The 95,911-nt window shown below is 49.9% G+C and carries 71 protein-coding genes and 1 tRNA gene (1 of these 72 running past the window's edge); 39 read left to right on the forward strand and 33 right to left on the reverse strand.

Annotated features, from left to right (window positions below):
• Positions 1-578, reverse strand: the start of a protein-coding gene (locus AAC022_RS02150; RefSeq protein ID WP_339727513.1) for a VCBS repeat-containing protein. 1,759 nt of this gene lie to the left of the window's left edge; the window shows 578 of its 2,337 coding nt (coding positions 1-578); the start codon lies at positions 576-578; the stop codon falls past the left edge of the window.
• A 92-nt stretch (positions 579-670) separates the two neighbouring features.
• The gene (gene sppA / locus AAC022_RS02155) at positions 671-2,482 is read right to left on the reverse strand and encodes a signal peptide peptidase SppA (protein WP_339727514.1); all 1,812 of its coding nucleotides are present in this window, start codon (positions 2,480-2,482) and stop codon (positions 671-673) included.
• A 329-nt stretch (positions 2,483-2,811) separates the two neighbouring features.
• On the opposite strand from sppA, the gene AAC022_RS02160 reads away from it, so the two are divergent.
• Complete coding sequence (locus AAC022_RS02160) at positions 2,812-3,621, forward strand: hypothetical protein (RefSeq protein WP_339727515.1); 810 nt, start codon at positions 2,812-2,814, stop codon at positions 3,619-3,621.
• 395 nt (positions 3,622-4,016) lie between these two features.
• Complete coding sequence (locus tag AAC022_RS02165; protein WP_339727516.1) at positions 4,017-5,216, forward strand: pyridoxal phosphate-dependent aminotransferase; 1,200 nt, start codon at positions 4,017-4,019, stop codon at positions 5,214-5,216.
• Between the two features lie 101 nt (positions 5,217-5,317).
• Here the strand turns inward: AAC022_RS02165 and AAC022_RS02170 are convergent, their stop codons facing one another.
• The 3 genes from AAC022_RS02170 to AAC022_RS02180 all read right to left on the reverse strand — a co-directional run bounded on the left by AAC022_RS02170 (position 5,318) and on the right by AAC022_RS02180 (position 12,876).
• Positions 5,318-10,153 carry a right-handed parallel beta-helix repeat-containing protein gene (locus tag AAC022_RS02170; protein WP_339727517.1) on the reverse strand — a complete coding sequence of 1,612 codons (4,836 nt, stop codon included), beginning with the start codon at positions 10,151-10,153 and terminating at the stop codon, positions 5,318-5,320.
• 536 nt (positions 10,154-10,689) lie between these two features.
• Positions 10,690-12,066, reverse strand: a complete 1,377-nt coding sequence (locus AAC022_RS02175) for a tetratricopeptide repeat protein (RefSeq protein WP_339727518.1) — start codon at positions 12,064-12,066, stop codon at positions 10,690-10,692.
• A gap of 72 nt (positions 12,067-12,138) precedes the next feature.
• The gene (locus AAC022_RS02180) at positions 12,139-12,876 is read right to left on the reverse strand and encodes a tetratricopeptide repeat protein (RefSeq protein WP_339727519.1); all 738 of its coding nucleotides are present in this window, start codon (positions 12,874-12,876) and stop codon (positions 12,139-12,141) included.
• A gap of 282 nt (positions 12,877-13,158) precedes the next feature.
• Between AAC022_RS02180 and AAC022_RS02185 the strand changes: the two genes are divergently transcribed.
• Positions 13,159-13,229 (forward strand) — tRNA-Gln (locus AAC022_RS02185).
• Between the two features lie 69 nt (positions 13,230-13,298).
• Here the strand turns inward: AAC022_RS02185 and AAC022_RS02190 are convergent.
• A complete protein-coding gene (locus AAC022_RS02190; protein ID WP_339727520.1) occupies positions 13,299-13,532 on the reverse strand; it encodes a hypothetical protein in 234 nt (77 codons plus the stop codon).
• 519 nt (positions 13,533-14,051) lie between these two features.
• On the opposite strand from AAC022_RS02190, the gene AAC022_RS02195 reads away from it, so the two are divergent.
• From AAC022_RS02195 to AAC022_RS02210, 4 genes are all read left to right on the forward strand, one after another.
• Positions 14,052-16,694 carry a cytochrome c peroxidase gene (locus tag AAC022_RS02195; RefSeq protein ID WP_339727521.1) on the forward strand — a complete coding sequence of 881 codons (2,643 nt, stop codon included), beginning with the start codon at positions 14,052-14,054 and terminating at the stop codon, positions 16,692-16,694.
• Positions 16,678-17,235 (forward strand): arsenate reductase (azurin) small subunit, encoded by a 558-nt coding sequence (locus tag AAC022_RS02200; RefSeq protein WP_339727522.1) that lies wholly within the window; start codon positions 16,678-16,680, stop codon positions 17,233-17,235. The genes AAC022_RS02195 and AAC022_RS02200 overlap by 17 nt, the downstream gene beginning before the upstream one ends.
• A 63-nt stretch (positions 17,236-17,298) precedes the next feature.
• Positions 17,299-19,953, forward strand: a complete 2,655-nt coding sequence (locus AAC022_RS02205) for an arsenate reductase (azurin) large subunit (RefSeq protein WP_339727524.1) — start codon at positions 17,299-17,301, stop codon at positions 19,951-19,953.
• 545 nt (positions 19,954-20,498) lie between these two features.
• Positions 20,499-22,034, forward strand: a complete 1,536-nt coding sequence (locus tag AAC022_RS02210) for a sulfatase (protein ID WP_339727526.1) — start codon at positions 20,499-20,501, stop codon at positions 22,032-22,034.
• A gap of 510 nt (positions 22,035-22,544) precedes the next feature.
• On the opposite strand, the gene AAC022_RS02215 is transcribed toward AAC022_RS02210, so the two are convergent.
• Positions 22,545-23,678, reverse strand: a complete 1,134-nt coding sequence (locus AAC022_RS02215) for a DUF6263 family protein (protein ID WP_339727528.1) — start codon at positions 23,676-23,678, stop codon at positions 22,545-22,547.
• Between the two features lie 146 nt (positions 23,679-23,824).
• Between AAC022_RS02215 and AAC022_RS02220 the strand changes: the two genes are divergently transcribed.
• From AAC022_RS02220 to AAC022_RS02230, 3 genes are all read left to right on the forward strand, one after another.
• Positions 23,825-25,261, forward strand: a complete 1,437-nt coding sequence (locus AAC022_RS02220) for a sulfatase-like hydrolase/transferase (protein ID WP_339727530.1) — start codon at positions 23,825-23,827, stop codon at positions 25,259-25,261.
• Between the two features lie 262 nt (positions 25,262-25,523).
• Positions 25,524-27,479, forward strand: coding sequence for a hypothetical protein (locus AAC022_RS02225; RefSeq protein ID WP_339727532.1), 1,956 nt, complete (start codon positions 25,524-25,526; stop codon positions 27,477-27,479).
• A gap of 139 nt (positions 27,480-27,618) precedes the next feature.
• The gene (locus tag AAC022_RS02230; RefSeq protein ID WP_339727534.1) at positions 27,619-28,446 is read left to right on the forward strand and encodes a DUF817 domain-containing protein; all 828 of its coding nucleotides are present in this window, start codon (positions 27,619-27,621) and stop codon (positions 28,444-28,446) included.
• A gap of 18 nt (positions 28,447-28,464) precedes the next feature.
• Here AAC022_RS02230 and AAC022_RS02235 read toward each other — a convergent pair whose 3' ends face one another.
• From AAC022_RS02235 to AAC022_RS02245, 3 genes are all read right to left on the reverse strand, one after another.
• Complete coding sequence (locus AAC022_RS02235) at positions 28,465-28,884, reverse strand: carboxypeptidase-like regulatory domain-containing protein (RefSeq protein WP_339727535.1); 420 nt, start codon at positions 28,882-28,884, stop codon at positions 28,465-28,467.
• 70 nt (positions 28,885-28,954) lie between these two features.
• Positions 28,955-29,908, reverse strand: a complete 954-nt coding sequence (locus tag AAC022_RS02240) for a DUF1559 domain-containing protein (protein WP_339727537.1) — start codon at positions 29,906-29,908, stop codon at positions 28,955-28,957.
• A 133-nt stretch (positions 29,909-30,041) separates the two neighbouring features.
• Positions 30,042-31,247, reverse strand: a complete 1,206-nt coding sequence (locus tag AAC022_RS02245) for a substrate-binding domain-containing protein (RefSeq protein ID WP_339727539.1) — start codon at positions 31,245-31,247, stop codon at positions 30,042-30,044.
• A gap of 574 nt (positions 31,248-31,821) precedes the next feature.
• Here AAC022_RS02245 and AAC022_RS02250 point away from each other — a divergent pair.
• The 4 genes from AAC022_RS02250 (at position 31,822) to AAC022_RS02265 (ending at position 37,212) form a co-directional block, all read left to right on the forward strand.
• Positions 31,822-32,274 carry a glycine cleavage system protein H gene (locus tag AAC022_RS02250; RefSeq protein WP_339727541.1) on the forward strand — a complete coding sequence of 151 codons (453 nt, stop codon included), beginning with the start codon at positions 31,822-31,824 and terminating at the stop codon, positions 32,272-32,274.
• Between the two features lie 52 nt (positions 32,275-32,326).
• Entirely contained in the window at positions 32,327-33,370 is a 1,044-nt protein-coding gene (locus AAC022_RS02255) for a ferredoxin family protein (protein ID WP_339727542.1), read from the forward strand.
• Between the two features lie 45 nt (positions 33,371-33,415).
• A complete protein-coding gene (locus tag AAC022_RS02260) occupies positions 33,416-35,278 on the forward strand; it encodes a prenyltransferase/squalene oxidase repeat-containing protein (RefSeq protein WP_339727544.1) in 1,863 nt (620 codons plus the stop codon).
• An 83-nt stretch (positions 35,279-35,361) separates the two neighbouring features.
• Positions 35,362-37,212, forward strand: coding sequence for a polyprenyl synthetase family protein (locus tag AAC022_RS02265; RefSeq protein WP_339727545.1), 1,851 nt, complete (start codon positions 35,362-35,364; stop codon positions 37,210-37,212).
• Between the two features lie 381 nt (positions 37,213-37,593).
• On the opposite strand, the gene cysC is transcribed toward AAC022_RS02265, so the two are convergent.
• Entirely contained in the window at positions 37,594-38,205 is a 612-nt protein-coding gene (gene cysC, locus AAC022_RS02270) for an adenylyl-sulfate kinase (protein WP_339727547.1), read from the reverse strand.
• Positions 38,206-38,583: 378 nt separating this feature from the next.
• Between cysC and hisG the strand changes: the two genes are divergently transcribed.
• Together hisG and AAC022_RS02280 are read left to right on the forward strand one after the other, a co-directional pair.
• Entirely contained in the window at positions 38,584-39,462 is an 879-nt protein-coding gene (gene hisG, locus AAC022_RS02275) for an ATP phosphoribosyltransferase (protein WP_339727549.1), read from the forward strand.
• Between the two features lie 41 nt (positions 39,463-39,503).
• On the forward strand, positions 39,504-40,148 hold the full coding sequence (locus tag AAC022_RS02280) for a hypothetical protein (protein WP_339727552.1): 645 nt from the start codon (positions 39,504-39,506) through the stop codon (positions 40,146-40,148).
• Here the strand turns inward: AAC022_RS02280 and AAC022_RS02285 are convergent.
• The 4 genes from AAC022_RS02285 to tadA form a co-directional block, all read right to left on the reverse strand.
• Positions 40,085-40,981, reverse strand: coding sequence for a phosphatidate cytidylyltransferase (locus tag AAC022_RS02285; protein WP_339727555.1), 897 nt, complete (start codon positions 40,979-40,981; stop codon positions 40,085-40,087). The genes AAC022_RS02280 and AAC022_RS02285 overlap by 64 nt on opposite strands.
• A 6-nt stretch (positions 40,982-40,987) precedes the next feature.
• Positions 40,988-41,740, reverse strand: a complete 753-nt coding sequence (locus AAC022_RS02290) for an isoprenyl transferase (RefSeq protein WP_339727557.1) — start codon at positions 41,738-41,740, stop codon at positions 40,988-40,990.
• 225 nt (positions 41,741-41,965) lie between these two features.
• Positions 41,966-42,166 (reverse strand): carbon storage regulator, encoded by a 201-nt coding sequence (locus AAC022_RS02295; protein WP_339727559.1) that lies wholly within the window; start codon positions 42,164-42,166, stop codon positions 41,966-41,968.
• A 332-nt stretch (positions 42,167-42,498) separates the two neighbouring features.
• Positions 42,499-43,014 carry a tRNA adenosine(34) deaminase TadA gene (gene tadA / locus AAC022_RS02300; RefSeq protein WP_339727562.1) on the reverse strand — a complete coding sequence of 172 codons (516 nt, stop codon included), beginning with the start codon at positions 43,012-43,014 and terminating at the stop codon, positions 42,499-42,501.
• Between the two features lie 258 nt (positions 43,015-43,272).
• Here tadA and AAC022_RS02305 point away from each other — a divergent pair, with 258 nt between their 5' ends.
• The 3 genes from AAC022_RS02305 to AAC022_RS02315 all read left to right on the forward strand — a co-directional run bounded on the left by AAC022_RS02305 (position 43,273) and on the right by AAC022_RS02315 (position 48,294).
• Positions 43,273-44,688: a right-handed parallel beta-helix repeat-containing protein gene (locus tag AAC022_RS02305; RefSeq protein ID WP_339727563.1), complete on the forward strand. Its 1,416-nt coding sequence runs from the start codon at positions 43,273-43,275 to the stop codon at positions 44,686-44,688.
• Between the two features lie 199 nt (positions 44,689-44,887).
• The gene (locus tag AAC022_RS02310) at positions 44,888-46,180 is read left to right on the forward strand and encodes a Gfo/Idh/MocA family oxidoreductase (RefSeq protein ID WP_339727565.1); all 1,293 of its coding nucleotides are present in this window, start codon (positions 44,888-44,890) and stop codon (positions 46,178-46,180) included.
• 587 nt (positions 46,181-46,767) lie between these two features.
• Entirely contained in the window at positions 46,768-48,294 is a 1,527-nt protein-coding gene (locus AAC022_RS02315) for a hypothetical protein (protein WP_339727567.1), read from the forward strand.
• A gap of 302 nt (positions 48,295-48,596) precedes the next feature.
• On the opposite strand, the gene AAC022_RS02320 is transcribed toward AAC022_RS02315, so the two are convergent.
• Positions 48,597-49,664: a DUF6268 family outer membrane beta-barrel protein gene (locus tag AAC022_RS02320; protein ID WP_339727569.1), complete on the reverse strand. Its 1,068-nt coding sequence runs from the start codon at positions 49,662-49,664 to the stop codon at positions 48,597-48,599.
• Between the two features lie 117 nt (positions 49,665-49,781).
• Between AAC022_RS02320 and AAC022_RS02325 the strand changes: the two genes are divergently transcribed.
• A complete protein-coding gene (locus tag AAC022_RS02325; RefSeq protein ID WP_339727571.1) occupies positions 49,782-49,994 on the forward strand; it encodes a hypothetical protein in 213 nt (70 codons plus the stop codon).
• A gap of 14 nt (positions 49,995-50,008) precedes the next feature.
• On the opposite strand, the gene AAC022_RS02330 is transcribed toward AAC022_RS02325, so the two are convergent.
• Positions 50,009-50,611, reverse strand: coding sequence for a xanthan lyase (locus tag AAC022_RS02330; protein ID WP_339727573.1), 603 nt, complete (start codon positions 50,609-50,611; stop codon positions 50,009-50,011).
• 375 nt (positions 50,612-50,986) lie between these two features.
• On the opposite strand from AAC022_RS02330, the gene AAC022_RS02335 reads away from it, so the two are divergent.
• The 3 genes from AAC022_RS02335 to AAC022_RS02345 all read left to right on the forward strand — a co-directional run bounded on the left by AAC022_RS02335 (position 50,987) and on the right by AAC022_RS02345 (position 53,720).
• Positions 50,987-51,130 carry a hypothetical protein gene (locus AAC022_RS02335; RefSeq protein ID WP_339727574.1) on the forward strand — a complete coding sequence of 48 codons (144 nt, stop codon included), beginning with the start codon at positions 50,987-50,989 and terminating at the stop codon, positions 51,128-51,130.
• 423 nt (positions 51,131-51,553) lie between these two features.
• Complete coding sequence (locus tag AAC022_RS02340; RefSeq protein WP_339727576.1) at positions 51,554-52,681, forward strand: type I restriction endonuclease; 1,128 nt, start codon at positions 51,554-51,556, stop codon at positions 52,679-52,681.
• Between the two features lie 130 nt (positions 52,682-52,811).
• A complete protein-coding gene (locus AAC022_RS02345) occupies positions 52,812-53,720 on the forward strand; it encodes a hypothetical protein (protein WP_339727578.1) in 909 nt (302 codons plus the stop codon).
• 403 nt (positions 53,721-54,123) lie between these two features.
• Here the strand turns inward: AAC022_RS02345 and AAC022_RS02350 are convergent, their stop codons facing one another.
• Together AAC022_RS02350 and AAC022_RS02355 are read right to left on the reverse strand one after the other, a co-directional pair.
• Entirely contained in the window at positions 54,124-54,462 is a 339-nt protein-coding gene (locus AAC022_RS02350; protein WP_339727579.1) for a hypothetical protein, read from the reverse strand.
• Between the two features lie 505 nt (positions 54,463-54,967).
• Complete coding sequence (locus AAC022_RS02355) at positions 54,968-55,948, reverse strand: class I SAM-dependent methyltransferase (protein ID WP_339727580.1); 981 nt, start codon at positions 55,946-55,948, stop codon at positions 54,968-54,970.
• A gap of 356 nt (positions 55,949-56,304) precedes the next feature.
• Here AAC022_RS02355 and AAC022_RS02360 point away from each other — a divergent pair, with 356 nt between their 5' ends.
• A complete protein-coding gene (locus AAC022_RS02360) occupies positions 56,305-59,757 on the forward strand; it encodes a pyruvate carboxylase (protein ID WP_339727582.1) in 3,453 nt (1,150 codons plus the stop codon).
• Between the two features lie 405 nt (positions 59,758-60,162).
• Complete coding sequence (locus AAC022_RS02365) at positions 60,163-60,450, forward strand: hypothetical protein (RefSeq protein ID WP_339727586.1); 288 nt, start codon at positions 60,163-60,165, stop codon at positions 60,448-60,450.
• A 10-nt stretch (positions 60,451-60,460) separates the two neighbouring features.
• On the opposite strand, the gene AAC022_RS02370 is transcribed toward AAC022_RS02365, so the two are convergent.
• From AAC022_RS02370 to trpE, 5 genes are all read right to left on the reverse strand, one after another.
• Positions 60,461-61,120: a hypothetical protein gene (locus AAC022_RS02370; protein WP_339727588.1), complete on the reverse strand. Its 660-nt coding sequence runs from the start codon at positions 61,118-61,120 to the stop codon at positions 60,461-60,463.
• Between the two features lie 155 nt (positions 61,121-61,275).
• On the reverse strand, positions 61,276-61,623 hold the full coding sequence (locus AAC022_RS02375; protein ID WP_339727589.1) for a histidine triad nucleotide-binding protein: 348 nt from the start codon (positions 61,621-61,623) through the stop codon (positions 61,276-61,278).
• A 5-nt stretch (positions 61,624-61,628) separates the two neighbouring features.
• A complete protein-coding gene (locus tag AAC022_RS02380; RefSeq protein WP_339727591.1) occupies positions 61,629-61,757 on the reverse strand; it encodes a hypothetical protein in 129 nt (42 codons plus the stop codon).
• Between the two features lie 96 nt (positions 61,758-61,853).
• Entirely contained in the window at positions 61,854-63,536 is a 1,683-nt protein-coding gene (locus AAC022_RS02385; protein WP_339727593.1) for an Nramp family divalent metal transporter, read from the reverse strand.
• 96 nt (positions 63,537-63,632) lie between these two features.
• The gene (gene trpE / locus AAC022_RS02390; protein WP_339727595.1) at positions 63,633-65,141 is read right to left on the reverse strand and encodes an anthranilate synthase component I; all 1,509 of its coding nucleotides are present in this window, start codon (positions 65,139-65,141) and stop codon (positions 63,633-63,635) included.
• Between the two features lie 448 nt (positions 65,142-65,589).
• Between trpE and AAC022_RS02395 the strand changes: the two genes are divergently transcribed.
• The gene (locus AAC022_RS02395) at positions 65,590-66,654 is read left to right on the forward strand and encodes a protein arginine kinase (RefSeq protein WP_339727596.1); all 1,065 of its coding nucleotides are present in this window, start codon (positions 65,590-65,592) and stop codon (positions 66,652-66,654) included.
• Positions 66,655-66,921: 267 nt separating this feature from the next.
• Positions 66,922-70,683, forward strand: a complete 3,762-nt coding sequence (locus AAC022_RS02400; protein ID WP_339727598.1) for a family 16 glycoside hydrolase — start codon at positions 66,922-66,924, stop codon at positions 70,681-70,683.
• Positions 70,684-70,762: 79 nt separating this feature from the next.
• Here AAC022_RS02400 and AAC022_RS02405 read toward each other — a convergent pair whose 3' ends face one another.
• Positions 70,763-72,430 carry an AarF/ABC1/UbiB kinase family protein gene (locus tag AAC022_RS02405; protein ID WP_339727600.1) on the reverse strand — a complete coding sequence of 556 codons (1,668 nt, stop codon included), beginning with the start codon at positions 72,428-72,430 and terminating at the stop codon, positions 70,763-70,765.
• 191 nt (positions 72,431-72,621) lie between these two features.
• On the opposite strand from AAC022_RS02405, the gene AAC022_RS02410 reads away from it, so the two are divergent.
• Positions 72,622-73,893: a PQQ-binding-like beta-propeller repeat protein gene (locus AAC022_RS02410; protein ID WP_339727602.1), complete on the forward strand. Its 1,272-nt coding sequence runs from the start codon at positions 72,622-72,624 to the stop codon at positions 73,891-73,893.
• 15 nt (positions 73,894-73,908) lie between these two features.
• Positions 73,909-75,204, forward strand: coding sequence for a glutamate-1-semialdehyde 2,1-aminomutase (gene hemL, locus AAC022_RS02415; RefSeq protein ID WP_339727604.1), 1,296 nt, complete (start codon positions 73,909-73,911; stop codon positions 75,202-75,204).
• A gap of 37 nt (positions 75,205-75,241) precedes the next feature.
• Here hemL and AAC022_RS02420 read toward each other — a convergent pair whose 3' ends face one another.
• Positions 75,242-76,300 carry a M42 family metallopeptidase gene (locus AAC022_RS02420; protein WP_339727606.1) on the reverse strand — a complete coding sequence of 353 codons (1,059 nt, stop codon included), beginning with the start codon at positions 76,298-76,300 and terminating at the stop codon, positions 75,242-75,244.
• 406 nt (positions 76,301-76,706) lie between these two features.
• On the opposite strand from AAC022_RS02420, the gene AAC022_RS02425 reads away from it, so the two are divergent.
• The gene (locus tag AAC022_RS02425; RefSeq protein ID WP_339727608.1) at positions 76,707-77,627 is read left to right on the forward strand and encodes an HDOD domain-containing protein; all 921 of its coding nucleotides are present in this window, start codon (positions 76,707-76,709) and stop codon (positions 77,625-77,627) included.
• Between the two features lie 63 nt (positions 77,628-77,690).
• Here AAC022_RS02425 and AAC022_RS02430 read toward each other — a convergent pair whose 3' ends face one another.
• Complete coding sequence (locus AAC022_RS02430; protein WP_339727610.1) at positions 77,691-78,131, reverse strand: hypothetical protein; 441 nt, start codon at positions 78,129-78,131, stop codon at positions 77,691-77,693.
• A 481-nt stretch (positions 78,132-78,612) separates the two neighbouring features.
• A complete protein-coding gene (locus tag AAC022_RS02435) occupies positions 78,613-80,061 on the reverse strand; it encodes a sulfatase-like hydrolase/transferase (RefSeq protein WP_339727612.1) in 1,449 nt (482 codons plus the stop codon).
• Between the two features lie 273 nt (positions 80,062-80,334).
• Between AAC022_RS02435 and AAC022_RS02440 the strand changes: the two genes are divergently transcribed.
• Positions 80,335-81,621, forward strand: coding sequence for an alpha/beta hydrolase (locus AAC022_RS02440; protein WP_339727614.1), 1,287 nt, complete (start codon positions 80,335-80,337; stop codon positions 81,619-81,621).
• A 112-nt stretch (positions 81,622-81,733) separates the two neighbouring features.
• Here the strand turns inward: AAC022_RS02440 and AAC022_RS02445 are convergent, their stop codons facing one another.
• The 3 genes from AAC022_RS02445 to AAC022_RS02455 form a co-directional block, all read right to left on the reverse strand.
• The gene (locus tag AAC022_RS02445; protein ID WP_339727616.1) at positions 81,734-82,294 is read right to left on the reverse strand and encodes a DUF309 domain-containing protein; all 561 of its coding nucleotides are present in this window, start codon (positions 82,292-82,294) and stop codon (positions 81,734-81,736) included.
• A gap of 529 nt (positions 82,295-82,823) precedes the next feature.
• Positions 82,824-84,260 carry a sulfatase-like hydrolase/transferase gene (locus AAC022_RS02450; RefSeq protein WP_339727618.1) on the reverse strand — a complete coding sequence of 479 codons (1,437 nt, stop codon included), beginning with the start codon at positions 84,258-84,260 and terminating at the stop codon, positions 82,824-82,826.
• Between the two features lie 7 nt (positions 84,261-84,267).
• Positions 84,268-85,587, reverse strand: coding sequence for an Nramp family divalent metal transporter (locus AAC022_RS02455; RefSeq protein WP_339727620.1), 1,320 nt, complete (start codon positions 85,585-85,587; stop codon positions 84,268-84,270).
• 237 nt (positions 85,588-85,824) lie between these two features.
• On the opposite strand from AAC022_RS02455, the gene AAC022_RS02460 reads away from it, so the two are divergent.
• From AAC022_RS02460 to AAC022_RS02470, 3 genes are all read left to right on the forward strand, one after another.
• Complete coding sequence (locus tag AAC022_RS02460; protein WP_339727622.1) at positions 85,825-87,312, forward strand: sulfatase; 1,488 nt, start codon at positions 85,825-85,827, stop codon at positions 87,310-87,312.
• A gap of 57 nt (positions 87,313-87,369) precedes the next feature.
• Positions 87,370-87,699: a rhodanese-like domain-containing protein gene (locus AAC022_RS02465; RefSeq protein WP_339727624.1), complete on the forward strand. Its 330-nt coding sequence runs from the start codon at positions 87,370-87,372 to the stop codon at positions 87,697-87,699.
• 89 nt (positions 87,700-87,788) lie between these two features.
• Positions 87,789-88,934: a lactonase family protein gene (locus tag AAC022_RS02470; protein WP_339727626.1), complete on the forward strand. Its 1,146-nt coding sequence runs from the start codon at positions 87,789-87,791 to the stop codon at positions 88,932-88,934.
• Between the two features lie 28 nt (positions 88,935-88,962).
• Here AAC022_RS02470 and AAC022_RS02475 read toward each other — a convergent pair whose 3' ends face one another.
• The gene (locus tag AAC022_RS02475; protein ID WP_339727628.1) at positions 88,963-89,169 is read right to left on the reverse strand and encodes a hypothetical protein; all 207 of its coding nucleotides are present in this window, start codon (positions 89,167-89,169) and stop codon (positions 88,963-88,965) included.
• Positions 89,170-89,531: 362 nt separating this feature from the next.
• Here AAC022_RS02475 and AAC022_RS02480 point away from each other — a divergent pair, with 362 nt between their 5' ends.
• From AAC022_RS02480 to AAC022_RS02500, 5 genes are all read left to right on the forward strand, one after another.
• Positions 89,532-90,521, forward strand: a complete 990-nt coding sequence (locus tag AAC022_RS02480; RefSeq protein ID WP_339727630.1) for a metallophosphoesterase — start codon at positions 89,532-89,534, stop codon at positions 90,519-90,521.
• Between the two features lie 16 nt (positions 90,522-90,537).
• Entirely contained in the window at positions 90,538-91,083 is a 546-nt protein-coding gene (locus tag AAC022_RS02485; protein ID WP_339727632.1) for a dihydrofolate reductase family protein, read from the forward strand.
• 160 nt (positions 91,084-91,243) lie between these two features.
• Entirely contained in the window at positions 91,244-91,687 is a 444-nt protein-coding gene (locus AAC022_RS02490) for a nuclear transport factor 2 family protein (protein WP_339727634.1), read from the forward strand.
• 560 nt (positions 91,688-92,247) lie between these two features.
• Positions 92,248-94,041 (forward strand): redoxin domain-containing protein, encoded by a 1,794-nt coding sequence (locus tag AAC022_RS02495; RefSeq protein ID WP_339727636.1) that lies wholly within the window; start codon positions 92,248-92,250, stop codon positions 94,039-94,041.
• 136 nt (positions 94,042-94,177) lie between these two features.
• Entirely contained in the window at positions 94,178-95,230 is a 1,053-nt protein-coding gene (locus tag AAC022_RS02500) for a glycosyltransferase family 4 protein (RefSeq protein ID WP_339727638.1), read from the forward strand.
• 15 nt (positions 95,231-95,245) lie between these two features.
• Here AAC022_RS02500 and AAC022_RS02505 read toward each other — a convergent pair whose 3' ends face one another.
• The gene (locus tag AAC022_RS02505) at positions 95,246-95,677 is read right to left on the reverse strand and encodes a hypothetical protein (protein ID WP_339727640.1); all 432 of its coding nucleotides are present in this window, start codon (positions 95,675-95,677) and stop codon (positions 95,246-95,248) included.
• Positions 95,678-95,911 lie beyond the last annotated feature (234 nt).

Below are 95,911 nucleotides of genomic sequence, written 5' to 3' on the forward strand. Positions count from 1 at the left end.
CCGAGTACGATCAAATCGTCTTTCTGATCGAAATTCAGATCGCCGGCGGCAATCGTCCATTGAGTGGACTGCAAATCGGCCAGTCGAATTCGTTTGCGTTTTGACCAGTCTCCGGTTTCAGACTGATAGCGAATAATCAATCGATCCGGAGTCGCCAGGTAAGCCAGATCGTTGCGGCCATCGCCGTTGAAGTCGCCGACGGTCAAAGCAGAGACCGAAACGTCTACGGGAATCTTGACATGCTTCAGTCGCGCATCGCTGGGAATGAAGTTGACTCCTTCATTGGAGTCGTCATTCACTTCCTGATCCTTGCCGCTTCGCTGCTGTAAAATATCGATGCGGCTGTTGCTGTTATCGATCAGAATCAGATCATTCAGCCCATCGCCGTTCAGATCTTCCGCCAGCATATTGGACGAGCGGCTGGATAACTTGAAGAGTTCGAGCGGCTTGAATCCGTAGAATTGGCTCAGGCTAACTTTTTCGTCAGAGAAACCCGGTGTTGTATTACCGCCAACGACAAAAATCACCAGGGTAAAGAAGCATAAAATCCGGTCTGCTTTTCGTAAGCCGTTAAACATCCTGTCTCCTCGTTCTCATATTTCTGCTCTGGTCCTCAGTATTAGACTAAAGGACATTTCAGAGTTGTTAATTCATCAGACCAAATTTGTTACTAGTTCACTCGAATCTGAAAAGGCATTAGCGTCAGTGCTTTTTCCCGGGACAGCAGGTTGATCAGATCCAGTTGTTTCAATTGCTGTGATAATTCGGGAGAAAGCATATTCAGCATACGGGACATTTGCTGACTCTGCCCGACCTTTGCGTCAACAGATCCGAAAATCTGTTCGAAAGGGCTGGTTGGTCGCGGAAGAATTAGTTTATCAAATTTCTCACCTTCCGGAATTCCACCGAGCTTGCGAGCGTGTTCGATCGCATCATCGAGTGTTCCCAATTGATCCACTAATCCATTATTCACCGCCATCGTACCGGTATAAACGCGGCCGCGTGCCAGTTTTTCCAAAGCCGTGTAGTCCATTTTTCGTCCTTCGGCGGCTTTTTCCGTAAACTGTTTGTAGACGGCATAGAGCAACTTCGTCACAGCGGCACGTTCTGATTCTGTAAAGCCGGTCATGGGGCTGAAGGTCCCGCTGTTTTTGCCACGCGAAATCACACTGGTAGTGATACCAATTTTGTTATACAGGCCTTCCACGGCTAGTTTTCCGCCAACCACACCAATTGAACCAGTCAACGTGCCTGGCTCGGCAAAGATGCGATTCGCGCCCATCGAAATGTAATAGCCTCCACTGGCGGCAACATCGCCCATGCTGACCACGAGTGGCTTGTCTGCTTCCTGTAGCGAACGCCACATCAGGTCACTGGCGAGTGCACTTCCCCCTGGACTGTCGACCCGCAGAACGATGGCTTTGACCTTATCATCTTTCGCTGCTTTTTCGACAGCCTTGATGAAGGTATCAGAGCCCAGCACATGTGATCCCATAAGTCCGCCTTGCTTACTGGAACCGGACATAATCGCCCCTGTGGCATAAATCACGGCGATGCGTGGTCCTGAACCAATGCGTTGTGAGGAATCGATGCCCGCTAACAAATCCATCAATTTAATCAGGCCGGCGATCCCTGAGAAATCGGTATCTGTTCGTTTCTTTGCATACTTCTTGATGACTCTGACTTCTGTTTCCGATTTGCCACCGGTAATCAGTTTGGGAAGTTGATCTTCATAAGCGATGTGATCGATCAGTCCTTGTTTTTTCGCTTCCGCAGCCATATATGGTCCGGCATTGATCGTGGCTTCCACCCGTTCTGCGGGCATGCCCCTTGATTTGGAAATCATCTGTTTAATCTGACGAAAATAGTCATCCAGCAGCGCTTCCATTTCTTCACGAAACGCGGGGCTCATTTCCGTTCGCGTGTAGGGCTCGGCTGCTGATTTATATTCTCCGACTCTCAGAATGTCTGGCTTCACATCCAGCCAGTCGAATAAGTTTTTATAAAAGCTGACTTCCGCCCGCATACCCAGCAGAATCAGCGTGGCAGATTCCGGCATCACGATCTGGTCACAGGCAGTCGCGATCAGATAATCTTTCGTCATACCCGACTCAATCCAAGCATACACTTTTTTCTTAGCCTTACGGACTTTGAAAATGGCTTCGCGTATTTCGTTGATTTTCGCCCAGCCCAGTTGCGTGCCTTTCAGATGCAGAATGACGCCAGTCAGAGATTTATCCTCGGCTGCTTTTTCCAGTCGCGCGGTGACCTTGGAAAGCGACTCGGTGACATCACCAAACAGGCCGGGCATCTGAGGCCCTTCCGGGTAAGAGCCTTTGATAATAATGTGACCCCAGTTTTCCCGCGTCGGCTTCTCTTTTTCTTCCTCTGCGGCTGAAGCGGATTTCAGCATGAAACAAAGACTACACCCCAAAACCAGAGCGAATGGTAACCATCGACTTTTCAGAAACGACATCGACATCAATAATCTCCAGTAGAGGGACGTATGTATTGTCAGCAGTATTGTTTGCAGGGGTATCACCGACTTCGCAACGCGTTCCGACAATCCAGAACTCGTTACAACCGTGTTAATTCCTACAAGTAGTCTAAGGCGAATGACTGGCTACGGTCAAGAAAGAGTTGACTGATGCTCTCGTTATACGCTCTGAAAATGATGCGCTTGGGAAAATTCCTGCTGAAAAACCAAAAAGTGTTGTCAGGGGATGCCTCTTTTGTCACACTGGAGACTTAAGTTTTACAGTCAGAAACTGTATCCCTTCGTTTTCCGTGTTCAGCTCTGGTTCTCACACTATGTCTTTTCGATCATTTTTTCTTGCCGTTGTCCTGGTTGTTTCCTGTTCGAGTTCCCTGTTTGCACAAGGACTAATCTGGGAATTGCCTCCCGATGGTTCCTGGGTTCGATTTGAAGGCACTTATGAAAAAGAGATGCCGGGACCGGAATCTAATGACTTGAATGTCAAACTGAATTGGACGCGACACTTGATTATCAGCTCCGTCGGTTCCGAAATGGCTGAATACGAAGGTGCACAAACAGCCTGTCGCTGGCTTGAGTTCAAATGTATCACCGGCAAGGCAACGGAATCAGGAATTGCTCCAGGGGTCTCCGGTCCCCGGATTTATAAAGTACTGATCCCCGAATCCGCGATCAGTGGTCAGATTGTTGACAAACGACAGATTCCCGTGACTTTTCTCCCAATGATTCGTGGCTATCGAAAAATCGGTGATCGAGAGGTCGTACCTTTAGAAACGAATGTGCTGCGGTTTTACCCGATGATCACCATGCTCACACATTACAGCAAATGGGATTCGGAAGGCGAACCGGCAACTGTGGAAACTCCCGCAGGAGCCGTTTCTGCCCGCGAGTACAAAGGGACTTTTATGAGCGAAAGCCCCAGTGCCCGCTCCAAAAATGAAGGCACCATCTGGCGGACGAGCGAGATTCCGTTTGGTGTGGCGAAATGGGCCGTGGATATCACACGGGAAACCAAGGGGGGAACGCAACCCCGGACCGATTTCAAAATGACGTCTCGGATTCATGTGGCGATGTCGGCCCATGAAGTCGGGAAAAATGCGGAGAGCGAGCTCCCCGCGTCCCGCTAATCAACGCACGTTCTGTCCCGACTCATGCACTTTCAGCACGTGTCCCCCCTTGCAGAACAGGCTGGCTGCAGGGGAAATCAACGGTTCTGTCTGGCAATTACCCCGGATTCCTGCTCGATTTGTAAACAAAGCGACCCGAGACTTGACGCTTTCTGCTCAGGTGAAAAGAATCAGGTGTTCTCGAACATCTTAGAATTCCCGGTGTCCTGGTGGAGCGTCATTTTTAAATTTTGGGTTGATCGATATCACGAGAGTGCGACAACGGAGCACGTAAACAACACCCCCAACCCTCAATTCCTAGCTTGACAAAGCACTAGCTGGGATTTTGATGTGATCTGAATACTGTATTTCAGATCCAGACTATTTTATTCATCCAGACTACAAAGATCACAATTATGGCGATGCAGCTCTCTACTACTGTCCAGAAACTAAAACCCTCTGCCACAATCGCAGCTGCTGCAAAAGCGAAAGAATTAAAAAACACGGGCGTCAAAGTCTACGAGTTCACACTGGGTGAGCCTGACTTCAATACACCCGCCCATATCTGTGATGCTGCCAAAGCTGCGATGGATGCCGGCCAGACGCATTACACCCCCGCCGCAGGGACGCTGGAAGTCAAACAGGCAATCTGCGATGCCTATCAGCGCGACTATGGATTAAGTTTCCAGCCCAATCAGGTTGTGGTTTCCAATGGTGCCAAGCACTCGATTCATAATGTGTTGACCGCGCTGTGTGGCCCCGGCGATGAAGTGATCATCCCCACTCCCTACTGGGTGAGCTATAGCGCACTGGTGGAATTAACGGGGGCGACTCCCGTGATGGTCGAAACGACCGAAGCGAGCGGCTTCTGTATGAATGCCGAACAGTTCGCGGCGGCGATTACGCCAAAAACGAAACTGATGATGCTCAACAACCCGTGTAACCCGACCGGAGCCGCCTACCCTGTGGAAACACTGGAAGCGCTGGCACGCGTCGCCGTCGAAAAAGATGTCCCCGTGCTGTCTGACGAGATCTATGAAAAACTGATCTACGAAGGTTCGGAATTTCGCAGCTTCGCTTCTTTCGGACCGGACGTTGCAGAACGCACGATTATTGTCAGCGGCGTCAGTAAAGCTTACGCAATGACAGGCTGGCGGATTGGCTGGACGATTGCTCCGGTCGAATTGACGGCAGCGATGACCAAACTGCAGAGCCAGGAAACATCGAACCCCTGCAGCATCAGTCAGGCAGCGACGATTGCCGCCTTGAGTGGTCCGCAGGAAAGCGTGGCGGAAATGCTGGAAGCCTTCAAAGAACGCCGGAGCTATGTTCTGGATCGCTTACACAAATTCCCAGAGATCAGTTTTGCTGAACCAGGGGGCGCGTTTTATGCATTTTTCAATGTAAGTGCCCACTTCAATAAACCATTGGGTGGTGGCAAAGTGGTGAAAGACTCCAGTGAGTTCTGCACCGCTCTGTTGGAAGAAGCCCATGTGGCATTGGTCACCGGCGATGCCTTTGGTGCCCCCGGTTATGTGCGGCTTTCGTTTGCTACCGATTTGAAAACCCTCGAAGAAGGCTTGAATCGAATCGAGCAGTTTTTGTCGCCTGCTTAAACGAATTTGAGTTCACCATCTAAACAACAAGGCCATCCTGAATCGCTTCAGGATGGCCTTGTTGTTTCAGCAGATCTTCAAATCATGCCCAGTGGGGGAGATCAATACTCTCCCCAACCGAAGGGCAGTTCGCCGGTGATTGATCCCGGCAGAAAGACACCGTTTGCATCGGTGGTTGCGTTATAGGGATTACCATCAAGAATAAAGATGCCTGTGTCCCCGGTACTGTCAACACGGAAGGTACTGGCACCTGTTCCAGAGTAGAGGAAGGTACCTGCACCTGGATCAATCAGGTTATTGATACGAGCAGCCTGACGTTGTGCGTTACGACGACGACTTGTTGATGTAAATGGCCCTGCGTTGGCTCCCAGTGTATTCAAACGTGACTTGAAGGTATCAGCATTAGCATAGAAAGCACCGGTATTATTGACATCAGACGAGATAATCGTATTCGTATCCCAGTTCAGGTCTAAACGAGCCAGAGCATCGCTTTGGAACGCTGTGATGGCAGTAGGGTCATTGGTCGCTCCCCAGGTTCCCGCTGTAGCAACCGGATCCACTGTTGAAGTAAACGACTCGAAGAAGACATCATCACCAAAGTTGCCTGACAATGTGGAGTTCGTGACAGACATGATCACACCGGAATTAGTGAAGTTTCCAAGGCCATCACTGGCAAAGCCGCCATCGAACATCGTACTTGTGCTGGCATTCGTTGTACCAACACGAACCACCAGACCAGTAGTACTAAATCCACTGTTAAATCCGTTTGCCAGAATCTGGTTATTATCCATATTGAATTCCAAGAACACATCGTGGAACAGGTTTCCATCGGCCGCCAGTGGATCTGTGGAAGGCCCGGTTTGCGTTTGCGTATTAGATGCGGTATAGACCACATACACCCCTTCTTCGAGGTTGGCATTCACGATATTGTCGTTGAATGTGATGTCCATAGAGGATGCCCCCAGTGATCCCGGACGAGCCAGGACATCGAAACCACGACCATCGTTGAAATCGATCACGTTACCGGTGATATTCAACGTGGAAGACGAAGAAAGTGAATTCGTAAATTCAATACCATCACCACCGTTTAAGGTGATATCGTTATTTGAGATTGTCACATTACCGCCGGGCAGGTCCATATCAATACCGTGGACCCCGTTATTGGAGATCATGTTACGAGCGACGGTCACCGATCCAGCACTGGCAATCGCCACACCGTCACCACCGTTGTTATCGATCAAGTTCCCGAGTGCAGAGTCCGCAGCATCACCAATTACTAATCCGTTCGACAGGCCAGCAAGTAAGATACCATTACCACCATTTCCGGTGATAACATTGGATGTCCAGGCACCAGAGACCCTTCGCAGGTCAGAAGGATCATTGATCATTTCTGTCGTACGGATACCATTGGAGCTGTTTCCGGTAATCGTATTACGTGTCATATTGGCTTGCAGGCCCGCATCTGCTTGAACACTAATATCAATACCGTTCTGAGTGTTGCCGGTGATTGTGTTATCATTCACAACATAGGTATCAACGAGATTCGCATTCGCGGCAGTCAGGCTGATCCCGTCCAGAGTATTGCCAGTCATCGTGTTGAACTGAGCGGTAAAGTTATTCACAACACCGTTGGCAGTACGAATGACTTCCAGACCACTACCGCCGTTCCCTGTAAAAGTATTCCCGAAGGGAGCCGTTCCCCCACCGACGACCACATTATTGATTTGTGCAAAGTCAGCACCATTGTTTCCAGTCACGCTAAAGAATAGACCAGAGGCGGCGTTGTTCTGGAACGTATTGCGTTGAATGGTTCCCGTATAGGTGGCGGTATCTCTGAGAATGAAACCGACGCCCTGACCATCGAAATCGGTATTGACCGTTGTATCTGTCGTGGTATTGAAATCGTGCTGATCGATGTCTACCTGGCTGGTCGTATTTCCTTCCAGCACCAGGCCGATGTGAGCATCACCATTGTTCGAGAAGGTATTGGTCAGAGAATTATCAACCGCTGCCAGACTTCCAAATGCCAGCGTCACCCCACCATTGCCACCAACGGTGGTTGTACCGTCAACAGTACCACCAACACCCGGACCAGCACCGGCATCACCGGGCAAGGCGGGAACACGGCCGACAAAGGTATTCCGGGTAATGCTTGCCGTCGTTCTGACATCGCTGGAACCAAACAGAATCCCTTCGGTCCCGTCTGTATTGCGATTGAAGTTGTTCATATCGATGCTGCCCAGCGTATTCACAGCAGTATTCGTACCGCCCAACGCAGCGCCACCGATGAACAGACCCGCTTCGATGTTATTGCTGAAATCATTGTTGGAAATCAGAGCGGTGGTAAAGACACCACCATTGTTATTCACAATGCTCATACCGTGTCGGGTATTCCCGGTGAAGGTATTAAAGGCAAGCGAAGGAGAAGCGATGGTTGTTAGATCGACCGTTCCCGTCGTTAATGTGACTGCCAGACCGTCTTGGGTATTACCGGTGGCAGTATTATTGATAATCTGACCACCGATGGCACCTGAATTCAGTGTAACCAGGCTAATCCCGTTCTGACCATTGGTGTTAAAGATATTTGCGGTCGCGTTCACGCTACCGATACTCAGATCGATTCGAGATCCCACACCGTCGGCGGTAGCCGCAAAACCATCTAAGGCATTGAGGCTGGCGTTGATTGTGGTCAACCCCAGATCGAGAACGCCGTTTCCGTTCATATCTTCACCGGGATCAATCACCCCATTCCCATTCGTATCTTCTGTGACGGCTGAGATCGTACCGCCAGCGGTCGCATCAAAGGCGATACCGGTTCCGTTGGTGTTGCCGGTCGCTGTGATCGTATCAAAGCTGCGGAAGGTCACAGTACTGGCATTCGAATTCACATGCAAACCGGTATTCGGATTGATGTTATCATTGAATGTGTTATTGGAGAAGTCGGTATCAATGATGGCACCGCCATTCGCAGTGATGATCATACCGGTACCGTTCGCATTCGCTGTATTTCCAGTGATCCCCAATGTCGTGGTACCATCGGCGGCCGTTCCGACCCCATCAATGGTCGTGCCTGCATTGGCAATGATTTCAAAGCCAGTTCCTGTTCCAGGAGGAACGACACCTAGATTGTTGGTTGCTGTATTATTGAGGAAGGCCAGTTCAAGCGTCCCTGTATTTTGTGTGATACGGGCACCATGCAGAGAGTTGGCCCCGTCTCCCGAGAATGTGTTCGAAGACACGATCCCAATACCATTGGCAGTATTGGTGACATCGACACCACGGTTATAGAGCACAAACGAGTTACGGTTGATATTGAACCCACGCGTGCCGGCTGAGAAGATGCCTGTGTTATGCGGGAGCACTGCCCCTGTTCTTGCTCCACTGACGTTGAAACCGGAAACTTCCCAGGCACCACCTTGACCGGTAACCACATTCCCGCCTGCAGTGTTTGACAGTGTCGGGCGCGTTGATCCCGGATTGTAACCCGGCAGAGTGAGGGTCGACACAGTTCCCATTTGAAGGACGTCGAATGAGTGCACTACCGCTTCACTCAACAATCGTTGTCCTGTCACACCACCGATTCCACCACCATTGTCAAGCAGTGTAATCCCGCCATCCAGATTCGCTTCGTTTCCGTCCTGTACGAATATGATATCCGTCATAGACACTGGCGGAGAGGCATTATAAGCAGCGACAGAACCAAATGGTGTTTCATATGTACCATTTCCCGCAGCCCCGAAGTCAGGATCGATATGAGCGACGGTATAAGGCAGACCGTCATCCGGGTTAATCGCCAGTTCAGAATTAATGGTCGTTTTATTATGTGCGACAACACGGTAGTTACGATTCATCGGTTGATACATACGCTGACGCAGTGTCTTAGGACGCATCCATTTATCGGACCTGCCTTCAGGGATCGAAAGTGTCACATTCATCCAGGCATTTGATCCGAAGACCGAATCCTTGGCATAACTGACACTCATCTGCCACCAGTCATTAATATTTGCTTCGGCACGGAACTTGGCCCCGGCTGCGCTTTTATCGTGGTCGGAGTTATAATAATAGCCACCCACAAACGCATCGATTCCAAATTTCCCTAATACAGGAAGCGGACCACCGATTTCTGCATCAACACCGCCATAAGACGATTCTGAAATCCGGGCGCGGTCTAAGAGGATTCGATTTGACTGAAAGTAAGCTCCGCCGGTCAGATTATTCGAGATGACCGTTTCATTATTATTGATCGGGAAGTATCCATTGATACGCGAAGTGAGGTATTGACCGATTACTTCACCACTGATCCCGATCTGATTATAATCCTGGAAATGTCCGTCATCATAATCGTACCAGGCTGCGAGAGTGAATATTTTGTCTACGGTTTCACTATAACCACGCCAACCAGCACCGAGGTTCACACCGCCGGCTCCCTGATCTGTGACCATGGCTCTTAAATCCAGAAAGAGCATGCTTTGATCCGGGTTAATCGTAAAGGGAACCAGAACTCCCAGGTTAGAATAACCATCATCATATCCAATTCCACCTCCAATGCCTTTATCCAGGCGGAAGATGGTGCGGAACTCTTCTGGCCCCATCGGTTGATACCCGGCACCGCCGTCAATGTACTCATTGACAACCATGGTTTGCGGATCAGGATATTTGAAAGGAGCATAACCTTGCGGAACATCCTGATAGCTGGCATCTCGCATTGTAGTAAAGCCAGGAACCGCATTTGGCTGAACGGTATTTGCAGGCACAAAATCATGTCTGAAAACACCAGAAGAGACACTGCCTACAATGGCGGAACCTTCTTGTTCGCCTAATGTAGTACGTCCCTCTGCTTGATTGCCACCAGTTTGATCCGGCTCTGCATACGCTAACGCCAGTAAATACTGAGATGCTAATAATAAGCAGGACAGGCTGACACATAATTTGTTCATCGAAAGCTCCAACGTCGATGTATAACTCGTCTCTTACGATTGTAGACGATCAACTTCGTATTCTGTCTCTCGGGATTTTTGTACTCTGAGGCAGTTGCCCCCACTCAAAAATCCCTGTCGACTAGAATGGCAGGTAAAACCTGACACTCATCCCCTTGTCGCCGGGTCGGATGTAAAACTATTCCGATTATCCGGGTACAAGCGGTTACTCTGATCTTTCGGAATAATCGTATTGAGAAGTTGAGACGAATTATGCTAATCGTAAGGGTGAGTAGAAAACCCAATGGGAAGACACATAAAAGGCAAGTGGAGAATTGCGACATAACATGTTTTAAATAAAACACTTATACCAATTCACCCTGATAGGATTTGGCAGGAAATCGTGATCTGAGCGATTAGAAAATTCTTGAAAATTTTCCTGAGATTTCAGGTTGAAAACTCACCCGAAAGGTGAACAAACAACCACACGCACCCATGGCGATTTGATAATTCAGTCGGTTTAGGAAGCCCTGTGCATCTAGGTGCGACTCAATCGGTTATTTAAACCAGACTGTGTCTGCTTCCCATTTTCCCTCGACTGGAACTAGAGTCGTTAAAGTCCGGCCATTTTTCATTTTGATTTTGGCACGAATCTGATCTCCTGAACCTTCGATTTGAAGTGAATGAATCAACTCTTCCGGAGTGGCGGAAGCGGCCAGTTGTTTCGCCATTTCCAGGGACTCTGCGGTAATCCGCTTTCGTACGCGTTTCGTAAAAAACGGCTTCATCGCTGCGACATCTCCCTTTTGAATATATTGCAACTGCAGTGCGATGATTTCTCGGGATTTTTTGATCAACTGTTCTTCCAGATTCTTTTTCTGGGCAGCGGTAAGCCGACTCGCTTTGGGGTGTGCCTCAACCAGTTTTGCTGATTTCAGCCTCTCAATCCATTGGCTGCGATCCTCTTCAGTGAGAGGCAGTTTGCGAGTCACATAAGCCAGGCGATGCATATCTCGCTTACCACGGACCATCCTGATCATCTCATGTTGTGCCGGAGTCTTGTCGCTCTGGGCCACACGCCATTCATACAGAATATCATCATCCCCCTCTTGAATGACATTCCACTCTTCAATCTGATATGACTTTTCGACCAGGGCTTTCATTCGAGTCATCATCTCTTTGGCTGAGAGTTGCTCTCCTAATTTGAACAATCTCTGTGTCGAAAATAGCTGTTGATATTTCTGGACGGTCTCGCCCGTTGTCACATATTCGGTGAGTGCATTGGTTGCGTTCATCAATCGGTAGCCTTCTCTCCAGGGAGGCCCCAGTCGAAACTCCATTGTCTTCAATGCTTTGGCGTATTCTGGCGAGAGGCCCCGCGTATCAACCACGGCATACAGCCTGCCTCCACGAAAATTGAGCCACATAAATCCATAAATCAAATGTGTCTCACCCGCCTGATCCCGCTGTTGATCCGGTTTCCCTAACAACTTGAGTGATTCGACCTCTGGAGTCCCCACATTCAAGATGCCTTTGCGATCAAAGTAACCCCAGAATTTCAGGAAATCACGCGTCGCGTTCTTGTTTTTCGAATCCAGCACTACCGCCTTCCGCATTTCAATCCAGCTCTTGCTGGCTTGAGTATCTTCCAGGTAACTGACGCCCAACAAATAATGTAACGCGCTGCTTTGAGGCTGTAATTCGATCGCTTTTTCAAATTCGGCAATCGCATCTTTCCAGTTTTTCTGTTTCAGAAAGGCCTGTCCCCGCTGTGCATGTTCCAGCGCGGCTGCTTTTGCTTTTGGATCCTGTTCTGAACTCGCTGCCGGCTGACTGGCTTCTTCCTGTGCCTGCAATGGAGTTCCCCACAGGCAGCCGCAGGAAATCAGACAGAACCACAAAACAGGAGAGATGGCAGGCAGGCTGAATTTCATCGTCGTTCGATCCCCTCAGAGATTAAGATAGTCGCCATTTGAAAATGGGGCGTTCGCGAGAGAGTGAATGGCTTACTTTGTGGCTGCAGGTTCCATTAACAATTGTAGCTCTAAACGGCCGGTGTGCCACATATAATTCGGGCCAAAGCCGGCACGTGGCCCCCATTTGTTGTTGACCGCTTTTTGTAAATAATTACGTGCCGTTTCTTTCCGCCCCTGCAGTGACTCATTCAAACCGATATAGAGATACGCGTAAAAGTGCCGCTTTTCCCGCTCATTCTCATCAATTTCGGCTGTCTGAATATTCTTCAGAATTTGCTCAGGTGTGACTTTTCCTTCAAACAGGCGGTAAATATCCGGAAAGGGCTCGCGATCGTCTTTTTCATATTTTAATAAACCCTGTTGTGCCTGTTTGGCTCCTTTGGCTTTGTACTGTGAAAAGAAACGCCAGATGCCATTTTCACGATCGACATTGTCGAATGAGTGATAAATTTCAAACTGCTTTGCCGCATCGGCATACTGCTTGGCGTAATAACAGGCGATGCCCCGCCGCCAGTGAGATGCCTTGATCGTCGGGTCTAACTCAACCATTTTGTCATAGTCCGCGACGGCTGCTTTGAACTCCCCTTGAAAGAAATTCGCATCCCCTCTCCGCGAATACAAGGCACTTTCCTTGGGCATTTGTTTGATCTGAGTCGTCAATTCCTCGATCAATTGCGCGAGTTTGAGCTTGAGTAAGGCCTGTTCTTTCACCGCTTCGACCTGGGGTGTCTGTTCCGCTGCCCGGCAGAATCCGCTTACGAACAGCATTATAACCAACCCGCTAAAGCACCATTGGAATATCAAACGTCTCATAAACTGGCACTTTCGTCCTATAAGGGAATTTCCGGCCTCGCTCTTTTACTGAACCTTCTTTCTCAATATACTGTCATACTCTGGTAGAAGAGAAAAGAGCTAGACAGACTGAAAAGAATAGAAAATTCTCTCCCCAACCGACTTGGCGTGCGAACAGAATTTCGTATAATGGCCCCAGCTTAGCTGCAAGTATCGCTACCTGCTCAGCTTAGCTATCTCAGATACAACGCAGTTTATTGCCTGATAGTGTAACGGTAGCACGAGTGACTCTGACTCACTTAGTCTAGGTTCGAATCCTAGTCGGGCAACTTACAAAAAGTCCTGAACCCAAACCGGTTCAGGACTTTTTTTATTGGATCGCAAGCTGGTTTTCAGGATCATCGTTGCTGGGAAATAATGATCAGTTTCCACTGAATTGGTCCCAGGTCTTCGGCGTGCTGGTGATGATTCTGGGGTGGGAACGGGTTATCTTTGTTTGAGGCGATCTCATCGCCACATGCTTCGCAGCGGTAGATACCGGAATGCGGACAGTTTTCGCCCGGTTTGTGCAGCGTGTCGAACTCCGGATGATCGGCTTTTTCGAGGCACTCACTATATTTATACAGCGCCATGTGATCTTCCCCTTCGTGATGTATGATAAAATTTGATCCTGCATGCATTGCATGCCACTCACAAAACCAGCTCTCTCCTCATTCAAGCAAACGGGCATGAACAGAGAGTCTAAAACTTAGCTTACCTGTATTTTTCATCAGTTCAATCATCATTTGAAAAATGATTCCTAATTTGCGCACTCCATGAACCCCTGCCAAATCGAGATTGATTTGCAGTGATGCATCATTCTGGATCAGAATCGGTGCTACCAATCACAGAAAAAACAAACAGGCTGCCAGGCGGCGGCGTACATGTATTTACACGTCATGAGCGTTCGGAATTCATTCGTACTCATTCAGCAACCAATAATCGGACCAGATATTCTGAGTTCAACAGAAACGACGCTGCGTGTTGTGTGCGCGTCCCTTCATCAATGATTCATCAGTGCATGCATACCATTCTCTCTACGCATGGCCTATACTCGATCTGACACCTTTCTATAAATCGAATCCAGCACAACTCGTGGACGAAATATGGTAATGATGATTCCTCAGAGAACAGCCCTGTCAGTCATGATCTGGGCTTTGTTTTTTTGCATCGCAGGTCCCGCGACTGGTTTCGCACAAACGAGCTTGAAAAAACCGAATCCCACAGCAAAGCAGAATATTTCTGCCGTCATTAACGCCTTCAACCTGGGAGGCTGTGCCGGCTGTCATATCATTCCCGGCGTGCCCGGTGCTGATGGAGAAGTGGGCCCCGATCTGTCTCGCCTGGGAATCACCGCAGCGACGCGCAGAAAAAATCACAACGCGAAACAATACATCCGCGAGTCGATTAAAAATCCCGATGCGTTCATCGCCCCCGAGGGAACTGAAGACGAGTATCCCGCGGGTGTCATGCTGCAGTCGTTCGCAGAAACACTGAGTGCCAACGATTTGGATCTGATCGTGAATTATCTCGACTCACTGGGAAAACCGGCAGCAGAGTCCCCCTTCAATCATGCGCCCACACAACAAAAATCAATTGAAGTTAAGCTACCGGTCGAATCCAATACTGCGCCATTGAAAGCCAGCGGACTCACCGTGCCTTCCACAGCTGAGGTCACGCTCGGGCGTTATCTGTTTCACGATAAACGACTCTCTGCTAATAATTCACTTAGTTGCGCCAACTGTCATCACCCCGCTCAAAGCTGGACCGATGGCAGCGCGCTCAGCAAAGGTTTTCCTTCCACGAAACTCTTTCGCAACACGCCTTCACTCTCGAACCTCCGTTTTCAGAAGGAATATTTTCTGGACGGACGCATCGGTGACTTGCCCAGCGTGGTCCGCGATCATCTGACCGAAGCGCATTTCATGGCCAGCGATGGCAGACTGCTGGTCGAACGACTGGTACAGGTCCCCGCGTATCGCGATCTGTTTGAAAAAGCATATGGGGGCGCGCCGCGATTTGGTCGGATTCTCAATGCACTCACCGCTTATGTCACAACACTCAATTCCCAACAGACACCTTACGACGCATTTCAGGCAGGACAAACCGCTGCCCTTTCCGATCAAGCACAATGGGGATTAGTTCTGTTCCGAGGCAAAGCCGGTTGTGTGAACTGTCATCAGGAGCCGACACTCACCGATCAGAAATTTCATAACCTCGATGTCCCCTCAAAAATCGATCTACTGGCTGATCCCGAACGAGCCGTCACCTTTCGCCGCTTCTTCCGTATCTTGGGAACTCCCAACTACCGCAATCGGAAACAGGACCCCGGCCGAGAATCGATGACCTTTACGCCACTAGACCGAGGCAAGTTCCGAACCCCCTCTCTGTACGAAGTCGCCAAAACAGCGCCTTACATGCACAACGGCGGCTTAAAGACGCTGGAAGAAGTCGTCGCATTCTATAACGCGGGCGGCGGTCCTCAGCAGACAGCCGATCTGAAACCATTGAATCTCACTGAACCGGAGCAACAGGCACTAGTCGCGTTCCTGAAAAGTTTGAGCAGCAAACCCGTCGACATCGAACGTCCCGAATTGCCCGCGTATCAGTTATTGCCGCGTACAGAAACAGCGAAACAGAAGCAAACCAAACAGCCAGCTTCAACGCCAGCAAACAACGAACGAACGTTCCCTCCGCTGACTTTACTGCCCGCAGTGCCAACGCCCGCCGATAACCCGTTGACTCCCGAAAAAATCGAATTGGGGCGACAGCTCTATTTTGACCATCGAATGTCGGCTGATAGTTCGATGAGCTGCAACAGTTGTCACCCCGTCACGACAGGCTGGACGATTCAGACGCCGATTTCCATGGGTGGCCCCGGAACCAGCCATTGGAGAAATTCGCAAACCATTCTCAATGTCGGCTATTATGGAAAACTGAACTGGGATGGCGCGAAAAGTAGTATCGAAAGCCAGAACAACGGTGCCTGGACGGGAGCCGTCGCCAGCAATCTTGATCCGACTCTGGGTGAAGAACGGCTGGCCCAAATTCCGGACTACGTCAAACAGTTCCAGACGATTTATGGAACAGATCTGCCTCGCTGGGATGACGCCTTAAGATCGGTGGCTTCGTTTCAAAGAACCATCAACAGCAACAAGACTCCCTTTGACCGATTCCTGAAAGGTGATCCCAGCGCGTTGTCGCCGGCTGCCAAACGGGGCCATCATCTGTTTCAGGGTAAAGCGGGCTGTATTTCCTGTCACAACGGTCCTCTGGCCAGCGATGACAATTATTACGCGATCGGCGTACCCCAGAATCCCGACTTTCTCACCAGCCCGATCAAGCAGATTACCTTCCGCTACGAACTCGCGGCGAAAGGTGTGCCCCAAAAAACCTATCGCAGTGCCTTCACCGATGACGGCTTGTTTTACGTCACCAAACGAGAAGCAGATCGTGGCAAGTTTCGTACGCCTTCACTACGCGGTCTCACACATACTGCACCCTATATGCACAACGGCTTATTCGGAACCCTGGAAGAAGTCATCGATTTTTATAACACGGGCGGCGGCTCGACTGCCAATAAAAGTAGTTTGATTCGCCCGCTGGGTCTGAATGAGCAGGAACAAAGCGATCTGCTGGCGTTCCTCAAGTCGTTATCGGGGAAACCAATTCAGATCGAGCGTCCCGTGCTGCCCGAATACCAAAGTGCCGGTCTCAAATCAGAAGGAAATCGTTCTAGTGAAAAAACAAACTGAATGTGAGACATCCTCCGCAGGCTGCTCAGGTGAACTCGGCCAATTAAGTCGTCGCCACTTCCTGTTCGGCTCCGGTGCCGCTCTGCTGACATTGACACTCCCCACATTGGGGGAAGCGCAGGTCTTACGCAGCGACTATCCCCGGAAAAAAATCGGTACATTAAGCCAACTAAAACCAAATCAGCCTCTCAAATTTCGCTACCCCTGGGATCATGTGAATGCAGAGAATTACCTGATTCGTCTGAGTGAATCTGCTGGGGGAGGCGTCGGCCCTGAAAACAACGTCGTCGCGTTTAACAGCCTATGTACGCATCAGGGAGCAAGGCTCGACGAAAACTTTGACGGCAAAGCATGTATTGCAGGCCCTTGTTATCTGCACTGGACGACCTTTGATCTGACACGACACGGCATGGTCATCTCAGGACATGCCACAGCCGGCTTGCCTCAAATCCTGCTCGAAACCGAAGGCGATGATATCTACGCCGTCGGCATTCAGGGATTAATTTTCGGCTATTCGAATAACCGTCAGGCACCTGTCTAGAACCATCGGGTAACTGCTGCTTCCAATGAACACCATCGACAACATTCAGTCAACGGAAATCTTATGACAGATTACCAGCAAATCAATGACGCCATCCCCTTGCCCCCGGCTGACGCCAAAGTCAGCACGACCGTCTGTGCTTACTGCATTGTTGGCTGTGGATACAAAGTCTACACTTGGCCGCTAGGCAAAGAAGGCAAGCCACAGGCCAAGGAGAATGCGCTGGGAGTCGATTTTCCGGGTGAGCAGTTTGGGCCCTGGATCAGTCCCAATCAGCATGCGATTGTGCAACTGGATGGCCAGGATCAGCACGTCGCTATATTACCCGACTTCGACGCGACCGTCGTCAACCCCAACGGAAACCACTCGATTCGTGGCGGAGTTCTGGCTAAGAAATGTTATCACCCTTCAGCCCCGACCAAAGATCGGCTGCTGTATCCACAAATCAGAATTAATGGCAAGCTCGAACGCGTCAGCTGGGATCTGGCACTTGATGTGATGGCCGCCGTCAGCAAGCATGTGCTGGAGAAATTTGGGGAATCGGCGTGGGCGATGAAAACGTATTCTTACGAGTTTTTCGAAAACACCTACGCTATCACCAAGCTGGCGTTCGAAGCCATTCAGACGCCCGCTTATGCTGTGCACGATAAACCAAGCATGGGCAACGATACGGCGGGACTTGATGACGCCGGCATTAAAACCTTCAGCGCCAGTTATCAGGACTGGTCCGAAGCGGACGTGTTGTTCATTTCCGGGACCGACCCTTACGAAACAAAAACAGTTCTGTTTACCGAATGGATGATGAATCAGGACAATAAAATCATCATGGTCCTGCCGCGACGAACTGCGGGGGTCGCGTATGCAGAAAAGAACGGCGGCCTGTTTCTGCAAATCAATCCCGGCACCGATACGTTGCTGCACCTGGCAATGAATCGCATCATTCTGGAAAACGGCTGGGAAGACAAAGAGTTCATCTCGAAATGGATCGCCGATGAATGGGAAATTGATAGCGGTTTTGGACGGGGAACCCGCAATACGCCGTGGCAGTGGAGAACGACCTGGGGCAGCATCGGCGCCTTGTCCTTTGAGAAGTATAAGGACTGGTTGCTGAATTACGGCCCCGCGGAACTGGAATCGGCTACCAAAATCACTGGCATCCCGCAAGAGAAAATTCAACAGGCCGCCAAAATGATTTCCGGTGGCGGCGGAAAACGGCCGCGTACCAGCTTCGGTTTCGAAAAAGGAAACTACTGGAGTAACAATTACACCAATACGACGAGTTTTGCCTCACTGGCACTATTATGTGGCGCCGGCAATCGACCGGGCCGCGTCGTCAGTCGTCTGGGAGGACACCAGCGCGGCTGGATTGGAGCGGCCCCCTATCCGCGTACGAAGTCGCCAGAGAAACTTCCCGGTCGTCGCAGACTCGAACTGGACCTGGACCGCTGGGTCACCGCGGGGCAAGTCCGATTTGCCTGGGTGATCGGCACCACATGGCTGGGCGCCATGACCGCCAGTCAGGAACTGCTGAAGAAATTTCGCCAACAGACGACAGAGAATCCGCATCAGGTGAGCAGTTCAAATCGCGAAGAAATCATCCAGACATTCATCGACCGTGTGGACAGTGGCGGCATGGTACTTGTGGATTCGGATATTTATCCCGTCGAACCACTGAATACGGAATTAGCCGACATTGTCTTGCCAGCCGCCCAGTGGGGAGAGCACGATGGCGCCCGCTGCAACGGAGAACGGCGTTTGCGATTGTATTCCCGCTTCAGTGATACGCCGGGAGAAGCCAAACCGGACTGGTGGGCGATCAGCCAGTTCGCACAAAAAATGGGATTCAAAGGCTTCGACTGGAAGGACGCCAATACCGTGTTTGAAGAAGCGGCCCGCTTCAGCCGTGGAAATATTCTGGATTATTATCCCCTCGTCTGGAAAGCCAAACAGGAGGGAGTCAAAGGTCATGAAGCATTACGCGCACTGGGAACGACAGGCATTCAGACCCCAATCCGACTCGAAGAAAACGAACTGGTTGGCACACGACGCCTGCATGATCCGGAACTCAATCTGGAAACGCCACAAGGGCCGACCTCACATCCCAAGTGGCTGACACATTTCAACACCCATTCGGGCAAAGCACTGCTGATTCAAAGTCCCTGGGAATTATTCGAAGACTATTACGAGCGGATTTCCCCAAAGCGTGATCTGGGAGAATTCTGGTTTACCGTGGGCCGGATCAACGAAACCTGGCAATCGGGTTTTGATACCTTGCGCGAAAAATATCTCACGGATCGCTGGCCGGATGCGTTTGTGGAAATTCATCCGGACGATGCCGGGCCACTCGGAATTGAAAGTGGCGATGAGTTGTGTTTGTGGAGCGATGACATTCTGGTCCAGGAGAGTGGCTTCCAACATATCGAACCCAAGAGTTTTTCCTTCACACAATTAATGAAAGACGGTCACATTCGCGTTGGCAGCGGAGAAATGAAAGCGGTCGCCATTCTGACGACGGCCGTCAAACCGGGCTTACTGTTTGGCATGTTTCTCTATGGGAAACGCATGGGCAACAGTCTGGTGCATCGCGTGCCCGACCCGATCACGCACAGCTATCGTTATAAGCTGGGCAAAGCCAACATTGAAAAGCTGGGCGAATCTCCATTTAAAGATGACTTCCAGAAAATGAGCTTCAAGCAACGCGATTACAGCGGCGCCTGATTTCCGATCTCATACTGCAACAGAAAGTAAGATCGATTCAAAACCAGGAGCTCGATTCTTAGCTCAGATGTAGGGGCAGGTCTATGTGCCTGCCCGCCTTGTAGCATACAACTTCATATCACCCTCGGGTGGGAGTTGGTTCTCACTTCCGAAAGTCACCCACAAACAACCTCAACCCCACGGGCTGGCACACAGACCAGCCCCTACGAATACTTGTTCGTTTCGTTATTATGAAATCGTCAAAGTCTACTGCAACCTCCCGTGGTCTGCGCCAACCCCGAATTGCATTCGGGGCTACCCTAACTGATGTTGTTCGTGTAATTTCGTGCTTTTCGTGGTAGTAAATTTTCTACGAGATCACGTTCTCGGCTGGCACTGTTGGCATGCTATCAGTGAACGAGAAAACGCATCCCTTACAGATCAGAAACCGTCGACAATTCCCGGTCATTGATTGACAATGATTCCTTCATCGCCGATGATAAAGCAACCGAGAGTTCTATTCTCGTCTCTTTCGTATTCCCTCTTTTGGTGAAGAGTCTCTATCTATGAATCGAATTGTGATTGCGTTCTCACTTGTGGCTTTGATGGTGTTCAGCCAGGAACAGCTTCTGCAGGCGTCTGGACAACAACCGAACATCCTCTGGATCATTGCCGAAGACATGGGCCCTGAACTCGGCTGTTATGGCACTCCCGAAGTCAAAACGCCGACTCTGGATCGTCTGGCAAAAAACGGGATGCAGTTCCAAAACGCGTTCACGGTGACGCCCGTCTGTTCTACCAGCCGTTCTTCATTTATGACGGGCATGTATGCCATGTCGATCGACGCACAGAATCATCGTTCACACCGTGAGGGAACCAATCCACTGCCGGACGGCGTGCGCGTCATCACCGACTGGCTGCGTCCCGCCGGTTACACAACGGGCAACATTAAAACTCTGACCAATGATCGAAAACTGGCAAAATTCTATAAAGGGACCGGCAAGACCGACTGGAATTTCACTTATCCCAAAGGCAAACAACCATTCGATGTCAAAGACTGGGATGAACTGAAGAATCAGCAGCCGTTCTATGCCCAGATCAATTTTTCAGAAACCCATCGTGGTGGTGCCTGGAATACGTCCCACGACCATATCGGCTATCAGGCTGACCCGGCAAAAGTAAAGCTCCCCGATTATTATCCCGATCATGCCGTCTCACGGGGAGTCTGGGCACAATATTTAAACGCCGTAATGGCTGTCGACAAGAAAGTCGCCTTCATCCTGGATCTATTGAAGCGAGACAAACTCGATAAGAATACCATTGTCATTTTTCTCGGCGATCACGGCCGCGCCATGCCCCGCGGCAAACAGTGGCCTTATGATAGTGGTTTGCATATTCCCCTCATCATTTACTGGCCTGAAGGAAATGATTCACTTCCCGATCCCGCACGTTATACACGCGGCGAAAAAAGTGAGCAGTTGATTTCCTCAATCGATTTGAGCGCAACGACTCTCGCCTTAGCGGGCGTCAACAAGCCAGACAAAATGCAGGGACAAGTCTTTCTGGGAACGCAGGCCGAGCCGCCACGCACGTATCTGTTTGGTGGACGCGACCGAGGAGACGAAACCGTGTTTCACATCCGCACGGTGCGCGACAAACGTTATCGCTACCTGAGCAACAAATATCCGGAGCATCCGTTCCTGCAGATCAACCGTTACAAGGAAAAATCTTATCCAATTATCGGCCTGATGCGTCATTTACACGCGGAAGGTAAATTGACCGGGCATCCCTTGGCGCTGATGGCAGACCGCCGCCCGAAAGAGGAACTGTATGACTTGCAGAACGATCCCTGGGAAGTCAATAACCTGGCAGAATCACCCGAACATCAGGCAACGAAACAACGACTGTCATCGGCATTAGATCAGTGGATGGTGGAAATCGACGACAAAGGACGGATTCCGGAAGACCCCTCGATCCCCAAGTTCTGGGACGAACGCTCCATTCGTGTCTATTCAAAACGTCTGCAGGAACGCCCGAAAGACTGGTTCCTGACCGATCCCGCATTGGGACCTTATAAAATTGAGAAGCACAAACCTGAGTAATCTTGCCCAATAGATCGGCTCAAATGCAATTCGGGCCGTGCATCCAGAGCAGGAGGTTCCGGTGAAGTCTCTCGAAGAGAGAGTGAGCTCGTTGGGTTTATTATAAAAATCAACTCCAATATGAGTTGTACCAGCACTGTCGGACAAGCCGATCAGTGGCACCCTGCTTTGGTAACTTTAAGAAATATTTGATCTATTTTCGTTAAACAGCTGTTTGTTCTATTCTTTTCTATTGGGCATTTTCCCTGACAGTTTCCCGTTGTCTGCGCCAACCCCGAATTACATTCGGAGCTACCCTGCCTAATCGATTTCGTGTGCTTTCGTGCTTTTCCTAGTAGCTATAGTTCTACTAGAGAACGTTCTCGGGTGGCACTGTTGGCTTGCCAACAGTGCATGAGAAAACGCATTCATAGGAACAGGGGCATCTTCACTCCGTTCGCAACAATACCGACGGGCAAGCCGAACAGTGACACACGGGAATTGAGTAGTCTTGATTCACTCTCGAAGAACTCAGTTTGCGGATCGTTTGAGTGTGCCGCGGGGTGTGATTTTTGCTGCGGGGCCGAGGGGACGTTCCTCCTGATGCGGGAATGCGCGGATCGTGGTTATAATTTGCTTCTGCTGTTCAAACTGTTTGCCACTGGCCAGCTTGACAGTCGTTTCCAGAAAGCGTTCGATTTTTGATTCGAGAGGCAGACCTGTTTTACGGTCAATCAGGCAGGTGCCGAACGACTTGCCGCCGCGAATGTAAAGTTGCACCGACTTGCCGTTCTGATTGATCGGGCTGCTGATTTTGGAAGCGGCGATATCTCCGGCAATGTTGATCGTCGCGATTTTGTCGTTCAACTCACGCAGTGTATATTCTGTTTTCAGAGTCATCGGGATCGGCTGCGTCACGCGGCGGGTTTTCGTCCAGGTTTCCCCCACGCGAATCGCGCCCCCTTTGTGGTTCTCGTCAATGTTGTAAGGCAAGAGGCCGATACTGTCGTCGATGAAATTCGCCACGCCATCATCGCCCGACGATTCGGAAATTTTAGCTAGCACGGTTTCCCTCTGGCTGGCGGGTGTATTCTGCAAACAGCGTTTGATAAATTCATCAAAGCCGACCAGCTCGACAATTTTATTGTCCGCGCCGATCCAAAAAGAAAACCCGTTGTTAACCAGACGTTGATAAGCCTGTACTTCCGGAGGCACCGGGCCACTCACACGGTTGGAATCGAAGTTGACCTGTTCCCCGGCGATATTGTGTGAATATTTCACGCCCGTATAACGGACTTTGAACCGCTTGCGACCGTCGTCTTGAAGTTCTTCCACTGTCAGAGCCAGAACCAGTTCCAGCTTTGATTTGCTGTTTACGATTCCTGCCGCTGAGGCCTGCGACAGACTCTGTTCCACTGTTTTGATCATCGGAAACCGCTGATTGACGGCCAGATTGAGCTCCAGCACTTCCACTTTTTCATTCTGCAACGAGGCATTCTGTACTTCCAGCGGCGTTTGCAACGGTTGGGCGGCCGTTGTTTCGGCGGGAGATTTGCTCTCCGCTTCCTCTGGTTGTTCGTTCTGTTGTTTGGTCCAGAATGACCAGCCGGTCCCGGCGAGAATCATAATTCCCAGCATCCAGCTGATATAACGCTTGCCCTGCATGACGACTTGGCCCAGAATAGATAAAGAAAACTAACGAATAGCGGTTTCATGATACTTTTGAGATGCAAAAGTTATCAGTAATAGAGATTTAGTGAAAGACGAATTCGGCCCTCAAAGGACGATTCTCTTTTCCATGGGGAGATCCAATGAAAACAGTGTTTCAGGCTATTTTGGCAGTCTTTTGTTTAATATCTCACCTACAGAGTGAAGCGGTAGCAGAGGCGACAAAAAAAGCAGCCTCACGCCCGAATATTGTTTTTTTACTCAGTGACGACCAGCGGCCAGATACGATCGGGGCGTTAGGAAACAGCGTGATCAAGACGCCGCACCTGGATCAACTGGTCAAACAAGGGACCAGCTTCACCCGGGCTGTCTGTGCGAATCCGATCTGTACGCCGAGCCGAGCGGAAATTCTGACCGGAGTAAGCGGGTTTCATAACGGCTCTATGGATTTCGGCAAACCGATCAAACCGGAACTGCCAACCTGGTCACAGACGATGCACAAGGCGGGATATCATTCCTGGTATGTCGGCAAATGGCATAACGACGGCAAGCCGGTGATTCGCGGCTATGATGAAACGCTGGGACTCTTCACTGGTGGCGGCGGACGCTGGGCCGTCCCCTCTTATGACGGCAACGGCTTGCTTGTGACCGGTTATCGTGGCTGGATCTTTCAAGACGACAAACGGAACATGTTTCCTCAGAAAGGAGTCGGGCTGAGTTCGAACATCAGCGAGCACTTTGCGGACGCCGCGATTGAATTCATCGAACGCAAGCATACGCAGCCTTATTTTCTGCATGTCTGCTTTACGGCTCCTCATGATCCGCTGTTGATGCCGATTGGCTATGAACAATATTACAATCCAGATCAAATCCCTGTTCCCGCAAATTTTCAGCCCGAACATCCATTCGATCATGGAAACTTTGACGGCCGCGATGAAAGGCTGCTTCCCTGGCCACGTACCAAAAAGATCGTGCAAAACGATTTATCCCTGTATTACTCGGTTGTTTCGCATCTCGATGCACAGGTCGGACGAATTGTGGATGCATTAAAAAAATCAGGGCAGTGGGAGAATACCATTCTGATTTACTCCAGCGATCACGGGTTGGCAATGGGTAGTCATGGTCTGCGGGGAAAACAGAATATGTACGAGCACACGGTCGGCGTCCCCTTGATTATGGTCGGCCCGGGCATTCCTGCGGACAAACGTTCTGCTGCCCAATGTTACCTGCGCGACCTGTATCCCACATCCTGTGATCTGGCCGGCGTTCCGATTCCGCAGACGGTGGAAGGCAAGAGCCTCAAGCCCGTACTGACTGGCGACAAGAAAGCGATCTACGACGAAGTCTATTGCTACTTCCGTAATGCGCAGCGAATGATCCGCACTGATCGCTGGAAGCTGATTGTCTATCCGCATCTCAATCGCGTGCAGCTGTTCGACCTGAAACAGGACCCGCTCGAACAGCATGATCTTTCTGAAGACGCACAGTATCTGCAGACCCGCGACGTGCTGCATCGCAAATTAAACGCCTGGCGAAAGCAGCAGAACGATGCCTCTCTCGTTTCAGCAAAAAGTTCCTAAAAGCAACACTGACTGTTGTATTAATGATTTCGCAATCAAATCATAATGATGGCGCAGACCTGAGTCTGGTTGATTTTACAATGTCGAACTCGATCGCCCCCTTTTCTTTCAAAAACCCATAAGCCACTATATAAAAAGGATTTAGGAACAACCATCTTGCCGCCAGACACCAAACCGGCATAATTGGCATATTTTACGCTCTTCTCTTAAATCGTTCACATCACAACGCGGGCAGTAACGATTTAGCCAAAAGGGGAGAGTCATGATGATCCAAAATAGAGTCAGTTTGTTAAAGCGGCCGTTTCGCGTCCTACTGTCTATGGCATTGATCGGGGGAATTTGCGGTGCACCATTAATGGCGGCCGACAAATCTTCGAAAAAATCTTCAAGTCGCAGTAGTTCATCCAGCCGCAACGACCGTGACAGTTCACGACGATCTTCGAGCCGGCCCAGCCGCTCAAAAAATTCGAGTCGGCCAAAAAGCAGTCAATCACAGAGCAGCCGACCCCAGTCATCTTCGCAGAGTAAGTCGCGTCCTTCACGAAACTCATTCAAAAACAGTTCTAGTAAGTCGACACCCAAAGTCATCGATCGCGGTTCCAGAAAACCTCCGAAGTCTTTCAAGGTCGCACCGAAAACCACACGGCCAAATACCAGAATTCCTCAGTTCGGAAAAACGAGTGGGATCAAATTTGATACGAAAGACCTCAAGCCGCGCGTTCCGAATCGCAAGGTTCCCAATCGCAAGCCAGGAAAGAATACACGCCCTTCAAAACCAGGCAGTAATAACAATGCGTTCAAACCAGGCAAAGGAAATTTCGTTCCCAAACCAGGAAAGAATACACGCCCTTCAAAACCGGGCAGCAATAACAATGTATTCAAGCCCGGCAAAGGAAAGTTTGATCCCAAACCAGGCAAGACCCGATACCCCGGCGTGATCGATCCCTCGAAGCTCAACGGTCTTTCTAAAGGGAAAGGGAAGCATACGGGACCTTCACACAAGTGGCTCGGCAAGAACGGCGTGCCTTTGAAGAAGGATTTGTTCAAAGATAGAAATATCAAACCGCTGTATCCCAGTCTAGAAAAACAACTGAAAGTCGGAAAACTAAACACCCTGATCCACAGTAAAAATACGAAGCACTGGAATATGAAGCAGCAGTTTGAGCTGCACAAAAAAGGCGACGTCGCACGACAGCTTCATCTGAACAAGAATCTGCAGAAGCAGGGTGGCTGGCGAAACCGAAGCCTGTTTGGAAAGATGTCCAATTCCTTCACAAAAACACACTTTGGTGCCTGGTATGCCGGCCCTGGGTTTTACCCCAACTACTGCTGGAGTCCTCACTGGAGTGCCTGGGTTGACTGGTGCTGGTGGGACTGGTGTCACCCCATCTGTGACCCGCGTCCTATGATCTGCCGTCCAACCATCTGTGATCCTTGTGCCCCTTGGGGCTGGTATGAATGCCCTGTCTGGCAACCACTGCCTGTTGTGGCATGTGGTACCTGGATCGACATTGACCCCATCATCATCGACAGTGGTCTCGATCTGCAGATGCTGGCTGTTCGCTTTGTTGACTCGGGACATGCTGAGCAGGAACTTGGACCTCGGTTCCGCGTCTGGTTCCGTAACAACAGTAATGTTGATATCAACGCACCGTTCAATGTCATGCTGCTCGCTTCCAATGCATACGAATTAGAAGAAGGTGTGCCGGAAGCAGGATCTCGCGTTGATAACATCGCTGCGGGACAGATTCAGTCAGTCGATATCCGTCTGCCGTTCGCCGCCAGCCTGATGTCTACAGACGAAGAAGGAAACCAACTCCCCTTCGAACAACTGCATGTTTTGATCGATTCACATCGTGAAATTCCGGAAGCGTTCGAAGAAAACAACGGAGCCGTCATGGCACGCGTTGACGTGTTGCCTGTTGACCCTGCTTTGTTCTCAACGGATACGGATGTTGTTGTTAGTGGCGCATTGGTCAATCTGGCCGGTGAAGGTCTGGGACCAGAGCCAGGAAAAGTTCTGGTCTCGCTCAATGGAATGAATTTTGAAGCGGAAATCTACGGCTGGTATGACCTGGGCGTGCAGGTCAAGATGCCCGAGTTGCCCCTGTTGGATGTATCCGAAGCGACTCTGGTTGTCGTTCGCGGCGACGGAGCCGTTTCAAATCCGGTTGATGTGCAGTTTGCACCACAGGTGGCTGCCATCATCGTAGAGTAACGGAAGTGTGCGAGGGATGGCTTGGAGCCATCCCAAGTTCCGAGCAGGGAGCAGACAAAGTGTCTGCTCCCTTTTTTCGTAGATAGACTGCGCGGTTTGCACTACAATTCGGGTCGGTGATATCTGCTTGTTATGACTGGTGCGTTCCGAGGTCGTTCCCCTGAAAACATTTCTCCACGAATTCTGGCTGTTTGGAATCAAGCAGGCGTCTGCCTGCATCTTCGGCGGTTTTCTGCTGGCGATGATGATCATCACCCGGTACTGGTACCCGTTCGAGTTTTTGTATCGCTATGATTTTCTGTTTCTGGCGGCGGTCGCATTTCAGATTTTCCTGTTATGCTTTCGTCTCGAGTCGCCGCGGGAAGCCGTGGTGATTCTCATCTTTCATTTCGTAGCGACGGTGATGGAACTGTTTAAGACCTCCGACGGCATTCGCTCGTGGCAGTACCCGGAACCGTTTGTGATCGGCATTGGAAACGTGCCTTTGTTTGCCGGCTTCATGTATAGCGCGGTGGGAAGTTACATCGCACGGGTCTGGCGGATTTTCGATTTTCGATTTTCCAGTTACCCACCCCTGTGGAGCACGGTCGTGCTGGTGACACTGATCTACGCCAACTTTTTCACGCATCACTTTGTGACGGATATTCGCTGGCTTTTGATTCTCGCCAGCCTGTTGATGTTCGGCAAAATCAGCATCTATTTCAAAATGAACCGTGTCCACCGCCGTATGCCGCTGATTGCGGGCTGGCTGCTGGTCGCACTATTTATCTGGTTCGCCGAAAACCTGGCAACCTATGCCAATGTCTGGATCTATCCCGATCAGACAGATCACTGGCAAATGGTGCGCCCCTCCAAACTTGTCGCCTGGTATTTGTTAATGCTACTGAGTTTCGTGCTGGTGTCTCTCGTGAACCGGCCGGTCATTATGCAGACTGTTTCAGAGAATCTCGATACTCACGCAACATAACGGTTTTTAGCAGTCAAATTAATCAACCAGTTCCAGTGTTATCTCAGGCTGCGATTCAGAAACGCTCATCGTCAGCGGCGAACTCTTTTGATTGGAATATTTCTCCGGAATGGAACTTTTCATCGAGACTCCTTGTGGCGTCGATTCATATGCGTTGATCGTCACTTTGTGATCGCCGGGGATCACGCCATCGTTTTTACTGAAGGTGGTCAGCGTGAACTTACCCGACGCGTCCGATTTTCCTGAACCCGGTTTTCGCCCTTGCACTGGATAAAACATGATGGTCGCTTCTGGCACCGGTTTACCTTGGTAAGTGACAATACCCGCAGCCGAAACCGTCTCTGGTAAATCGGGATCTTTCCCGCCGCCACATCCAACCCAGAGTATCGATCCGAGTAGGATCATTACCACGCTTGAAAAATGAGGGGCCCGCATCATAAATCTCTCCCGCATAAAAATGAAAATCCAGTTTGAGCGACAATCAAACCTGATCGATCTTAGTGAATCGTTATTGAGCGAGTCCGCCGAGGGGTAAACCGTCTTGAGGATGTCCCAGTTGCTGATAGGTCAGGAAGTCCATGTTTTCACTCAGGAAATGCACGCTGCCATCCACCATCAGAAAGTGCGCACCGCCCACGTGGTAACTGGAAGAGGCAAACCCATCCTTCCAGCCATGCGCGCCGGAACTGATGCGGGTCTGCGCATTGCCCCAGACGATAAAGGGGTGGTTGATGGGGTATGCGGTGGTCATCGGAGAATGCCAGGCAGCCCAGGAAGACCAGGCGTGAAAGCCGGGAGAGTTTTCGCCGACAAAGAGCACGTTCGACGTTCCATCCAGCACATCCCTCATTTTCATCGTGCGATTTGGAGTAATCAGACTATTGCCGCCTCCGCTGGCACGCAGTCCCATTCGCCGGTCAAACATTCCCTGGGGCATAGGCGAATTGGCGAGCGTCTGGTCGTAACCGCGACCGTCAACTCCTTTATACGTGGTGACAGCAATGTCATTCCGTGAAGCAGAGGGGCAGGAAGCCGGGAAGCACCAGTTCGACCAGACCTGATTGCTCCCACTCACACGCTCGGGAGTGGGGTCACTGGGACAACGATAAACGGGTAAGGTCGTTTGCGCGACAGCGAGGTTTCCCGCATCCACAATGTTTCCATTGAAGTCGATCTGATTATACAGCGGTGCTTGATCGATGTAGGGTAAAATTTGCGCACGCCAGCCGAACGAGTTACCGGTATCGCCGTGGCTGATGGCAAAGACCGAATGGGAGTCATGGTAATTGTGCATCGCCAGCCCCATCTGCTTGAGATTGTTTTTGCACTGACTGCGCCGCGCTGACTCGCGCGCCTGTTGTACTGCCGGAAGTAACAGTGCGATCAGGATCGCGATAATCGCGATCACAACCAGTAGTTCGATGAGCGTAAATCCCCGATTCGTCAAAGTGTTGTTTTTCATCTTTTTTCCTCTCAAGCAGATTTAAGATGCAACACAGGCCCGCCTGACACTTGGCGCTCTTTATGGCGTACCAAAGCCTGTTAGCGATAGAAATGAGATAAGTAAACGCGTTCAATAAGCAGAATTCCCTAATTTAGACTGAAGTGGTATCTCTGTTTTCCTGCAAGCGGCCTAGTGTGGTTCCCTGATAAACTTCCGCAGGGATGATCTCAGTAACCGCCGATTCAATGGGAAGCTCTCCACTGCGCATCTGATTCAATAGCGCGGCTGCGCGACGTCCCAACTGGGTCTCATTGACGGTGACCGAAGCAATCTGTTGTTGTAATACGCTGTGACGTACCTGATCACCGACGCCAATCAGCGACACGTCTTCCGGCAGACGCAGCCCCATTTTGGTCAAGTGCAGGTAGATGCGCTCGGCCATGGAATCAAAGCTGGTAAAGATGGCCGTTGGTCGATCCGGTTTTTCCATCATGATTTTTAAATTGGCGGCGATGTCGGCATCGAGTTCCTGCATGTCGATGACGCCGTCGGCACCAAAATAGGAATCGTCCTGAGATAATTTGCAATCTTGCGCGGCAAGCGCCTTTCGGAAACCATCAAGGTACAGATCTGTAGTGCGTGTGACATGCGGCGCAAAGAACGCGAAACGGCGGTGACCGCACTGGAGCAGTGCTTCCCCCGCCAGTCTGCCAATCTGCTGGAACGGCAAGCCCAAAAGCGGCGCGATAATGCCTTCGACGGGACGGTGACAGAGGACAACCGGAATGCCCGCTTTCTGCAGCTGGCGAATTTGATACGCGGGTGTCGGCGGCGTGCTGGCAGGCACAATCGCCACACCGCCCACCTGATTGTCGATCAACTGCAGAATGACATTACCCTGCTTGTCGAGATTATTGCGCGTGCAGCAAACCAGCATTTGGTTTTGTGAGCGACTGGCCGATTCTTCAAAACTGTGCTGCAAAGACGGATAGAAACCGGAAAGGACTTCCGGAATCACCAAAGCCAGAATATCGAGGCCGCTCGCCAGGCGCTGGCGGGCATTTTTATGAACAAAAGTCCCTTTTCCCTGAACCCGATCGACTAAGCCTTCCCGCTCCAGCATGCCCATCGCCTGTCGGACGGTACTACGGGCACTTTCAAACAAGTTGGCCAGCTGTTGCTCCGAAGGGAGTGCCGTTCCCGGCTCCAACTGTCCCTCTTTGATCTGTTTCTTGAGATGCTCCTGGATTCGCTCGTATTTAGTACGGGTTAAATCCGGACTCCCTTGAATGGATTCTGTTGTCGTCGCAGGAGATGCATTTCGGGATAAGAGATCTAAATCGCTGATTTCTGACATAAATTCGATTCATTCCGTGACAGAACCCACAACAGGTACGTACAACTCATCACTACGTTGATTATTGTATCGTATAAAGGAATTTACACCTGTCAAATAAATAATGTCCTTTATACACTTCCTTTAAAGATAATATGACAGAATTGATAAGATCTCATTCCTGCTTCTTTTAAGTTCCCACTATTTCACCTGAGTAAGATGTAGGTACATTTACCATACAATAACAGTATCCCCATGAGAAAAAGCGGACTCAAACAAACGGAAATTGAAGATTTCCGGTAGGGAACCGCCTGTGCTCTGCCTATGATGAGAGGGCAGAAGAAATACGCAGGGCATCCGAATTTCGCAGACTGCCCCCGCTTGGAATTTCTGGCAGGGACAATTTTCTGGTGTACTGCTGAGAAAATTCGGTCTTCATGACATTCAGAACAGAATCCTGCTTGCATCCCGTGAAAAAACTGTTTCTACTATTTAAGTAGTGTATATTGCGAAAATTCCTGCCTTACCTGGAGATCGGGATTAACTCCCTTTTCACCATGGGCTTAGTGAGAGCGACGCCCACAATAAAATGACCATGCCTGACGATCTTGTCTTTATGATGGGGAATTTCGAGGCCCGAATTCCTCAGGACCGTGTTTATAGTAAATCACACCTGTGGTTGATGCCGGTGGCAGACCATTGGCGCGTGGGTTTTACCGCGTACTCCGTACGTTTATTACAGGATGTCTTTTTTCTGGATTGGGCCATTGATCCATTCACCCATGTTCAGGAAAAACAGAAGATCGGCGAGATCGAAAGCTCCAAAGCATTGTCCGATCTGTATGCCCCGGCAGCGGGTCAGATTCTGGAATTTAATGAAGAACTGTTAAACGATCCTTCTGCCATCAATCAGGCAGATAATTACGAAAAGGGTTGGTTATTTGAGATGGAGACCGAGGCGCAATGGTTGACGCCGACAGAGTATCTGCAAGTATTAGAGGACGGCTGGGAGCAGACCCAGCGGATGATTAAAGGGCAACTCAACTAAGCAACGACAAAACGCTTCCCTGTTTCAGTTTAGCGTTGAAAAGGTGTTCGGAATGGCGGATAAAAAATTGACAGTGGTGATCTCGCAGGCGCAGGGAAAAAATCCTGCCAAACGCGAGCTGGAAGAATCACTGGCAGCAGCGCTCCTGATGGAACCGGATGTGGAAATTTCGCTGGTGCCTCACCTTTACGATCTCTCAGCCGACCACACAGGAACGATGTTTCTACAGGCGATTCGCGGCGACTTGGTCGTGTTATCGTGGCTTTACCCTCGTGCCGGACACTGGGTCCTCGACCGACAGGGAATTCGTGGTCAGGAAGGAGTGGTTCTGCTCAAAGAAGAGATCGATGAAGCAGCGGAAGATCCCGAAGCAGACGAGAGCAACTCGGTTCCCTATGACAACCCCGAACGAAACAAGAGCATTCCGAATCGGAAAATTTATTCGATCGATTTACGCGTCAGTTCCAATGTCGATGATTACCTGACCGAAATCAAACGCATCACCCAGGACGCGCAGGTGCAGACGTTCCAATTGGGCAATATGATTCAGGAAAGTCCCAAGCCGGCGCAGCTCGAAAAGTATCTGAAGCCGCTGGATATCATCAACGCTCAAAAGAATAACGGAAGTGCCAACGAAGCCAGCCAACTGGAGCCGACCAAACGCCGCTGGTACCCGGTCATCGATTACGGGCTGTGTACCAATTGCATGGAGTGCATCGACTTCTGTCTGTTCGGCGTCTACGGCGTCGATCAGGGAGGACAAATTCTGGTCGAAGAGCAGGACAGCTGCAAAAAAGGTTGTCCTGCCTGCAGTCGTGTCTGTCCCGAAAATGCGATTATTTTCCCTGGTCACAAAACACCGGGTATTGCCGGCGCCGATGGTGAAGTAGCTGGATTGAAAATTGATCTCTCCAAACTGTTCGGTGCCCCTGATGCACTGGAAATGGCGGCCCGAGAACGCGATGTCGAACTGGTCGCCGAGGGGAGGGATGCTTTAGGTATCGGCGTGGGAGTTCCCAATCGCTTAAAAGTTTCTCAAGAGACGAGTGATGAGCTGGACGATCTGATCGACAGCCTGGATGCCATGGAGTTATAGACCTTCGATTTATTGACCTACCACGCTTACAAATAAGATTTCCGAATGAGTGAAACAGTCTCTAGCCAGAGAGTTCGAGAAGGTTATCAGCGGGCACGTGAGGAATTGCTTTCCGCACGGACGTCTGCCGGTTACTGGGAAGGTGAACTTTCCACCTCGGCACTCTCCACCGCGACAGCAGTGATGGCACTGGAGATGATTCGCCGCCATCGCCCCGACGACGATCATTCACTCGATTCCTATATCAAACAGGGAATCAACTGGCTCGCCACACATCAGAATGAAGATGGCGGCTGGGGCGATACCATAAAAAGCTTCAGCAACATTTCCACCAGCATGCTGTGTCATGCCGTCTTTCATGCCACAGGGAACGCGATTAACTTTGCATCCGTGATTGTGAATGCCCGGCATTATATTGATCGCATTGGCGGCGTGGAAGCGGTCATCGCCCGCTATGGAAAAGACAAAACCTTTTCCGTGCCGATCCTCACACACTGTGCACTGGCGGGACTCGTCGACTGGAATACGATTCCCGCACTCCCCTTTGAACTCTCCTGTCTGCCGGCCCAATTTTATAAAACAGTGCGGCTGCCGGTCGTCAGTTATGCGCTGCCCGCGTTGATCGCCATCGGCCAGGTCAGACATCATTTCTGCAAACCGAAAAATCCGATCGCACGCGTCATTCGCAATCTATCGATCAAGAAGAGCCTCAAGAAACTGATTTCAATTCAACCCACGAATGGTGGCTTCCTCGAAGCGGCCCCCCTGACCAGTTTCGTCACCATGAGTCTGGCAGGCATGGGACTCGTCGATCATCCGGTCGTGAAAAAAGGGCTGCAGTTTTTGCTAGACTCAGCCCGGCCTGACGGCAGTTGGCCCATCGATACGAATCTGGCGACCTGGACGACTACGCTCTCAGTGAATGCGATGCAAGGAACGCTGTCCGAATTTGAAAAAGCACCGATTCGCGACTGGTTATTAAATCAACAATACAAAGAACTGCACCCCTACACCTCAGCCGAACCGGGAGGCTGGGCCTGGACCGATCTGCCCGGCGGCGTTCCTGATGCCGATGATACGCCCGGCGCGATTTTAGCGTTATTGAATCTGCAGCCGGAAGACACCGACACTGAACCCTCAACCGAACTGCGGACTTCACTTTTTAATGGCGTGCAGTGGTTACTCGATCTGCAAAACAGCAATGGTGGCTGGCCTACGTTCTGTCGCGGCTGGGGCACGCTCCCCTTCGATCAAAGTGCCGCCGACATTTCGGCGCATGTGATTCGTGCATTGCAAGCCTGGCTCGAAACCGAATCGCTGCCTGAGGAAGAATCTCTGCGGAAGCGCGCCGCACGCGCGATGACACGTTCATTCCGCTATCTGTCTTCCGTGCAGCGGGCCGATGGTTCATGGCTGCCGCTCTGGTTTGGCAATCAGCACATCCACAACGAAGAGAATCCCGTGTATGGCACCGCCCGCGTGTTAGCCGCTTATGCGACTGCTGACCGCCGGGATTCCCCCCAAGCGGAACAGGCGATCAACTTTTTGAAATCGGTACAGAATACCGATGGCGGCTGGGGCGGTGATGCCACGGCTCCGTCCAGTGTCGAAGAAACGGCTCTGGCCGTCGATACCTTACTCCTAATAGGCGTCGAGGATGACAGTCCCACGATTGTTCAGGGCCTGAACTGGCTGCTGGAACGGGTAGAAAACGGCTCGTTCACCGAATCCACGCCGATCGGCTTCTACTTTGCCAAACTGTGGTATTTCGAACATCTTTATCCAATTATCTTTACTGTTTCCGCCCTGCATCGAGCGGAAACGGATTTGAAAAAAAGTGCGGATGACAAATTAAGATCGTCGCTTGAGGAAGAGGATTACCGTATAATGAACGCTCAAGAAAAATAGAGCCCCCTGCGTTCCTAAACCAAACTTGTATTCAATTACTGAATCATCGCTCGAATGAGTTATTTACTATAGAGGAGTCTTCCGTGTCCATTGCGCCTTTAGATCAGGAAAGCTCTGAAGAACAAACTGCAGCAGGCTCAGCGAAGTCGGCAGCAGACTCTTCGGCAGAAAAGAAACCGGTCAAAAGAAAACGTCAGAGCACCAGCCACCTCAAAGCAGTTCCGGAAACACTTGCGCAGCGCGAAGAGATGAAGGCCGAAGCGGAAAAGTTCGTGGAGTTTCTCGACTGCGCGAATCCGTTTACCAAAACCACGTTGGAAAAGTGGTCACGCGAACTGCTGGATCAGATGAATCAACCTGAGAAATTCTTAGGCTTCATAATGGTGCTGATCGGCAACTTCTTCTGGAAGCGACAGTTCTTGGCGATCCCATTCGAGCGACGACTGTTACTGCTGCCCCACTGCCTGAAACATGCCGAAGGCTGCCCCGCTGAATACGATGAGTTTGGCCTGGACTGTGAAAAGTGTGGCGCGTGTTCGATTGCCGATTACAAAGTCAAAGCCGAAAAGCTGGGATACAAGGTACTCGTGGCAGAAGGTTCGCCGGTTGTGCTCAAAATTATCATCGGCGGTTACGTTGATGGAATTCTAGGCGTTGCTTGTTTGAACGTTTTGGAAAAATCGATCGATAAAGTCCTGATTGCCGGCGTCCCCTCGTACGCGGTACCCCTGCATTCCGGTGACTGTAAAAATACAAAGATGGATGAACCCTGGATCTGGGAAGTGCTCGAAGAGTATCGTCCGCTGGAAAAGCCGCTGACCCGCAGTTATCTACCGACCATGCGTGCCGCCAATTCCCTGTTCGAAGACAACTTCGACGAGATCCTGCCTCCCCTGCGAACCAAAACAGAAGCCGCCGCCCAAACACCTCTCGGCAAAACCGAAGCCATCGCTTACGACTGGCTGAAGCATGGCGGCAAACGTTTCCGCCCCTTCATCACACTGGCCGCTTACGATGCCTTGATGAAAGCAGAGCAACCGTCAACCGAGTCAGCAGACGCTGGTCTGACGTACCCGCTGGGCGTACAGAAGGCGGCGATGGCCATCGAAGTCTTCCACAAAGCGTCGCTGATTCACGATGACATCGAAGACGATGATCAATACCGCTACGGACGTGAAACACTACATCGCCAGCATGGTACCGGCATGGCGATTAACCTCGGTGACTATTTGATCGGGATTGGCTATCGCCTGCTAAACGAAGCCCGGGCCGATATCGGTGCGGAAGCGGCCGGTGATTTGGTCGAACGCATGGCAGCCGCCCATCTTAAACTCTGTGAAGGACAGGGCGCCGAAATGGCGTGGCAGGAAAGCGAAACCTTTGAACTCGCACCGATCGACGCGTTACAGATTTACGCCCTGAAGACCTCACCCGCATTCGAAGCCGCCCTCTACGCGGGAATTCGCATGACCGGTTCGGTCGGACAGTACGAAATGCTGATCTCCTCGTTCTCACGACATATCGGCGTCGGCTTCCAGATTCTGAACGACCTCAAAGACTGGAACGGCGATGACAATAACAAACTAATCACCGGTCAGGATGCCCTCGCGATGCGGCCGACGTTACTCCTCGCACTCGCGCTACAAACGGCAGACGAGCAGCAGACCGCCGACCTCAAAGACATTTTGCAAGGCCACCCTTCCGACGGCATGCGAATCGGCCGCTTACGCAAAATCTATCAGGACTGCGATGTCTTCACCAAAGCCGAAGCGCTGGTTGATAAATCACGGGCTCGTGCCGAAGAACTCGCCGAGAGCGTCGACAACGAAGACTTCAAACAACTGTTGATATTCTTCTGCGAAACCGTGCTGGCAGAAGAAATCCCGGAAGCAAAACCCGAACCCAGCGTCCTGATGCCACTCCCGATTGCCTGATACGTTTGATTGCCATGCTGTTCTCCGGCACACCAGAAAACCACTCCGGTGTGCCACTGATCGGCTTGTCCGACAGTGCTGGTACATAAGCAAGATCCAGTCTACTAGCCTGTTGGGTAGGGGTGAAACCATGTGTTCGCCCACTCGTATCATGAATCAGCGGGTTCTGAATACTTCTATTACAAGTTCAGGTGACGTGATTTTCTAATCCCTGTTGGCAAGCCAACAGGGCCACCGATGATATTAAACTTGTCAGCGGTTACTGCTTTTCGCGGTCGTAATAAAATGATCGCACACGTAAACCGAAAAAACCTCAGGAAGCATAACACTTCCTGAGGTTTCAATTTTCGTTGCAACAGCATTTCTGCTGTCACGGTCTACCTATACTGAAAGGTATCCGTTGGCTTCGAGGTAAGCGATGACTTCGTCGGCCAGATCATCGATGCCTTTTGCGTCTGAATCCAGAACCAGTTCTGGTTTTTCAGGAGCTTCGTAAGGAGCGTCAATTCCAGTGAATCCTTTGATCTCACCAGCGCGGGCTTTTTTGTAGAGCCCTTTAGGATCGCGTTCTTCGCAGGTTTCCAGAGAAGCTTGCACCAGAACTTCGATGAACTCGCCTTCACCCATGATTTCGCGGACCTGATTACGGTCTTCGAGATAAGGGGAGATGAACGCAGTCATGACCAGAATGCCGGCGTCGGAATACAATTTGGAAACTTCACCGATGCGGCGGATGTTTTCGGTACGATCTTCAGGAGAGAAGCCCAGGTTTTTGTTGAGCCCCATCCGAATGTTGTCACCATCGAGAACGAAAGTGTGCTTGCCCATTTCGAACAGCTTGTGATCTACGGTATTAGCAATGGTACTTTTGCCAGAACCACTTAATCCGGTGAACCAAAGGACGGCACCTTTGTGTCCGTTTTGTTTGCAACGTTCTTCTTTGGTAACACGGTGATCATGCCAGGTCACGTTAGTGGCTTTTTGCTCGGCCATCGAGGAAATTCTCCTTACTCATAAAAAATAGCTGTGGAAATATCTGTGGAAACAACTTGTATATTCAGATTCCTGCAGTGAAAAATGAGCGGGAATCGTATATCCTGAGTCGATGTTTGCACGATCCTAGAGAAACTCCGCGCTCGATGGAAGTCCACAGATTGGGAATTTCTACGAACATTCTCGTTCCGGACTACTGGAACTGAGGTTTTTGAGCTGTTAGAGTACGCGCAAGGAACCATTGTTTGGTAGCCGTGTCCTTCAGACACTCATTGATCTGACAGATTCGTGATGCCAGTTCAAAGCGGGACCATGAACATAAACCGTTAATATTATACACATTACGCACTAAACCAACGCATTCAGAAAACCAAAACCATGTCTGAGAAGGTCTTAAAACTCGGTATTCCCGCAGGAAGTTTACAGGATTCGACGGCGGAACTGTTCAAACGCGCCGGCTATGTCATCAAATTTTCTTCCCGCTCGTATTATCCTACAATCGATGACACAGAAATCGAATGTTTACTGATTCGGGCTCAGGAAATGGCCCGCTATGTCGATCAGGGGATTCTGGACGCCGGGATTACCGGCCATGACTGGATTCTGGAAACTGGCGCAGATGTGCATGAAATTTGTGAGTTGATCTTCTCGAAGGTCAGCCGCCGCCCCGTTCGCTGGGTGCTGTGCGTGCCTGAAGATTCGCCGATCCAGACCGTCAAAGACCTGGAAGGAAAATGCATCGCCACGGAAGTCGTGGGCATGACCGAACGATATCTGGAAAAGCATGGCGTCAAAGCCAATGTCGAGTTTTCCTGGGGTGCGACTGAAGTCAAACCACCCAAGTTAGCCGATGCGATTGTGGAAGTGACCGAAACCGGTTCTTCGCTGCGAGCGAATAATCTGCGAATCGTGGAAGAGTTGATGCAGAGCACGACCCGGTTCATCGCCAACAAAAAAGCATTCGAAGATCCCTGGAAACGTGAGAAGCTTGAGAACATCGCGATGATGCTTGAATCCTGTCTGGCAGCCGAGGGCAAAGTCTGCCTGTTGATGAATGTGGAACGTGCGGATCTCGAAAAAGTGCTCAATCTACTTCCCGCATTACAGAAGCCCACCGTTTCATCTCTGTCCGATCCAGACTGGGTTGCCATCAGTACGATCATAGATGAAACCGTTGTGCGTACGATTGTCCCCAAACTGAAGTCTGCCGGCGCGTGTGGTCTGGTGGAATATCAGATTTCCAAAATCATCGACTGATCGATGGCTTCAAGTCGCTCCGGCAGAAACAGGAATGCAGTATGCACGTCACCGTCATCAAAGTCGGCGGCAGTCTGTTTGATCTGCCGGACCTGGGAGCCAGGCTGTCCGACCTGTTGGCGCAGTTAAACGATTCGCGGCCGCTATTGATTTCAGGGGGTGGAAGCGCCGCAGATCTGGTGCGCGACTGGGACCGGACGCATCATTTGAGTGAAACCAAAGCGCACTGGCTTGCGATTCAATCGTTAATGTTGAATGACCGTCTGCTCTCAACGATTCTGCCCGATGCCAGTTTGGTCTCTTCACAGTCGGAAGCGATCGCCGTCTGGAATGAAGGTGGTATTCCCGTGCTTTGTTCCTACGACTACTTAACGCAGAACTCATCTTCCGATTTTGCAGACCTGCCGGCTTCCTGGGACGTGACCAGCGATTCCATCGCAGCCTGGGTTTCGCTCACCTGGCCTGCGACCGAACTGATTCTGTTGAAATCGGTCGATCTCGCACAGGAGAAGACGGTTCCTGAACTCGCGGAAGCGGGGTTCGTCGACGCCTATTTACCGACACTTGCAGATTCGTTGCCCTGTCTGCGCTGGTGTAATTTGAGAGCCGATTCAGAGCCTACTCAGTTGGCAACGGTCACCAGTGGCAGCAGTTTCCAGAGCAAAAATGCAACCGGGCCGGCATAAAGCGGGCTGTCTAACAAATCCAGCAGACCACCAAAGCCGGGCAATAATTCGGCGGAATCTTTTTTCCCAACGTCCCGTTTGATCAACGATTCACACAAATCGCCGACCAGACCAATGACACCGATGATCGCCCCGAACAGAATCGACCAGTACCAGGGAGAAGCCGTCCACCCCGAGTGAAACAGCGACGGCGTAAAGTGCAGCCAGAGAAACGCTCCTAAAGCGGCGCCAAAAATGGCCCCATATCCGCCGACCTGGGTTTTTCCCGGACTGAGTCGCGGCACCAGCTTCGTCTTACCCCATAAACGACCGAACGTGTAGCCGCCAATGTCACCCATTTTGGCACTGATGATCAGCGAACCGAGTGCCAGATAGCCGGTCTCTGGTCCTGCCACCCAGCGCAGCTCTGCCAGCATCGCGAGCAAAAAACCGATGTAGGAAACGGAAAGAATTTCGGCACCAATCGTTTCCATACTCTGACCGGGCTCCTGAAACCGGATGGCCCCTTTTAGAAAGATGATCAGAATCGAAACCGCATACATCACCGCCATCAGCGCCAGTGAAAACATCTGTGGATCGGAATGCTGCCCCTGCAGAAAGGGAAACCAGGCCGCGATGCAGATTAGGAATGATAAGCCGCAGACCAGACGAAAACTGGGGGCCAGATTGCGAACCGTAAGCAAATCTGTGATTTCCCAACTGCCTCTGATAATCAACAGGCAGCTGAGTCCCAACAGATAGGGAGCGCTAACTCCCGCACGTTGATCGAGGTAGAACAATCCAAACAACAGCGGAATCAGAATTGCAGAAACAAGTAACCGCCAGCCAAGCATGCTGCGTTATCCTTTCAACCCACCGAAACGGCGGTCACGGGCAGCGAAATCACGCAGTGCCTGCCAGTAATCAGAAACAGCGAAGTCCGGCCAGTAGGTTTCGGTGACCCATAGTTCGGCATAGCTGATCTGCCATAAGAGAAAATTGCTGACCCGCATTTCGCCGGCCGTACGAATCACCAGATCGGGATCGGGCATGCCGGCGGTATACAGGTGCGACGAAATTACCTCTTCGTTGATCTCGTCTGCTTTGAGATTTCCCTGTTCCACTTCGCCGACGATCGATTGGACCGCGTCCACAATTTCGGATCGACTGCCATAATTGAGGGCCAGGCAAAGTTGCATGCCTGTGTTTTCCTGACTCTCGCGGATTGTTTTGTCGACTTCCGCGAGCACATCCTTAGGAAGATCACTGCGACGACCAATCGTCGCAAAGCGAATATTCTGCCGCATGATCTCTTCCCGCTCACCGATGACGAACTTTTTCAGGAGCTGCATCAGCAGGTTTAATTCCAATGCGGGCCGTTTCCAGTTCTCACTGCTGAGGCAGTAAAGCGTCAGTTGTTCGATTCCCAGACGCGTTGATTCTTCCACGACAGTGCGTACACTATTGACGCCCTGGCGATGTCCTTCGATGCGTGGAAACCCGCGACGCGACGCCCACCGGCCATTGCCATCCATGATAATGGCAATATGCCTGGGTAGTTGTCGGGACTCTAGGCCGAGCGATTCCCCATCCTGTTCCGATATGGCGGGCACAATTTGCCTCACAGTGATTGATAGATTGAACGACGTATTTGCCTGATTTTAGCAGGCTTCAGAATACGAGTAGAGAGAAAACTCTCCTGACATATCCGTATTGTGAGACATTATCACAAAAACGCCAAGGCTGGGCGGCGAGAAAGCGCCGCTTCTTTAGAGAATGACTGGGGGATATTCCCCAGTTCAGATCATCTACAGTAGTTTCTGTTCTTATGGGGTAAATCACCCACCGATTTGAACAGACTCAAGTTCCTCTGCTTCAACAGACTGATCCAGATAGACAACCTTCTCCCAGTAGGCAGGTTCGGCCCCGGAAGATTCAATCGATAGTTTTACACGATCCCCAAATACTTCAAGCACTTTAACAACCGTATGTTCCCCGATGAGGATACTCTCATTCGCTTCACGAGAGATAATATGCATTCGCTCGCCTCAAAGTTAATTCAGAAATGAATCTGTAGACATTGTGAAAAGTTATTGTAGACCACATTTTGTCAAACTGATCTCGGAAGGACAAGCTGAAACTAAACAAAAAATGAAACGAATTTAATGCTGTTTCTTTTCTGCGAAATTCACTTGACAAATTCAGTTTTATCATTCCTTCAGATTTTCACATGTCGCGATTTAATGCATGATACATCAACCAAATCATTCACCTGATGTTTTCCTGTCGCGCACAAAACAAGAAATAAAAAACAAACTTCAAGCGATCCACTTCGCGCTCATACCGATAAAAAAAACGAGGCACGCAGTCATTATTTTTTCCCTTCCGCGCGTTTGCGACGAAAGAACTCCTGCAGAATCGTGCGGCACTCTTCTTGCATCACGCCACTGATGACTGTGCTTTGATGATTCAATCGTTTGTCGCTGGTGATCTGAAATAACGAGTGACAAGCGCCGGCTTTTTCATCGGGCGTGCCATAGATAACGAAAGGAATGCGCGATTGAATAATCGCACCGGCACACATCGGACAAGGCTCCAGCGTGACATACAAAATGCAGTCGGAGAGTCGCCATGAACCGAGCGATTCAGCAGCCTGCGTGATGGCAATCATCTCGGCATGTGCCGTCGGGTCGCTTAACGTTTCGCGTTGATTATGTGCGGCGGCAATGATCCGATCCTGATACACAATCACAGCGCCGACCGGGACTTCATCTTCCTCAAATGCCGCGCGTGCTTCGTCGTATGCATACCGCATCCAGCGCGTATGCAACTGTAGCAAATCCCGGTCACCGGGAGAAAAATTGGGGTCGTCAGGTCGGTCGATCATCTTAATTATGGTTCTTTAACTATATTTCTTAAAGAAAAAATATTCCTCGCTTCAGCACAACATAAACCAGATCTGACGGGAAAGAAAGTCGGGGTGAGGCATTATCCGGCCTGAAAACCTGATTCCCATGCTGACTGAAAAGCAGACTGGCTCAATCAATCAATGGTTTCCGATTTGAGATTCTGCAGCCTTTCTGTTTACAATGAGCGTTGCAGTGAATCACTCAGAACTTCACCATTTCAGTCAAGGTACACCTTCATGCGCGGCATCGTGATTAGTTTCTCAACCCTTCTGGTCATCGGTTTTCTGGTGATTTCATCGCAACCCGGTAATTCACAAAACAACAACTCACCGGCTCCCGCTTCAGCAACGCCGTCCGTCAAATCATTTGGTGCGACCGGAGATGGGAAAACGGATGACACGGCCGCCATCCAACGTGCCGTCGATTCCAGACAGGGATCAATTACGTTCCCCAAAGGCATCTATCGCGTCACGAAAACGATCAGCGTCGATCTGGAAAAATTGGGGCCAACTTCGATCAGTTCGGACGGAACCGCCACGATCATCATGGCGGGCGCCGGTCCTGCCTTCCGCTTCATCGGCACGCACGAAGGAACCGCCAGTCCGCATACGGTCAAAGAAAATGTCTGGCTGAATCAACGTTCTCCACTCATTGACGGTCTGGAAATTGTCGGTGATCACCCAGAAGCCTGCGGCGTCGAAGCGACGGGAACGATGCAGATCACCCTTACCCGACTCACCATCCGTCGCGCGCTGCACGGCATTCACTTTGTGAAACGCAATCGAAATCTGATTGTTTCCAACTGCCATATTTATCAGAACCGTGGCGCCGGTATCTTTTATGATCACGTCAACATTCATCAGTCCAATATTGTTGGTTGTCATATTTCCTATAATGCCGGCGGCGGTGTCGTTGTGCGCAAGGGAGATATCCGCAACATTCACATCGGCACTTGTGACATTGAAGGTAATATGGGCGATGAAAATTCCGAACCCACGGCGAATGTGCTGATCGATTCCGAAGGCGCTTCGGTCGGCGAGATCGCGATTGTCGGCTGTACGATTCAACACGATCATAACGCCCCCGGTTCTGCCAACATCCGTATTAACGAACACGCGCGCATTCGACCACATTCAGACGAATACCGCGACGGGAACATTACGATCGCCGACAATGTCCTTTCTGACGTACAGACCAATATCGAAGTCACCAGCGCACGCGGCGTGACGATTACTGGAAACACGATGTGGAAAGGCTACACACACAATATTCGCATCGATGACTGCCGAAATATTCTCGTTTCCAATAACGTGCTCGATCGTAACCCCCGCTACCATTACGGCGATGGCAGCACCGCGAAAGTCGGCGCGCTGTTTACCAACTGCGATGGCTGCACAATCAGCGGCAATCACATCAGCGGAACGGGTGATGAGACGGCGGCGCTCGAAATTCGTGATTCCCGCCGCATGAATCTCACCAACTGCACGATTCTCGATTATGCCAAAGAGGGCTTGCTGCTGAAAAATGTTTCGTACAGCCGCGTCTCGGATTGTCTGATTCAAAGTGATCTGCCGAACAGTGAAAACGCGCACTCGATCAAAGTCATCGGCGGCAAAGACAATCAGATCGTCGACAATATGTTTGAGAAGTAGTCGAAAAAGCACTTCAGAGACTAATTCCAAGTTTCCCATTTTGCATCAGCAATCGATGATCCGTACCATTTCGAGCCGTTTGACACAGGTCAGTGTGATGCTATTATGAACGATCTCTGTCTTGCAATATTCTGTCTGATTCCTAGTCGGAATTTACAGAATATGCTGTTTATTGTTCAGTCGCTCAAGGAGTCTTTCCATGTCCCACCTCTCTCGTCGTAACTTTCTGAAAAAATCTGTTTTCGGTGGACTGTTCATGGGGCTGAGTGCCAAGAGCTATCGCTCCACATTTGCGGCAGTACCGCCCAGCGAGCGAGTTCGAATTGGCATGATCGGCGTTGGCAATCAGGGCGGCCCACGCAACAACATGAAGTACTTCCTCAACAATATTGATGCGTTATGCGATCTGGATCAAAACTATCTTGCTGAAGCGGGCGCCTTTCTTCAGAAAAATGCCAACCGGTCGTCAATGATGACTGATGATTATCGCAGACTACTGGATTCCAAAGACCTCGATGCGGTCGTCGTAACAGTTCCCGATCAGTGGCATGCCAAGATGACCGTAGAAGCATGTAAGGCCGGCAAAGATGTCTATTGCGAAAAACCACTCACACTGGTCGTAGGTGAGGGACCAGTGATGATCGATGCTGCCCGAAAAAACAATCGGGTAGTCCAGACAGGCACAATGCAACGCAGTGGTAAGGAATTCAAACTGGCTGTGGAGTTGGTGCAGTCAGGATTACTGGGCAAGGTGCATACTGTAAACGTGACGCTGCCTGGTCCGAACTGGATCGCTCGGGCTGGCAAACCAGTACCTAACAGTACCCCGCCACAAGGTTTTGATTTTGACCGCTGGCTTGGCCCGGCGCCACTGCGACCTTACAACAAAAATCGCGTGCACTACCTGTTCCGCTTTTTCTGGGATTATAGTGGTGGTCAACAAACGAACTTCGGAGCCCACCATCTGGATATCGCGCAGTGGGGACTGGGAATGGATGACAGTGGCCCTGTGAGTGCTGAAGGATCGGCTGTCTTTAATCCTGATGGCTGGTATGAGACTCCAGACTCAACCGATATCAAATACACTTACGATAACGGTGTCGTTTTGAACTGTCGACAAAATCCCGGCACAAAGAGTAAGAAACAGGGAACCGAGTTTGTCGGCGATAAGGGAAGCCTGTTTGTCTATCGTGGTGGTATCATCGCCAACCCACCCGAGCTGTTGAAGTCGGTTGAAATGCCACAATTTGCCAGTCGGTATGCGAACATCGCACACGTCAACAATTTCATTGACTGCATCAAGACAAGAAAGAAGCCAGCCGCAGACATCAGCATCGGACACCGTTCTGCTACCGTTTGCCATCTCGGTAATATCGCCGTTCGGACGGGAAAGAAAATCAACTGGGATCCGAAAAAGGAAACTATCGTAGGTGATGCCGAAGCAGCCAAATGGCTCACGAAAGAATATCGCAAACCATACGACATAGTGTAAGCCATCGCATTCGGGACCATCCGCCCCCACTTCTTTTTTCGAGTACTTTCGTGCTTTTCGTGGTAGTAAAAAAGAATATATCACGGTAGCGTGTGGCATCCATAAGAAGGCGTACCCAGACACCCAAAACACTATGAGAATGGGTAGGCCCGAATGTCATTCGGGCGGAGCGAGCAGGAAACCCCTAAATTCAGCGATTGATTCAGCAGAATCTCACACAGGGCAGGACTTCACGTCATTCGTAACAGCACCGTCGGACAAGCCGAACAGAGGCACACCGGAAGATGGATTGAGGTGGTGGGATGACCGATAAAAAAGTTTCACTGGTTCCTTCGAAAGAGTGAATCCTGTCTCGAACCCCGCTAGGCGGGTCGGCACATAGACCGTCCCCTACGATGATGTATTCGTTCCGTTGCTTAGAGACCACAGGAGTTCTCTAAGACTTCCTGTTGCCTGCGACTACCCCGATTTCAGACGAACGCGAATTTCTTAACTTTCCTCAGTAGCAACCTGATTCGGATTCTGTTTTAATAAAAAGAGACCGTTTCCTCACGTTTCCTACCCCCGATTGAGATCGAGTTTTCGTCATGAACATGCTCTCCCTGTACTGCAAAGTAATCACTCTTTCGCTCCTGTTATTCACAACAACGCTCAGCCACGCAGCGGAAACACCGCAAGTCAAAGTCGGCTTTGCCGAACGAGACATCACTCCCCAGATCGGCATGGAGCAGCCCGGCGGTTATGGGAAATCGTATCACCGTTCGTTTCACGATCCCTGCAAAACGCGGGCGGCGGTATTTGATAACGGCAAGAATGTGGTCGCCGTTGTGAGTCTGGACGCGCTGTTCATTCGACGTGTCACGGTAGACGAAATCCGTAAACGGGTGGAAGCCAAATGCAAGATCCCGGCGAATTCGATTCTGCTGCACGCGACGCACTCACACTCATCAGGTCCCATGGGCATGATTTTGCCTGGCGAATACGATCATGCGTCTGACTTCGTGAAAGAGCTGGCATATGAAAAATCATCGACGGCAGATGCCGCGTATTTGGAAACAGTCGTCGATCAGTGTGTGGAAGCCATCTGTGAAGCGTTTAAGAAACGGAACGCCTCTCAATGTGGTGTTGGCATGGGCATTGAAGAACAGGTCGCCTTTAATCGGAGGTTCTTCATGCGGAACGGTTTGACGTTCACACATCCACGTCCCGGTAACCCCGATATCGTGAAACCCGCCGGCCCCGTTGATCCCGAAGTGGGCGTGATCGGCGTGTGGGATGAGCAGGGAGAACTCAAAGGCTGCATCGTGAATTTCGTCTGCCACGCGACCACGAATCCAGGCGGTATTTCGGCCAACTACATCTATTATGTCGAGCAGGTCATTCGCGGCGTCTTCGGGAAAGATGCGATTCTCGTCTTCTTAGCGGGTGCCTCCGGTGATGTGACGCAGGTCGATAACTTGTCGCAGTTTCAGCGGCGTCCGAGTGAAGAATCGGCCCGATTTGTCGGCGGTCGTGTGGGAGCCGAAGCAGTGAAGGTCCTGCTCTCAATGTCCCGCGGTAACTTTGAAACCATCGCCAGCAAAACAAAAATGCTGGAAATTCCCCGCCGCAAACCAACGCCCGAACATCTCAAAGAAGCGATCGAAACCGTCAAAGCGGGACCGGCCAAGTCGAATGCGACAGACTGGGTCTTTGCCAAAGAAACCGTTCTGCTCGATGCCCGTCTGCAAAAAGAACCGGTAGCCGAGGTGGAAGTGCAGGCGGTGCAACTGGGTCCTGTGGTTCTGTTGACCGACCCCGCCGAATTTTTCTGCCAACTCGGTTTGGACATCAAACAGGGGAGCCCCTTTCCGATGACGTTTCCGGTCTCACTGGCGAACGGTTGTGTCGGTTATGTGCCAACGAAAGAAGCGTTCGACAATAACGGCGGCGGTTATGAGACCCGCCTGACCGGTTACAGCAATCTGATCATCACCGCCGGCCCGCAAATGGTCGACGCTGCGATTGAACTTTCCAAACAGTTAACGCCCGATAAACTGTCTCAGCGCCCTACTGCTCCGGTATTCAAGAATAATCCCTGGGCCTATGGCAGCCTGCCACCGCAGCTGGATTAGTTGAAGTTTCGCTGTGTTTATTACGATCACGAAAAGCACGAAAAAGAAAAACGGCGGCTAGCGCCGTGCCGCTCACTATGGGGCAAATTTCCTGTTCTGTCTGGTCTTCAACATAGAAAAAAGAGGCTGCTTTTGGGTGGCACTGTTGGCTTGCCAACAGTGAATGGGAAATCGCATCCCTTACGCAAAAAAACATAATCATGGGTACCGAATGTAATTCGGACCGAGCGCAGCGAGCAGGATCTAGTGGGAGTGCGTGCCAAGTTGATGAAAGCAAGCAGGCTTGTTATTGATTGCTCTGTTTAAAAACTGACTCCTGAGCGAAGTAAGAGTGTGTTATCAATCTTGATGTCAGGCACACTGTTATCAAATTCAAACTTCCGGCCGAAGACGTAACCGATCTCTGCGTTCAACCGGGTACCACTGGAACCAAAGCTGCCCGGCTTTTTAGGGGGAGTCGATTCCCATCCCAACACAAATCGAAACTCGCGATAGTTAAGCCGTTCCCCTAATCCGTTGGCACGTCGATAGGCCCATGTGCCTCCCGAGAAGCCACCGCCGACATAGGCCCAATGCTGGCGCTGCTCTGTCTCAGACAAGAGCAGAGATATTCTTGGATTGGGAAGCATTAAATCGATCTTGAGTGAAGGCCGCGGCTGCCAAATCGCTCCCACGACCGGAAGGACCGGAAGATCACTTTGGCCTGTGGCGAGCGCTCCGAAGGCAAAATTCCAGGTTTCGTTAGGACGGTACATGGCAAACATGCCGCCTCGAATCTGCCAGGCGGTACTGCTGGTGTTGTCCATGTCTGATGCAAAAACGCCATTGAGCATATAACGAGCCATCCATTTTTTATTGATCGGGCGCATCCATGACATCCCAAACGAAAATTCATTGAGACTCTGAGGTAAATCCAACGCCGCCGGAGCATCAATCTGAGTAAATGAATAGCCAAAATTTAAGAACGGAGGCGGAGGCCCGAAAATCGGGTAGACCGGTATCTTCATTGACAAGTCATAGGAACTGATTCCCACACCATTGACCTTAGGTTCCCATTCGGCTGAGCTGTCAAACCGCGGCTTCATGAGCGATTTTAAATCAAGCGGGCTCTCAGAAGAGGGTGATTCATCACTCTCAGAGTCAAAGGGTTCATCCATGGGATCGTCCGAAGGAGGGATTACTTGATCCAGAGGAAGGCCATCTTCCACCCGTAAGCTGCGGTCGATTGGCAAAAATCCAGCCAGAACGGTTTCCGACTGTTCTGAAGGGAAAGCATATGCCGGCGTTTCAGTCTGCGCATGCAGGCTCTGCTGAATACCGAGGGTATATCCGATCATAGAGAATATTAAAAAGAGACGTAGCGATAACATCTGTCGTCCGTGACATCCGTTTTGGTAAAGAAGAGAACGCAATTAGAATGGAGAGAGGGGTTCTGCGTGAAATATCTCATGTTATTATTTTTATAGTACGAGACAGGTATTTGATCGATGAATTATTTTATTTTGTCATATTTACAACAGAATTCCTGCTTGCTGACAACCGAAATCGCAATGGTTTTGGTTTCATTGACGGTGAGCTGGATATTGCGGGAAACACGTGCTGCGTCTCTTGATACCTGCTTTATTACTACCACGGACAGCACGAAAAAACTCGAACAGTTAAAAACGGCGGCTAGCGTTGTGCCGCTCACAGTGAGCTAATTTCCTGTTCTTGATCAGTCTTTCATATACAAAAACTGGACGGCGTCGGCGATGACATATTTGCCGTCGGTGCCTTCGTTGGAAATTTTGACCCAGCCTGATTTGCCTTTATTGAAACGAAACACACCCAGCGTGCGGAACAGTTTCTGATGCTCGGGGATGTCCTGCTGGTTGATACGGATCGTTTTTTCGCCGTCGGCATGGTGAATGGTGACCGGCGTATTCGTAGAGCGGCGGATATTATAACAGTGCGCGAGCCGGACTTCGTAGCGGCCCGCTTTGGGAAGCTGTGGAGTATAGATGACCGCTTTCTCGCCCTTCCCTTTTTTCTGATCGTGCAGATAACCAACACCGACGTAAGGGGGCGTGTGCGTTGAATACTGCCAGACGCCGACCAGTTTCGCCTCGGTTTCATCAACGACAATTCCCTTCATTGTTGCAGGGTCCGCCACGATGAACGGAACGAGTTCCGGCTTATCGACTTCGCCGGGAGGATGGGTGTTAGCGATGGCATCGGGATGCGGCTTTCGTTTGGGAGCCGGTTCGTTTGCGAATGTTCGCTCCTGTGTGGTCAACATCAACGCCAGGATGATCAGTATCGCTGGAATTTGTTGCATGAATCCTGTTTCCTATCAGCGGAACGGCTCTCGCCGCCGTTATTAATTTTCGTGTATATCGAGATTTTCATGGTAGCTAAGATCAGGAACTTGCGACGTATATTTTCCAGAGCAAAACCGAACCTTAATTGTACCAGCACCGTTGGGCTAATTGTATCAATGCCTCTAAGATTAATTGCTCCTCTCAGCGCATTACGCAACCCGCTGGGACTCGAGCCGGTTCTCTGTTGTCTTGATTTCTACCACGAAAAACACGAAAACGATCAGACAGGGTGGTCCCGAATCCAATTCGGGATTGCTGCAGGCAACAGGAGGTGTCAGAGAACGCGAGTGATCTCCTCACAACGGAACGACATTCATCGTAGGGGTCGATCCATGTGTCGACCCGCCTGGCGACATTCAATCTGGCATCACAATGACAAAGGAAGCAGTGAAACCATTTCGCACTTCATCATACAACCAGAGCCATCTTCCCGCGTGCCACCGCTCGGCTTGCCCGACGGTGCTGGCACGAGTTAGATCCGGATTGCAAATTGTCTCTTAAAAATGAGCGGCTCGGCGCTAGCCGCCGTTACTTTCGGCTTCTGTTTTTTACTTCCACGAAATTTACGAAAGTTATCGGATGGGGTGGTGTTTTTTGTGTTGGTGATGCGTTTTTCCATTCACTGTTGGCAAGCCAACAGTGCCACCCAATGTCGTAATCAGCCAGAGGTTTTACACTCACATTTTCACCTTTGTTGACATTAGAACACAATGCATCATAATAATTGTTCACCCACATCTGAGTTCGTACCAAACGCTCTGATCGAACACAGGGGATCATTTTCCTACGGATGACGACTCTTTCTTCGTGAAATTCTCTCCGCACCTTCGACGTGCGGTTTGTGAAACAAAAGCAGGCTGGCATGTAACTTCAACTCTGACGCGACGACAGGAGCAACAATGGATCTGATTGACCGGATGAAAGACATTGCAGCACGCATCCCCAAACAGATGGAGTACACCCAGACTGAAGAGGCGACCAAGAACGCCTTCATCATGCCCTTTATCAGTGGGCTGGGCTATGACGTCTTTAACCCACTCGAAGTCATTCCCGAATTCACTTCGGATCACGGCACCAAAAAGGGCGAGAAAGTCGATTACGCAATCAAGAAGGATGACAAGATCATCATTCTCGTCGAATGCAAATGGTCGGGCGCGGATCTGGGTAAAGTGCATGCCTCACAACTCTACCGTTATTTCTCGGTCACATCGGCCCGGTTTGCAATTTTGACAAATGGCATTGAATACCAATTCTATTCGGACATTGATGAGCCGAACAAAATGGATTCGAAGCCCTTCTTCGTGTTCAACATGCTGCACTTTGAAGATCATCAGATCAATGAACTCAAAAAATTCATGAAGTCGGCATTTTCTCTGGAAGATATCCTCACAACCGCCAGCACACTGAAGTATGCCGGAGCGATCAAAAAAATTCTGGATGAAGAACTCAAAGCGCCCTCAGAAGAGTTTGTCCGATTCTTCGCCTCGCAGGTTTATGAAGGCCGACTGACACAGCAAGTGGTAGAACAGTTCACCAAGATTGTCAAAGAGGCCCGCACCCAGTTCATTAACGAACGCATCAACGAACGACTGAAGACGGCCCTCTCAGCGGATCAGTCAGATTCGACGGCGGAAGACGTTACCGAATCAGAAGAAACCGACGAAGACACATCATCCCGTGACGGCATCGAAACCACACAGGACGAACTGGACGGCTTCAACGTCGTGAAAGCCATTCTGCGAGAAGTGGTCGACGTATCACGCGTCACCATGCGCGACACCAAAAGCTATTGCGGCATCCTGCTCGACGACAACAACCGCAAACCAATCTGCCGCCTGCGGTTTAATACATCCCAGAAATACCTGGGCCTGTTCTCGAACAAAAACGAAGAGAAAGTCGAGATCGATAACGTAGATGGCATCTTCAAACACGCGGAACGAGTGAAAGCTGTGATCGGTGAGTATGAGGGAAACGGTAAGCCTTATACGGGTGAGGTATCGAATGGTGGTGAGACGGGGAATGGTTAATTCACATACCAATTTTTTAGTGGGTGGATGCCATATCACAATCACTATCAGGCAAGCCGACAGGTGACATACGGTAAGTCCTTTAGTCTCTATCTTCAGTTACAATAGCACATGGTCCTAGGACTTTAACATGACAGAGCTACGTGATTTTATCTATCTGGATTCTGATCGGTTACGATCTATTATTTCTCAATTAGAAGAAGGGCTCATTAATACTTCATCATCAGGTTCGCACGGTGATGCAGCGTTGAAATCCGATGTTGGAGCCTCACTCCTTGGTTTGGTTAAAGGTACTGGTGGCGCTTCATACCTGTGGCGCCGAGAAGCATCTGAAACTAAAACACTTCACGACTTCATTTTTACAAAAGTAGAACATCATTTACTTTCTAAGGATTTACTCATTCGAATTCCTGACAACATTTCGGTCGAAGATTTCAGAAACACTTTAACCGAAACGTCTTTTGTATTAATTACGGGAATGGTCACACTAAATGATTTCGGTCGGGTTCGACGATTAATTGATCGATTTAACGATATTGGTAAATTCTTAGGTCACGCTGAAACTCAAGAACAGAAAAACAACTTACTCAAGAACTCAAAAAACAAAAAACAAAAGTCATATAATCAGCAAAAAACAAAGGACAGTTATACTATCGACCCCAAAATACTAGCTGGTTTTCGAAGTATTCTCGATACTTTTTATGAAGATAGAATTGTGATAAAAACAACTCCATATAACTCATGCCCTGAGGTCAAACTCGTTGGTAATCTCAAAAAAGAATACCTACGCGAGGAGATTGAAAGTGTTGTTTTTAAATACAGTACAGCTCCAGTACAATCGTGGCATATTTTTGCTCAAGTTGCTGCGATACCTCCCCAATCACGAGAACAAGATAATTCAGTCACTCAACCAAGTAGCGATAGTATTGAACAGCAGCTTGAAATTTTGTTTGGTTCGGTCAGAGATATCGAATCTGCTCTAAAACCAATCACTTTTCCAGAGATTGCGATCACTCCAATTGCGGTCTATCGTGCATAGCCATTAGCACTTGCACCCCCGTACGTCGCTGCTAAGATTTCAATTAGATAGGACACATGATACAACAGCCATAAAATCACGAAGTGTTTTAAGGTTTCTTTCTTTGCGAATTTGTTACTGCTCATCCACTACTTCCAATTGTCCATCTCCCCTGCCCTATGCTGGTTTTTCCTGAACCGTACGTTTGCCCCGAAACCTTCTGCTCGCTCCGCTCGGCCCGAATTACATTCAGGCCCACCCACCTTTGTAGTGTTTTTTGTGTAAGTAGTGCGTTTTCCCATTCACTGTTGGCAAGCCAACAGTGGCACCCGGACGGATTATCTAATTATCATTCCCGTCTTTAATTAACTCTGCCTTGGTTTTCCTGGGATGTCATATTGTGCTGGTCGTGGGGATGCGTATCTTATCCCTGGTCGAGGCCCAATAGTATGTCGATGCGTTCGCGGGCGGCTAGTTGTTCGTGCACCGTTGCGTTTGGGTCTCTGAGGATGCTGCAGTAGAAGGCGTAGGCTTCGGCGCGGTGTTCGTTTTGGTCTTTTCCGATGGATTGCTGTTGTGGGTGCCAGTCGTTTGTTGTGTCACGCTGTCTGGTGCGGCGACGGTGTTCGGCAGCTAATGCGAAATTCCATTCGGTTCTGCTTCGTTCGTTGGCCTGCGATCGTTTGAGTTGTTGGGCTTGCTTCCGGAGCTCTTTGAGACTGGGAATTTGAAAACGGGGTTTGGATAGGGGGTCGTCTGTCATGATTTTATTGCCTTTCTTACTCTGCTGTTTCTGCTGTTTCTGCTGTTTCTGCTGTTTCTGCTGTTTCTGCTGTTTCTGCTGTTTCTGGAAATGGTTTGCGTACTGTTTGCATCTTGTGGAAGGGCACACAGGGGTCAAGGGGGACTCGGAAAATGACACGCAAGCGAAGGGCCACGAAGACACAGGGATACTCTATGAACCACTAATGAAGTCTCTGCGAAGGCCCACGAAGCCAATCGATGCGATGGGGTACATTGCGAAGCAGTCGCGGCGATTTGGAAGAAATGTGGTTCTACACAGAGACTTTTATAGTGCGAATTTCAACAGGCTGTGGCGTGTTTACCAGTGCAAATCCTGTTTGCTCGTGCGCGCGATGCTTAAAGCACATCTTTCGAATCGGCGTGGCACTGTCAAGATGCATCTCTGCACTACAAAACAGGGCATTTTCGTCGGCGACTTTTCCAACACATCGCCGGGCTCCGACTCACTGGTGCGACAACGTTGGTCAGGCTGCGGCGCGGCGTTCAGCGGGTTGTTTGTTCTGCTGGTCGGCGGCGTGCTGCTGACAATCCTGAACTACGCTCGAGACGAACTGCTTCGCGGTCAGGTGCTCTTTCAGATAGCTGCTGACTTTGGCCAGCCGGGACGAGAAGTAATACGGGCGCAAATGATAACGCACTGGTGTGGCACCGTTGATCACCTGCATTGTTTTTTCGTAGTTGGTGGTGTCGATGCTGGGTGCTGAAGTTTCACTACAGGAAAAGAGCATCTGCAGGTTCGGGTCTTCACTGGAGCCGAACTGCTGTTCGAGTTTGAAGCCACAACTCTCGGCCAGCATTTTGAGACTGGCCGGAGTGAAGTTATGAATGTGTGCGTAATGGAACATTTTGCTGCGACGTGCGAAGGGAGCCGCGATGTTCGGGCATTCGACATAAAATTGCCCGCTGTCGGCAAGCATACTGCGAATGTATTCCAGAGCGCGACGTGGCGAATTGAAATGCTCGATCACATGCACGAGCAGCACGAGTTCGCGACTGTGATCGCGAGGCTGTTCGAACAGATCGCCGCGGACGACGTCGGTCAGCAGCTTCTGTTGGGAGTAGGTTTGAAAGCCTTCACCTGGTTCGATGCCGCTGGCGGTGTGGCCGTTCAATTCAAAGACTTTGGCGGTACAACCGATGCCGGCTCCGACTTCGAAGACTTTGGCATCGGATTTGATATGTGGCTGGATCTGGTTAAAAATACGTTCGCCGTTTTTCCAGGCGCGCATCACACGACGATCCGAAGGAGTCATCTCGCCGTGATAGCTCTGGCGGTATTCGGTGGCATAGTAGCGGGCCAGTTCTTCGTCGGTCGGGATCTGACCGTGGGCGACGAGGCCGCAGGTTTTGCAGATTACGGATTCCAACGAGTTCCCGTGCCGATCGCGGTTTCCAATTTGTTCAAACTCGGTTCCCGCACAGAGATCGCACTTTTTTTCTGCCATTTGATTCACCGTTTTTTTACGCCAGATGCCTATGATATTTCTGCTGCTCCCGACTCGGACAAACCAATTGGCAGGAGTCGTACGGATCAGAACGGCGTGAACACTAATCGGAGAGGGAAAACAGGTCAAGATGAATCAATCCAAGGCTATTTCCCAGGCGGGTTTAGTGAGATTGTTCGACTTGAATGCCTGTGCGTTCCGGCTCGGGGTGAGAATCGACGTAAAGGGGTGTGTAGGATTGTTTTTCTGGCCCCAGGCATGTACTCTAGTGACCGTTGGCCTGTCAGGAATGCCAGTCAGAATTTTACATCAATCAAGCCATCAAACTTAATGTATACAAAGAGTTAGGAAGATTCATGTCTGAGGGTAAAATCAAAAAGCTGCTCGTTGCCAATCGTAGTGAAATTGCCATTCGTATTTTCCGAAGTACGCATGAATTGGGAATTCGCACGGTCGGGATCTATACCCATGAAGACCGCTATGCCCTGCATCGCACGAAAGCCGACGAAGCGTATCAGATTGGCAAGCCGGGGCATCCCGTGAAATCGTATCTCGATATTGATGCGATTATCACGCTGGCCAAGCAGAAAAAAATTGATGCGATCCACCCGGGTTACGGGTTTCTCTCAGAGAACGCAGAATTCGCACAGGCGTGTGAAGACGCCGGCATTATCTTTATTGGTCCCCAGGTGGCAACGTTGAAGGCCCTCGGAGATAAAATCTCGGCTCGTAAAATTGCTGAGAAGGTAGGCGTTCCCGTTCTGGGGGGAAGTGGCGAAGCGATTGTCGATGCCGCCTCGGGGCGAAAGACGGCGAACGAGATTGGTTTCCCTATTATTTTGAAAGCAGCACACGGCGGTGGTGGTCGTGGGATGCGGGTCGTGCAGAAAGAGGCAGAATTCGACGCCGCCTTTGAACAGGCACGGAGCGAATCGCTGTCGGCGTTTGGCAGCGCGGATGTCTTCGTCGAGAAATTCATCTCACGTGCACGACACATTGAAGTACAGTTACTGGGTGACAAGCATGGCGGACTGGTGCATCTTTTCGAACGCGACTGTTCGGTTCAGCGACGTCACCAGAAAGTAGTAGAAATTGCGCCGGCTCCGAATCTTGATCCGGCTGTCAGAGACGCGCTGTGTGCGGCGGCTTTGAAAATTGGTCGGAGTGTGAACTACGAACTGGCGGGAACCGTTGAGTTTCTGCTGGACGCAGACACCAATCAGTTTTTCTTCATCGAAGTGAATCCACGGATTCAGGTCGAGCATACGGTGACCGAAGAAGTCACCGGCATAGACATTGTGAAATCACAAATTCTGCTCGCACAAGGGGCCAAGCTGAATGATCCGGGAATCCGCATCAATTCCCAGGAAGAACTGCAGACACACGGATTTGCATTGCAGTGCCGGGTGACGACGGAAGATCCGACGAACAACTTCATGCCCGACTATGGACGCGTGGCGCATTACCGCTCTGCCAGCGGGATGGGCGTGCGTCTGGACGCGGGGACGGCGTTCTCTGGCGCAATGGTCTTCCCGTATTACGATTCACTGCTGGTGAAAGTCACCACGTGGGCACGGACCTTCAAAGATGCAGCGGCCCGTACGGAGCGTTGCCTACAGGAATTTCGAATTCGCGGCGTGAAGACGAACATTCCGTTCGTGCTGAAACTGATCGCGCATCCTACTTTCCTGAACGGGGATTGTTATACCCGGTTCATTGATGATACGCCGGAGCTGTTCAAGTTTCCGAAGCGACATGACCGGGCAACCAAACTGTTGACGTATCTGGCAGAGACCGTCGTCAATGGCAATGCGATGGTGAAGGACCGACCGAAAGCAGTAAGGCGGACGCCTGCACCGGTTCCCGAATATAACAAAAAAGAACTGTCCCCCCCTGATGGGATGCGACAGAAACTGCTGGAACTGGGTGCGGAGAAATTCGGCAAGTGGATTCTGGATCAGAAAGAACTGCTGCTGACCGATACTTCGTTCCGCGATGCGCATCAGTCTTTGTATGCGACGCGGTTCCGTACGCATGATATGCTGCAGATTGCTGAAGTCTACGCACATAACTGCCCGCAGTTATTCTCGTTGGAAATGTGGGGCGGTGCGACGTTTGATACATCAATGCGATTCCTTAAAGAATCGCCGTGGCAGCGTTTGTCCGAGATGCGAACACGTGTGCCTAACATTCTGTTTCAGATGTTGATTCGAGCTTCGAGTGCCGTCGGTTATACGAACTACCCGGATAACGTCGTGCGTGCTTTCGTGAAAGAAGCCGCTGATGCGGGCATTGATGTGTTCCGTGTATTCGATGCACTGAACTGGGTGCCGAACATGAAAGTGGCGATGGAAGAAGTTCAGAAAAGTGGTGCGATCTGCGAAGCCAGTATCTGTTATACGGGCGATATTCTGGATCCTTCGAAGTCGAAGTACGATCTGAAATATTACGTCAAGATGGCGAAAGAGCTGGAAAACATGGGCGCGCATATTCTTGCCATTAAAGATATGGCCGGTCTATGTAAGCCGTATGCAGCCGAGTTGCTGGTAAAAACACTGAAGCAGGAAATCGGGATTCCAATTCACTTCCATACGCATGATACAAGTGGCGGACAGGCGGCCTCGATTTTGAAAGCAGCAGAGGCCGGTCTGGACATTGCCGATGGTGCGGTGCCTTCGATGTCGGGTGGAACTTCACAACCCAACCTGACGACGGTTGTGGAAGCGCAGCGTTTCAAAGAGCATCAGCCAACGGTTGAAGTCGAACATCTGGATAACATTTCCGAATACTGGCGTGCGGTTCGTAATTACTATACGGCGTTTGAAAGCCCTGTGCTTCCGGCGGGTGCGAATTTGTACGAGCATCAAATGCCCGGCGGTCAATATACGAACCTGCTGCAGCAGGCGCAATCCCTGGGGTTGGGTGATCGCTGGTCTGAAGTTTGTCATGTGTATGCGGAAGTGAATCAGTTACTGGGCGATATTGTGAAAGTCACGCCGACTTCGAAAGCCGTCGGTGATATGGCCCTGTTCCTGGTTGCTAATGACCTGAGCTGTGACGATGTAATGAACAGCGAACGCGATCTGGCGTTTCCGGAATCGGTACTGGATCTGATTAGTGGCCGCATGGGGCAAACTCCCGGCGGTTTCCCGGAAGACGTCCAGAAAAAAATATTACGTGGCGAAAAGCCGTTGACCGAACGTCCGGGAAGCATTCTTCCGCCGGCTGATTTTGAAGACGCTGCCAAGGTCGTTCAAAAAATGATCAACCGCACGCCCACCGATCAGGAAGTGGTAACCTACCTGCTGTATCCCAAGGTTTACGAAGATTTTACCACGCACCAAAAAACGTACTACGACACGAGTGGTCTGCCGACATATGCGTTCTTCAACGGACTGGAGCCGGAAGAAGAAGTCTCTGTTGAGATTGCACCAGGCAAGACATTGATCATTAAGTTTCTGGCGGTGGGTAAGCCACAAACCGATGGTTGTCGCACCGTGTTCTTCGAACTGAATGGTCAGCCACGTGAAGTGGTGATTGTGGATAAATCGTTGAAGCCGGAAGGTGACACCCGTCGTAGAGCAGACTCGTCTGATCCAAAACAGATTGGCTCTGTGATGCCCGGCGTGATTGTTTCACTGACAGTGAAAGTCGGAAGCAAGGTGAAAGCCGGTGATCAACTGCTAATGCTGGAAGCGATGAAGATGCAGACGAGTGTGATTTCGGAACAGGATGGCGTAGTGAAAGAGGTCGTCACAGAAGCCGGTACGCAGGTGGAATCGGGAGACCTGTTGATCGTGCTTGAGTAGACTCTGTCCATTCATCGACAAGTGTTTGAAGACTGGGGGATTTCCCCCATCAAAAGCAGGGTGCGCGATTTTACTACAGGCATATACCTCATGTATGTGTAGTGAAAAACCTCGCTTATCGAATCTCGTTTCAACACACTTGTAGTGGTTAAACTTGGATGAACCCCATCCTATTTTGCCTAGCCGTACCAACGTTTGTTTAATCGGATTTGATACCGCAAAAACAAGTTTCATTTTGCAACTATGCGCAAGAGAGATTCAATACTGGTTCAAATCAACGCCGATAGATTATTTATCAGGTCATCTTTTGACTTCCTGATTCAGGTACAGGTCCACTTCTCAACCAGAACAAAAGAACAGAATCATCTTTCTTTTCTTCTTTGAACTATTTGGAGCACTCGGCGAATGACTGCAGAGCGTGAAACAATCCAACCTCCACATTTTGTAATCTCAAGTGAAGGAGAGATTCTGGGAGAAGATTCCCCTGAAAATCAGGAGCTCGTTCGCCGTGTTGTAGCCTGCGTGAATGCCTGTGACGGGATCACCACAGAAGAACTGGAAAACGGCATCGTTGAGGACATGCGACGTGTGATCGCGCAGACTGCTCCTCTGCTGCAGGAACGCAGCCAGATGACGGAATTACTTCAACGGGAAATCCGTGCTGAGATTACCGCACGAAAAAAGAATCCGTAAGCCAGATCCCTCATTTTGAGGATCGTCTGATATAGCCACTGATGCGTAGTTTAATCTTACCCGTTGAGCGATGACCGGCTGGCAAATTCAAGCCAATCATTAATACGCCATCATCCTTGGGTACGTACTCGGCTTTCTCACCAATTTTAAACGGCTTCCCGATTTTGGGTTTTCCTTTTTCCTGGGAAATCACAATGCCCATCAAAGCCCCGGCAGGGATTCCCGCGGCCAGTTCTTTCATCGGTGTGGAATCGGGTAATCCCTCAACACTGGTTTTGATATCGGTCACAAAGTCATAAGTGCCTGTTGACTGGATGCGAACCATTTTTCCTTTCGCAACGAGACCAGTAGGAGTGCTCCAGTTGCGGGACGCGTCAATTTCGAAATCAGAGGAATTCGACGTCATCAGTTTTTCATTGAGCTGCTTGATCATCGCTTTCACGCCGGGGACATCTTTTTTGATGCTGAGAATCGACTGCAGCATCTCGCGAGATTTCTCATAGTCTCCGGCATCAGAATATTTTCTGGCGATGTCTGCAGACTGTCTGATAAAGCTATCGCGTAGTTTATCGGCCTGGACGTTGAGCTGCTTCGTGTTTACTTTTTTTCCAGCAGTTTGTGCATGGGCGGATTGTAAACCGATTGTCGAAACGATCAAAGCAACTGCCATCAGGCTCTGAATTCCTGAGTATTTTCTAAAATTGAACACAATACTTTCCCCCACTATTTCGATACTTTGGTTGTCACTGATTCTATTATGATTGAGGGTGAGAGTGTTGGCAATGAGATTTTGATACGGCCCGGACACAACAGAAATATTTTCTGTTAACCGGGGGGCCATTGCATCGAACGTCCGCCTAACAAATGCAGGTGCAAATGATTGACGGTTTGTCCCCCTTCTACACCGGTATTAACAATCGTGCGATATCCGTTATCCAAGCCTAACATTTCTGCTACTTTTCCTACCGTCAACATCAGATGCCCGGCCAGTTCCTGATCGGTTTTTTCCAAGTGTGCCACCGATTGAATTTCCTGCTTAGGAATCACCAGCACATGAATTGGCGCCTGCGGATTGACATCCTTGAACGCCAAGCAGAATTCGTCTTCATAGACAATTTCAGCCGGAATTTCGCGATCAATGATTTTCTTGAAAATCGTTTTCTCACCTACCATTTAACCTACATCCCTTCTATTTCATTCGCCGCTTTTTTGAACTTCCAGAGAAAACAGACAAAACCTTGTTCTGAAGACACATCAGCACAGGGATAATCAATCAACTCCTTATCGATCTGCCCCGGAACATTCATTATATCCTGCCAGTTTGATTGACATCAACGACCAGAACCTCGGCGTGCATTGAGATCGCCTTTTCTTTTGATCGCCACTTTTCGGATTAAGCCCACTCAGGCAAATAACTGCTTGTAAACACCAAAGCTACCTGCCAGCAGTAGCCCTAAGCAGGACAGAAACAGAAGCAGGTCCCAGAGACGTCCCGGGGTCAGTCGCTTATCGATTTTAGTGTAACGCAGATAAATGGCACCGATGCCCAGCATCGGCAGCATGATTGCCTGCATCGTTCCGGCGATTAAGACCAGCCTGACCGGATTAGCGCCTGTCAGAAAGACCGCCAGGCAAAGTAGTGGCAGGATCAAGGACATGATTTTAATCCAGTTTTGAACTGCGTTAGGCTTGTTCTCATTGACTACGCCAAAAAATCGCAGACCATCCGAAAAGATGCGGGCATTCGCGGCATTCGCAACCAGGAACGTGGAATAGAGTACCGCGATAGCTCCGACGAGGAACAGCCATTTGGCATAGGCTCCAAAGACCGGGACATAGGCTTCGGCCAGCGTGCTGACCATTCTCATGCCGTCCGGGTCTAAGCCTTCCTTATGCAGAACAGCGACGCCCATCAGATAAAATGCGATCGTAGCGAACGTGTAAATACACATGGAAGCGAAGGCGTCGATTTTCATCACGCGCATCCAGCCTTTGGCGCGGATCGCCCAACCGTCCTCTTCTGAATGCGGTCCGGTAAATCGAGCGTAGCCTTTTTCCAGACACCAGTAAGGATACGCGATTAATTCCGTTGCTCCCACGCCGATAATCCCAAACGCTGCCAGTGCTGTCAGCAGCGGATTCATACCACCGGTGGCTTCCGGAATACCAAACGAGAGTCCGTGGATAATTTCTTCGGTGGAGATACTCCAGACTTCGGAAGTCTGCAGCGAGATCACGTTTCCAATCGTGATGAATGTAAAGGAAACGACCAAGACCGTTGATAAATGTTCGATCAAATTATAGCGGCCGTAATACAATAACAATGAGGTCAAGATGGCGATGACACCGGCCCAGATCTTGTCGTCCCACGTCTGGGGTTCGATCAGGGATTTCCCGTCCTCATCTTCCAGCTTATCCTTGTTCCGAATTTTCTGGAGAATAACCTGACCTTCTGCCTGCAGTCGTTCAATCCGTTCTTTCACTTTGGCATGACCACGCAGAGAACGTTCCCGCTCTGCGGGTGTCAACGCAGCCAGTGAATTCTGTTCGTCCTTGAGTGCTTCTTCGATTTCCAGATATTTGACAAATTCCTTCTCTGAGGGAACCTGAATCGCTTTGAGATAATCTCCCTGGATCGGTAGCGTCAACGCGAGTGCCTGTCCAACGCCGCCTACGATGCCGCCCAGTTGCCCGATCGTACACAGGCTCATTATCAACCAGAACCAGAGAATCCAGTTGGGGGCCTTATTAGAAGTACGTAAGAAACCGAGCCTCGGGCCAGGAACATGGTTTAACGCGGCCAGCGTGGTTTCGCCGCGCGAGATAGAATAACGTCCGAGCTCAATCTGGACAAAGACCTTAATCAGACAGCCGACAATAATCAGCCACAACAGAGCGATTCCGGCCTGGGCTCCGGTTTTGGTGGTAGCGATTAACTCTCCCGAGCCGACAATGCTCCCGGCGATAATCAATCCCGGGCCTAGCCGTTTGGTAATCCCCCACCAGTCGGTCGGAGCATCCAGGGTTTCGTTTTCCTCAGAACTTACGGACGGATTGAGCGCGCTTTTCTCGTCTTGAGATTCCATCGTATTCCTGCTTCACCTTAAATTTCGACAGATGGGGCCACGTCGAAACACGACTCAGAGCCGGAAGAATTCAAACGGTATGAATTCTCGTCTCGATTATTTGAGTTGTTTTTCTGCAACTTCAATCGCTTTGAGCAACCCCTTTGCCTTGTTCAATGTTTCATAATATTCCGTTTCAGGAACACTGTCGGCAACGATCCCGGCGCCGGCCTGGACATAGGCCGTCGATCCCTGCATAACCAGTGTTCGTAGTGCAATACACGTATCCATATTCCCGGTAAAATCGAGATATCCGACGGCTCCGGCATACGGACCGCGTCGGTGTGGTTCAAATTCGTCAATAATTTCCATCGCCCGTACTTTAGGTGCCCCGGAAACCGTTCCGGCAGGCAGCCCTGCTCTCAAAGCATCGAGGGCCGAACGATCTTCAGTGAGCATACCTGTTACATTCGAGGTAATGTGCATGACATGAGAATATCGTTCGACGACCATGACGTCGGATAATTCGACAGACCCGAATTCACAGACGCGACCGACATCGTTTCTTGCCAGATCGATCAGCATCACATGTTCGGCCCGCTCTTTCGGGTCGGCCAGTAATTCTTCAGCCAGACGTTTGTCTTCCGCTTCGGTTTTCCCCCGTATGCGAGTGCCCGCCAGCGGTCTGATCGTTGTAAACCGATCTTCCACGCGGACCATAATTTCCGGAGAGCTGCCGACCAGATCGACTTCGGGAGTTTTGAGCAGAAACATAAACGGGCTGGGATTGACCACGCGCAAGCTGCGATAGATGTCGAGTGGTGTCGCTGCGGTTTCCAGTTTGAGACGCTGGCTCAAGACCACCTGGAAAATATCTCCCGCCACAATATATTCTTTACAGGCTTCGACGGCTGCTTCAAATTTGGGTTGCGTGAAATTAGACGTCCATTCTAAATCGGGCTCGGCATGCGCATCCACGCTGATGTCTGCCATCTTCAATACCGTTGCATCGCCGGACTGAAACCGCTCGCAGGTCTGATCAATTCGCTGGCACGCTGACTGGTAAGCGGCTTGCAGGTCTGCTTCACTCATATCGGTCTGGATATGGGCATGTGCGACGACCAACACAGTTTTATTAATTTGGTCAAAGACAACCATATGATCGTATAACGCAAAAGACAGATCGGGCAGACGGCGGTCATTCTCAGGGGCGTTCGGCAGATTTTCCGAATAACGGACGACATCGTAGCCGGCATATCCAACGGCACCACCACAAAAACGAGGGAGCCCCAGTAGCTCGGCTGCCTGGTACTGGTTGAGGATCGTCTCCAGTTCTGACAGGGGATCATCTACCGTTTTTTCTTCCGTCTGTCCATTCTGCCGAATAACCATTCGCTGCTCGTAGGCATCAACCGTCAAAAACGGATTTGCTCCCAGAAAACTGTAGCGGCTGATCTGTTCCCCGCCGACCACACTCTCGAATAGAAAGGAATAAGGGCCCTTTTCCAGTAACTGGTAGGCACTGACGGGAGTCAGCGTATCCCCGGTTAACTGCCGATAAACGGGGACCAGGTTAGCCTCTTTAGAAAGCCGTTTAAATGTTTCAAATTCTGGAACGTATTTCATGAATACTCTTAATTGCACAGTCTATGGATGAACAAGCATCCCGTTTTTTTATCTATATCGCGGTTTCTCTTATGAGCATTTCCCACCCCGGAGACAAGTTGCGAGCAGGAACAGTTCTCAAAAATCTCCAAAAAGACGAATTCTTACCGTCAATTAAAATAGAGGGCATCTGATAAGAGTTTCAGGTATTTAAAATGTCGATTCACACGAGAGGAATGGTATTACTGGCATCCATCGCATAAAATGTCTGAGCAAGTTTGATCTTACAGAGCTTTCAATAAGATCGAACTGCATTAGACTTTGTTTTCAACGGCTGAATGACTATGGTATTTGTTCCCTGAGTCTACACCGTTTGGGGATGAAAGTCACGCGAGTTACAATACAGGAAAGAGACACCGTTTCGGACCTCTCGATCTGATCGAATTTCATTATTTTAAGGAGAACCAGGGTGAATTTGGACGCGTTCACTCGCACAAGTGGTGAATGGCTGAGAGGGATCGGTCCGGACTCGGATATTGTCATGTCCAGCCGCATCCGATTGGCTAGAAACCTCGCACAGTTCCCCTTTATAAATCGCTGTACAGAATCGACTCTGGGCGAGATCGAGCAGCTGATGCGCCCGATCATCACGTCACTTTCCATGGAAGAAAAACTCTCCTATCTGGATGTTGACAAGCTGAGTAATCTGGATCGACAGTTCATTGTGGAACGACAGCTGATCAGCCGCGAACACGCCGAACGTAGTGGTCCGCGAGGCGTTGGTCTGGATAGTGAAGAAAATATAGGCATCATGGTCAACGAAGAGGACCATCTTCGACTACAGGTGCTTCGTAGCGGGTTTTCTCTAAATGAATGCTGGGAAACGATCAACCAGATCGATGATCTGCTCGAACAGCAGGTCACTTATGCTTTCAATGAAGAATTCGGCTATTTGACCGCTTGCCCGACGAACGTGGGCACCGGTATCCGAGTCAGTGTGATGCTGCATCTGCCGGCGCTGGTGATCACTAAAGAGATCCAGAAAGTATTCCAGGCGCTGCAGAAGATCAATCTGGCAGTACGTGGATTATACGGTGAAGGAAGCCAGGCCATGGGTGACTTCTATCAGATTTCCAATCAGGTCACGCTGGGACAAACCGAACAGCAGTTGATCGACAGCATCAAGGAAGTCGTCCCAAATATCATCTCTTATGAGCGTCGCGTCAGAAATTCGCTGATCAAAGAAAACCGCCAGGGATTACACGATCAAGTCTCACGCGCTTATGGTATTTTAAGCACCGCGCAGACCATCAGTTCAGAAGAAACCATGCACCTGCTCTCAAGCGTGCGGATGGGTGTGAATCTGGGGCTGATCGAAGACTTGCCAATCTCCGCCTTGAATGAGATGTTTATTTTTACCCAACCGGCTCACCTGCAGAAACTGCAAGGGGGAGAGTTGGAATCGAGTGAACGGAATGCGGCCCGCGCGAATTATCTCCGCCAACGGATCAGCGACGCCAGCAGCTCGAATTAAGCGGCCTTAACAATGAATTGACGTAACCTGTTATCAGGGCTGTGATGGGAATTCATGCGGTCCCAACACAGGAAATTGATTACATGCTCGACACAGGCTGGCGGGCAATGTTAAGATGTAAACGCGTTTTTCAGGAGGCTCTCTACGAGAGATTCTGTTTTCTGGTGACGAATGAAATCCGGTTCACGAGACACGCCACAACCCTCACTAATTTCGATAATAATTTCCCATAAATAAACACTCGCCCTTATCGATCGGGATACCACCATGCGAAAATTTGTCTGCGTTCTACTTACACTCCTCGCATTTTCCAGCAGCACAGTCAGCGCCCAGGAATTTCAGAACCTGTTTAACGGGAAAGACCTGAGCGGCTGGGCTGGAAAAGAGGGCTTCTGGACTGTTCAAGACGGTACCATTGTTGGTGAAACCACAAAAGAAAAACCGGCCAAACCGAATACCTTCCTCGTCTGGCAAGGGGGTGAGGTAGGCGACTTTGAATTCAAGGCCACCGTCCGATTCAAAGGGAATAACTCCGGCGTTCAATATCGCAGCGAACTGGTTGATCCTCCGAATTTTGCATTGAAAGGATATCAGGCTGATCTCCATCCAAAGCCAGAATATTTCGGCATGATGTATGGCGAGAGAACCGGCCGCGGGATTATCGCACAACGTTTCCAACGCGTGGAAGCAGGCGCAAAGGGGAAGCCGAAAGTGGTTGCTGAGATTGGCGACAAAAACCAGAAGCTCGTCGATTGGGAATGGAACGAAATTCGGATTGTAGCCGTTGGAAACCGCATGGTCCATCAGGTGAATGGTGTCAACACGATTGATCTGACCGATGACCATCCCGAAGCATTTTCCAAAGGCGTTCTCGGCCTGCAACTTCACGCCGGTCCGCCGATGAGAGTCGAGTTCAAGGATCTGCAATACCGTCCGTTGGCGGGTGACGAAGCGGCTGCGGTTCTCAAAGCGGCAGTGGAGAACACAAAAAAGGCACCAGCGTCTAAGAAAACGGCAGCAGCGAAATCGAAAAAATCTGGTCGGTTTGACTGGGTTTCAGAAAAGCCGGCTCCAGTCTGGGTCTGGCGCACGAACAATCCTACGGGAAATGAGCCGATTTACCTGCGTCAGAAATTCGAAGTCGCAGGCCCGATCAAAGCAGCACGCCTTTATTTTACCTGTGATAACCGGGCAACCGTCTGGATCAACGGGAAAGACGCGGGCACTGCAACCGACTGGGGCAACCCGGTCATGATGAGCGATGCCAAAAAGCTGATCCAAACCGGAATGAATCAAATTGCGGTCCAGGCAAAGAACAACGGCGGCGTTGCTGCGTTCGTATTGAAACTCGAAGTCGAAACCGCCGATGGCAAAAAACAGCAGATCATTTCCACGCCCGAATGGAAACTCGCCGACACCGAAGCCAAAGACTGGCAACTGGCCAGTTTCGACGATTCTGCCTGGAACCTGAAGTTGAAAAATATGGGGAACTTCGGAAGTGGTCCCTGGGGCAAACCGGGAATCACGACCCGTAGCGGCGGCGTTGACCTTGAGGAACTCACCGAGACCATCACTGTTCCTAAAGATTTCAAAGTCGAACTACTCTACGAAGTACCCAGCAACGAACAAGGGAGCTGGGTTTCACTGACGACTGACGGCAAAGGCCGCTTGCTGGCGAGCGATCAAGGCAACAAAGGACTCTACCGTATTACCGTTACTGAAGGCACTGAGGAACCACTGGTCGAAGTGGAAAAACTGCAGATCGATCTTTCAGGTGCACAGGGCATGACCTGGCACAACGATGCACTCTACCTTCACAAGAGTGGCGGCAACCTCTTTAAAGTGACCGATTCGAACGGTGATGACCAATTCGACAAAGCTGAGGCACTACCCAGCGAACGCAGTGGCGGCGAGCACGGAAACCATGCCGTGATCGTAGCTGAGGATGGAAAGAATCTTTATGTCATCGGCGGAAACCATGCATCCTTACCACCACAAGAGAGCATTGTTCGCTCGCATGTTCCGACCTGGGACGAAGATCTGCTTTTACCACGCGAATGGGACGCAAATGGACATGCCCGCGGCCGTCTTGCACCGGGTGGTTGGATTTCGAAATTCTCTCCAGAGACAAAGCAACATGAAATCATCTCAACGGGTTACCGCAACCAGTATGATATTGCCCTCAACCGATTCGGCGATCTCTTCACCTATGATGCCGATATGGAATGGGACCTCGGAACGCCCTGGTATCGTCCTACCAGAATCAACTGTGCCGTCAGCGGTTCAGATTACGGCTGGCGGAGTGGCTCTGGTAAATGGCCCGAATATTACGAAGACAGCCTGCCCGCCGTGGTGAATATTGGCCCCGGTTGTCCGACCGGTGTGATCAGCGGCCAGGGTACGAAGTTTCCTGCGAAATATCAGGACGCAATTTTCGCACTCGACTGGACCTTCGGCACGATCTATGCCATTCACCTTACTCCGGACGGTGCTGGTTACCGTGGCGAGCAGGAAGCATTCTGTTATGGCTCACCACTTCCTTTGACTGATGCGATAATTGGACACGACGGCGCGCTGTACTTTACCATCGGCGGTCGGGGTACCAAATCGGCACTGTTCCGCATCACCTATGTCGGTAACGAATCGACCAAACCAGTCACGGGAGAAATCGCGGGAGCCGACGCACGGAAACTTCGTCGCAGTCTCGAAGCGTTTCATGGCAAGCAGAACCCTGCTGCCGTCGATGCAGCTTGGCCTCACCTTTCCAGTTCCGACCGCTGGTTACGTCACGCCGCACGCATCGCAATTGAATCACAGCCCGTTGATCAATGGGCTGCGAAAGTCTTTTCAGAAAAGAACCCCCAAGCCAAAATTTCCGGCGCGGTCGCTCTTGCTCGTATGGGAAATAAAACACATCGTGATGCCCAAATCGCTGCACTGCTCGAACTGAACCCGGCTGATTTGAACGAAGCACAGTTCCTCGGTCTTCTGCGTGCCTATTCTCTGACCTTCATCCGTCTTGGTAAACCAACGGCTGAGCAACGCGAGCAAATCATCGCCGAACTCGACCCTTATTTGCCTAATAAGAGCAAGAATATCAACACCGAGTTGGTCCGCGTCTTAGTCTATCTTGAAGCACCGAATGTAATTTCGAAAGCCATTGCACTGATCACAAACCGTGGCGAGACTGAAGTACCCGACTGGACCGAACTCGCAGGTCGCAATAAAAATTACGGTGGTCGCGTGCTGGCAATGCTCGAGAATCATCCGCCGACGCACGAAGTCAATTATGCGTTCATGCTTCGCAACTTGCGTAAAGGCTGGACGATGGACCAGCGCCGCACATACATTAAGTTCATTAACTCCGCCGCAAAGTTTCCCGGTGGTAACAGCTATGCCAAGTTTCTCGGCAACCTGCGTGACGAGTTCCTCGGTTACATGAACAACGCCGATCGTGCCGCACTGGCCGATATCAGTGGCGAGAATTTCAATCCAGTTCCCGATTTCGAAATTACGCCGCCACAAGGTCCCGGCAAGATCTGGGCTATTGGAGAAGCAGGCCAACATACCTCTGGTGGCAAAATGAAAGCGGCTAGCTTTGAGAACGGTCGCAATCTGTTCCACTCGATGCGCTGTGCCGCGTGTCACCGGTTTGATGGCCTTGGCGGCGACGTGGGTCCGGACCTGACAACGGTTAAGAACAAATTTGATGCCCGCTACATTCTCGAATCCATCATCGAGCCGAGCAAGGTCATTTCGGATCAATATCAGTCATCGATGGTACTGACCGAGGATGGTCGTTCATTTACGGGACTCGTCTCGAAAGACGGCGACAAAGTAATCGTCTACCCGGCTGATGCGAAAGCCAAACCGATTGTCATCTCTGCCGACAATGTGGATGAGATCATGCCGTCCCCTGTTTCACAAATGCCAAAAGACATGTTGAATGCACTGAACGGCGATGAAATCCGGGACTTGATGGCGTATCTGCTGTCAGGTGGCGATCCGAAATCGCGAGTTTATAAATAAGAAGTGACGAAAGATCTGTCATATAGGAAAAAGCGAGCAGTGCGATTGTAAGGGAACCTGACCTTACAATCGCCCACTGCTACAATCGACCACTGCGAAATACGCCGTAGATCAACCAGATTCCTAACAGACTCGACATCATGAAAATCGGAATGCTGACATAAACCAGCCGCGTATCAGATGAAATCGTAATCGCGGAAGCCAGGATCAGAGAAGACATGACCATGCCGATGGCCAGCCGGTTTCCTGAACGGTCCATTTCAGTTGTCAGATGGTCAAACCCCTCGTGCTCCAGATGAATCCGGAGTTCATCGTCGCTCAATTTCCCCAACGTGCGGCCGATCTGCTCAGGCAGATCATGCATGACCTTCGAAAGACTGCAGGCTTCTGACCAGAAGCGTGTGGCGATCGCGCGAGGATGATATCGCTCAGAGGAAAGCTTATAAACATAAGGTTCCATTTCCTGCGCAATATTTAAATCTGGAGCCATACGAGCAGCAACACCTTCGAGCGTAATCAAAGCGCGAATCAGCAGCATGATATCGACGGGGCAACGGATTCGGTGAATTGCCAGAATGTTGATAAAGTCGGTCAACATTTTTCCGACGCTGATCTGATCCAGCGGGATACCATAATAATTTCCGATAAAGTCACGGAGATCGGCACGCAACAATTGATGATCAACGGCTCGTTTGGCTTTCCCAATATTCAAAACAACATCCACCAGTTTGGCGGAATCCTTCCTCGCGACATTTAACAGCAAGTCAACCAGTAAATCGCGGCGTTCTTCTTCAAGTATGCCAATCATGCCGTAATCGATCAGGCATAATGAACCATCGGGCAGAACTCGAAAATTTCCTGGGTGGGGATCGGCGTGAAAGATTCCAAATTCAAACGTCATTTTCATAAAAATGCGAGCGCCGTTGGCGGCAACTTCATGCGGACTGATCGGCAGATTTTTTAACTGTTCATCGTCATCAATCCGATAGCCGTCGATGTATTCCATCGTAATGATGTCGCCTTGTGTCATCTCCCAGTAAATCTTAGGAACATATAAAGTCGCATCATCTTGAAACAGGCGATAAAATTCGTCGGTCGAACGCGCCTCTCTCATAAATTGCAATTCCCGCCTGATTGTACGGGAAAACTGGTTGACCAGACCGACGGGATCAAATACTTCGGCATCAGGGAAATGGCGTTCAATCATCGTTGCCAGTTCGTACATCAAACTCAGGTCTTGTTCGATGACACGGTCGATGTCAGGTCGTTTAATCTTCACCACCAGCTCGGTGCCATCATGATGACGGGCTTTGTGTACCTGCCCCAGTGAACCGGCTGCCAATGGCTGTCGATCAAACTCAGCAAACAGGGTATCAATCGAACCGTCCAATTCCCGTTCCACAATTTTTATTGCGATCTCACTGGGAAAGGAAGGGACGCGTTCCTGCAGTTTTGACAATTCGTTGACGACATCCCGGGGAACGAGATCAGGGCGCGTACTCACAACCTGACCAAACTTGATAAACGTGACTCCCAGACTTTCGAGTGCGAGGCGAATTCGTTTCGCACGTGTCAACTTGATTTCAGGTTCTGTGCGTTTCCAGAACAGCAGCCGACGTCCCCAGCGCAGATACCGCCTGAGCCCCAGCTGATCAACCAGGTCATCAAAACCGTAATTCACGAGAACCGTGACAATCTCACGGCTTCTCCGTAAATTTCTTAATAACCGTAGTGGGTTCGAATCCAAGAGTTTCTCCTGCTTAGAAAGCGATCTCACGAATTTCCTCTTCGGTAAGCGCAGTCTGGTAGATCGGTTCGGTTTTACTTTTTATCTTAGCAGACTATAACAGACGTTCCTATGCAGCAAAGCCCCGATGTTATTAAAATAGAATTCCACGATATCTTGCCACAATTTACCTGGAACGCGGAGCCGGATACATGCGTTTTTTCAATTACTGTTTACTGACGATCCTCTGTTCGGCCTCCCTCTGTCAGGCTGGCGATTGGACGCAAATTCTAGGCCCTTATCGCAACGGTCATGCAGCAGGAGAGACCCTTGACTCAGCCTGGCCTGAAACCGGCCCCCCTGTCAAGTGGCAGCGTGGTGTCGGAAGTGGTTATGCCGGTATCTCGGTTTATAAGAAAACGGCGATCTTATTTCATCGCGTAGGCGACCTCGAAACGGTTGAAGCCCTCGATACTCAAACAGGGGAACCGCTTTGGAAACAGACCACCCCCATCAACTATAAGGGCTCCTTTAATCCCAATGATGGCCCGATTGCTGTCCCCTTAATTCACAAAAATCGTATCTATACTTTTGGAATTGCCGGCAATCTGCAGTGCCTGGATTTGGAGACCGGCAAGAAAATCTGGTCTCGCGATACCCACAAGGATTTCCAGGTCGGACAAGGCTACTTTGGCGTGGGCAGTACTCCGATTATCGTGGAAGACAGGTTGCTGGTAAATGTTGGTGGTAAACGCAAAAATGCAGGAATTGTCGCATTCTCACTCGACAAGGGATTTACTCTCTGGCAAACAATGCAGGATGACGCCAGCTACTCCTCGCCGACCTCTGCGTTTTTACACGGGCGTTTCTACGCGATCTTTATCACTCGTCAACATCTGGTTGGTATTGATCCTCAGAATGGAAATATCCTGTTTCAATTTCCATTTGGAAAGCGGGGACCGACGGTTAATGGTGCCGACCCGGTTGTGATTGGTAACTATGTGTTTGCAACAGCCAGTTATGGAGTGGGCGGATTCTGGGGTAAAATAGACCGTACAAATGCCAGCGAAGTCTGGCGCAACCAGCAAATCATGTCCAGCCAATATACAACACCCATCGAATACGGGGGAAAGTTAATCGGCATCGACGGTCGCCAGGACATTGGGACTTCACGGCTGATTTGCTTCGATCCTCAAACTCAGAAAGTAAACTGGTCTGAGGACAACTTTGGATATGCCACCTTGTTTGAAGCGGACAACAAACTGATTATGATGAAAACGGATGGCACACTGGTTCTGGCGGAAGCCTCGTTAGAAGCATATAAAGAACTCGGTCGTGCCTCGATTTTTAATTCAACAACTCGGGCTCTACCTGCGTTATCGAATGGACTTCTGTTTGTCAGAGACCAGAAGACACTGAAATGTTTACAGTTGAAGTCCGAAATCCCAGCTCCCGTCACAACCGAGAAATCTCCTTTGAAGTAAGGTCTGAATAGAAGAATGTCATCCAGCCGACGCCCGAATAGTGAAAAAGAGTTTGAACGAGCCCAGAAAGTCATCCCCGGAGGCGTAAACAGCCCTGCACGGGCCTTTGGCGCAGTGGGAGGCCATCCTGTTATTATTGATCGCGGAGAAGGACAATATCTCTACGACATTGATGGAAACCGATACATCGATTACGTCGGGTCCTGGGGGCCGCATATTCTGGGTCATCGACACCCCCGTGTCATGGCCAGCATCGAGGAAGCCCTTAAGAAGGGGACGAGTTTCGGCGCTCCCACGATACTGGAAACCGAACTGGCTGAACTCGTTGCAGAACTGGTGCCCTGTGTTGAAAAAATCCGTATGGTCAATTCGGGGACCGAAGCCGGGATGAGTGCAATTCGACTGGCACGTGGTTATACCGGTCGGGATAAAGTCATCAAATTTGCAGGCTGTTATCACGGCCACGCCGACAGTCTGCTGGTTCAAGCCGGAAGCGGCGCGCTGACATTAGGAACTCCTTCCAGCCCCGGCGTTCCACAGGGTTGTACCGCTGACACACTGGTGCTTGAATATAACGACGTTGAACAGCTCAAAGAAACGTTTACCCAAGTCGGCGATCAAATTGCCTGCGTTATTCTGGAACCCGTTGTGGGCAATATGGGAGTAGTGCTTCCGGAACCCGGATTCCTGGAAAGTGTCCGTGAACTTTGCACACAGCACGAGTCGGTTTTCATCATGGATGAAGTCATGACTGGTTTCCGCATTGCATTAGGTGGTGCCCAGCAGCGATTCAACATCATGCCTGACATCTGCATGTTAGGTAAAGTGATCGGTGGTGGCATGCCCGTGGGTGCTTACGGCGGCAAAGCGGAAATCATGGATGCGATTTCTCCCGTCGGCACCGTGTATCAGGCGGGAACACTCTCCGGCAACCCGATTGCAATGGCTTCAGGAATCGCCACGCTGGAATGCCTGAGAGAAACCAACCCCTATCATCAATTGGAAGAGAAGACACAACAGTTGACTAAGGGGCTTATTGCAGCTGCCACCAAAGCAGGCCTGGAGCATACGCTGGCCAAGTGTGGTTCCATGTTTACTCTATTTTTCAATCCGGAAAAAGTCACCAGCTACGCGATCTCAGCCCGAAATGACACCGCCCGATTTGCACGCTATTTTCAAGGCATGCTGGATCGGGGCATTTATCTTCCTTGCAGTCAGTTTGAAGCCAACTTCACTTCCACGATGCTGACTGAGGAAGACATTGTCCACACCATTCAGGCCGCTGAAGAAGTCCTGCAGGAGATTGCCTGAGAGGACTCGTTCTATTCAAGATGCTAAAATAACCGACTCACGGCGTGAAGTCGGTTGTTTCGTTGATATCCAGACAGAACGCTGCCAATAATTGTGCTGCGTGTTCGAGGTCTTCTAACGAGACCACTTCCACTGGACTATGCATATAGCGGTTGGGAATCGCTACGATCCCGGTCGCCATGCCTCCCTGATTCAATTGCATCGCGTTGGCGTCATTACCAGCCGGGCGGGCGATACTGTTAATCTGGTAGCTCAGTTCATTCTTAGTCGCCAGGTCTGACAGTGTTGCAAAAACCACCGGATTCACATTCGGCCCCCGATATACAACCGGCCCGCTACCGAGCTTGATATCACCATTTTCCTGCTTGCTGACAGCCGGGCAATCTGTCGAATGTGTGACATCGACGGCAATTCCAATTTCGGGTTGAATGGAGTAGGCACTGGTTTTTGCGCCGCGGAGGCCGATTTCTTCCTGGACGGTCGAAACAGAAAACACACCCACGTCTGGTGCTTTTTCACTGACTTGGCGCAATGCTTCCATCACAACCCAGACACCAACTCGATTGTCCATTCCGGGAGCAGACGCCAGCTGGTTCAACATAGGGCGGAAGCCGAGTTCGAAGGTAATCGGATCACCGATTCCAATCAGCGCGCGGGCTTCGTCTCCATTTTTAGCCCCGATATCAATCCAGAGGTCTTTAATTTCTGGAACCGTTTTTCTTTCTTCAGGAGTCAGCAGGTGAATGGCTTTCCGGGCAATCACCCCATGCACCGGACCAGATGCTGTATGTACCTGCATGTTCTGCCCGAGCAACATCTGGATATCCCAACCCCCGATCAGATTCGCCCAGAGATAACCATCATCATCGATATATTGCACTAACAAGCCAATTTGGTCGCAGTGTCCGGCCAACATCACCCGTCGTTTGGCACCAGGATTCACGGCGGCGATCACATTTCCGTGCAGGTCTGTTTTTACTTCATCTGCAAATTCGCCAACGTACTCGCGAACTACTTCCTGAATGGGTCCTTCGTAGCCAGAAGGAGCTGGTGAGTGAAGCAGTTTCTTCAAAAAATCTAGCGATTGTGCGTCCATGAAAACATTCCCGGAAGATTGAGGGTTTTAACTTCTATACGAAATAGCACCTCTCATATTCCTGATGTGTGCTACCCCAGAAGCCGTTTATAAGTGGCTTAATTCTAGTGACTTATGATATTTTTTCAATCCGCGTTTTGAATTGACGATGAAATGAATTTTGGCCAGAGTTACTGACAGATTCAGATAACGAAGAATTGTACAAAAAGTCCCGCACATCCCAGGAATCTTTAAGCTAAGCTTTCAATATGATTAGAGCTAACTTAGCGAGATAAATCCTGACTCGAAGCTCACTTCCTGACAGAAAATAGCTGTGACGATTCGCATTGAATGTCTGGAAGCGAACAAATAATGAAAGCGATGGCAGGTTGTCTCATTTTCGCAGAATGATACTGAGGGCAAAATAATGGACTGGACAAAATTACGCAAAGAACTGATTGGTGAGGGAAAGCAAAGTCCTCTTCCTTCTTCAATCAAGCTTCCGATGTTGCCCAAAGCCGTGATGGAATTTTCACGAAAGGCAGAAGATCCCAAATCGACGCCTAGAGAACTCAGTAAAATTATTGAAACCGATGCCGGGATTTCCTGCGAATTATTGCGGATGGTCAATTCCAGCGCATTCGGTTTACGCCGAAAAGTCTCATCAATTCAGCAAACAATCACACTGCTGGGAATTCGTTCGACCAAACTCTTTCTGGTCACCACCGGATTGAAGCAGGCGATGTCGTCCAATGACTCAAAGCTGATCAATTTGCCGAACTTCTGGAGTACGAATCTGGAGCGGGCCTTGACGGCGCGGGAAGTGGCACGGCTGATGAAAGTCGATCCCGATGTAGCATTTTCCGCAGCCATGCTTCAGGATTTTCTATTGCCGGTCTTATCGAAAGAACTTTTTGACCTCTATCTGCAATTCACAATCAACCAGGATAATGATCCCTGTCTTTTAAAAGAATACGAACGCAGGCACTTCACCTGGGACCACTGTGCGGCTGCTGCCAATGTGATGCTGGACTGGTCTTTCCCTGACGATCTGATTTGCTCTGTCTACCTGCACCATGAAGGTCTGAAGCTGCTTACAGACTCGCAACTGGGTAAAACCCCCGCTGCCGCCGTGGCCGTTGCGTCGTTGATCCCTGATCCTCTGAGACAGGACCCGAACGGGTTAAATCAACTGTTGGCGCTGAATGAAGCCTGGGATGAGTTCCATTTGTTTGAGATCGCAGAAAAGATTGACAGTGAACTCAGAGAAGAATCAACGGCAGCCAGTAATTATCTCTCTTTGAAGAATCGTCTGGAAAAGCACGCTGTGCTGGTTGAGAACGAATAGACTCTGAGATCAGATCTCTCTCTTCAGATGGCTGGCTAACAATTCGCGTAACGCTTCATATCCTTATGAAACGGTTGTGGAATAGTCACTCGATTGTTTCAGGCTTTTCTCCCACTTTTCCTTCTCTGCTAGAATTTGCTCTTCGGTTGCTTTTTCCTGATCGATGGCCAGGTCGCTTTTTAATAGAAAGCGTCCGTCCTCGGTATGCTGGCAAAACTGTTTGAACCAGAGCATGCTGGCTACGTTTGGTTGCGGACTGTAAAGCGTGACCGCGATCCCTTTTTCATAGAGATCGTAGAGCATTCCGAAAAAACCACTCGGAATATATTTCACAAACGTCAGCTCGACACCAATCGATTTACATTTCTCCTTATCGACCAGACGTGTCAATGTTTCACGCAGCAAGGCCAGATCTGCTCCGTCCCAGATTTCCATTGTCCCGAAATCTAGAACAGTCACTCCTTCACGCACGTAGACGCTCATTCGATCGCGTTTTGATGCCATGCTGTCGTTCTCTCTTTCTGCTTGTTGAGTATCAATGCTGTTGAACAGTGAACTGTTAAGAAGATTGAATAGACGCAAAGAGCGGACCATTTTTGTTCCGAATTGTTTACTCCCCGTTTACATAATCGATAAACCACTGATATAAATAGATTTATGAATTATTCACCCTTATCAGATTCATCTTCTCTTAACAGGGACTGTTGTGTTTTTTCTACATCGGGACAACGCATGGTGTAAAAAGACATCACGACTGGTCTGAATGTTGAAACATTCTGAAGTGTCAAGCCTTTTTGCTCTGCTGCAATTACTAATCATATCTACGATCAGCAGGCGTCAAGCGTTGGATTTTAGCAACACGAAACAGGAGCCCGAGGGGACGTTTGAACGTGAATAATCTAACAGGCAAAGGTACGGGACTGTACAAGCAGCAAACCGCCTGAGCACAAATCAGAACGATTTCGTTGATCGTCAGCAGACGATTTTACTTTGAGGGCGTCGGGGGTTTCTTCGGCTTCTGGTTGAAATTGCGAATCGAATCAGGAATCTGAGTCTGCATCTCAACGTACAATTTCTTCAGTCGCGCAACGACACTTGGATTCTGTTTCGCAACGTTGTGTTGCTCACCTGGGTCGTCTTCGAGATTGAACAACATCATCGGCTCGGGCTGATCTCCGGTTAACAGTCCCGGTGGCAGATCGGGCATGGCCTGTTCATAAGGGGCAATGATTGTCACACCGTCGGGGCCGCGGGGATCAACCCAGTCTTTGCCCTGTTTGGCGAGAAGCTGTCGCGGAGATTGTTTCACATGCAGTTTCCAGGGACCACTGCGAACGGTAAACAGGAAGTTGCCCTTCATCGAATACAAGGCTTCATGCTGTGACTCTGCTTGTTCTGCCAGGACGGGAAACAGATCTTTGCCATCAATCACCCGGTCGGCGGGCAATTGGATTCCAGCTTGTTTCAAGATCGTGGGGAAAATATCAATTGAGCCACAGTTGACATCAATGACTTGTCCCTTCGGGATTTTTCCCGGCCAGCGGGCAATCATAGGCACCCGCAGACCTCCTTCCCAACTGGTCGACTTCATCCCGGAGAGCCCCGCTGTATGACCTCCAAACCAAGGACCGTTATCCGATGTGAAGATCACGAAAGTATTTTCATCCAGATTTAGTTCCTTGAGCGTCTTAAAGATCTCGCCGACACTCCAGTCCAGTTCTGCAATCACGTCGCCGTAAAGACCCGCTCCACTCTTTTTGTAGAACGCTTCCGAAGCCGCCAGCGGTTTGTGAGGCATCGCATGAGGCAGATACAGAAAGAAAGGACGTTTCTGATTTTCTCGAATAAATTCCACTGCACGGTCCGTGTATCGTTTCGTCAGATTCGCCTGCACGACCGGATATTCAAGGATCTCTTCCCCTTTGATTAAATTGACGGGGCGCATGTCGTTCGAATACAGAATCCCCAGATAGTCATCAAATCCGTGCCGTGTGGGATAAAATTGGGGATCATGCCCCAAATGCCATTTGCCGACACAGATCGTCGCATAACCATTCTGTTTTAACTTTTCGCTCAGCAGAATTTCACTGTCGGCGATTCCGACTCCGTTTCGAAACTGGCCTCCATCGGGGGCAGGATTAAACCAGACACCATGTCGCCAGGGATAGCGCCCCGTCAACAGAGTCGCTCGCGAGGGAGCACAATAGGGCACGGGGACATTGAACTGAGTCAAACGTGCGCCTTCGGCTGCCATTCGATTTATATTCGGAGTTTTAAACCGGGGATGGCCATAACATTCCAGATCACCATAACCCAGATCATCCGCAAAAATCACGATGAAGTTCGGTTTTACTTTTGCTTCCGCAGCGACGAGAGCCTGCTGAGAGCAGAGAAGCAGGCAGACGAGATAAACGATGATTCTTGGAACGGACATCAATGTGGATTCCTGTTTGAATGGGAGCACTGTTTTCAACACAAGAACTGTCAACGTGGTGATTTTCGATACATTCAGCATAAAAACTATCGAATCCAAAGTAAACAAAGGAACGATTCAGCGACAGCGACTTGTTTTAAAGTATCAAAACGGCCCAAATGAGTGACGCCAGGTCATCGATTCCATCTTGAGCCAATCGGTAATATCCACTATTTATCGCACTGACAGGCCGAAACGCGCAGCTGAAACTGCTTCACTCTGCAAGGACGCACGATGAACACTTCAAAATTCGTTATTACACTGGCATTAATGGGATTCACTCTCACCGGGTGTAGTGGCGCCAAAGACTCCAAATCTGACAGAATGCCTGAACAATCGCAACAGCAGGCAGAAAGTCCGATACCTGATTCGGCAGAACCGTCGGCGGAGGAGCAGGCCGACTCCCATCCCGCCATGCCCGTGCATGGGAAACAAAAACATGAGACAGTCCGCGTGTTTTATGGCACTGATCGCAACCTGACCGGTTCCACTCAGCCCAAGGAGTTTTTTGGTGCAGAACGCGCCAGCCTGTCACTCGGTTTCTGTGATGTCAGCATCCCCCAAAACCATCGGGAAGGGAAACTGGAATCTCCCAAGATCTGGAAGTTGGAATTTCGCGAAAATCCCGATAAACACGTTGTGCTTAAATCGGTAGAGCCTGCATCCGGTCCCGAGTTTCTCACGTCCCTGCGCGACACCATACAGAACTCAATCGAAGTCGAACAGACTCCTGCCGGAGAAGTCAGCAGGGGCGGTGAAGCGTTTGTTTTTATCCACGGCTATAACAACTCGTTTGAAGATGCCGCACGCCGAACGGCACAAATCGCCTATGATTTGAAATTTAAGGGTGCTCCTTTAATGTATAGCTGGCCGTCCAAAGCGAAAGGGACACTCTGGGCTTACAAAGAGGATGCTCGAACTGCACAGTGGTGTGAAGAGAATGTGACTCTGTTCATCGAAGCCATTGCCCACGAATCGGGGGCGCGCAAGATTCATCTGATTGCGCATAGTATGGGGAATCGGGTATTGTCACGTGCTTTGAAAAAGATTTCGCAAAAGCTGGCAGGCTCCGATAAAACGCAGCCGCTGTTTAATGAAGTGATTCTAACTGCTCCGGACATCGACGCGCAGGTTTTTAAAGATTCAATCGCCCCCCATATTGTCCAGACCGCTAATCGATTCACCATTTATTCCTCTTCGGATGATCTGGCATTAAAAGCGTCCCGGGTTATCAATTCGTTCTGGCATCAACGACTGGGAGAAGGAGGATCCTATCTGACTGTGTTCCCGAAATTTAAGCAGATCAATGTTGTTGATGCTTCTGACATCGATACGAATCTGTTTGCATTAGGACACTCTTACCATGCAGACAATGTCTCTGTTCTAGGAGACGTGAAACAGGTCTTTCAGGGCATCCCCGTCAACGATCGTGGTCTACGATCCCTGCTGGAAAACCTTGCCTGGAAATTCCAAAGCAAACGCAGTCTTCTGGGACGTGCGTTCCGCGGCACGTTTCGCTAAACCGCTTCCCATCAATACCACAAAAAAAAAGAGCACTCAGAAAAGAATTTCAATAAATTCGTTCTCTGTGTGCTCAATGTTTCAATACAGCCACTTTAGGGGCCGATTCAGTTTAACCGAGGGGGAATGGCTCCGGTTCCAACATGAATGGGAACACACGAATCGGTTCGCCCATTGTCAAATCATCGGGATAACGCAACTGGGCAGCACGGTCTGCGGCAAATTGCAGCTTGGTCAATTCCAGACCACAATAATGGTCGGCGTTGGATTCTGCAGCGACATCAGCGAAGACTTCGCCGGCTGAAGCAGCATGACGCCGGACGCCGTGAATACTTCCTTCCCGAACCTTGATTCCGGCAGCGGACAGTTTCACGAGTCCTTTTAAGAATCGGCCCGGAATTGAATCGGGACCACAGACGCGTAACAGGCGTTCCCATTCATCGTGGGCTTCCCAGTAGAATCCCAGATTAAAATAATCAATGGCGTTCAAATAATTACGATGCTCCACCCAGTTTTCCTCGGTCAACGCCTTGGGGGGTTTGGGTTTGTTACCGTAGCTGTGTCCCTTCGGGTCGCGATAAGGATGCGGCAAGTTCTTTCCGGGAACAAAAGTATATTCTGGCAGCCGGGACGAAGGTAATAAACGCACAACATCAGCAACAGGATAAACCATCCTTTAAAATCTCCAATTTCTCTTTTACTAGCTTAGGTCAACAGACTCTCAGACCATCGACACACCTAATTCCGTGTGATGATGATTTCGAGTGAAAGGGTTATGTCAGGTCAAATCTAACTTATTTATTCATAAGAGGTTCCGTAACGATAGCGCTAAACCTCATTCAATGGGGCTCCGCCCTCTCTCTACATACAGAGTGGCTCGTAATCAACTCAAGTGACAACATCTCAACCAATGAAGCATTGAGTAAAGGGGCAGGAAACTGAAAAACAAGCTGTCATCGCCTGTTTAACAAGCCTTAGAGTGCCATCATATACGAGCATTTTCTAACATAAAGAGCAGATTTTACAATTTGGCGTATTTTCACGAATTTCACCGTTTTCTGGTTCTAATCAGGTGAAATAGTGATGAAAGTGGAGTCCTGCTGCCCCCGACAGCGAGCAGAAACAGACTTGGAGGTCTTTTTACTGAAACGGCTTACACTGCTAATCCTCACTGCAGTAAGGGTTACCCCGTGAGATGGCCCTCACTGTGTGGGAGCAGCCTCCTCAGTTGCTTTCTGGCGAGCTTCTTCTGCACGGATTTTTCGGGCAGAGATGCTACGAAATTCCCAAGGGAGCTTGCTGTTTTCCGGCAGGGAATCCAGCACCCGTTTCAGCTGTGCATAAGACCCCAGACTTATGAGATCCTTTTGCATGAGTTTGGACCCTGTCAGGTCATGCTGTTCCAGTGGGTCTTCTGAAAGGTCGTAGAATTCGCCGGAGGAATAGAGTTTGAATCTCTGATCGCGTACAACACGTTGTTTGTAATACTGAGTCAGGCACCAGGGACGCCTGGTTTGTTTGAGAGGTTGATTCAAAATTTGGGGGGCGAATGATCTCCCATCGATCGTGACCCCTTCAGGAAGCGGCGCTTTTGCCAGATCCGCCAACGTTGGCAGGATATCCGAGACATCAATCAGGTCATCACTGATTCGCTCTGTGCCCACCAGTTGGGGACAGTTCACAATCAACGGCATATTGATCCCCTGCTCTTTCAGCGAATAAATTCCCTCGCCGGAAATACGACCGTTGATGCGGCCTCCCAGGCTTTGTTCCGCATTCTGATCAGTCCCGTTGTCGGTGCCATTATCGGGAACAATAAACAGAATCGTATTGTCCCGAATCCCGAGCTCGTCCATCGCTTTGACCAATCGGCCGATCAGGTGGTCCGAGTAATTCAACATCCCCGCAAATTTTTCACGGGCCGTCAGTTCTTCCCCCAGATTATGTGGCGTGTGCACCACAGGGATATGCGTCAGGATCGCGGAATAGTAGGCACAGAAAGGACGGTCGCGATGTGTTTTCATATACTCAATCAGATAATCCGTAAAAATATCGGGGCCGAATTTCCCTTTGGTATCCAATCGCTTGCCGTTTTGAATGACGTAAGGATCCCAATAACGTTTTTTATGTGCCGGGTGACCTTTCTTGCCTTCGGGGAAGATACAGTACTCTTGGAATCCATGTTGTGTGAGGGCATTCTTCTGCTTTGGATCAAACAAATCATTGATCTGCCATTTCCCTGAGATGCAGGTGTCATAACCCGCATCTCTCAAGATGCGAGCAAAACAGATTTCCCGGTTCCAGTCGAAGTAACCGCCGCCGTAGATTGCCGGATCATGATGTGTATGCCAGCCGGAGCGAAAAGGATAGCGGCCCGTGAGCAACATATGCCGCGTCGTGCTACAAACTGGCGTCACATAACAATTCCGAAACCGCAGTCCGGTATAAGCCAGATGATCAATATTCGGAGTCTGATTTTCCTCGCTGCCGTAACAACGAAACCAGTCTTTACCGACATTATCGAGCAGAATGAAGATGATATTCGGTCGTTTGTCTTTCTTTCCTTTCGCAGCATGCGCGGGCAGATTAATGACAAGAACAAAGCTGATCAGACAGACAGTTTGAATCAAACGTTTCATAAGATTTTCAATTCTCATTTTGGAGCGCGAGTTTCATTTCTGCAGGGTCTACCTGAATCACGGCTGCCGTTTGTCCGCGCATTTTCTGAATTTCTGGAATCACTTTCTGAGTCGCGATATACCAGGCCATGCCCAACAGTAACAGGAAACCGATGCCCGCTAAAATATTCATCACCGGTCCATTCCGATGTTCGCCCATCACTTTTTTACTGCTGGTTAATAATAGCAGCGCCCCCGCTGCCAGAGGTGCAGCAACCACCGTCACAGCTTGTGCCGCCACGATTGCTACGACAGGTTTCGTTCCCGATTCGATCACATACATCGCAACGAACATCCCGATGAGTAAAACCGCCGCCGTCAGAATTCGCGTCGATTTATCTTGAGGCGTCCCGCCCAGCCCGAGACTGTCAGAAAGAATAAAGCCGCCGATCATAGAATTCACGATGAAAGAAGAATAGGCAGCTGAGAACAGACCGATACAGAACAGAATCTGACCTTTGTCGCCGAATAGTGGCTGTAAGGCATTTCCGACATCAACAACGCTATTCAACTGCTGTCCGCGGAGCTCAGCGGCTGCGGTAGACATGAGCATGATCGTAATCAACGCCATGATCGTCGCACTGATACAGGAATCAATGCGTCCATCTTTCAGGTCTGCAACCTTCCAGCCTTTGAAGCGTGCGAGATAGGATTGATAAAAGGCGGCAGTAATCACAAATGTGGTACCGACAAGCCCCAAGAGAGAAATATTCAGAATCGAATCGACCCCACCTCCTCCATAACCGGGGATCACACCTTCTGCCATTTCCACAAGATTCGGTTTGGCAAAAATGAGATTGACGGCAAAGGAAATCAGCATCAGCGCGACGAAGACTGACATCAGCCGCTCGACCAGTTTATACAGATTCTTAAAGCCGAACAAAAATGCAATTGAAATCGCATTAAAAAAAACGATCCCGTATTTTAGATTTGTATAACTCTCGATCGCTGAATGCACACCCAGATTATTACCAAACTGATAGGCGGCGGAAATGAAAAAGACTCCACAACCAATCAAAATCGTTAACGGCCTGCCCACGGTTTTGGCCAGCAGCGTACACGTCGATTCGTTGGTCACCGTCCCCAGCTTGGCTCCCAGTGAGGTGTAGACCAGCATAAAGGCCACCGAAATCAGCACGACCCAGATCATGCTGTATCCCTCTTTCGCTCCGAGGTTGGAACTGGTCAAAATACTACCGGGACCAATCACCACACAGGCAGTAACTAAACCGGGACCAATCCGCTGCCACCAGTGTGGTCTGACTGTCGTTGCTTGTTCTTCACTCACGTTACCGGGTATCCTTATGGTGTCGCTCAGAGTAGGTCTAACAAAACATATGTGTTATTTATTATGCGAATCTGACTGTGTTACACAATCCAATTTACAGTTTGTCCGGTTTTATTTTGGAAACAGTCGTTGTACTATTTAAGATAGATTACTGGTCTGCTCCTCATTAAACAGGACTGCCCGTCTCAAGAAGCGGCTCGAGGTCACATTAAAATAATGTACGATAAGGATTGTCTCGTGAAATTTTTTCTGAACGCCTTTTGCCTGATCGGATTACTATCAGGGCTCTTTATGGAATCGGAATCGGCTTCTGCCGCACAACAAGCAAAGCAGCCCAACTTCATTGTTATCTTCTGTGACAATCTCGGCTATGGTGATATCGAACCGTTCGGCTCCACCGTCAACCGTACTCCCTGCTTGAACCGAATGGCCAGAGAAGGGCGCAAGTTTACCCATTTCTGTGTTACCGCTGGCGTCTGCACGCCATCTCGTGCTTCGATTATAACTGGCTGTTATTCTCAACGTGTGGGCATGCACTGGAATCCGCGTGATGGTCAGGTACTGCGACCAATTTCTCCTTACGGCTTAAACCCAGAGGAAATAACAGTTGCCGAAGTCTTGAAGAAACAGGGATACAAAACCGGCATGATCGGGAAATGGCACCTGGGAGACCAACGGCCTTTTCTACCGACAAAACAAGGCTTTGATTACTTTTATGGTATTCCCTACAGCGATGATATGACACAAGCCGTCGGAAAACGGATCGGCGATCGTCTGGACGGTAACCGCTGGCCTCCCCTGCCTGTGATGTTGAATGATAAAGTCATCCAAGCAGGTGTCGACCGTAACCTGCTGACCAAAGATTACACGGAAAAAGCGGTCGAGTTCATCGAACAGAACAAAGACCAACCATTCTTTCTCTATTTCCCGCAAGCCATGCCCGGCAGTACAAGTAAACCGTTCGCCAGCGAAGCCTTCCGTGGTAAAAGTAAAAGTGGTCCTTGGGGAGACAGTATTGAAGAGCTCGACTGGTCGACCGGGCAGCTTCTCGACAAGCTGGTCGAACTGGGAATTGATGATCACACGCTGGTGATCTGGACATCAGATAATGGCTCGCCGATGGCTAAAGATATGAGCAGCACAGCCCGCGGCACCAACAAGCCACTCAACGGTCGCGGCTACACTACTGCCGAGGGTGCCTTCCGCGTTCCCACGATCCTATGGTGGCCAGGAAAAGTTCCCGCGGGAACCGTTTGTGACGAACTGGCAACCACCATGGATCTGCTGCCGACGTTTGCCCTGCTCTCTGGTGGAAAAGTTCCCTCTGACCGCATCATTGACGGTCACGATATTCGTCCATTGATTGAAGGCGAGAAGGGTGCGAAAACACCGTACGACGTCTTTTACTATTATGCGATGGAACAACTACAGGCCGTTCGCAAGGGTCCCTGGAAATTGTTTGTGCCTTTGAAAGAATTCAGCCGACACCCTCACTTCAAAAAAGGAGCGGGTTCAAATCCACTGTTATTCAACGTGGTCACCGACATCAGTTCCGAACACAATGTCGCTGATCAACACCCCGAAATTGTTAAGGAACTGATGGCTCTGGCCGAAAAAGGACGCGCTGACCTGGGCGACACGAATCGTCCCGGTGCTAACCAGCGTCCGGCGGGAAAAATTGACAACCCCGTTCCTCCCACACTGAAAACAACCTCCACGAAATAGTCTCGAAACCGATTTCGAGAACACCATCCATAAAGAACATAGCGAAAGTCCCCCCCGATGCACTCCCTGGAAATCGACTGCCAAACAGTCAAACAGAAACTCGACAACAACCATCCCTTTGTACTGCTCGACTGCCGGGAGCAGGATGAATATAACCTCGTCAATATTTCGGAATCACAATTACTGCCGATGAGTGAAATTCAGCAGCGGGTTTCCGAATTGGACGAACATCGTGCGGCTGAAATTATTGTCTACTGTCATCACGGCATGCGGAGTCTGCAAGTCACAACCTGGTTACAGCAGGAAGGTTTCACAAACGTAAAAAGTATGCAAGGGGGCATCGATGCCTGGTCCTGTCAAATTGACGATTCGAAAACACGATATTGAACGGCAGTATGGCAGCGATAAAATCAGCTTGATATAATTTTTGAACAGCTTTGATAATTCCACCTTGATCTCTAATCTGGGAGTTGAGTATGTCATACGAGCAGGTTCTGTTTTTGTTTCCGGTAATGGCAGGCATGGTCTTCAGCAGTGCGACAAACAGCATCGCGGCCGAGAAACCACTGATTTTCATCTCGGCTTTTGCCCCGGGCGAAAAGGGGGCCATTCACGCTTATCAACTCAATCCGGAAACAGGAGCATTAAAACAGGTTGAGCGGACCGCCGATGTGGAACATCCCTTTTTCCTGGCCGTCTCACCGGATAACAAATACCTGTATTCCATTCATGCTCCTGGAAAATTCGGCGGCAAAGAAAATGAATTCGTGTCTGCCTTTGAGTTACAGGGGCGTACCGGAAAGCTCAAACTGTTGAATCGGCAATCCTCTCTGGGAACGGCATCTTGTTACCTGGATATCGACAAATCCGGCAAAGCGGTTATTGTTGCCAATTATACAACAGGCAGCGTCGCTTCACTGCCTGTTAATAAAGATGGATCTCTAGGAGAAGCGGCAACCTTCATTCAACATACCGGTTCCAGTGTGAATCCCGATCGCCAGAAAGAACCACACGCACATTGCAGCGTCATTAGTCCTGATCAAGAGTTTGTTTTCGCCGCCGATCTGGGCCTTGATAAAATCATGGCTTACCGGCTCGATTCCAAAACAGCCAAACTCACCCCCAGCCAGCAGCCTTTCGTCCGCACGATTCCCGGCGCCGGGCCGCGGCATCTGACGTTTCACCCCAATGGCAAACAACTCTACGTCATCAACGAGTTAACAAACTCGGTGACGGAATTTGACTATGATCCCAAAACCGGCATACTGATTGAGCAAGAGACCATTTCCACACTTCCCGAAGACTTCGAAGGCACGAGCTATTGTGCCGACCTGAAGATCACGCCTGATGGCCGTTTTCTCTACGGAACTAATCGGGGACACAACAGCATCGCCGCGTATCGGATCGACGACAACGGAAAATTGAGCCTGTTAGAAATTGACCCCAGTCTCGGCAAAGGGCCACAAAACCTAGCCATTACCGCCGATGGTAAATTTCTGCTCTGTGCCAATATGCCCGGCAATAATGTGATCGTGTTTAAAATTGACGATCAAAGTGGCAAGCTGACTCCCGTCGGAGATCCTGTTTCCATTCCCAGCCCGTCCTGCATTATGATTCGCTGAAGCAAAGAAAACAGCTACACAACGGAACTCAGGCAGACGGGTCGGCGTCTGCCTGTGAATTCGTTTCATCTTCGTCTTCGGGGAACTTGGAATCGTATTCGTCCATCAGCATCGACGGGCAAGTCTCTTCTTCATCACACTGTTTACAGACGATGTGAATTAGCTCAGGCCCTGCCAACTTCAACTGTTTCTCTTCACAAAACTGATAGAGCTCTTTTAAGTGCTTGCAAACCATTACGATACAATTCCTTTTTATGATGTGATCACTCAAGTCAACCGAACAGTATGACTTGTGATAAGGTTTGAGATGCTTCGGCCGTATTGTTGTTCTCCAATCCCTTCCGTTGCAAGAGCAAATCAGACAATTCCATCCTGATACAGTGGAATACAGCCTATTCAATAAGTTACAGAGTCTCAATAAGCAGCCCCTCTTTCCATAAAATTGATTCCCCTTGGTTGCTCCTTTTACCGGCCCGGGTTTAGGATAACGTTAATACGAAGACGAACTCCTTTTTAGATTTACAAACCTCATCACGATCTACGATCTATCACGCGCCCTGATCTCCGAAGCAAAATCATTTCTGAAGCAGGCTCAATATGAATTCTCCAGGCAATCAATGGACGTTTCTGCATGTCAACGACAGTCATATGGGCACCGCGCGCTCGTACCGGTTCCGACCAGCCATCAACAAACGCTGGGCAGCGATTAAACAACAGATATCTGAAATAGACGCTGACCTGCTGCTGCACGGCGGTGATCTGACTCGCGATGGCGACACACACGAATTCGAATATCAGCAGGCCCGCGAAGACTTGGACACGCTCCCCTTCCCTACGTTTGTCATTCCCGGCAATATGGATGTCGGCAACAAACATGCCTCACAAACAGGTGTCAAACTTCGCTGGGATCTAAAGGGATTAGGCTGGAACGACCCAGACCTGAATATGACGGCCAAACGCCTGGACCTGTTCAGCAATTATTTTGGGCCTTTACAATGGTCGTTTCTGCATCGCGACGTTCGCTTCACTGGATTCTATGCTGCCGTTGCAGGGACAGGACTGCCTCACGAAGCACGCTTCTGGCGAATGATGGAACAGCTACCCAACCTGCCTGCCGCAAAACACCATGTCGCCGTCATGCACTATTGGCCGTTTATGGAACACCCCAATGAACCGGCCTGGGATCTGACGGACGGTGATCAGTATGATAACTGGTATTTCTCGATTGATCCTCCCCATCGGAAACGTATGTGGGAGATTCTTAAAGCCTCGAATGTCGAAATTCTGTTTTGCGGTCATGTCCACACAGGACGTCCCGTGCAGCATATCGACGGAATTCGACTCTACCGCACGCAGGCTGCTGGTAACACCGGACAACTGTCGGAACGCTGGCCCGAAGCAGATACCCGTTTCGGTTTTCAACGCTGTGATGTCACAGACTCCGGAATCGACGTGACGTTCATTCCGGGACATGACCAGTGCAAAGAATTCGGTACCTTCGGCCCGCTGGGGCATCCCCCCATCGAAGAACGCGATTATTCTGTTGCCGAGGAACAACCGCCGATCCAGCCTGACACGGATTTATAAAAATGAGGAACAAACAGTGAAAGTATCAGTCTACATTGCCACCAGCCTGGATGGTTTTATCGCCCGCGAAAATGGCGACCTGGACTGGCTACCTGGCAGCGATGGCGCCGGTGATCCAACTGGAGAAGATTACGGATATCACGAATTCATGAACTCGGTCGATGTCCTGATCATGGGTCGTAATACTTTTGAAACGGTCCTGTCTTTCGGAATTGAATGGCCCTACAGCGAGAAGCGAGTGATCGTTCTCAGTAGCCAACCAGTTCAAATCCCGAGCGAATTACCTGACACGGTGGAATCGCCATCTCTTTCACCAGCCGATCTGATTCAGAAGCTTTCTGAAGACGGACACCAGCGCGCTTACATTGATGGCGGAAAAACGATTCAGAGTTTTCTCAATGCCGATTTGATTCAGGATCTGATCATCACTCGCATCCCCATCCTCATCGGCAGCGGCATCCCTTTATTTAGCCCTTTAGACAACGATCAAAAACTGCGGCACATCAATACCCACACATTTGAAAATGGATTTGTGCAAAGTAAATACGAGATTGAACGCTAAGGGGGCGTATCCGCATTTTTTAATTGGACGTGAAATCCGCGTGTTTCATCTTCCCCCTTGATTCATTCAGAAACTATAGTGATTCACAATGAAGACGCTTGTTAAACAAGGCCGGTTAAAACTCACTTCCCCGATTTTGATTCACAGGAAAGGAATTCACATGACGCTTCGATATACAATCCTCGCTATCACCTTATGCTTGCTTACACATACCACTTCTTTCGCCGCAGATGAACCGGCAGGTGCGGATACAGAGTTATTAAAAGCGGTCAAAAAACTGGACGAGGCATTCTCAAAACGGGACAAAGAGACGATTCGAAAAATGACCGATCCTCGGCACATATCGATTTCTCCCTCTTATCAGTTTTTCAATCAGGAAGATCAACTGAAATCCCTTCCCGAACTCAAACTGAGTCTTTTTAAAACAGGTGACAAAAAGATTATCCACACCACGCCCCGCTCCGCTTTAATCACTTACGAAGCCAATCTCGAAGGCACCTTCGAAGGTAAACAGCTCGCGAAACATGTGCAGATTGTTGAATGTTGGATCAAACGCAAAGGACAATGGATCGAAGTCTCGTATCAGGAAACACCTCTTCCTTAATCCTTCAAGGATTTAATTCCAGATCTGAAACAGGCAGTAAAACGTGTTCCCTTCGTCAAGAACCGGAATCACGATTTGCTGCCTTTTCATCCACCTATGCAGCGTCTCGTGCAACATAACCAGTTCTCGAAACAGTTATGTTTGATCTTTTTTTGCACGCTCAAAAAACCATGTACCGAGGAGAAATGTGCCCAAAACATGAGGACCTCGTGATTCCCAGCGTGTTCCCCAGTGGCTAATCTGACTGTGGTTGATTTTCCGCCTTCGCTTTGAGTGAAGCAATTCCGAGGCTGGATGCCACCAGAGATCCAAACCCCACGTTAAGAAAATGTCTTAGCGAGAACTTCCTTTTTGCATCTCCAGACAGATACGGTACAATCAAGGTTTGATCAAGGAGCCTGTTCTCATATGCCATTTTGAGGATTAATGTACTCAAAAAGCAAAACTTGCCAGATTCAGAGAATTCGTTGAAACGCTAAACCATGATTCGGGGTATCTCATTGAGAGTTCCTAAAGCCATCACAAAAAACTAAAACCGCTACTTGAAAAATGGATTTTAGATGAAAATTCCTGTTCGAATGCCGTTGATGTTGCTGCTGATCACCTCGACTTACTATTCTCTGATTTTCGCCTCAGAAGGACAGACCCCCAGGCCAAAACCAGGCTCGAATGTAGGGACGCTCCAGTTTAAAGACATTCGCTACCTGACACGCTCGCTGAGTGACTTCAAAGAGCAAAAGGCTTTCGTGCTGATTGCCTGCAATACTACCTGCCCTTTAGTGAAACGCTATCTGCCGAAGCTGAAACGCCTGGAACAGAAATACGGCTCGCAGGGAGTTCAGTTTATCGCTTTGCATACGGGTCCTTTCGACTCGATTCGTGAAATCGCCGAGTTCGGCATTGAGCAGAAAATCCCGTTCCCCAATGTCCAGGATATCAAAAGCCGTTCGATCGATGCGCTGGGGTTAGAACGAACTCCCGAGGTCGCTGTTCTGGATGCGCATTTCCAACTCCGCTATCGCGGCCGGATTGATAATCAATATCGCATCGGTGGCTCCCTTCCTCAACCGACACAAAATAATCTCGTTGATGCACTGGAAGCCGTTTTGAAAAACGAGCCGGTAAAAATACCGGAAACCAACGTCGATGGTTGCACGATTACGCCACATACTCCTAAACGGGCTGCGAAATTAGTGACCTACTATGATGACATTCAGCCTCTTATGAAAAAACATTGCGTAGACTGTCATCGTCCCCAGACAGAAGCTCCTTTTGCCTTAACGTCGCTCAAAGAAGTGCAAAACAATGGGGCGATGATTGCTGACGTCGTCGCGGATCAGCGCATGCCTCCCTGGTATGGAGCCACTGCCCATGCCGAGTTCGCCAACCACAGAAGCATGTCCCGCAAAGAACGTGCGCTCGTCGTCGACTGGTTCCAGGCAGGCATGCCCGCCGGAGAAGAACCAACCCAGCAAACTACAACCATTTCACCACAGGCTCGCAAAAAATGGATTATCGGCGAACCCGACCTGAAAATCAGTATGCTCGAAACGCATTCGCTACCAGCCGAGGGGTATATTCCCTATCGCTACACCGTGCTGCCCTTCGTCTTTCCGGAAGACACCTGGGTTTCCTCTATTGAAATCTTACCCGACAACCCGAACGTGGTGCATCACTGTAATATGGGCGCTGTCAGTCTCACAAGGAAATGGGACGAATCGAATTTCATTACTGGCAAAGTTCCCGGCTCCGGCCCTACGATGTTGCCCGATGGACTGGGGATTCTGATCCCAAAAGGGAGTGCCCTTGGATTGCAGATTCATTACACCTCAACAGGAAAGCCAGAGAAATGCAAAATTTCGGTTGGCTTTAAATACGTGCAAGGCAAAGTACAGAAACGCTACCGCTTCCTGATTATCAAGAACACGAAGTTCAAAATACCGCCTGGCGCTCCGCATCACGAAGTCAGTAATTCTAAAACCCTCGACCGCGATGCTCACGGGATCGGCTTATTTGCCCACATGCACTTGCGTGGCAAAGACCTTTCTTTCCTGGCCCATTACCCGGAGGGCAAAGACGAAACGCTACTTGTGATTCCGAACTATAATTTCGACTGGCAGATCGGTTATCTCTGGAAAGACCAGCGGAATTTCTTCCCCAAGGGAACCCGCGTGGAAGCGATCGCCCACTACGATAACTCGGCGTTCAATCCCTACAACCCCGATCCGACCGCCCGCGTCAGAAATGGTCCGCAGACCTACCACGAAATGATGTACGCGTTCTTCTTCTACACCTACGCCAACGAACAGCTGAATTTGGCAATTGATCCGAAAACGGGGCAGGCGATTAATTAGACAGGCTCCATATCCAAGAATAGCCATGCCCATTGATCTGACGATTGGTTTCTTTTGTAGAAAAGTGTATTATCACAATAAAATCAAACGTTGCTTGCAGTACAATTTCTAATTTGACTGAGTGAAAAGCGATTTCATGCGAGTCCTGTTTCTGATCTCCGGGAAAAAAGTCCCCTCATCCCGGTTTCGCGTTTTGAATTATCTGCCTTACCTGCGTAAGGCGGGGATCGAATGCACGGTACTTGCCAGTTACCCCGAAAAATATCATCACATCGGTTGGCTGGGCTATCGACTCAGCTATCTACTCAAACGTATCACCCGCTATCTGCATTTTTTTTATGCCTGCATGAAACGATTTGATATCGTATTCATCGAACGGGAACTCTTCGATCACAAGAGTTATAACCTGGAACTCCTGTTCATGGGGCGGCCCGGTAAAACAGTACTGGATATTGACGATGCGATTTTTCTCAGATATCCGGAGAAGTTTCGTGTACTAGCTGAGAAAGCAGATTTGCTCATCGTCGGGAACCAGAATTTGGTTGAGGAATCCCGAAAGCATAATAAGCAAGTTCGACTCCTGCCAACTTCTGTCATCGCTAGTAATTATCCGGTAAAAGATTACAGCCTGCCCCCATCAGATAAGCCGATCATAGGCTGGACCGGACTGGATACGAATATCCCCAACCTGAATCTCATTGTTAATGCACTAAATCGATTAGCCGAAACACATGAGTTTGTACTCTGTACCATCTCAGCGACGCCAGCCCCAATACAGAATCTACCCCTGACAAATATTGAAATTCGTCATATCGTCTGGAACCAGGAAACGGAATATCAGGATCTGGCAGCGTTTGATATTGGCATTATGCCTCTGAAAGATGACGAATGGTCGCGTTTTAAATGTGGGTTAAAACTGCTGCAGTACATGGCTCTGGGAATCCCGGCAGTCGCTTCCCCTGTGGGAGTGAATGCAGACATCATTGAACAGGGGCAGAACGGTTTTTGTGCCTGTAATGAGGAAGAATGGTATGAGTCTCTTCGACAGCTGCTGATCTCACACAAGCTACGAAAAACTCTAGGCCTGCAAGGCAGAAAAACTGTGGAAGCAAGCTTTGATGTCGCAGCGAATAGCCTGGTACTGAAACAGTACCTGGAACAGAGTGTGGATTCGAAACCAGGAAGTTAGTTCATTTTAAGGAATCTACTCCTTTAGGAGCGGCGTCACCAATTTGTCGAATTCGCGAACGACTGAGTCCCCATAAATTTGAACGAATTCTTTCAGTGTCCGTGCTTTCTGATCTTTTAAGTTTGGATCAGCACCTAATTCCAGCATTAACCGGGTTGTCTCAAATGATATTGGATGCCCTGTCTGAATGGCGCCATCAATGTCGATATCCAAAGCTTGAAAGATCGGCGGATAATCACAGGCAGTTCTTGTATTCAGTAAGTCTTTGTCTGCCATAAAAAGAGCACGAATTAAAGATTCATTTTGGTGCTCACAGGCATAATGCATCAATGACAATCCTGAATTTGGATGAGACCGATGGATATCTCCCCCTTCGGCTAAAAACTGTCGGAACTCATCGACTCCATTTTTGTCATCAATAGAGCATAACAGATCGCCATACTTCACGAGATTTCTTTCATCTTAAAATGAATCTGATTAGACAGACATGATTCATCAGTACGTAAAAAAGCCTTACTCTGACATTTCTGTCTGAGTAAGGCTTTCATATAGCAAAAGGTTGGTGGTCAAGTTTTAAGAGCTTCGTCCTAAAAAGGTTGTTGATAGGGCTGCTATTGATATACAGCCATCAATTATCCTTAGAAAGGAGGTGATCCAGCCGCAGGTTCCCCTACGGCTACC

Origin of the sequence: uncultured Gimesia sp. (genome assembly GCF_963976445.1) — a bacterium.
Classification (GTDB): Bacteria; Planctomycetota; Planctomycetia; order Planctomycetales; family Planctomycetaceae; genus Gimesia.

Excerpts from the sequence above, each read along its gene's own strand:
- AAC022_RS02225 (WP_339727532.1), top strand. The coding sequence starts at position 25,524 with ATGATGATCCAAAATAGAGTCAGTTTGTTAAAGCGGCCGTTTCGCGTC.
- AAC022_RS02320 (WP_339727569.1), bottom strand. The coding sequence starts at position 49,664 with ATGTTATCGCTACGTCTCTTTTTAATATTCTCTATGATCGGATATACC.
- AAC022_RS02440 (WP_339727614.1), top strand. The coding sequence starts at position 80,335 with ATGAACACTTCAAAATTCGTTATTACACTGGCATTAATGGGATTCACT.
- trpE (WP_339727595.1), bottom strand. The coding sequence starts at position 65,141 with ATGAAATACGTTCCAGAATTTGAAACATTTAAACGGCTTTCTAAAGAG.
- AAC022_RS02315 (WP_339727567.1), top strand. The coding sequence starts at position 46,768 with ATGAACATGCTCTCCCTGTACTGCAAAGTAATCACTCTTTCGCTCCTG.
- AAC022_RS02250 (WP_339727541.1), top strand. The coding sequence starts at position 31,822 with ATGCCTGACGATCTTGTCTTTATGATGGGGAATTTCGAGGCCCGAATT.
- AAC022_RS02470 (WP_339727626.1), top strand. The coding sequence starts at position 87,789 with ATGTCATACGAGCAGGTTCTGTTTTTGTTTCCGGTAATGGCAGGCATG.
- AAC022_RS02465 (WP_339727624.1), top strand. The coding sequence starts at position 87,370 with ATGCACTCCCTGGAAATCGACTGCCAAACAGTCAAACAGAAACTCGAC.
- AAC022_RS02160 (WP_339727515.1), top strand. The coding sequence starts at position 2,812 with ATGTCTTTTCGATCATTTTTTCTTGCCGTTGTCCTGGTTGTTTCCTGT.
- AAC022_RS02240 (WP_339727537.1), bottom strand. The coding sequence starts at position 29,908 with ATGAAAAACAACACTTTGACGAATCGGGGATTTACGCTCATCGAACTA.
- AAC022_RS02425 (WP_339727608.1), top strand. The coding sequence starts at position 76,707 with ATGGACTGGACAAAATTACGCAAAGAACTGATTGGTGAGGGAAAGCAA.
- AAC022_RS02165 (WP_339727516.1), top strand. The coding sequence starts at position 4,017 with ATGGCGATGCAGCTCTCTACTACTGTCCAGAAACTAAAACCCTCTGCC.
- AAC022_RS02255 (WP_339727542.1), top strand. The coding sequence starts at position 32,327 with ATGGCGGATAAAAAATTGACAGTGGTGATCTCGCAGGCGCAGGGAAAA.
- AAC022_RS02280 (WP_339727552.1), top strand. The coding sequence starts at position 39,504 with ATGCACGTCACCGTCATCAAAGTCGGCGGCAGTCTGTTTGATCTGCCG.
- AAC022_RS02370 (WP_339727588.1), bottom strand. The coding sequence starts at position 61,120 with ATGGCAGTTGCTTTGATCGTTTCGACAATCGGTTTACAATCCGCCCAT.
- AAC022_RS02360 (WP_339727582.1), top strand. The coding sequence starts at position 56,305 with ATGTCTGAGGGTAAAATCAAAAAGCTGCTCGTTGCCAATCGTAGTGAA.
- sppA (WP_339727514.1), bottom strand. The coding sequence starts at position 2,482 with ATGTCGATGTCGTTTCTGAAAAGTCGATGGTTACCATTCGCTCTGGTT.
- AAC022_RS02310 (WP_339727565.1), top strand. The coding sequence starts at position 44,888 with ATGTCCCACCTCTCTCGTCGTAACTTTCTGAAAAAATCTGTTTTCGGT.
- AAC022_RS02325 (WP_339727571.1), top strand. The coding sequence starts at position 49,782 with ATGAATTATTTTATTTTGTCATATTTACAACAGAATTCCTGCTTGCTG.
- AAC022_RS02305 (WP_339727563.1), top strand. The coding sequence starts at position 43,273 with ATGCGCGGCATCGTGATTAGTTTCTCAACCCTTCTGGTCATCGGTTTT.
- AAC022_RS02490 (WP_339727634.1), top strand. The coding sequence starts at position 91,244 with ATGACGCTTCGATATACAATCCTCGCTATCACCTTATGCTTGCTTACA.
- AAC022_RS02245 (WP_339727539.1), bottom strand. The coding sequence starts at position 31,247 with ATGTCAGAAATCAGCGATTTAGATCTCTTATCCCGAAATGCATCTCCT.
- AAC022_RS02380 (WP_339727591.1), bottom strand. The coding sequence starts at position 61,757 with ATGAATGTTCCGGGGCAGATCGATAAGGAGTTGATTGATTATCCCTGT.
- AAC022_RS02385 (WP_339727593.1), bottom strand. The coding sequence starts at position 63,536 with ATGGAATCTCAAGACGAGAAAAGCGCGCTCAATCCGTCCGTAAGTTCT.
- AAC022_RS02220 (WP_339727530.1), top strand. The coding sequence starts at position 23,825 with ATGAAAACAGTGTTTCAGGCTATTTTGGCAGTCTTTTGTTTAATATCT.
- AAC022_RS02330 (WP_339727573.1), bottom strand. The coding sequence starts at position 50,611 with ATGCAACAAATTCCAGCGATACTGATCATCCTGGCGTTGATGTTGACC.
- AAC022_RS02350 (WP_339727579.1), bottom strand. The coding sequence starts at position 54,462 with ATGACAGACGACCCCCTATCCAAACCCCGTTTTCAAATTCCCAGTCTC.
- hemL (WP_339727604.1), top strand. The coding sequence starts at position 73,909 with ATGTCATCCAGCCGACGCCCGAATAGTGAAAAAGAGTTTGAACGAGCC.
- AAC022_RS02355 (WP_339727580.1), bottom strand. The coding sequence starts at position 55,948 with ATGGCAGAAAAAAAGTGCGATCTCTGTGCGGGAACCGAGTTTGAACAA.
- AAC022_RS02170 (WP_339727517.1), bottom strand. The coding sequence starts at position 10,153 with ATGAACAAATTATGTGTCAGCCTGTCCTGCTTATTATTAGCATCTCAG.
- AAC022_RS02430 (WP_339727610.1), bottom strand. The coding sequence starts at position 78,131 with ATGGCATCAAAACGCGATCGAATGAGCGTCTACGTGCGTGAAGGAGTG.
- AAC022_RS02435 (WP_339727612.1), bottom strand. The coding sequence starts at position 80,061 with ATGTCCGTTCCAAGAATCATCGTTTATCTCGTCTGCCTGCTTCTCTGC.
- hisG (WP_339727549.1), top strand. The coding sequence starts at position 38,584 with ATGTCTGAGAAGGTCTTAAAACTCGGTATTCCCGCAGGAAGTTTACAG.
- AAC022_RS02345 (WP_339727578.1), top strand. The coding sequence starts at position 52,812 with ATGACAGAGCTACGTGATTTTATCTATCTGGATTCTGATCGGTTACGA.
- AAC022_RS02335 (WP_339727574.1), top strand. The coding sequence starts at position 50,987 with ATGTGTCGACCCGCCTGGCGACATTCAATCTGGCATCACAATGACAAA.
- AAC022_RS02450 (WP_339727618.1), bottom strand. The coding sequence starts at position 84,260 with ATGAAACGTTTGATTCAAACTGTCTGTCTGATCAGCTTTGTTCTTGTC.
- AAC022_RS02445 (WP_339727616.1), bottom strand. The coding sequence starts at position 82,294 with ATGGTTTATCCTGTTGCTGATGTTGTGCGTTTATTACCTTCGTCCCGG.
- AAC022_RS02410 (WP_339727602.1), top strand. The coding sequence starts at position 72,622 with ATGCGTTTTTTCAATTACTGTTTACTGACGATCCTCTGTTCGGCCTCC.
- AAC022_RS02195 (WP_339727521.1), top strand. The coding sequence starts at position 14,052 with ATGATGATTCCTCAGAGAACAGCCCTGTCAGTCATGATCTGGGCTTTG.
- cysC (WP_339727547.1), bottom strand. The coding sequence starts at position 38,205 with ATGGCCGAGCAAAAAGCCACTAACGTGACCTGGCATGATCACCGTGTT.
- AAC022_RS02365 (WP_339727586.1), top strand. The coding sequence starts at position 60,163 with ATGACTGCAGAGCGTGAAACAATCCAACCTCCACATTTTGTAATCTCA.
- AAC022_RS02480 (WP_339727630.1), top strand. The coding sequence starts at position 89,532 with ATGAATTCTCCAGGCAATCAATGGACGTTTCTGCATGTCAACGACAGT.
- AAC022_RS02260 (WP_339727544.1), top strand. The coding sequence starts at position 33,416 with ATGAGTGAAACAGTCTCTAGCCAGAGAGTTCGAGAAGGTTATCAGCGG.
- AAC022_RS02180 (WP_339727519.1), bottom strand. The coding sequence starts at position 12,876 with ATGCTGTTCGTAAGCGGATTCTGCCGGGCAGCGGAACAGACACCCCAG.
- AAC022_RS02475 (WP_339727628.1), bottom strand. The coding sequence starts at position 89,169 with ATGGTTTGCAAGCACTTAAAAGAGCTCTATCAGTTTTGTGAAGAGAAA.
- AAC022_RS02495 (WP_339727636.1), top strand. The coding sequence starts at position 92,248 with ATGAAAATTCCTGTTCGAATGCCGTTGATGTTGCTGCTGATCACCTCG.
- AAC022_RS02295 (WP_339727559.1), bottom strand. The coding sequence starts at position 42,166 with ATGCATATTATCTCTCGTGAAGCGAATGAGAGTATCCTCATCGGGGAA.
- AAC022_RS02375 (WP_339727589.1), bottom strand. The coding sequence starts at position 61,623 with ATGGTAGGTGAGAAAACGATTTTCAAGAAAATCATTGATCGCGAAATT.
- AAC022_RS02215 (WP_339727528.1), bottom strand. The coding sequence starts at position 23,678 with ATGCAGGGCAAGCGTTATATCAGCTGGATGCTGGGAATTATGATTCTC.
- AAC022_RS02205 (WP_339727524.1), top strand. The coding sequence starts at position 17,299 with ATGACAGATTACCAGCAAATCAATGACGCCATCCCCTTGCCCCCGGCT.
- tadA (WP_339727562.1), bottom strand. The coding sequence starts at position 43,014 with ATGATCGACCGACCTGACGACCCCAATTTTTCTCCCGGTGACCGGGAT.
- AAC022_RS02340 (WP_339727576.1), top strand. The coding sequence starts at position 51,554 with ATGGATCTGATTGACCGGATGAAAGACATTGCAGCACGCATCCCCAAA.
- AAC022_RS02175 (WP_339727518.1), bottom strand. The coding sequence starts at position 12,066 with ATGAAATTCAGCCTGCCTGCCATCTCTCCTGTTTTGTGGTTCTGTCTG.
- AAC022_RS02400 (WP_339727598.1), top strand. The coding sequence starts at position 66,922 with ATGCGAAAATTTGTCTGCGTTCTACTTACACTCCTCGCATTTTCCAGC.
- AAC022_RS02235 (WP_339727535.1), bottom strand. The coding sequence starts at position 28,884 with ATGATGCGGGCCCCTCATTTTTCAAGCGTGGTAATGATCCTACTCGGA.
- AAC022_RS02190 (WP_339727520.1), bottom strand. The coding sequence starts at position 13,532 with ATGGCGCTGTATAAATATAGTGAGTGCCTCGAAAAAGCCGATCATCCG.
- AAC022_RS02500 (WP_339727638.1), top strand. The coding sequence starts at position 94,178 with ATGCGAGTCCTGTTTCTGATCTCCGGGAAAAAAGTCCCCTCATCCCGG.
- AAC022_RS02285 (WP_339727555.1), bottom strand. The coding sequence starts at position 40,981 with ATGCTTGGCTGGCGGTTACTTGTTTCTGCAATTCTGATTCCGCTGTTG.
- AAC022_RS02210 (WP_339727526.1), top strand. The coding sequence starts at position 20,499 with ATGAATCGAATTGTGATTGCGTTCTCACTTGTGGCTTTGATGGTGTTC.
- AAC022_RS02420 (WP_339727606.1), bottom strand. The coding sequence starts at position 76,300 with ATGGACGCACAATCGCTAGATTTTTTGAAGAAACTGCTTCACTCACCA.